We start from the raw sequence: 115,343 nt of genomic DNA, 5'->3' as shown, positions 1-115,343 counted from the left end.
TCCAGCCCTACGCTGGCGCGCGAGGTGTGGCTGTCGTTTGGCGATGTGGATGCCACGTTGTCGGACAACGCCTTCGACCTGTTGCCGGGCGAGCCGTTGACCGTGCACGTGACCAGCAAGGCTGCGCTGGCGCAGTTGCAGTCCACGCTGCAGGTGCGCGATCTGGCGAGCACGCTGGCCGGTGCACCGCCGGAGCCTGCCGAGACGAAGTAAGGCGCCGGAAAAGGCGTCGGGTGATGGCGCAGCGCTCGCACAAGGGCGCTGCGCGATCAGCGAAGACGGCGGTTTGCGCAGTGTCTGCGTGGTGCAACGCATTCGCACACGATCCAGCGCCCAATCAGCAACAACCACCGCTCGTAGAGCGGCTAACAACACGCAGCGAGCGGTCGTCAGGTGGATGCGGGCGGCGCGCTCAGAACCGGAGTGTACGAGCGGTACATGCCGGTTCCGAGCACCGACCGCGTCCGCCTGGCGGTGAGCGCAGCGATTTTGTTATCCGCTCTTAGTGTCACTAACCGCTGCCCGCAGTGTCACTGCGGGCAACCCAAGAACAACGCGTGACGGCCAGTACCGTGGCGCAGGAGTGAATCGATGTCGTTGTCCGTATTTCCATGCCGCCTGGCCGTTGCGCTGAGTCTGGGTGGGCCTGCCGCTGATTGGCGTGCCTGCATTCGCCGCAAAGTCCACAAATGAAGCGCCGGAGCAACGCGCCGCCGCGTTGGTGGCGCAAATGAGCCGCGAGGAAAAAGTCGCGCAGGCGATGAACGATGCGCCGGCAATTCCGCGCTTGGGCATCCCCGCCTACGAATGGTGGAGCGAAGGCCTGCATGGCATCGCGCGTAATGGCTACGCCACGGTGTTTCCGCAGGCGATCGGCCTGGCCGCCAGCTGGAATACCGCACTGATGCAACAGGTGGGCACGGTGGTGTCGACCGAGGCGCGCGCCAAGTTCAATCAGGCCGGCGGCCCGGGCAAGGATCACAAACGCTACGCGGGCCTGACCATCTGGTCGCCCAACATCAACATCTTCCGCGACCCGCGCTGGGGCCGCGGCATGGAGACCTACGGCGAGGACCCCTTCCTCACCGGGCAGATGGCAGTGGGCTTCATTCGCGGGCTGCAGGGCGATGATCTGGATCACCCGCGCACCATCGCCACGCCCAAGCACATTGCCGTGCACAGTGGGCCGGAGCCGGGCCGGCACAGCTTTGATGTGGATGTGTCGCCGCGCGATGTGGAAGCGACCTACACGCCTGCCTTCCGCGCCGCATTGATCGACGGTCAGGCCGGCTCGGTGATGTGCGCGTACAACTCGCTGCACGGCACACCGGCCTGCGCGGCCGATTGGTTGCTCAACGGCCGCGTGCGTGGCGACTGGGGCTTCAAGGGCTTTGTGGTGTCCGACTGCGATGCGGTGGACGACATGACCCAGTTCCATTACTTCCGCCCAGACAATGCCGGTTCGTCGGCTGCATCGCTCAAGGCAGGTCACGATCTCAATTGCGGGCATGCCTATCGCGAACTCGGCACGGCGATCGAACGCGGCGAAGTGGACGAAGCCTTGCTCGACCAATCGCTGGTGCGCCTGTTTGCCGCGCGCTATCGCCTGGGCGAGCTGGAAGCGCCGCGCAAGGATCCGTATGCAAAGCTCGGCGCAAAGGACATCGACAACGCTGCCAACCATGCGCTGGCGCTGAAAGCTGCCGCCGAATCGATCGTGTTGCTCAAGAACGACGCCAACACCCTGCCGTTGAAAGCCGGCGCGCGGCTGGCAGTGCTCGGCCCGAATGCCGATGCCCTGGCGGCGCTGGAAGCCAATTATCAAGGCACCTCGTCCACGCCGGTGACACCACTGCTTGGCCTGCGCCAGCGCTTCGGCGCGCAGCAGGTGAGTTACGCGCAAGGTGCGCCGCTGGCGGCCGGTGTGCCGGGCATGATTCCGGAGACCGCACTGCGCAGCGATGGCAAGCCGGGACTGCGTGGCGAATATTTCGACAATGTCGACATGACCGGTGCTGCGCGCGTGGTGCGACAGGACCGCGTGGTGAGTTTCAACTGGGACCAGGTCGCACCGGCGAAGGGCGTGCCGGCCGATCGCTATGCGGTGCGCTGGAGCGGCGAGTTGCTGCCGCCGAGTGCAGGCGATTACACGCTGGCAGTACGCGTGGCGCGCTGTTTCGATTGCACCGGCCATGATCCGGTGCGGCTGTACATCGACGACAAGCTGGTGGTCGCCGGCAACGCCGAAGACAAGCACGTGCCGGCCGGCATGCACAACGCCGATGGCCGCAGCGTGGAGACCGTGCTGCATTTCGACGACACCCGCCCGCGCAAGATCCGTCTGGAAATGGAACACCGCGGCCAGGATCAAGGCGTACGTCTGGAATGGCTGGCACCGGCCGCCGCGCAGTTGGCCGAAGCCGAGCACGCGGTGGCGCAGGCCGATGCGGTGGTGGCCTTCGTCGGTCTGTCGCCGGATGTGGAAGGCGAAGAACTGCGTATCGACGTGCCCGGCTTCGACGGCGGCGACCGCAACGACATCGCCCTGCCCGCCCCGCAGCAAGCGCTGCTCGAACGCGCAAAGGCCTCCGGCAAGCCGCTGGTGGTGGTGTTGATGAGCGGCAGTGCGGTGGCCTTGAACTGGGCCAAGACACATGCCGACGCGATCGTGGCGGCGTGGTACCCGGGCCAGTCCGGCGGCACCGCCATTGCGCGCATGCTGGCCGGCGACGACAATCCCGGCGGGCGCTTGCCGGTGACGTTCTATCGCTCCACCAAGGACCTGCCGCCGTACGTCAGCTACGACATGAAGGGCCGCACCTATCGTTATTTCAAGGGCGAGCCGCTGTTCCCGTTCGGCTACGGCCTGAGCTACACCAGCTTTGCCTACAGCGCGCCGCAGCTGTCCAGCACCACGCTGCAAGCCGGCAGCACCTTGCAGGTGACCACCACGGTGCGCAACACCGGCACGCGCGCCGGCGATGAAGTGGCGCAGGTGTATCTGCAGTATCCGGAGCGCCCGCAATCTCCCTTGCGCAGCCTGGTCGGCTTTCAACGTGTGCATCTAAAGCCGGGCGAACAGCGCGCGCTCACCTTCACCCTGGATGCGCGCGCCCTGAGCGATGTGGATCGCACGGGACAGCGTGCGGTGGAAGCCGGCGATTACACGCTGTTTGTCGGTGGTGGCCAGCCGGGGACCGGCGCGGTTGGTGAAGCTGCGGCGTTTTCGATTTCGGGGCGTTCGCCGTTGCCGAAGTAAGAAATTCGACTGCAGGACATCAACAGGTGTCGGCTGTCATGGCCGGCGCCTGTTGCGTTATGCATCTGTGTTGCAGTGCATCGCAAGATGCAGCCATCGCGCCTGCGCACCATCCAATTGGTGATCTATCCGCAGGCAATACGATGATCTCCGCACACACTTCACACCTGCTTGACAGACGCGAAAACGAGGTCTATCACTGACCGCAGTCGGCAACACGCGCCATCGGCGATGCGCGACTCACCTTGATGGCAACAGCGTTTCCACGCAGCACCTGCACTGGGAGATGGTTGGATGCAGCATCGTCGTATCGACCAGCGCTTGCGTGTTGCAGCTCTTGCAGTGCATCGCACTCACGCATGCCACGCTGCCGTCACGCTGGTGCAGCCGTCATGACCAAGCATTACAAATTGAGCGCGATGCGCTCGCGCTCCAAGTGCATTGCCGGGTACTCCCCGCCTCGCCACTGACGCCTGCATAGCTGTCCAAGCTGGCAGACGCTCCGGCGCCAATCCGTTCGGTCTTTCGCACACGCTTCCACCGCGTGCCGTGCATTGCCGTGCGCGCACATCGCCGTGCAGACCGTCTGCCCAAGAGCAAGGCATCGGAGGGCGTTGCCGTTGGCAACGTTGCCCAGCATCTGGCGAGGTGGCACGTGGAAAAGCGTGAGCGTACTAACGGCAAGCAGTTGATCGTAGCAATCCTGACCGTGACCGGCATGGCTTCGGCCGCAGCCGCAATGGCCGGCACCGTGGAGGGAGACCTGAAAGAAAGCAGCAGCGGCAAACCCGCAGCCAATGCGAAGGTGCGCATCGCCGGCACCGCCTACAGCGCGGTGGCCGATGCGCGCGGGCACTTCGTCATCCGCGATGTGCCTGCCGGGCAGTACGCACTGAATCTGGACTATCCCGGCTTCAGCGCCGCCGAAACCAGCGTGCAGGTCGGCGACAGCGGCACCGCCTCGGTGGCGATTGCGTTGGAGGAGGTCAAGCAACTGAAAGCGATCAGCGTGGTGAGCAATCGCTACGACGCCAGCGACCTGAAGATCAACGCCGCCAACACGGTGGACGTGCTGTCGGCCAACGACCTGCAACGCACCGCCGTGCACAACGTGGCCGAAGCGCTCGGCCTGATCGCCGGCATCAACATCACCAGCACCGGCTCGGGGTACTTCGGCGGTATCGACGGCGCAGCGCGCGGCGAAGGCATGTTCGCCTCGGTGCGCGGGTTGCCGTCCGAATACAACGTCAACATGATCGACGGCGTCACCGTGGCGCAAGGCCTGCCGTACAGCCGCAGCGTGCAGCTCAGCCTGCTGCCGCCAAGCGGCCTGCAGACCATCGTCGCCAACAAGACCTCCACCGCCGACATGGACGGCGATGCGATCGGCGGCACGCTGGATTTCCGCACGCCCACTGCCTACGACTACAAGGACACCACCAGCGGCAGCATCACCGGCAGCGGCCGGGTGGAAAGCCGTGCGCGCGATTACGACGGCGACGGCCTGGGCGGCGGCTTCGGCGGCGAGTTCCAGCACAAGTTCGGTGAGGCGCAACAGTTCGGCGTGTATGCCAGCGCGTATTACGACTACCGCACCACCACCAATAGCGAAGTGGCCGCCGCCACCAGCGCGCTCAACGACGGCTCGTGGGAATACTTGAACACCGATGCCGATGGCCGCAACGCCGCCGGGTTCGATCCGCAGCACAACCTCACCAGTACCGGCATGAATGTGGGTATCGCCGCCGGCTGGGAGCGCCGCTACGGCGGCAATGCCTCGTTCGATTGGCATGTGGACGACAGCCTGTCGCTGTATGCGCGCATGACCTACGCCTATGCCAAGACCGAACAAGGCACTACCTTCGTACAGTTGCTGCCGCAGGATGTGAGCTACGTGCCGACCGGTACGCCGGGCGTGTTTACGCCAAACATCGGCCGCATCGCCTCGCGCTTCTGGTACGAGACCAACCCGGAAATCGCCGACCTGGCCACCTTCCAGATCGGCGCAAAAAAGACCGCAGGCGGTTGGACCTTCATGCCCAACCTGTTCTACAGCTTCGGCAACAACGACCGACCCGACCATGTCGAAATCGACGGGCGCGAAGACAAGTTCACTCAGGACAACTACGCCTATTCCGGCAACAGCTTCGTGCGCTATGGCGGCGGTGCATTCCCGTATCCGCAGCTCACGCCCGCACTGCTGTCGCAGGTCAACAACATCCCGGCGTTGTTTGCCAGCAGCTATGGCGAGCAGACCAAGATCTACTCCGGCCAGAAGAAAGGCGGTGCGCGTTTCGACACCCGCTACGACTTCGAAGATGGCGCGCTGCGGTCAGTGCAGTTCGGGGTGAAGTACAGCAAGAGCAGCCGCCGCTACACCAATCGCGACTGGTATACCGGTGGCGTGGACGGCACCACCACGCTGGGCGATCTGGGCATCTTCACCGGCACCTATGCCTCGATTTTTCCCGGCAAATACAGCTGGAATACGCCGCGCGTGAGCGAAGCGGCGGTGGCCGGTGTGATCGCCCAGCACCTTACCGACGATGACCTGGACACCTGCGGCAGTGCGTTCTACGTCAACAACTACAACTGCAACACCATGCGCGGCACCGAGGCGGTCAGCGCCGCCTATGCCACTGCCACTTTCACCATGGGCAACCTGGATATCGTGCCCGGCGTGCGCTTCGAGCACACCGCCATCGACAACACCTTTTGGGTGAGTCCGGTGGATGCGGACGGCAACGAGATCGCGGGCTACTTCGATCACAACAGCACTTCCTACAACGAGCCGTTGCCCAGCGTATTCCTGACCTGGCGGCCGGACCTGCGCACCGCGTATCGCGCCTCGCTGTGGACCAGCTACACGCGCCCGGCCTTCGTGCAACTGGGCGGCGGCAGCCAGATCGACATCTCCAACGGCGTTACTACCATCACGCAAGGCAACCCCGATCTGAAGCCGATCGAATCGACCAACCTGGATCTGTCCGGCGAATGGTCCACCGAACGCGGCGGGTTCTTTTCGCTGGCCGGCTTCTACAAGCAACTGCGCAACTACATCTACGATGCCGGCTCGGCCCAGGCCAATGGCAACACCAGCGGCAGCGGCACGGTGCTGTACCACATGCCCACCAATGGCGGCGATGGCAAGATCTACGGGGTGGAACTCAGCGCGCGGCAGAAGTTTCAGGATCTGCCCGCGCCGTTCGACGGCCTGGGCGTGAGCGCCAACGCCACCCGCCAGCATGCGCGCGCGGACCTGGGGCTGGATGGCTTCGACAATGAGCACATGCAATCGGCGCCGTCTGCGATGGCCAACCTGGAGTTGTTCTACGAGCACAACGGGTTCTCGTTGAACCTGAGCTACCACTTCAGCAGCTCGTACCTGCTGGGCTACGACTTTCTGCACGAAGGCGCGCCATGGAACGACCTGTGGGCACGCCCGACCCGGCGCGTGGATCTGCACACCGGCTACCGCTTCGACAATGGCGTGAGCATGGATCTGTCGATCTCCAACCTGACCAAGGAATACAGCTACTGGGCGCATGTGGGCCGCAACAACCTGGCGATCTCCGACATCGTCGATGCCGGCAGCACCGCGTTGTTCACGGTCAAGTACGCGTTCTAACGCCGCCGCACTACGCGCCGCCTTTCACTGCCACTCGCTGCGCAGTGCGACGACTCCTTCCATTTCCCTGGAGAAGCGATGAAACGCAGAAGCCTGTGTACATTCGGCCTGCTCGCACCGTTCGGTCTGGCGGCCGCGCCGGCGGTGCTGTCGTCGCTGCATGCGCCGGTGCCGGATGGCCGCCCGCATACGTTTGGATTCGAGCGTGGTCAGTTCGTGCTGGATCAGCAGCCATGGCAACTCCGTAGCGGCGAGATGCATCCGCTGCGCATTGCCCGTGCGGATTGGCTGCAGCGCATCCGCATGGCCAAGGCAATGGGCTTGAACACCATCGCGCTGTATCTGATGTGGAATGCCTACGAACGCGAGCCGGGGCAGTTCGATTTCGACACCGGCGAGCGTGACTTCGTCGCGTTCATCCGGCTCTGCCAGCAGGAAGGGCTATGGGTGTATCTGCGCCCCGGCCCGTACGTGTGCGCCGAGTGGACGCTGGGCGGGCTGCCGCCGTATCTGCTGCGCGAGCAGGGCATGCGCCTGCGCGATGCCACAGACGCACGCTACATGGCAGCAGTGCAGCGCTACATCGCCGCCGTGGCGCCGCGTATCGCACCGCTGATGGCCAGTGCCGGCGGACCGGTGCTGATGCTGCAGATCGAGAACGAATACAGCATGCAGGGCAGCGATGTGGGCTATCTGCAGGCGCTAGCTGCGCTGTGGCGTACGCACGGTATCGATGGTCCTTTCTCATTGGCCGAAGGCATGAAGGATCTGCGCCGGCGCAAGGCCTATCTTCCCAGTGCCGCGCTGGGACTGGATGGCGCCGATCTGGCTGAACTGCAGGAAGCAAAACATCTCGCAGGCAATGCGCCGGTGTGGGTGGCCGAAGGTTATCCCGGTTGGCTGACGCACTGGGGCGAAGACGCGTTCGCCCGGCGCGATTACGCGCCGATGCTGCAGCAGCTGATGGCCGCCGGTTACTCGTTCAATCTGTACGTGGTGCACGGCGGCAGCAATTTCGGTTTGAGCGCCGGTGCCAATGCCGAAGACGACGGCTCGCAGTTCCAGCCTGCACTGACCAGCTACGACTACAGCGCACCGATCGACGAAGGCGGCCGCGCCACGCCTGCGTACATGGCGCTGCGCAAGATCATCGCCCAGCACACCAGCACTGCGCTGCCAGCGATCCCGCGCGCACCTGCACGCGCGCGCTTTGCATCGGTCCTTGCACGCCCGGTCGCCGCGCTCTGGGACAACCTGAGCACCGGGCCTGTACACACCGAGCGGCCCACCGATAACCAGACCCTGCTCAAGCAGAACCTGGGGCTGGTGGTGTACCGGCGCCGCATCGTGGCCGGCACGCAGCTGGATCTTGGCAAGGTGCACGACTACGCGACGGTGCACCTTGATGGTGACGAAATCGGGCATGTCTCGCGCGTGCAACATGCGCGCCTCAACAGCACGCCAAAGCTGCCACTTCCAAGCGCTGCATCCAATGAGCGGACGCTGGAGGTGCTGGTCGACAGCTTCGGGCATATCAACTTCGGCCCGGCATTAGGCGATGCGAAAGGCTTGCTCGGCCCGGTGCAGCTGGATGGCAAGGAGCTGCGCGATTGGCAGGTACATGGCTTGCCGCTGGATGGCGACAGCGCGCCGACGCTACGGCCGCTGCAGTCACCACCTACACGGCCAGGCCTGTTCTTCGCTGCCGACATCACGCTGGAAACGGTAGGCGATATCCACCTCGACATGAGCCAATGGCGCAAAGGCTATCTGTGGATCAACGGACGCCTGCTCGGGCGTTACTGGGAGATCGGTCCGCAGCAATGTCTGTTCTGTCCTGGCGCATGGCTGAAGAAAGGCAACAACGCGGTGCTGGTGCTGGATCTGCATCAGCTGCAGCCCACCGCGATTCACAGCGCAGATGGACTGACATCGACACGCATTGCGACCAATTCAGCCGCAGTCGCGCACGCAGAGCCAAACGCATGCTGACCGCACCCACCGTGTTGCCATCGAACACGCAGGCGTCGGCACCGCCACGCACGCTCGGTTTCTGGAGCGCGCTATCGGCCAACCTGCTCAACATGATCGGCATCGGCCCGTTCATCACCATTCCGCTGGCGTTGTCGGCACTGGCCGGGCCAGCGGTGTTGGTCGGTTGGGTCGCAGGCGCGCTGTTGTGTCTCTGCGACGGGTTGGTGTGGGCCGAACTGGGCGCGGCGATTCCGCGTTCGGGCGGGCCCTACCACTATCTGCGCGAGGCTTACGGCCGCGAACGTTGGGGGCGCTTGTTCGGCTTTCTGTATCTGTGGCAGACCCTGCTGACCGCACCGTTGTCGGTGGGCTCTGCCGCAGTGGGCTGCGTGCAATACCTGGCGTTCCTGATGCCGGGGCTGGGCCATACCCAGCTCACCGCGATCGCGATGGCGCTGTGCGCGTTCAACACGCTGTTGCTGTATCGCAAGGTGCGCTCGGTGCAGCTGCTGTCGTTGCTGGTCAGTGCGGTGGTGATCGGCGCCTGCGTGTGGATCATCCTCAGCGGCGTGCTGCATTTCGATTTCGGCATTGCATCGGCGTTCTTGCACGCGCGCCCCGCTTCGCCGCATGGATTCTGGCTGGGCTTTGGCGCAGTGGCGTTGATCGCGGTCTACGATTACGGCGGCTACAACAACGTGTGCATGCTCGGTGGCGAAATCCGCAAGCCGCGGCGCACGATTCCACGCGCGGTGCTGATCTCGATCCCGATCGTGGCGCTGCTGTATCTGGGCCTCAACATCACCTTGCTCGGTGTGCTGCCGTGGCAGCAGGCCGCGCACTCAAGGCGGTGATGGCCGACTTCATGCAGGCCATCTACGGCCCCATTGGCAGCACCGTGGCGGTAGCGCTGATTGTCGTCGCCAGTTGGGGCTCGGCGCTGGTGGTGCAGTTGGGCTACTCGCGGGTGCCTTATGCAGCCGCGGCAGCCGGGCAGTTCTTCGGCGTGTTTGCGCAGCTGCATCCGCGCGGCGGGTTTCCCACTGTGTCGCTGCTGTTCGTCGGTGCGACCTCGGCGCTGGCCTGCCTGCTGTCGCTGGACGATCTGATCGCCACCTTGATGATCATCCAGATCCTGTTCCAGTTTCTGGCGCAATGCCTGGCGGTGGTGCTGTTGCGACGCAAGCGACGCCGCCGTGCGTTTGCGATGCCGTTGTATCCGTGGCCGCTGCTGATCAGCGTGTTCGGCTGGCTGTATCTGCTGGCCACCAGCCCGGCCAAGCGCCTGCTTGCCGCCGTCTTGGCGCTGTGCGTGGGCAGCGCGCTGTATCTGATCCAGGCACGGAGGCAGCGCGCATGGCCGTTCCAGCTGCAATGAGCGCCGCGCAACTCGTGGTGGTCGGCGAGGTCTATCTGGACCATATCTTCAGCGGCTTCGAACGCTGGCCGGCACCAGGCGAAGAAGCGTTTGCGCGCCATTACACGCGTGAGTTGGGCGGCGGCACCATCATCACCGCCTGCGCGTTGGCGCAGCTGGGTTGCAACGTGCGCGTGATCGGCGCAATCGGTGCGCAGGACCGCGGGTTGTTCGAACAGCGTTTGGGCGACTTCGGTGTTTCGGCCGATGGCTTGATCGACTCGACTGCCGGCACTGGCGTGACCACCAGCGTGTCGCTGCAGGAGGACCGCTCGTTCTTCACCTATGTTGGCGCCAACGCCGAGTTGGGCGCACTGCTGCTGCGCGAGGAGTCCATTGCCGTGATGTCGGCGGCCGCGCATGTGCACTTCGCGATGCCATTGCCAGCCGCATTGGCAACCACGTTACTGCCGCTGTTGGCGCGCGCAGGCTGCACCACCTCGCTGGACGTCGGCTTCAGCCCAGCATGGCTCACCGATCCGGCCAACCACGCCACCTGCCGCGCAGTGACCTGGTTCCTGCCCAACCAGAAAGAAGCCGCGCTAATGGGCTGCGGCGACGGCACCGATGCCTGCCTGGCCTGGGCACGCGCGCTCGGCCTGCGCCAGGCGGTGATCAAGCTCGGCGCCAGCGGTGCGATGGTCATTGATGCTGCCGGCGCCCGCCCGATCGCCGCACCCGCAGTGCAGGTGCGCGACACCACCGGAGCCGGCGACGCCTTCGATGCCGGCTTCATCGCCGCGTACATGCACGGCCAGCCGCTGGACGCCTGCGCGCAGCAAGGCTGCCGTAGCGGCGCGGCCTGTTGCAGCGCACTCGGCGCGCTGGACGGTCTGTTTCAACTCTCTCCCCCCACACACGAGGACGTTCCATGAGCAGTTCTGTCGACAATCGCAAACTGACCCTGATCGGCGGCGGCGGCGTGCGTACACCGTTGGTGGTGTACGGCGTCAACGAAGCCGCCGAAGCCCTCGGCGCACGCGAGATCGTGCTGTACGACCCCGACCAGGAGCGCCTGGCGCTGATGGTGGCGATGGGCCGCGCCATCGTCGCCGAGTCCGGCGGCGCGTTGCAGGTGCACGCCGCGCCATCGCTGGAAGCGGCGATCGAAGGCGCGCATTTCGTGCTCAACAGCATTCGTGTCGGTGGCATCGCGCAGCGCGCCTCCGACGAACAGACCATCATCCGCCACGGTTATTCAGGCCAGGAAACCACCGGCCCCGGCGGCGTGGCCAAGGCCTTGCGCACGGTGCCGGTGGCGATCGAACAGGCGCGCATGATCGAACGCCTGAGCCCGGATGCCTGGCTGGTCAGCTTCACCAACCCGGCCGGGCTGATCACCCAGGCCATCAGCGCCCACACCCGCGCACGCGTGGTCGGCATCTGCGACACGCCGGTGGAGCTGTTCCACAACATCGCGCGCGCACTCGGCGAGCCGGCAGAAGATGTGGAATGCGAGTACGTCGGCCTCAACCACCTGGGCTGGATCCGCGCGGTGCGCCTGCGCGGCGTGGACATCCTCGACCGCGTGCTCGCCGACGACGCCCTCCTGCGGCAGCTGTACCTGGCGCCGTTGTTCGACTTCGACATGCTGCGTGCGCTGCGCTTGATCCCCACCGAGTACCTGTATTTCTTCTACGAACGCCGCCGCGCCCTGGACAACCAGCGCGCCAGCGGAGCCAGCCGCGGTGGCGAGATCGAGCGGCTCAACCGCAGCCTGATCGGCGACCTGCGCAGCCGCCTAGAGGCCGGCGACACCACCGGCGCGGTGCAGACCTATGCGGCCTACCTGGCGCAGCGCTCCGGCTCGTACATGAAGCTGGAGGCCGAGGCCGGCTCGGCCTTCGCCCCGGACCTGGCGCCGCAGCCGGACCCGTTCCGCGCCAGCACCGGCTATCACCGCATCGCGGTGGACGTGATGAGCGCGCTGACCGGCGCCCGCCCCAGCCGGCACGTGGTCAACGTGCGCAACCAGGGCGCAATGGCCGAGCTGGCCGACGACGACATCGTGGAAATCGCCGCCGACATCGACCGCGACCGCATCGTGCCGATCCCGGCCGCACCGCTGCCCAGCGCCGTGCAAGGGCTGGTGCGCTCGTTCAAGGCCTACGAACACGCCGCGATCGAGGCAGCGCTCAGCGGCAGCCACCTGGACGCCTGCAAGGCGATGCTGATCCACCCGGCGATCGGCGAGTGGAGCCCGTCGCGGCGCATGCTGGATGAGCTGTTCGGGCATGAGCACGACGATGGCCACTGCGCGGGGCCGGCACATTGGCGTGCGCAGGCGGCCGGTTGATGGGAAGCCGTGTCTGCTGTTGGCCGCAACCCACGCGTACGGCGCCGAATTGTGCGAACGCACTATGCACATTCGGCGCACACGTTGTATGGTCATCGGGAATTGGTCCTGCATAGGTCTCATCGTCGGTCCGGCGTGCCACGCCGCTGATGCGGAGGTGCCGCTGTGCAGACCGCTTGCCGAATCCAAGGAGCCTCCAGGTCATGCACACCCGCCGCGACATCCTTCAGTTGCTGGGCGCCAGCGCAGGCGCCGGCTTGCTGGCCGGCGCGCTGCCCGCCTTCGCGGCCCCCGCCCCTGCCGGCACCTCTACGGCCGCTGGTGCGTTCGTCAGCAAGCGCCCGCCCAAGGCGCAGCGCCGGTTCGTCAGCAAGGCGGTCGAGCAACAGATCGTGCAGATCAAATCGCGCATCGCCGACCCGGAACTGGCCTGGCTGTTCGAGAACTGCTACCCCAACACGCTCGACACCACGGTGGAAACCGGCACCCGCAACGGCAAGCCGGACACCTTCGTCATCACCGGCGACATCCACGCGATGTGGCTGCGCGACTCCTCCGCACAGGTGCACCCGTATGTGCCGCTGGCCAGGCGCGACCCCGCGCTGCGGCGCATGTTCCATGGCCTGATCCAGCGCCAGGCCGCCTGCATCCGGCTCGACCCCTATGCCAATGCCTTCCTGCCCGATGGCCAGACCCAGCGCCTGAAGTGGTCGCTCAACGACATCACCGAGATGAAGCCCGGCGTGGGCGAGCGCAAGTGGGAAATCGATTCGCTGTGCTACCCGATCCGCATCGCGCACGAATACTGGCGCGCCACCGGCGATGCCGCCCCGTTCGACGACGACTGGCGCGCGGCGATGCACGTGGTGGTCAAGACCTTCCGCGAGCAGCAGCGCAAAGAGAATCGCGGCCCCTACGTGTTCCAGCGGCCCTCGCCGCTGGCGACCGAAACCCTGGTGCTGGAAGGCTACGGCCAGCCGACCAAACCCAACGGCATGATCCACTCGATGTTCCGCCCCTCCGACGATGCCTGCGTGTATCCGCTGTTCGTGCCGGCCAACCTGTTCGCGGTGGCCTCGCTGCGTCAGCTGGCGACGATGAGCACGGCCTTGCACCGCGATACCGCGTTTGCCGCCGACTGCACCGCGCTGGCCGACGAAGTGGAAGCGGCGACACGCAAGTTTGGTCAGCAACGCGACGCCGATGGGCAGGCGTACTGGGCATTTGAAGTGGACGGTTACGGCAACCAGCTGTTCATCGACGACGCCAACGCCCCCGGCCTGCTCAGCCTGGCCTACCTGGGCTGCTGCGACCGCGCCGACCCGGTGTTCCTGCGCACCCGCCAGCTGGCCTGGAGCGAACGCAACCCGTATTTCTCGCGCGGCACGGCGGCCGAAGGCGTCGGCAGCCCGCACAGCGGCATGGGCACGATCTGGCCGATGTCGATCATCCAGTACGCGCTGGTCAGCGACGACGACGCACAGCTGCGCCAGTGCCTGCAGTGGCTCAAAACCACCCATGCCGGCACCGGCTTCATGCACGAAGCCTTCGACAAGGACAACCCGAGCACCTTCACCCGCGACTGGTTCGCCTGGGCCAACACCTTGTTCGGCGAACTGATCATCGATCTGCACCAACGCAAACCACAGCTGCTGCGCAGTAGCTGATTGTCCGAAGCGCTAGATCTTCCTTTCCAGGCGGAACGACAGCACTTGATCTTCCCTTCTCCCGCCGGGAGAAGGTGCCCGAAGGGCGGATGAGGGTGCCCCGGCATCGGCCCGCAAACTCCGAGACCAGACACATGGCAACACGACGCGGTTTTCTCCAAGGCGCCATCGCAGCGGCACTGTTCGGTAGCGGCGCTCTGGCAACAGGCCTCGCCCGCGCACGCGCCGGCAACTACGCACTCCCAGCCGACGCGCGTACCCGCGCCGACCTCACCCGCCACGTCGATGTCTTCATCGGCACCGGCGGCCACGGCCACACCTTCCCCGGCGCGACGCTGCCGTTCGGCATGGTGCAGCTGAGCCCCGACACCTACAACGCCGTGTGGGATTCGTGCTCCGGCTACCACGAATCCGACGGATCGATCATGGGCTTTTCGCACACGCATCTGTCCGGCACCGGCATCGGCGACATGCTGGATTTTCTGCTGGTGCCCGCCACCGGCGAAGTGAAGCTGGTGCCCGGCACACTCGACGCACCGGACACCGGCTATCGCTCGCGCTTCGATCACAGCGACGAAGCCGCCTCGCCCGGCTACTACCGCGTGCGGCTCAAGGACAGCGGCGTGCATGCCGAACTCACCGCCACCGCGCGTGCTGGCCTGCATCGCTATCACTTCCCCAAGGGCAAGCCGGCGCACGTGCTGCTGGACCTGTGCCACGGCATGCAGGACAAACCCGGCATCCCCACCCGCATCACCGATGCGCAACTGCGCGTGGTGGACGAACGCACCCTCACCGGTGGCCGACGCGTCTATCAATGGGCACAGGGGCGCTACATCTATTTCGCCATGCGCCTGTCACGGCCGTTCAAACACGTGCAGCTGTACAACGAAGACCAGCCGCTGGCCGCAGGCACGCGCAGCGCCGATGGCGTGCATCTCAAGGCCGCACTGCATTACCCGGATGCATCCGACGCACCGCTGCTGATCAAGGTCGGCATCTCGGCGGTGAGCGCCGACAACGCGCTGGCCAATCTGGACGCCGAACTGCCCGACTTCGACTTCGCCCGCGTGCACGCGCAAGCCGTGGCCGCCTGGGAAAAGGAACTCGCACGCGTCCGTATCGACAGCGACGACGACGCGCAACGCCGCATCTTCTACACCGGCCTGTATCACAGCCTGCTCGCACCCACCCTCTTCAGCGACGTGGATGGCCGCTACCGCGGCATGGATCTGCAGATCCACACCGCGCCCAAGGGCTATCACAACTACAGCACCTACTCGCTGTGGGACACCTACCGCGCCGCGCATCCGCTGCTCACGCTGGTACAGCCCGAGCGCGTGCCGGACCTGGTGCAATGCCTGGTGCGCGGCGCCAACGAATGCCCGGATGGCGTGGGCATCTGGCCGCTGCAAGGCGTAGAAACCGGCTGCATGATCGGCTACCACTCGGCAGTGGTGCTGGCCGAAGCGCATGCCAAGGGCTTCACCGGCATCGACTACAAAGCCGCCTGGCCGGCGTACCGCAAGCGTGCGATGGACGACACCACCCACGGCCTGGCGTATTACCGCAAGCTCGGTTACATCCCCGCCGACAAGGTGGACGAAGCGGTCAGCCGCACGCTGGAATACGCTTACGACGACTGGGCCTGCGCGCATCTGGCGCAGGCCGCCGGTGCCACCGACGATGCACGCGCACTGCGCGCGCGCTCGCGCAATTACCGCAACGTGTTCAATCGCGACAGCGGCTTCGTGCAGGCGCGGCTGGAAGACGGCAGCTGGGCCAAACCGTTCGACCCGCGCGGCATGGGCCACCTCACCCAATGGCGCGATTTCACCGAATCCAACGCCTGGCAGGCCACCTTCCTCAACCAGCACGATCTGTACGGCTACATGGACCTGTACGGCGGCCGCGATGGCTTCGTTGCCAAGCTCGACGAACTGTTTTCCACCAGCTCCGAACTGCCCGCCGATGCGCCGCCGGATATCGACGGCCTGGTCGGCCAGTACGCGCACGGCAACGAGCCCAGCCATCACGTGGCGTATCTGTTCGCCTACGCCGGCCAACCGTACAAGACCCAGGCGATGGTGCGCCGCTTGCTGCGCGAGCAATATCACGACGCGCGCAATGGCCTGTCCGGCAATGAAGACTGCGGGCAGATGAGCGCCTGGTTTGTGCTCAGCGCGCTCGGGTTGTATGCAGTGGATCCGGTCAGCGGCAACTACATTCTTGGCAGCCCGCTGTTCAAGCGTGCAGAACTCGATGTCGGCAACGGCCGCACCTTGCGCATCGTGGCCAACAACAGCAGCGCGCAAAACGTGTACGTGCAATCGCTGACCTGGAACGGCAAACCAACCAACCGCGCCTGGTTGCGCCACGCCGATCTGGCCGCTGGCGGCACGCTGGAATTCAGCATGGGCGCCAAGCCGAATCTGGCCTTCGGTGCGAACAAGCAGGATCTGCCGCCGTCGTTTAGTTGATTGTTCTCAACTCGTTACTCGTCACTCGTCACTCGTCACCGCCGAGAATTTCCCATGTTGCGCACCACCCTTGCACCGCTCGTTCTGGCCCTCGCGTTCGCACTTCCCGTCACCGCGTCTGCCGCTACCGCCGAGAGCTGGCCCAGCTTCGGCACCCAAGGCACGCAGTTCGTGCGCGACGGCAAGCCGTACCAGATTCTCTCCGGCGCCATCCATTTCCAGCGCATTCCGCGCGAATACTGGAAGGACCGCCTGCAGAAGGCACGCGCACTCGGCCTGAACACGGTGGAGACCTACGTGTTCTGGAATCTGGTCGAACCGCAGCAAGGCCAGTTCGATTTTGCCGGCAACAACGATGTGGCCGCGTTCGTGCGCGAAGCCGCCGCGCAGGGCCTCAACGTGATCCTGCGGCCCGGCCCCTACACCTGCGCCGAGTGGGAAGCCGGCGGCTACCCCGCGTGGTTGTTCGGCAAGGACAATATCCGCGTACGCAGCCGCGACCCGCGCTTTCTCGCCGCCAGCCAGGCCTATCTGGATGCGGTGTCCAAACAGGTGCATCCGCTGCTTAACCACAACGGCGGCCCGATCGTCGCCGTGCAGGTCGAGAACGAATACGGCTCCTACGACGACGACCATGCCTACATGGCCGACAACCGCGCCATGTACGTCAAGGCTGGTTTCGACGACGCGCTGCTGTTCACTTCCGACGGCGCCGACATGCTCGCCAACGGCACCTTGCCTGACACCCTGGCGGTGGTGAACTTCGCACCCGGTGAGGCCAAGAGCGCGTTCGACAAACTGATCAAGTTCCGCCCCGACCAACCGCGCATGGTCGGCGAATACTGGGCCGGCTGGTTCGATCACTGGGGCAAGCCGCACGCCAGCACCGATGCTAAGCAACAGACCGAAGAACTGGAGTGGATCCTGCGCCAGGGCCACTCGGCCAATCTCTACATGTTCATCGGCGGCACCAGTTTCGGCTTCATGAATGGTGCCAATTTCCAGGGTAATCCCAGCGACCATTACGCCCCGCAAACCACCAGCTACGACTACGACGCCATCCTCGACGAAGCCGGCCGTCCCACGCCCAAGTTCGCATTGATGCGCGATGCCATCACTCGCGTTACCGGCGTGCAACCGCCTGCATTACCGGCACCGATCGCCATCGCCGCCCTGCCGGAAACCCAACTGCGCGAATCGGCCCCGCTGTGGGACAACCTGCCCGCGCCGATCGCCATCGACACCCCGCAGCCGATGGAACACTTCGGCCAGGATTACGGCTACATCCTTTACCGCACCACCGTCACCGGCCCGCGCAAGGGTTCGCTGTACCTGGGCGAGGTGCGCGACGTAGCACGCGTGTATCTGGACAAGAAGCCGGTCGGCAGCGTCGAACGTCGCCTGCAGCAGGTCTCCACCAACGTGGATATTCCGGCCGGCGAACACACGCTCGACGTGCTGGTGGAAAACAGCGGCCGCATCAACTACGGCCCACGCATGGCCGACGGCCGCGCCGGCCTGGTCGACCCGGTGCTGCTGGACAACCGGCAGCTCATCGGCTGGCAGGCGTTCCCGCTGCCGATGCGCTCGCCCGACAGCCTGCGCGGCTGGACCCGCAATCACGTCGATGGCCCGGCCTTCCATCGCGGCAGCCTGCGCATCGGCACACCCACCGACACCTATCTGGACATGCGCGCCTTCGGCAAGGGCGTGACCTGGGCCAACGGCGTCAACCTGGGCCGCCACTGGAACATCGGCGCGCAACGTGCGCTGTACTTCCCGGCACCGTTCCAGCGGAAGGGCGACAACACCGTGGTGGTGTTCGATCTGGACAGCACCGCCAAGCCCAGCGTGCGTGGTTTGCAGCAGCAGGTGTGGATCACGCCGAAGGAGTAAGCGCGGCCAAGAAACCACCGCGCTCATCGTCAGACGGGCGCGGCGTTCGCTCCGAATCGATTAAGAGCCGCCGACAAAACTACTGCGTGGCCACCAGACGGTCGCAGTCGGTGCTCGGAATGAGGGGCGGCAGGAATTCGTGTAAAAAATAGCCAAAAATAAGCCAACCCGCTGCCAGCAAAGAACTTTTTAACGAATTGCTGCCGACCCTCTATCGCCGATGGTCGAATTGCTAGAACTTCCACCACTTGCTTTTCTTTTTCTTCTGTTCGATAGATCGTTCGGGAACTTGCCTGACGCTTCTTTCTGCTGGAGCTTGCTCCGCTTGGGCAAGACGATCCCTGATGAGGTCGCGGTCTGGTTCGATATCGCTCAGGTCCCTGCCGCCCGCGTAGTCGAAGGTGCCGTCGACCACCCTGCGGGCCAACACCTCGATCCCGGTCAGCACATGATCGCCGCAGGAATAACCGTCCGGCTGTATCGCGGTGCGCATTTCATGAGTTTGTTCATAATCAAGGCCGAGGTGATACGCCGCCATGTCGGCAAGGTAGCGTTGCTGTGGCTGCGTCTGTGCCATGGAATCGTAGTGGTAGGCCGCAACAGCGTCCTTGTTACGCCGGTCGACGACGAGCAATGACCAATGCGCGTTGGGCTGATTGATCGGCAGGAACACGATAGGTGGGACGTCGTCTCCAACAAGAAGGCGCAGTGCGCGGGCCTGTTGCTCTGGATCTGCGGAGCTCAGCATGGTCACTACCTGCGAGTCGGCAAAGTGGAGTAAATGGGCATTGGGCTGCCCTCGCAATCGGCGAGCGAGGTCGTCGGTGTAGGCGCGCAAATGTCCATCTAGCAGCCACGAAGTGTCCGTCACTTGAGGAAGCTCGGGGTCTGCGACGTCCTGGGGCGACGGCAGATTGTCCACATCGATCCTCTCGGGACTCATGGCCGAGTGCCCCACGGGAGTCTGCGTGCCGTAGTCCCAAGGCTCCTCTTCTTCCTGGGGGGTGTTGAGGTCGAATTCGCGGCCATAATGGCTCATGGAGGAGAGGCCACCGAAGGTCGAGTCCGTGCTTTGGGCGGGCGTGGCGTACTGCCACCCCCCTGGCTGCTCGATTTCCTGGGGGGTGTTGAGGTCGAATTCGCGATAACCATAGTTCTGCCTGGAGTCCAAGGACTCGAGATCATCGAAGGTGGAACTCGATGCTTCGGGCTGGGCTGGCCATGCACGATAGGAAGAACCCGCCGACGTGGCGTGCTGCCACCACCCTGGCTGCTCGATTTCCTGGGGGGTGTTGAGGTCGAATTCGCGATAACTATAGTTCCGCCTGGAGTCCAAGGACTCGAGATCATCGAAGGTGGAACTCGACGCTTCGGGCCGGGCTGGCCATGCACGATAGGAAGAATCAGCCGGAGTATCGGGATACCACTCACCTGATGCGTTCTGCGGCCAACCGCCAGAGGGGGTGGGCGGGATCAGGGACGAATAGGAAGAATAGGAAGAACCCGCCGGGGTCTTGGGATTCCACGTTTCTTCTGGCCGATGGAAGGCCTGAGGGGGGCTGTTTGGAGGCAGATCCGTTTGTTGATAACGCATTCTGAAGTTGGCGCGAATTGCCGTCTGGATGCCTTGGGATGCTCCTGAAATCACTGCTTCACCCAGACGAGTCAGTTCGCCGGTTTCCTCGTCGACCATTTCTTCGAGGTTTGCTTGTGATAAATATCCGCTGCTTGCATCGTCTATACTGCACGTTCTATTGCTGAATTTGCCTGAAATGGCAAGAAGCAAATCTGGGTTTTGATGGAGGGTCCGGAATACGCCTTTTAGAGGCTTTCTTTTTGGAGCGGGCTTGCTTTTTGGAGCGGGCTTGCTTTTTGGAGCGGCCAAGGCCAGTTTGCGTCTCTCGCTTGCCAGATCAAATCTTTTCTTCTGATCCGGGGTGATGTATGGAAGGATGTTAAGTAGCGCCCGGCCGAATGAGCCATCACCACGCAAATAATTACTAAAGTTCACACCCTCTGGCACTTTCTCTAATGCTTCATATCTTGGTAGATATTCCATAATTTCGTTGATCTTGCTTTGGACTACGTCTATGGCATCGGCTTTGTCTTTGTCTTTGGCTTCGGCTTTGACTTTGGCCTTGGTTTCGGCTTTGGCTTTGGCTTTGGCTTTGGCTTTAGCAATGCGATCCAAACTCAGTTGGCTCAACACAATGTTTTGACTGCAATCCGACTCCAGTCGGTTCAGCGCAATTTCTCGATATTCAGGATCCGGGCAATGCCCAATTCGCCTTATTATTTGATATATGACCTGGTCGCGTTGATCTTCGTTCAATTCCCGAAGCATCTGCCTGCCACTTATATGTGACAGGACGCTGTCTTTCAAAAATCGAGAAAAACTTGGAAATCTTCTTTGTAGCTCGGGAATACCTTCGCCATCGCCATATGTGCCGATTAGCTCTAATATTTTTGAGTAATCTCTATGGGTTTTGGAGGTCGGCGCGGCTGCGCGCATCTGATGGACCGAGCTATCGGCATGCACTTGCGTGGGATTTCTTCGCGGGAGGGATTCAAGCAGCGGATGCATGTTGTAACCCGCGCTGTGGTTTTCCCTGTGTTCTTCAGGAGGCTGAGAATTGCGGTGATCATCCGCCGCCTCCGTCATTCCGCGATATTTTTATAGTCAAAATTAAATAATCCGTCCATCATTTGAAGTACCTATTGGAGCTAATTTTGATATTGCCAGGCGTTCACGATGCAAGTAACTCTCGGAGGCGAATCCGTTTTCTTGAAAGCGATCTTCCCGTGTCGCGGTTTGGCGAGCAGCGCTCCGTTTCGCGGTGGCTCACCCAAGTCCTGGTTGAGGCGACGAAGCATTGATACGCCCAAGGCTTTGTAGACAGGTACGTACCACTCGTACGCTGCGGTTCTGAGCGCGTAGCCCGCATACACTGAAGACTGCTCGCCAAGTGTTGTCAGCCACTCCAGGCCGTGGTGGCAGGTGTGCATTCCACTGGCAACGACGCCACGGTTGCTGATCGCTCAAGGGCTGAATGACGGCGTTGCCGCGGCCGCAGCGCCTTCGCGGATGCGCGCGGCCTGCATTTCGGTGGCCAGCAACGTGCCGCGCACATCGCTAGTGTGCCGCCGGGCCTGTTTCATGCAGAAATGCGCAAAGCCCGCACTTCCTGGCTGCGGCGTGACCGCGTTTGCGGTCAACGCACCGATCAGGCGCTGTTGCAGCCCCTGCATCCTGTTTTCTGCGCGCTGGATTTTTCTCATGTCTGAACTTTCCAGCTCCTCGTTTGCCATGCCCAGTTCTTCCAACATCAAGCTGACAGATCGCAGTTGGAACTCGTCGCGCTCACGCGCTTGATGCAGTTGCGTGGTCAAGCGTGCGTGCGCCTGCGCAGCCGTCGTGGCTGTGGTTTCTGTGTCGGGGATTGCACCACTGGCAGCATCCTCCGCCGGCAGCTCCACCCGCAAGCGCAGTTTCGAGTCTAGATATTTCTTTTGTAACTCCAGGCAACTTTGCATGTACGCAACCTGCGACTTGACCGAGCCTGACGTTTGCAGCCACTGGGTCAACGCTGTTTCGGTCAGTGTATCGGTATGTTTTGCATAGCTTCGCGCGGCTTTTTCGCCAGCGACGCGGGGTTTGCCGGTGAGCACTGCTCGCCCGTAGGTCGCCCCTGCAAAAAGCGCTGCCCTGGCTCGCTTGGCGAGCGAGGATGGTTGAGCCGCCTGACCAGTTGCTGGGCGCTGATCGGTAGAGCGAGGCACTGCCCGATAGCGTTTCTTCATGTCGTTGGCGCAGTTCTGCAAGAGCGCGTCCCGCGCTTTTTCCTGACCGTCGATACAGGCGTACAGGGCGCTGCGCAGTTCGAATCCATGCTGCGGAACGGCAGCAGTTGCCTCCGTCGCGGCTGATGCGTCGTCGGCTGCAGGCGATGCCTGTTTTGCCGCTACCGACTGGGCAGCCACCGCGTGTTCGATTGAGTCGGGCATGACAGGGTCAGACTCCAGCTGGTCACCAGTGCCGGTCGTCACCACGGTGTCCGACGCTTTTCCCGGGGCACCGTCACTGACGCGTGGTGTGCCATGCGGATCCACTTCCCCCGGTGAGGCAGCGACGCCCGCCTCGGTCGTGGGTAGCAGGTCGGCCATGGCAAGCAATGCCCGGTCCACGCTGGGCATCTCCGCAGTCTCGTAGTTGCGATACCGTTTTTGCTTGCCATGCGCCAGCAGAAACTGGTGGCCCCCAACACCCATCGTCACCGCACCCAGCAGACCGGCACCGACCACCAAACCGGTGCCCACCGGCCCGGTCACGGTGGCTGCACCCAGCACAACAGCAGCACTGACTCCGGTTTTGGTCAAAGTACTGGCCGTGTAGGTGACGCCGCCAACGACAAAGCCCTTGTTCCAGTTGTTGAAGCTGCCGGCGAATCCGCTGCGCTGGGGCAGCTTGGTGCTCAAGAAGTGCTGGTAGCGTTGTGCGCCAGGGCTGAGCTCGCCCGGTTCCAGGCGTTGCATGAAGTCTTCGACACGCGCCACATCGGCAACCACGCGCGTTTTCTCCTTGCGTGACTGGTGCAGAAACGTACCGCCCAGCGCGGTGGCAGCGACGCTTGCCAGCGGAGCCAAGACAAATGTGCCGGCAATACCGGCCGCCGACGCGACGCCTGCGGCGGCGGTGCTGTGGCCGATCAAGCCAGCAGCATTTGCGTTATTGGCGCCGAGTGCCAACCCGCCCTGGATGCCGAGCTCTGTCGTGGCCTTGGTAAAGATCACGCTCGCAGACGCCATTGAGGTCATCGCGATGGCGCCATCACGTGCGTTGCGCTGTTGTTGGTAAGCGACTGTATCAATCGCCTCGCTCAAGGCATCGATCTGAGCGCCTGCAACTGCAGTAAATGGGCCGCTCTCCAGCGCAGTTTGCAGCAACGCCCTCTCCGACTGAAGTTGACGTTTGCGTTGCCGCAGGGCGCCGCGTTGTTCGGTCACTTCGCGGGTTTCCTTGTAGGCGGCGTAGATCGCAAGGCCAGAGAGCGGCAGCATGGCGCCACTGATGCTCAAGCTCATTGCCAGATCGGCAACGCCTTCCGGCGCCCCCTCCTCAGCCAGGGTGTGCAGGAGGCTCTCGTGCGCTGCAGGCTCGATCGGATGCGGATCCAGAGAGTGATCCGCGCCGATACCCTGCTGCGTCTGATGGTCTGCCGACACTGCCGTGTGATCGATCGGCGTGTGTTCGTGTGAATGCGCGGGTTGGTCGGCTTCCGGGGAATGTTCCGGTTCGCCCGAGTTGGGCATTTCCGCGATCAGTTCCGCCGTATTGTCTACAGTGCCATGCAGTGGATCGGCAAGATACTTGGCGACCACGAATGCATCATAGACCGCCTCTGCTTCCTGAATTTCGGCCATGGCATTTTCGCCAGCTTTGTGTTTTGAAGCGTGGCCAGAGACGGGCTTTCGTTGGGAAGCCTTTCGCTTTAACGATTCCAAACCCATGGGCCAGCCATCGGCAGCTGGCAGATCGTTCGCTGAAGCAAGCGCGTCGGGAGTAGACGAATCAAACGAACGGGCAGAGCTGTTTGCGTGCTGTTGAATGCGCATAGCCAAATATCCACATGATGCGGTGCGGAAATAGTCTGCCTTCTATCTGCAGGACTCGCTCCAACCGCGAAATTCCTTGCCTTGGAGAGAACAGCCGACATCAAATCGAACAGCATTCATCTCGAATATAAATTGATGACTCGCTGGCGTATCAAAACGGGCCGGAGCTGAACTTCTCCCGACGCGGCACGCCAAACCGGTAGCGCCTCGATAGAGAGCTTCAACGGACGCCTGCAACCAGAGTGTCTCAACCGCACTGACTCTTCTCACTGGCCGATGCACGGTGCCGAGTCGAAAGGTGGCGGCGCCTCTATCACGAGAAGCGACCCCAGTGCGCTGGCATGAAAAACCCCTGAAGATTTCGCCCGAGCTTACGGGCCCGAATCGAATTCAAAGGCGCCAAATCAGGCCGAAATCTCTACCGACTAATGGCCCTGCAATCGGGGGCGGGTCAAATCCACTCCGCACTCTAAACCCGATCGCTACTCAGCGCGGGAGGACGTCGCTTAGTGCCGAGTGCACAAGGCTTGGCTGCCACGCATCCATATCGCGGGCAACGAACGCATTAAACACTGCACGAGCACATGCGTACTGACACGCATCCGCGCCGACACCATCAACCGCCCGCATCCTTCAAACCGAAGCGTGCAGCGTCGCCGGCCAGCGTGCCTCATCAAGAATCAGACGTACCTGCTCTGCCAGCAACTCTAGACAGAGCGCCAGCTCGTCCATGCGAATCGCCAGTTGCGGAGCCTGCTCTTCTGCGCGCGTGCGCGGCTCCGCAATCCGCGCCAGAAAACGCATGTGCTCGCCAAGCTTCTGCAGGCGGTCCTGCGCGTGCTCGGGCAGGTAATAACCCAGCACGGAGCCATCACCGTCAAAGGATTGCTTCATTCTTTTCTCCCATCGCACACCGCATGGCCTGTTCTCACGTCAGGAGACACCGCTCCTTGACCATGAGATTACCAAGCAACCGGCCTTCGCGCATCCATTTTTATTGCATCAAAACAAATGAAGCAAAATTTTATTGACAAAAAGTGGATTCCACCTCATTGTGCGCTTCATGGCCAATCATGCACTTATCTCCACCCTTGCCGAGCACGCGGACGTCCGCATGGGCTACCCGTTTCGCGGGTCGATCCCTGAGATTGCCGGGGGCAGCGTGCGCGTTGTCCAAATCAGGGACGTCCCACGTACCGGGCTCTGCACCTACGACGCGCTTGTCGCAACAGAGGTCGAAGGCCGTAAACAACCCGACTGGCTCCTGGATCAGGACGTCGTGTTCATCGCCCGAGGGGCCAACACCTTTGCAGCGCTTGCACAGGCACCGCCGCCACGCACGCTGTGCTCCCCGCACATCTATGTCATCCGGGTGAAGGCACCACAGCGGCTATTGCCCGCCTTCCTCGCGTGGCAACTCAATCAGGCGCCGGCACAACGGTATCTGCGCCAATCGGCCGAGGGCAGCAACCAGCTGAGTATCCGCCGCACGGTGCTGGACATGACCCCCATCCGCCTACCCCCACTGTCACTGCAACAGGCGGTCATTGCGCTAGAGCAGGCCGCACAGGCAGAACGCGCCGCCTTACACGCGTTGATCGACAACCGCACCACCGAGCTGGCGATCCTCGCCGAGCGCCTCCTCGCCTAAGCCTTTGGAAACCCCCCATGAGCAAGACCGATATCGCCCAAGACACCATCAACGCCGCCGTCTGGACTGCCTGCGACACCTTCCGCGGCACCGTAGACCCCAGCGTCTACAAGGACTACGTGCTGACCATGCTGTTCCTGAAATACGTCTCTGACGTCTGGCAGGACCATTACGACGACTACACCGCCAAGCACGGCAACAAGCCCGGCCTGATCGAAGAGCTGCTCAAGAATGAGCGTTTCGTACCGCCGCATCGCGCCAACTTCTACACCCTGTACGACCAGCGCCACCGCCCCGGCAACGGCGAGCGCATCGACACCGCCCTGCACGCCATCGAAGACGCCAACCTGGGCAAGCTGCGCGACGTGTTTCAGGACATCAGCTTCAACGCCAACAAACTCGGCGAGGAGCAGCAGAAGAACGACCTGCTGCGGCACCTGCTGGAAGACTTCGCCAAGCCCGCACTCAACCTGCGCCCCTCCCGTATCGGCCAGCTCGACATCATCGGCAACGCCTACGAGTACCTGATCAAGAATTTTGCCTCCAGCAGCGGAAAAAAGCCAGGCGAGTTCTACACCCCGCCAGAGGTTTCCACGTTGATGGCGCGCCTGCTGGACCCGCAGCAGGGCGACGAGATCTGCGACCCCACCTGCGGCTCAGGCTCGCTGTTGCTCAAGTGCGGCCGGCTGATCCGCGAGCGCACCGGCAGCGGCAAGTACGCGCTCTACGGCCAGGAGGCGATCGGCAGCACCTGGGCGCTGGCCAAGATGAACATGTTCCTGCATGGCGAGGACAACCACCGTATCGAATGGGGCGACACCATTCGCAATCCCAAGCTGCTGGCAGGCAACCACCTCAAGGACTTCGACATCGTGGTGGCCAACCCACCGTTCTCGCTGGAAAAGTGGGGCCACGACAGCGCCGATACCGACCCGCACGACCGCTTCCGTCGCGGGCTGCCGCCGCGCACCAAGGGCGACTACGCCTTCATCCTGCACATGATCGCCACCATGAAGCCGCGCACCGGCCGCATGGCGGTGGTGGTGCCGCACGGTGTGTTGTTCCGTGGCGCCGCCGAAGGCCGCATCCGCCAGAAATTGATCGAAGAGAACCTGCTGGACGTGGTCATCGGCCTGCCGGAGAAGCTGTTTTACGGCACCGGCATCCCGGCAGCAGTGTTGGTCTTCCGCGCCAAGAAGAAAGACAAAAAAGTGCTGTTCATCGACGCCAGCCGCCAGTACCAGGACGGCAAGAATCAGAACCTGCTGCGCGAGAGCGACCTGCAACGCATCCTGGACACCGTGCAGGCGCGCCAGAACGTAGACAAGTACGCCTACCTGGCCAGCCCGGACGAGATTGCCGGCAACGACTACAACCTCAACATCCCGCGGTATGTGGATACCTTCGTGGAAGAAGCAGAGATCGACCTGATGGCAGTGCGCCGCGAGCGCGAGCAGTTGAAGGGCGAGCTGGCAAAACTCGAAACGCAGATGGCCCGCTATCTCAAGGAGCTTGGCTATGAGTGATGAAACAACCGACATCGCCACGCATGCTGACGAGGGCTTCCCGGCACAGGACAGTGCCGCAGTCCGGCGCACATGGCACCAAGGCCAATGGTGGTTTGCGGTCATCGACGTGGTCGTCGCACTCACAGACTCGGAGAGTCCGGAAAACTATCTACGCAACTTGCGTCGCCGCGATGAAGAGCTCTCCCGCAGTTGGGACACATTGGTCACTCCCCTACGCGTGGCCACTGCGGGCGGACCGCAGCTGTTGAACTGCACAACGCTGGAAGGCGCCTTGCGCATCATTCAATCGATTCCCTCGCCAAAGGCCGAACCCTTCAAGCGCTGGCTGGCGCGCATCGGCAACGAACGCCTCCAGGGCGAAGAAACCGTCGATTTCGATGCCCTGAGCGAAAACCAGCGGCGCCTGTTCCTGCGCGACCAGATGAGTAAGCACAACAAGGATCTGGCCGCCGCAGCCAAACAGGCCGGTGTGGAGACACCGCTGGAGTACGCCGTCTTCCAGGATCACGGCTACAAGGGTCTGTATGGCGGTCTGGGCGCAAAGGACATCCATGCGCGCAAGGCCCTGAAGAAGAGCCAGACGATCCTCGACCACATGGGCAGCACGGAACTGGCCGCCAACCTGTTCCGTGCCACGCAAGCGGAAGAGAAACTTCGCCGCGATAACGTGCAGGGCAAGACGGCCGCCAACCGGACGCATTTAGAGGTGGGCCAGACGGTACGCAAGACCATCCAGGAACTGGGCGGAACTTTGCCGGAAAACCTGCCCGCACCGGAAACCAGCATCAAGCGGCTGCAGAAGGATGCCAAGCCGGCGCCGGGTCAGGACAAGGACAAAAAATGAACAGCCGCCTTGCCACTTTGGAAATCAACCACTTGCCGAAAGGGGGTCAATTTGACCCCCCTTCCAAGGGCGATCCGGACAACCGCCTTGCCTGGCTTGCAGCGATGGGCATCGCCATCACAGGCCCGGACTGATGCGTCAGCCGTCAAGGAACCCGTGACAACTGCCGCCCACGGCCAGAAGACCGCTGCGCACCTGGTGGTCGAACCTGCCAAGCCCAGCAAGCCCCACATCGCACTGACCGGCGGGAAAGCCAGCCGCGTGCGCAAGAACGATCTCATCTTTGCCAGGAACGCTCTCGACCCAGAGAAGGTCGCGCAGTTGAACCGCGTCCCCTCAATGTTTTTGAATTACGCCGAGGACCGCGCCAGCCAGCGCCGGGACTTGCGCATGGACGACTGGCGCCAACACGTGGACCGCTTTGTCGAATTCAACGAACGGCCGTTGTTGAAAGATGCCGGTACGGTCAGCCACGAGCGCATGCAGCAGATCGTGCATGAGCGCTATGCCGCGTTCGATGCCAAGCGGCGCCTAGCAGAACCCTTACCAGCGGATGTGGAGGACATCAGGGCACTGGAGTTAGTGGAGAAATCGGCGCGCAGGGAAGGCCTGCATGCAAAAAACAAAGGGCCACGAGATGCTTCCTAAAGACTGGCTTCAAATCAGCGCTGGAGAATGCACCGAACTGCTAACAGGCCATGCATTCAACAGTCAACATTATGCAGAACCAAATGCATCAACAGTAAGACTACTTCGCGGTGACAACGTGGTGCCAGGATCTCTTCGCTGGGACGATGCTAAGCATTGGGCGACACCGTATGCGAAACAGCTTCAGCGATACGAAATGCGTCAAGGTGATATCGTAATTGCAATGGATCGACCACTCGTGGGCGCGGGATTGAAGTGCAGCGTTGTAAAGCAGCATGACCTCCCATGCCTCTTGGTCCAGCGAGTTGCTCGACTTCGCGCAAAGAGCCATGTCGAACAAGGTTATCTAACGCAGCTATTTCAAACTCGACAGTTTAGCCAACACCTAAAAGGTCAAAAGACAGAAACAGCGGTCCCTCATATTAGTCCAAACGACATTCGGGACTTTCAGCTGGCACTCCCATCGAACTTGCATGAACAACGCCGCATCGCCCACATCCTCTCCACCTGGGATCAAGCCATCGCCACCACCGAGCGACTGCTAGCCAACAGTCGTCACCAGAAGATGCTGCTTTCACAGCAAGTATTGACCGGCAAGGCACGTCTTGCGGGCTTCACTGCTAGTGGGCATAAGAGGAACACGCCCTATGGCTCAGTTCCAGTGGAGTGGGACTACCCCCGAATCGGCGATGTCGCTGCAGAAATCAGCGAAAAATTAGGCGATTCGGAGCCCCACCCGGTCTTGTCCTGCACCAAACACCACGGGCTGGTGGATTCACTGAAATACTTCAAAAAACAAGTTTTTAGCCTAAATACGTCCACCTACAAGGTTGCTCCTCGGGGCTGCTTCGTCTATGCAACGAATCATATCGATGAAGGCTCCATCGGCTATCAGAACTTGTACGACGCCGGCCTGATCAGCCCTATGTACACGATCTTCAAGACAAACGATAAGGTCGTTGATGCCTACCTGTTTGCGCTTCTCAAGACAGAGCACTACCGCCAGATATTTGCGTCTGCGATCAATGCCTCTGTGGACCGCCGCGGAAGCCTGCGCTGGAAGGACTTCCAACGCATCCACATTCCGTTGCCGTCCGTAGAAGAGCAGCAGGCGATTGCGACGATGTTGGCTCAAGGCGGCCGCGAAGTTGCGTTGATCAAGAACCAGCTGGACCTGCTGCGCGAAGAAAAATCCGCCCTGATGTCCCAACTCCTCACCGGCAAACGCCGCGTGCGCCTGCCAGCCGACGAGGCCGCACACGCATGACGCACAGCGCCCCGGACACCCGCGAACAGGCCAGCGCGCAGCTGCCCGCACTGCACCTGCTGTGCAACCTGGGCTGGCGCTACCTCAGCAGTGCGCACTGCCTGGCGCTGCGCGGTAGCACCCGCGAGGTGCTGTTGCTGCCGCGCCTGATCGAGACGTTGCAGAGCCGTCGTTTCGACTACAAGGGGCAGACCTACCCGCTCTCGCCGAGTGGCATCGACCAGATCGTGCGCGAGCTGTCGGCGCTGCCGCTGGGCGATGGGCTGCTGGCTGCCAATGAGCGGCTGTATCAACTGCTGACGCTGGGCATCACCGTCACCGAGTTCATGCCTGACGGCAAGAAGCACCAGCCCACCATCGCGGTGATCGACTGGGGCGATGCAGCCCACAACCTGTGGGACATCACCGAAGAATGCGAGGTGCTCTCCACCCACGGCACGCATACGCGCACGCCCGACATCGTGGGCTACGTCAATGGCCTGCCGCTGGTGGTGATCGAAACCAAGCGCGCCGATGCCGGGCATGCCGGCAAATCGATGGTGGCCGAAGCGGTGAGCCAGCAATTGCGCAACCAGCGGGCAGAAGAGATTCCGCAGTTGTTCGCCTATGCGCAAGTGTTACTTGCAATCAGCCTGACCGAGGCGCGCTACGGCACCACGCACACCCCGGCCAAGTTCTGGGCGCGCTGGCGCGACGAGCAGGTCGACCAGGCGCAGCTGAGCCGCCTCAAGAACCTGCCACTGCCTGCGGCTACCCGCGATGCCCTGCTGGCAGACAAGCCGGCGCCGCTGCGGGCCTACTGCCAGACGTTGTGGGCCAAGCCCATGCTGCCCACCGAGCAGGACCTGCTGTTGGCCGGGTTGCTCACCCCGGCCAGGCTGCTGGAGGTGCTGCGCGGTTTTGTGCTGTTCGACCGCAAGGTCGGCAAGATCGTGGCGCGCTACCAGCAGTTCTTCGGCATCCGCGCGTTGCTGGCGCAGATCCGCACGCGTCGCCCCGACGGCGGACGCCAGGGCGGCGTGCTGTGGCACACCACCGGCTCGGGCAAGAGCTTCACCATGGTGTTTCTGACCAAGGCGTTGGTGCTGGATACGGCCTTGACCCAGTGCCGGGTGCTGGTGGTGACCGACCGTACCGACCTGGAGGCGCAGCTGTCGCGCAACTTCATCAGCGGCGGCGCGTTTGGCTCGGCCGTCGGCACCAAAAAAGAAGGTGAGCGCAGCAAGGCCACCACCGGCCGCGATCTGGCGCGCCGCATCGGCCAGGGCAGCGAGCGCATCACCTTCTCGCTGGTGCAGAAGTTCACCACCGCCGCCAAGCTGCCCGAGTGCCACAACGCCTCGGCCGATTTGATCGTGCTGGTGGATGAAGGCCACCGCAGCCACGGCGGCGAAACCCACGAGCGCATGCGCAAGGCGCTGCCCAATGCGGCCTATTTGGCGTTCACCGGCACCCCGCTGCTCAAGAACGAGAAAGCCGCCAACAAGTTCGGCCCGATCCTGCATGCCTACACCATGCAGCGCGCAGTCGAAGACCAGACCGTGGCCCCGCTGCTATACGAAGAACGCGTGCCGGAGCTGGAGGTCAACGCGGCGGCGGTGACCCGCTGGTTCGACAAGATCACCGCCGGGCTCTCGGACGCGCAGAGCGCGGATCTGAAAAAGAAGTTCGCCAGCAAGCGCGCCATTTATGGGGCGGCCAATCGCATCGAACTCATCGCCTGGGACATTGCCGCGCATTTCAACGAGAACATCAAACCGTTGGGCCTGAAGGGGCAGCTGGCGACCGACAGCAAGCGCGACGCCATCCGCTACAAGCGCGCCCTGGACGAGACCGGACTGGTGACAGGCGCGGTGGTGATCTCCCCGCCCGATACCCGCGAGGGCAACAGCGACGTCGATGAAGACACCCTGCCCGAGGTGCAGAAATGGTGGAAGCAGGCCATCACCGACCAACGGCTGGATCCGCAAGAGTACGAGCGACAGACCGTGCGCGACTTCGGTGGCGATGGCGATCCGGACCTGCTCATCGTGGTGGACAAGCTGCTCACCGGCTTCGATGAGCCGCGCAACGCGGTGCTCTACATCGACAAGCCGCTCAAGGGCCACAACCTGATCCAGGCGGTGGCACGGGTGAACCGCCTGCACGACGCCAAGCGCTACGGCATCCTGGTGGACTATCGCGGCATCCTGACCGAACTGGACACGGCGGTACGCGCGTATCAGGACCTGGAAACACGTACCCAAGGCGGCTTCGATGTGGCCGATATCGAGGGCCTCTACCAGGCGATCAGTACCGAGTACCGACGCTTGCCCGCGCTCAATGCCAGGTTATGGGCATTCTTCGACGGGCTAGCCAGCCATGACGATCCGGAGCAGTTCCGGCAGCGCCTGAGCCCGCGCTTCGTCGCTGACGAAGAGGGCGCCGATTACGACGAGCGGCAGAAACTGCGCGACGATTTCTCCGCCGTGCTGACCGAGTTCGGCCTGTGCCTGCAGACTGCACTCTCCTCGCGCAGCTTCTTTGAAGACGCCGCTTTTCCGGATGCATTGATCGACCGCTACAAGCACGACCTGCGCTTTTTCTCCGGGTTGCGCAGGACCGCACGCCAGGATGCGATGGAAACCGTGGACTACAGCATCTACGAAGAGCAGATCCGCAAGCTGGTGGACAAACAGGTGATTGGCCGCGAGGTGCGTGAATCCTCGGGTGCTTACGTCGTGCACGAATTGGGCAAGCGCGAAGATCCGCAGACCTGGTCGGAGGAGAAGACCCGCAACGAGGCCGATCTGATCCAGACGCGTCTGCGCAAGACCATCGAACAGGAGCTGGCCAGCGACCCGTACGCGCAAAAAGTCTTCGGCGAGCTGTTGCGTGAGGCCATTGCCGAGGCAGAAGCCATGTTCGATCATCCCTTGAAGCAGTACGCCGTGTTCAAGGCCTTCGAGCAGCGCCTGGAGGTCAGGCAGATCCCCAGTATTCCGGTGGCATTGGCCGACAACCCCCATGCCAGTGCCTATTACGGCGCGATCCTGCTGGAATTGGGCGAGGATGCCATGCACGCCAAGAGTGCTGCAGAGACAGCGCATCTGGCCGATCTGGCACTGACGATCGATGGCGTGGTGCGCACCGCCATTGCCGAGAACTCGTTGAACCTGCACAGCATCGAGTCACAGATTCGCCAGACATTGCTTCCGCCCATCTTCGATCTGGTCGGGCTGGACCATGCCAAGGCCATCGTGGAGCAGGTCGTGCACATCACGCGCATTGGGCTCAGCCGCACGTGACACCAGGTCAGACCGACGCCGAGATGGTGGTGACCTACGGCGAGCGCCGCATCCACTGCCAGATCCGGCGATCCGCGCTAAGGCGCACCCAACGCGTGGCCATCCATGTGGAGCCCGATGGCTGCGTACGGCTGGATGCGCCGCTGCATGCGACCGATGTTCAGATCAGACGCGCGCTGACCCAGCGCGCACGCTGGATCGACCTGCGCTTGGTGGAGATCGAAAACCGCCTGCGGCACGTCGCTCCGCGTGAATACGTCAGTGGCGAAACTGTGCTGTATCTGGGGCGGCGCTACCGGCTGAAGGTGATCCTTGACGACCAGATGCATGACGTCCACCTGCGTGGCGGCTACGTCGAAGCATGGGTGCCCAGCCGTGCGCCCGAGGTGGTGCGCGCAGCGCTGGAAGTCTGGCAACGCGAGCGCGCCAGGTTGCTGCTACCGCAGCGCGTGGCCAACATGGCCGCCCAACTCCGCTGGATCAAGCAGGTGCCACCCCTCTCACTGCGGACGATGCAGCGCCAGTGGGGCAGTTGCTCACCCTTGGGAAGGATCAGCTTGAATCTAGGCCTGATCCGTGTCCCGGGCACCTGTATCGATTACGTCATCCTGCATGAGCTGTGTCATCTGAAAATCCACAACCACGGCAAGGCCTTCTATCGCCTGCTCGATGCCCATATGCCTGGTTGGCGGGAGATCAAACAACGCCTGGATAGTCTGGCCGAGCTGGCGTTGCGTCACTGAGCAATTAGATCAGTCGGGCTTCTCCGACCGCCTGGGGCAAGCATTCGGGTGGTCGGCGTAGTGGAGGCTTACTGCTTACCGCTTACTGCTTACTGCTTACTGCTTATTGCTTACTGCCTGCTGGGGCAGTGGTTCTTGGCTGACTCCGCTGCATGCGTTGCCATAACGTGAAGCGGATCAGCCAGAGATGTTTGCATGTCTCAGCAACGGCCCTTCAGACCGCCGCGCGCCCGCCGCTATCTGGACGTCCACTGCCCACGCAGGGTCTGCGACCTGTGCGGTATCGAACGGATCGCATTCCAGGCAAGATCACCGGCTCACGCCGTTGTGGAAGGCAGTGGCGCATTCCCGTCGTTCCAGCGAGCGACGGTCGGTTGGTGAGTTCCAGGAGCGTTTCATGTCGTCGTCCACCGTTACGCAAGACCCTGTCTCCGCGGTTCCGGAGCAGACCCAGCACGCCTTTGCCGAACACGTCCACAGCAAGCCCGCGCCCAGCCAGCCGATCGGCAGCACCGAAGCGGCGCACCTGATGACGTTCTTGTGCCAGACCCACTCGGCCAAACAGCCGCAGATCCTGCTGCCGCCGCAAGCGCGCGACGACGACGCGGCCTGAGCGCTCGCGTCAGCAACAAACATTGGCGACAGCACTGCAGCTGTCGCCAATTGCCCTTACTTGCCGGTGTTGAACGCCTTGAGCACGGTGAGCAGACTGGTCAGATTGTCGGCCACGCCCACTTGCGCGACCTTCTCGACGTCCGCCGCCGTAGCGGTGGCATCGAGACTGTAGATCTGCATCACGCCCTGGTTGGTGGCGGCCTGCGCTAGCGTGTTTTGTTGCTGCTGCGCGGCCACCGCGTTAGCAAAGAGAATCCCGCTCGAATGGGCCATGCTATGGTAGATCGTGCCCATCGCCATGGCGGGCGCTTCGCCGATCACCTTGACGTTGGTCTGCGTGACGGCATCGGTGATCTGATTGTTGACTGCGGTTGGAAAAGCCATGTGCGCGCTCCTGAGTGGACAGATACACGGCGCTGCGCGTTGTTGCAGGCCAATCGGCACTGAAAGCCGATCGCACCTGCCTACTGCGCGCGGTGCGCTGACCATGCAGCAGCCCACCGCACACCGTGTCATCTCGATAACGGCCTGCGCGCGTGCGACTGAATCCCCACAACACCTACGCAATGCACATCGCAGGCGCAGCGAAGTTCTGCGCGATGGCAGTGGGCAGGGTCAACGCGGTCAGGCCAAGTGCGGCCAGTCAGCGCAATGGGGAGAGCGGGTGTGACGACATCGCGGGTCCTCGCAGTGGTCGGCGACCACGGCCGCCTGGGTTGACCAGAGCACATGGTATTTAATAGATGATAAATATGTATCTTTAAAATCTACACAGGACTGGACCACAATGCCGCTGTCACGCCTGCTGACCTGCCTTGTTGCGAGCCTTGCTGCCTACGCAGTTCAAGCCAAATCGCCCATGCCGCCGCCCTCACCGATCATGCTCAGCGAGTTCATTGCCGACCAGGCACCGACGCCACAGGCGCACGCCTCTACGCTGTTGGAAACCCGCGACGGCACGCTGCTGGCGGCCTGGTTCGGCGGCGCACACGAGGGTGCGGCCGATGTCGGTATCTGGCTCGCCCAACGCGGCCCGCAGCACTGGCAGACACCGCGCCGCATCGCAGACGGCGCACACGCAGGCGTGGATGGCGCCGCACTGCCGGCCTGGAATCCGGTGCTGTTTCAGTCCGCCACCGGGCCGGTGCAGCTGTACTACAAGCTCGGCCCGAATCCGCGCGACTGGTGGGGCCTGCGCATTACATCGACCGATGACGGTGCGCACTGGTCGCCACCGCAGCGCCTGCCCGACGGCATTCTCGGCCCGATCAAGAACAAGCCGGTGCAATTGCCGAACGGACGCATCCTCGCACCCAGCAGCAGCGAAGACCGTGGCTGGCGCGCGCATCTGGAATGGAGCGACGACGACGGCGCACATTGGCAACGCGGCATGCCGCTCAATGATCCGACAGTGATCGGCGCGATCCAGCCCAGCGTGTTGCTGCATGCAGACGGCCGCGTGCAGATATTGGGCCGAAGCCAGCAGAACAAGCTTTTCAGTACGTTCTCCACTGATGGCGGCCTGCACTGGCAACCGATGCAATTGCTGGACGTAGAAAACCCCAACTCCGGCACCGACGCCGTGATGCTGCGCGACGGCCGCGCCCTGCTGGTCTACAACCCCGGCATCGCCGGCAAGGACTGGTGGGACGGCCGAGGCACACTTGCGGTGGCGCTATCGACTGATGGCGTGCACTGGCAGCGTGTGCTTACGTTGGAAAACAGCGCAAAAGACGAGTTTTCCTATCCCGCCGTGATCCAGACCCGCGATGGCCTGGTGCACATCAGCTACACCTGGAAGCGTCGACGCATCAAACATGTAGTGATCGATCCGGCGAGGCTTGGCGGCAGTACGGATGGCACGATGCCATAGTCACTTCTGCATTGCCCGGAAGTAAGTCAAGCGCACGGTGTCCTTACCGCTCGCGGGACATGCCGCCAAATGCGCAAGACACAAGCCTGATTCAGTCGAGGGCGCCGCACCAGAGAGTTAGTCGGTTGTTTTGCTTAAAACCATGCACAACGACCATCTCCACTGGTCCTTGCCCGCCCACCGTCGCGGGACCTTACGCGGCATGGATGCCGCGTAAGAGCTTACAAGGACGTACTTGCAGCGTGTCCCGCGATGGTGGGCGGGCAAGGGCCCTGCAGCCAAGCGGCAGATCAACAATCAAAGCCAGGTGAGTCGAGGGCGCGGTGCCCTCGCCGCTCGCGGGACACGCCGTGAACCCATCCCTGGGGGCTCGGTGGCGGCATCCATGCCGCCACACGGTCCCGCAATCGGTGAGGACACCGCACCAGACAGTTTGCTGACTGTTTTATTGAAAGCTATGCACACCGGCCGTCTCCACTGGTCCTTGCCCGCCCACCGTCGCGGGACCTTACGCGGCATGGATGCCGCGTAAGAGCTACAAGGACGTACTTGCAGCGTGTCCCGCGAGGGTGGGCGGGCAAGGACCCTGCAGCCAAGCCGCAGTCCAACCGCTCTACGCCTCACATCCCTTGCAACAACCCCACAATCCGCCGCACACGCGCCACATCGGTGCGCTGGTAATCGCCGCCCAGGTCGGAGATGTACGCATGCGGCGCATGCACCTGCGCCGCAACCGGCCCACGTGAGGAGGCATGAAATTCGCGCGCACCGGTACTTGCACGCAGCGCAAGCACATTGGTTTCGGAGACGCCTGCGCCCGGCATGATGCTGATGCGCTGGCCCGCCTGCTGCACCAGCCCAGCGATGGTGTCGGCACCTTCCAGCGCGCTTGCACGCGCACCGGAGGTCAGTACCCGCTCGCACCCCAACGTGATCGCATCTTCCAGCGCACGCGATGGATCGGCACTGACATCGATCGCACGATGGAAGGTCACACCCAGCGATCCCGCCGCCTCGATCAACGCCCGCATCGTGGCCAGATCGACATGCCCATGCGGATCCAGCGCGCCCAACACCACGCCATCGCAGCCCAGCCGCACGCATTGCTCCACATCGCGCCGCATCACCTCGACCTCGTCCGCATCGAAGACGAAATCGCCCACGCGCGGGCGGATCAACACATACAGCGGAATCTGCAATCGCTCACGCACCACCGCCAGCGTGCCGAACGACGGCGTCAGCCCGCCGCCATCCAGACCACCGCAGAGCTCGACCCGCATCGCACCGCCTTCCTGCGCGGCCAATGCCGAACCTAGCGAATCGGCAGCCACTTCCAGCCCCAACGCGCTCATGCCGCAGGCTCAGTGGTGTAGTGGCTTTCACCGGGCACCAGTAGATCCTGCCGTTGTGCATCGCAGACCGCGTAGCTGAAACCCTTCTGGATCGCGAATGCACCCACCTCGCCCTGCTTGTTCATTGCCAAAAACCCCACCTGCAGTGTGCGGGTGAGCTCGGGCTTGCGCCGTATCAGCCGCATCACCACCTCGCGGCATGCCTCTGCCGGCGACTTGCCCTGGCGCATCATTTCCACCACCGCAAAACTCCCCACATTGCGGATCACTTCTTCGCCAACGCCGGTCGAGGTCGCACCGCCCACCTCGTTGTCCACATACAGGCCCGCACCGATGATCGGGCTGTCGCCGACCCGGCCGTGCATCTTCCACGCCATGCCGCTGGTGGTGCACGCACCGGACAGATTGCCGTGCGCATCCAGCGCCAGCATGCCGATGGTGTCGTGATTGTCCTTGCCACCCGGCAACTTGGCATCGCGCCAGGCGCGGTTTTCGATGTTGGCCTCGGGCGAATACTTCGAGGTCTTCAACCACTCCTTCCACGCCGCTTCAGAGCTGGGCGTGAGCAGCTTGGTCTTCGGGAAGCCCTGCTCCAACGCGAACTGACGCGCACCATCGCCGACCAGCATCACATGCGGGGTTTTCTCCATCACCGCGCGCGCTACCGAGATCGCATGCACCACATCTTCCAGTGCCGCCACCGAGCCGCAATTGCCCAGGTGATCCATGATGCAGGCATCCAATGTCACCCGCCCATCGCGATCCGGGTAACCGCCCAGCCCCACGGTGGGATTGCTCGGGTCCGCTTCGGGTACGCGCACGCCGGCTTCCACCGCATCCAGCGCGATGCCGCCGGTACTGAGAATTTTCCAGGCGGCCTGGTTGGCCGCAATGCCGAAATCCCAGGTGGAAATCACCCGCGCCGCGCCGCGCGGCAACACCGCAACGCGGCCTGGCGTACTGGCACCAACCGCCGCCTGCGCACGCGCACCCCACCCGGCCAGACCGGAGGCGATCGCACCAAGCGTGGCGCTCTTGAGGAAGTGACGACGTTGGATCATCCGGGAACTCCATGAAGGAAACAGACAGCCGCACTGCGCGGCGACAGCCTTCCATCATGCGGCAGCGCCGCGTGCGGATAAACCGTATTGCGGCGCCCAGCAATGCGGATTCGCGCATAACACACGGGGCGACCGACAGCGCCCTGCCCAGCCGTACCCTCATCCGGCGCTACGCGCCACCTTCTCCCGATGGGAGAAGGGAAGAATCCCCCCCCTCCGCTGGCACTGCACACGGCAGCACGCACCAGCGACCGAAAAATCTTCAACCCACTTAACCCCATTTGCCGCACTGGCCCGTTTACTCAACAGAGGCGCAGTGCACGGCGACCTCGGGCTGTCCGGTTGTTCACCCATCCCACTTCGCCACGCAAAGGATTCCCATGCCACGTCATAGCCTTCTTGCGCTCGCCCTGCTGCTGAGCGCCTGCTCGCACGAACCCACCGAGCCGAACAGCGACCGGTCGCGCACCACCGCCTTGCCTGCCACCGCTCAGCCTTCGCAACCCACCGCATCGACGACGCCCCACGCCGAAGGCCAGCTCGCAGTGCCTGCCCCTGCACACGCAATGGAGCAGCCTTCCACGCCGAGCCCACCACCTCCGCCATCATCGCCATCAGTGATGCCATCGCCGATGCCTGCAGCGTCCATCGCGCTCGAGTCCTTCGTGGCACAACGCGCACCGGCCGCCAAACTGGTCGCGCGTCGCCCAATGCTCGACAACCTCATTCCGATGCCGCCGATCCTGCCGGCACCCGCCGAAAATCGCGAAACCTATCAAACGCTAAGCGACAACCCGATCGTGCAGACCGCAGCGAATCCGGTGTCTACCTTCAGCATCGACGTGGACACCGGCAGCTACAGCAATGTGCGGCGATTCCTGAGTGCAGGCACGCTGCCGCCGGTCGATGCAGTGCGCGTGGAAGAACTGATCAACTACTTCCGCTACGACGATCCTGCGCCGACCGACGGCAAACCCTTCGCGGTGCGCACCGAACTGGCGCCCACACCCTGGAACAACGACAGCCTGCTGCTGCGCGTCGGCATCGCCGGTCGCGCTATCGCAACGGCTGACTTGCCGCCGGCCAACCTGGTGTTTCTGGTCGATGTCTCCGGCTCGATGGAATCGCCCGACAAACTGCCGCTGCTGCAGTCCTCGCTCAAGCTGCTGGTGCGCCAGTTGCGTGCGAAAGATCGCATCACCCTGGTGACCTACGCCGGCAACACTGCGGTCGTACTGCCGCCCACGCCCGGCGACCAGCAAGGCCGGATCATCGAAGCGATCGACGCCCTGCAGTCGGGCGGTTCCACTGCCGGTGCCAGCGGTATCGAACTGGCCTACAAGGCGGCACAGCAAGGCTATCTGCGCGGCGGCATCAACCGCATCCTGCTCGCCACCGACGGCGACTTCAATGTCGGCGTCACCGACTTCGATCAGCTCAAGGGCATGGTCGCCGAGAAGCGGCGCTCCGGTGTGGCGTTGTCCACGCTCGGCTTCGGCACAGGCAACTACAACGACACATTGATGGAACAGCTGGCCGATGCGGGCGACGGTGCCTACGCCTACATCGACTCGCCACTGGAAGCGCGCAAGGTGCTGACCCACGAGCTTGGCGCCACGCTGGTCACCATCGCGCGCGACGTCAAGATCCAGGTCGAATTCAATCCGGACACCGTCAAGGAATACCGCCTGATCGGCTATGAAAACCGTGCCTTGCAACGCGAGGATTTCAACAACGACCAGGTCGATGCAGGCGAGATCGGTGCCGGCCACACCGTCACCGCACTGTACGAAATCACTCCGACCAACAGCCACGCATCGGTGGACCCGTTGCGCTATGCCAACACCGCCACACCTCGAAAAGTGCGTGCAATCGACAGCGAACTGGCACACGTCAAACTGCGCTACAAACTCCCCGATGCCCAGCGCAGCAAGCTGCCTCGACACAGTGGTCAGCAACGATCACCGCCTGGCATTGAACGCCACCAGCGATGCCTTCCGCTTTTCCGCCGCAGTGGCCGGGTTCGGCCAGCGCCTGCGTGGCGGCAGTCAGTTGCGTGGCTGGGATTATCCGCAGGTACGCGCCTTGGCTGCCGGCAGCCTGGGCAGCGACCGCTTCGGCTACCGCGCCGACTTTCTGCGCATGGTGCAGCAGGCCGACACGCTGAGCCCCCGGCCACTCGCCAACACTGACTGATGCACGCGGCGCTTGCCTATACTGCGCGCATGCAACCTGCCAACCTTGCGCATCTTCCCGACGAGGAGCTCATGCTCCTCGTCGCCAATGGCTTTGTCGAACAACCGGCCACCGAGTTGTTCACGCGCCACAACCGCGCCCTGTTCAATTTTTTGGCCTGGTTGTGCGAAGGCAACCTGAGCGAAGCAGAAGATCTCGCGCAAAAGACCTGGGTCAAGCTGATGACCCGCTGCAGCGACTACCGCCCCGGGCAGGCGACGTTCAACAGCTTTCTGTTTCAGATCGCGCGCAATGGCTGGATCGACATCCGCCGCAGCGCTTATCACACCACCTCGGTTGCGCTGGACGATGCGCATCTGCAGCTGCCAGACGACGACCTGAGCACCGAGCAGTTGGCCATGCTCGGCCAGCAACAACAGCGCGTGCGCGCCGCAGTGATGGCATTGCCCGACGCACAGCGCGAAGTGGTGGTGCTGCGCTTCTTTGCCGAACTCAGCATGGAAGAAATCGCCCAGGTGATCGGCGAAGGCTTCGAGACCGTCAAGAGCCGGCTGCGCTATGCGTTCGCAAAACTGCGCCTTAGCCTGGATGCGACGCAATGAGTAGCGCATTCGACCGCTTTCTCGCGGGCAGCGATGGCCTTGCCGCACTGCTGCGTGCCCTGCCGTCGCATGCACCGCCTGCGTCCATGGATGCATGGTTTGCGCAGGCCGCGCGCATTGCCGATGCCGAACGCAATGCAGCGACTCCCGCACAGGACGGATTGCAATTCGAAGCACCCTCCACGATGGCAGCCGTGTTTGCCGCCGCCGCAGCGCAAGCCGAACAAGCGCAGGCAGCACAGCGCGCTGCCGTACAGGCGCGTCTTGCACAGGGCGAACGTGCCGATCAGGCATTGGGGACGGCGTTGAGCGCATCTGCGCGTGCGTGGATCGAGCAGCAAGCGCGCACCGACAAGGCAGCTATGCGGCCGAGTGTGGATGTGCCCTCCGCTGCAGATGTGTCGATAGCTGCAGAGGTATTTCTAGCTAAAGATACTTCGATGGCTGCGGATTTATCTCTAGCTAAAGATGCTTCGATAACTGCGGATATGTCTGCTTCTTCGAATGAAGCGGCAGATACATCTGGAGCTGCATCGCGCTCCCCAGCTGCGCCTGAAATTGCATCTTCATCTGCATCTGCATCTGCATCTGCTGCTCACTCAGGCTCAGGCTCAGGCATCAACACTGCAAGCACTCGAATCAAGCGCAACCTCTACTCAAACCAGCCACGCAGCCGCCTCCCGGCGCAGCAGCCGGCGCCCGCGCTGGATGCCGACGCTCGCCTTTGCTGCATCGATCACGCTGGCCGTTGGCATTGGCCTACAGTGGCAGGCCAGCCAACCCACGCTGGAGCTGCCGACCGCTACGACGCCTGATACGGCATTGGCAGAACCGCAAAAGACTCAACAGGCAACGCGCGACGCCCACCAGGTGGATCGCACAGTAGACAGCACATCCGACCTGCCTGCACTGCCGGCACCGGCGTATGCCGAGGCACCCAATGCGGCCGCGCCTTCGATAGCGGCGTTGCCATCGCGGTCGCCATTGCCACCATTGCCCCCAGCGCAGCCATCGCCAGCTCCAGCTCTCGCTCCGGAACCAGTTAGTGCGCCACCGCTCACTCCTGCTGCGGCACCTGCACCTGCTGCTGTGCCTGCGCCTGCTGCGGCGCCTGCACTTGCAGCCATGAGCGTCGCCGAACCTGCGCCAGGCGTTGATGCGCAATCCATCGACGCGCAGGCACCAGCAGCGCCCCCGCCGCCCGCTCCCATCGTCGCAAGCCCGGCCGATGCGTTCGTCAGTGGCTCGCTTGCCGCACCCGCAAATCGCAGCACACCCGCATCCGCATCGATTGCACCAGACGCGGCATCGGCACCTGTATCGCCGCCAGCGCAAACCTCACTGATCGAGCGACAAACAAACGCGCATGCAGCAGAAACACCACTGATCTCCCGCGCTGCGCCTGTCGCAGGCCAGGCTGCTCCGCTGCGCGTGCGCAATGCACCCACACCGCGCCTCGATGCCTATCGCGATGCATCTCCATCATCCAAACCAGCCGCTAGCGCAGCCGCGCCGGACGCAACGGTCTACCAGGCAAAGGGCAGCATGACCCGCAAGCCAGGTCTGCTAAAACTTTCCACTTCGCCACGCGACTGGCTTGCGCGTTACGCACTGTCTGCCGATCGAACGCCTGCCCAGATCCGCCTCCGGGCCGCCACAGCGGATGCGCCCGAGGTGCAGAGCTGGGCCACTCAACTGCGCGATCAACTCAAGCAACGCGGCTGGTCGACGCAGGTGGATATCGTGCAAGACACGCATCTGGCAGCTGACCAGCTACGCCTCGAACCATTCGACACTGCGCAATAAGGGCGCCCCCTTTCAGCACAACGCTGCGATCAACGCAGATATCAACGCAAGGTAGCGTCACTGGGCAACGCGCGCAGTGTGTAACCCCTGACCTTTTGGTCGATCAGCTGTCGCTCAAACCGTCAGGCATTCCGCTGCACATCGCGAATAAACGCTCAGCAAATCGACCGCGCACATCGGCAACTCAACGCGTACTCCACAGGCACTAAGCGCCAACAGGTGGGTCATCGTCGCGCAACTTGCTGGTCAACACATGGTCGCGCCAGACGCCGTTCAATTGCAGATAACGCCGCGCATAACCTTCGATCTGGAAACCCAGCCGCTGCAGCACGCGCGCACTGCGCAGATTGTCGGGGACGTATTGCGCCATCACCCGATGCAGGCCGAGCGGGCCGAATGCGAAGGCAATGCCCTGCGTGGCCGCCCACTGGATCAACCCGCGTCCCTGCTGCTGCGCATCCAGGCCGTAGCCCAGATGGCAGCCCTGGAAGGCGCCACGCTGGATCTGGGTGAAGCCGACCGTGCCGATCACCTGTGCATCGCGCAACAACACCAGTTGCAACTCGCGCTCGCCGGGCACCGCAGTGCGATAAGCGATACTCAGGCGCCGCCAGCCGTCGGTGGTGTAGAACGCAGGCGGCCGCAGTGGCATGGCACCGGCGAGATGTTCGCGGTTACGGGTGTGGTACTCGGCCATCGCCGCTGGATCGACCACCGCCAGATCGCACAGCACCACACCGTCTGCATGATCAACTGGCGCGAAAACGGGAAGGCTCGTGACAGTGCGCGTAGTACAGATGCCGCCGCGTAGTCGTCTAGCCAGCCGCGCTTAGGCAGCAACCGCCGCAAGCGCCTGCGCAACCTGCGCTTCGATCGCATCCAGGTTCGGCAGCAGTGCGCTCTGCTCGCCCAGCAGCACACGCATGTGCACGCCGTCGGGCAGTGCGTCTTCGGAGGCGTCGGCCAGCAGGCCGTCGCGCGGCACCGAGATCAGCTGCGGGAACGAGGCGGTGAGCAGCGCGAAATATGGCAGCGCCGGATCGCCACCCAGCGCCTTCAGCACGATCACCTTGTTGTTGACTGCGGCGGGCTCTTCGCCCATGCCGCTGAGGCGCGCGAACGAGAGCAACGGCACTTTCCAGCCGTACCAGTCGATGCGCCCGACCACCCAGCGCGGCATGTCGGCCATCGGCTCGACCGCTACCCGCGACATCACCTCTGCCACGGTGGCATTCGGCAGCAGCACGCGCTCCTGTCCGGCCTGGATCAGGACGCCGCGGATTTCGTCATTGTTGGCGTAGCTCATCGCACTTGTTCCGATCTGAGAGGAAGCGCCCGGCTTACGCCGGCCAGCGCTGTGCCAACGCCTGCGCCAACTGCGCAGGGTCGCCGGTCAAAATGCCTTGGCGTGCCAGACGCGCTGCCGCGGCCGGGTCGTAGCAACCGTCGGCGGACTGACCCGCCAACCAACCGCCCTGTTCCGCCAGTGCCAGCGACGCATCCACCAGCGCCTCGTTGGCACCGCTGAGCATCAGCACCGCACTGTCGGCCGGCGGCAACGCGGCCACCAGCGCGGCAGGATCGGTGTGCGCGATAAAGGCCAGGGCGCCCGCATGCTGCTGAACACCGACTTCTTCGGGCAGTACATACACCTTGCCGGCCACGATCACCTGGCCGACTTCAGCCAGTTCGACCGGCAGCGCAGACACACGTCCCATCTGCCGCACCAGGTTGCCGTACTGGCCACCATCCAGCGTCATGCGCACCAGCACGGGGCGCGGAAACTGCGGCGGCAACGCGCCCAGCAGCCGACGGATCGCATCCGGGCCACCGATACCGGCCATCACCAGCACCGCGCCGGCGGCCTCGCCCGTGTGGTCCAGCTCCACCAGCGACAGACCGCCGGTCGACAGCGCCGCCACGTCCAGCTCGGCACGCGGGCGCACCACCACGGCCACCTCATCGACCAGGCCCCAGGTGCTGGAATCGCCCAGCGACAGGCCAGGTTTGTCGTCAACAACCGCAGCGGCATCAGTGCTGCCGGAACGCGTGAAAAATCCATCGCCAGGAATGCGTTCGAAGATCTGCGCGGCTGCTTCCAGATGCTGGTCGAGCTGCAGATCCGAATGCTGCCGCGGCGCCAGTTCCAGGCCAGGCTCGGGCTGCAACGACGGCTCACTTTCGGTGCCCGGCGGCAACACGTCGGCATGGCCGTGCAGCTTGGCGGCCAGATGGCGTACCCACCGCTGCGCTTCCCAGCCCTCGCGGCGCACGGTCAACTCAGCCTCGTCGAAGATCACCGTGACGCCTGGCATGTTGAAAGCCGGTTCCAGCGCTTCGAGTGCGTCTTCGATCGACGGCTCCAGCGAGACCAGCACCGCCACCGGCTCGGCATCGCGCAGCATCTGCACGTCCACCGCAGAGGGATCGTCTTCCAGCACCACCTGCGCGCCGGCCAGACCGAGCGCTTCACGCAGGCGCTCGCGCGCCGGACCGGGCCGGCCCAGCAGGGCGACCGGCGTTCCCATTGCGCCATTATTCTCGGACACGGGCGATCCCCAGCAGGTCATACACGTTTCGCATCAGATCCAACTCTTGGTAGGGCTTGCCCAGATAACGTTGCACACCGATCTCAAAGGCGCGCTGGCGATGCTTCTCGCCACTGCGCGAGGTGATCATCACGATCGGCACCGCCTTGAAGCGCGGGTCGGCACGCATCGCGGTCGCCAACTCGTAGCCGTCCATGCGCGGCATTTCGATATCCAGCAGCATCAGGTCGGGCACGCGCTCTTCGAGCAGCTCCAGCGCCTCGACGCCGTCGCGGGCGGTGGTGACATCCAGGTTGTGGCGCTCCAGCACGCGGCTGGTGACCTTGCGCATGGTCAGCGAATCGTCCACCACCATCACCAACGGCACCTGGCGCTGCGCTTCGGCCGGCGTTTCCAGCGCCGGACGCGCCGGCTGGCTGAGGTAACGACGTACCAGCGGCGCCACGTCCAGAATCACCACCACACGGCCATCGCCGGTGATGGTGGCACCGTAGATACCCGGCACCGAGGCGATCTGCAGACCCACCGGCTTGACCACGATTTCACGGTTGCCCAGCACCTGATCGATCGCCACAGCCGCGCGCAGATCGCCCGCACGCACCAGCAACAACGGCACCTGCGCCTGGCCATCGGCACGCGCAACCGGCTGGCCGACCAGCGAGCCCAGATCGTGCAGCACGTACTCCTCGCCAGCGTAGTGGTAGCCGCCCTCGCCCGATTCGTAACGGCTGCGCGAGATGCGGCCGATACCGCTGACCGAACCCACCGGCACCGCGAAGGTGGTTTCGCCGATCCGCACGAACACCGCCTGGGTGACCGCCAGCGTCTGCGGCAGGCGCAGGGTGAAGGTGACGCCCTGGCCGCGCACCGAGTGGATATCCACCGAGCCGCCGAGCTGACGCACTTCGTTGCGCACCACGTCCATGCCCACGCCACGGCCGGCCAGCTGGCTGACCTGCTCGGAGGTACTGAACCCGGAGGCGAAGATCAGGCCATCGAGTTCGGCCTCGCTGAGCTCCTGGCCCGGTTCGATCAGGCCGCGCTGCTCGCCGCGGCGACGGATCGCCTCGCGGTCCAGCCCGGCGCCGTCGTCGGCCACTTCCAGCACGATTTCCGAGCCTTCGCGGCGCAGACGGATCGCGATGCTGCCCTCTTCCGGCTTGCCCGCCTCGCGCCGTTGTTCCGGCGTTTCCAGGCCATGCGCCACCGAGTTGCGCAGCATGTGTTCCAACGGCGCGACCATACGATCGAGCACGTTGCGATCCAGTTCGCCCTGGGTGCCTTCCAGCACCAGATGCACCTGCTTGCCGGTATCGGTGGCCGCCTGGCGCACCACACGGCGCAGACGCGGCACCAGCCCGTCGAACGGCACCATGCGCGCGCGCATCAGGCCGTCCTGCAGTTCGGAGCTGACGCGCGACTGCTGTTGCAGCAGGCCGTCGTACTGCCGCGAGAGATCTTCCAGCACGCCCTGCAAACCGCCCAAGTCGGCGGCCGATTCGTTCAGCGCGCGGCTGAGCTGCTGCAAGGTGGAGAAGCGGTCCAGTTCCAGCGGATCGAAGGTGCGATCGCCCTGGTCCTGCTCGCGCTGATAACGCGCCACGATCTGCGCTTCGGTTTCCAGATCCAGACGCCGCAACTGGTCGCGCAGACGGGCGTTGGTGCGATCCAGTTCGCCCATGGCGCCGCGGAACGCGCCCATCTGCTGTTCCAGCCGCGAGCGGTAGATCGCCACTTCGCCGGCATGATTGACCAGGCGGTCGAGCAGGTCGGCACGCACGCGCACCTGTTCCTGCTGCGCGCGCGGCATCAGTTCTTCCTCGACCTGGCCCTCGACCGGAATGGGGGCAGACAGCGGTGCCGGTTCCACCGACGCCTTGGCGATCGCACGCACATCGGCGTCGCTGGGCGGGGCGGCGTTGCGGCCACGGGTGCGGGTTTCGAAGGCTTCCACCAGGTCGGTCGGCATCGCCACGGCGCGGTGCATGCCGGTGCGGGTCAACAACTGGTGCAAACGGTCGAAACCACGTTCGAACAGGCGCACGTCATCGCGATCGATGTCGGTGCGGTTGGCCGCCACCGCTTCGAGCAGCGATTCGATCGCATGACCGAGATCGCCGATGGCGTTGATGCCGGCCATGCGCGCGCCGCCCTTGAGCGTATGCAAATCGCGCTGCAGTCCGTTGAGGACATCGCGGTCTTCCGGCACTTCGCGCATGCGGGCGATCAGACCATCGCAATGGTCCAGCAGGTCGCGGCCTTCCTCGACGAAGATGTCGACCAATTCACCATCGAGCTGATCGAAATTGAGCTGGCCGATATCGAAGGCAGCGCCGGCATCGTTGGCGGTGGTGTCGGCCGGTGCGGCTTCTTCCACCGGCGCGCTGAAGGTTGCGGCTGTGGGGTCTTCCTGCTCGCTGGCGTCTGGTTCGCTGGCCGACTCTTCGCTGGCCGGTTCGATGTGCTCGATCTGTTCGGCTTGTTGAGTGTGATCCACGTACTCAGTGAGTTCGACATGATCCGTTGCCACGGTCGTGTCGTGCGTTGCGTGTTCGTCGCTGTGTCGAGCGTCGGCATCGGTGTTGCCGTCCTTGTCGGCATCCGCATCGACATCTGCAGTCGCGTCGGCATGCAGCTCCGGTGCGATCTCGGACTGCGGATCGCCGGTCTCTTCGACCTGATCGGCCACCTGTGCCATCTCGAAAGCCTGCACCGACTCGATGGTGTACTCGGGTAAGGCTTCGGCAGTTTGCTCGACTTCTCCAGCATGTTCTTCGGCAGTTTGCTCGTGCGCCTGTGCGTCCGACAGCACTTGTTCGTTCGAGTGGGCGTGTTCTTCCGAACGCGCCTGATCGTCCGTCTGCGCGTCGGAGTGAACATGCGTTTCAGCTTCCGCATGCTCATACGAAGGCGCGAGCTCTTCCGATTGCACCTGTTCGCCGGGCAGGGCGTGTTGTTCCGAATAGGTCTGCTCGCCCAGCTGCGCGTCGCCCTCCGTAGCCACGGCAGCGTGGTCGTGCGCTGCGGAAACCTGTTCGTCGTGCTCGGTCGATACGCTGTCCAGCGCTGCGGTCTCCGGCGTCCAGTCTTCGGCCGTCGATGCAGGCGTCTCATCGGCCACCGGGGCCTCATCGTGTACCGCTTGCAGCGCTTCGATGGTCTCGACAGGCGTTTCGTCAGCAGACGGCGTGCCGTCGACCAAGTGCGGGCCAGCATCCTGCGCCGGTGCGTCGCCATCGATCTGGGCGTGCTGATCGTGCTGGTCATGCACGGCCGCGCGCTCAGTCAGCGCCTGCTGCTCGCCGTCTGCATGTTCTGCCTCTGCGCGCTCGGCATCTGCATGCTCGGCTTCCGGCGCAACAAGCGTCTGCGCATCACCCAACGCGGCTTCTGCGTCGGCCAACTCGTCCACCGCAACGTGCTCGGTCGCTTCCGGCACATCGCGTGTTTCGTCGTGATGCGCCGTCGTGTCGGCAATCGGGGCGTGCTGCAGTTCGGTCGCATCCCAGGCGTCGGCTTCGACCACCGGCTCATCGGCCGGGGTGTCGTGCGCGTCGGCAGTGTGCGATGCGCTTTCGTCTGCGCGCTCGTGCTGCGCAACATCGCCCTGCAGCGCTTCAACGACCTGCTCCGACTCGGCGGCAGATGCGAACGCATCACCGCTCGCTGCATGCGCGGTCTCGGCCACATCGCCACTCTGCTCTGCCGATGCAACCTGCTGCTCTGCCGACACAACATCGGCGATCTCGTGTGCTTCGCTTGGTGCAGGCGCTTCCAACGCGAGCGCCGAGGTGTCTTCGGCTTCCGCTTCGGCCAGCTCGTCGACCGCGATCGGTGCATCGGCATCGACAGCGGCCTGCGTATCGGCATCCTGCGTCGCCTCATCGGCAACAGGGGTCGGCGCGGCGGTATCAGCCGGATGCGACGACAATGCGCTCGCATCCAGATACTGCGACAGATCCTGCATGCCGGTCAGTTCGACCGCCGTGTCGTTGCTGATTGCCTCGTCGCTCGTCGCGTCGAGATCGTCCAACTCCTCCAGGAACACCTGCGGTGGCCACTGCGCTTCCGGCAGCGTATCCGCCAACGCGCGCAGGCGCTCGGTCAATGGCGCAAACGATGGAATCAGCGGCGCATCGGCGCGCAAAGCAGTGACGGTGGTGGCGATCGCCGCGGCGGTCGCCTTGATGGCATCGATGCCGTCGGCAGATGGCGTCACCGAGGCGGCGAGCAGACGCTTGACGTAACTTTCGGCCGGCGTGGTCACCAGGGTGATTTCCGGCACGTCGGTCATCGCGAACGCGCCACTCATCGTGTGCACGGCGCGCAGCACTTCTTCGCTGACCAGCTGCGGCTCGACCTGCGTGGCCTGCAGCCAGGCGTTGACGGTTTCCAGGTGGGTTGCGACTTCTGCTTCCAGAATTTCGCGCAGCACGCTGTCTACCGACGCGGGTGTGCCGCCGGTTGCGGGCAGCACGCCTGCAAGGGCCGGAATGTCTGGAATGACTGCGACATCGGCAACACCAGCCGTCGCTGGCGTCGCCGGCGCAGGCACGTAGTAGAGTTCTTCGCCGGCGGCAACGCGCTCGGCAACGGCCTGGATTTCAGGCAGATCTGCACTGATGCGGCCCTGGTCGCGCAGCGCCGCATTGAACTGCGGCAACACGTCGTAGGCAAGTTGCACCATCGCCACGACCGCCGGGCTGGCCGGCCGCGAATTGTCGAGCACGCGGTTGAGCATGCTCTCGATCTTCCAGCTGAACTCGCCCAGCACATGCGCGCCGACCAGCCGACCACTGCCCTTCAAGGTGTGGAAGACGCGGCGGATCGGACGCATGGTTTCGGGGCTGTTCGGGGCGGCACGCCACACCGGCAACAGCAGCCCGAGATTGACCAGTTCTTCGTCGAATTCTTCCAGGAACACGTCGCGGATATCGTCATCGATATCGCTGTCGCCGAAGCCGCCAAAAATGCCGGCATCCGCAGTGGCCTGCAAAGGTTCGCTCGACGCTTGCACCGGCGCTGCTTGCGCAGTGTCGGGCTCTGCGTGGGTGTCGGCGGCAGTGTAGGAATTGGTCTTGGCCGTCAACGGCGCCTGCGGACGATTCACGTCGAACTGCGCAGCGGCAGCGTCGAGCTGGGCCAGGAACGCGGCCGATGCGTCGTCCAGTTCGAACTCGCTGACCACCGCCTGCTGCACGCGCGGCGGGCCCGACTCTGCGCTGTCTTCCACCGGCGGAGTCTGCGGCTCGGGCTGGGCGTCGACGAACGGGTTGTCCGGTTCCTGCGGCGGTAGTGGCGGCAACGGCGGCGGCGAAAACGCATCGTCGATGCTGGTCTGCGCGCGGCGGGGGCTGGCCTCGGCCTCGGCGATGAAGTCCAAAGGTACTTCGGTCTGATCCGCATCGCCTGGCAGATCGATCTGCTCGATCTGCAGCGGCGCCTGCTCGGCAACCACCGGCGTTGCGATGTCGTCCTGCTCCAACGCGCTCAGGTCCACCGTGTAACTGACCTGCGCAAGCTCGGCCGGCACCGTGCCGTCCTGCTCGGCCGATACCGGGTCGAACGCGGAGGTGGCGATCGGCGCGGTTTGCTCGGTGGTTTCCAGCTGCCAGTCGCCGGGCGCCTGCGCGCCATCGTCGGACAGGTCCAGCGGCGCGACCGTAAACGGCACGTGCGCCTGACCGGACACGGTTTCTTCGGCAGCGACCGGGTCGAACGAGAACACCGTATCGGTGGCGGCAGCGCCGGTGTCGTGCACCACGCTGGCCGCGAACGGCGCCTCGGTCACGGTTTCGTTGGCCCATTCCAGCGAAGGCGTAGGCGCAATATCGTTGGCGGCCACAACGCCCGGCGCAGCGGCAAGCGGTGCGAACGCGGCGGCAACCGGCTGCGGCTCGACCACGTCGCCCGGCTGGTCGGCACCCACCGGCAATTCGGACGGCTGGCCCGACGGCAGCGGCCAATAGCGCAGCGTTTCCAGGCTGTTGCGGGTGATGTCCAGAATCTCTTCGCGGCCGGGACGGCGCTCGCGCAGGGCTTCCAGGTAGTACTCCAGGCTGGCCATCGCATCGGCCAGCGTGTCCAGCTGACGCCCGCTGGGCACGCGCTGCTTGCCGATCAATTCCAGATCGACGTAACGCCGCACACCTTCCAGATAATCGGCCGCCTGCGGCAATTCGAGAATGCGCAAGGCACCGCCGACTTCGCCGAGCAGATGCGGCACATTGCTCAGACGCGCGTGGTCCCAATTGGTTTCGATGAAGGCGACGAAATGCTCGCGCGCCGCACCGAAATTGGCAATCGCTTCCTGTGCCAGCACGTCCACCGTGCGCCGCACTTCCGCGGAGGTGGCGCCGCTGCTGCCGTCTTCGTTTTCGCTGAAGTCGGCACCCAGACTGGCGACCTGGTCGTCCAGCGAGGCATCCACATAGAGCAGCGCGCCGGCGATATCCAGCAGCACGCCTTCGTCCATCTGCACATGGCCATCGACCACGCGTGCCAGCGCATCGCGCTGCTGCACGACCACGTTGCGCGCCACGCCCAGGCCCATCATGCCCAGGGTGTCGGCAACGCTGCCGAGATCCTTGACCTGGGTCTGCAGCTCGGCAATGTCGCCGCCGGTCCGCAGGTGAAGATCCAGCGCGTCCTTGACGCGCAGCAATTCTTCCTTGACCGCGTTGCCGACAGTGTCGAGCAACTCGCGATTGCGCCCGCTCAGGCTGCCGCGCGCGTGATCCAGTTCGGCTTCGGTGGCGACACCGGCCTGCGGATCGAACGCGAACAGCACGCTCTCGTTGAGGCCCGGTTGACCACGCGTGGCACGGATTTCATTGAGCAACGGCAGCAGCACGATCGGAATATCGCGATGGCCGTTCTGCAGACGCTCCAGATAATCGGGCAGCAACACGGTGCCGCGCATCAGCATGGCGCAGGCTTCGTCGCGGTCGGCCACCTCGCCCACCTGCACGGCCTGGGCCAGCAGCTCGAGCTCCTCGGCCACCATGGCCGGGGCGTACAACTCCACCATGCGCAGCGTGCCCTGCACTTGGTGCAGATAGCCGGCGCAGAAGCGCATCCGACTGGTGTCGGATGGTTCTTCGGCAAAATACTCGATCTCGTTGCGCGCCTGGCGCAACGTCTCGTCCAACTCCGGCTTGACCCAGCCCAGCGCGGCGTGACTCATCGCATCGCGAAGCGCACTCATTGCAGCCCCCTGCCTACGACCGACGCACCGCTCACGCGGCGACCGGTCTGTTCCTGCATCGACGTAACGCGACTACGCGCCATCTGCTGTGATCCTTTCCCGTTGCGCGTCGTGGTCACGCCGGCAGCTTGAAGTCGGCGACCGAACGGCGCAGATCGGCAGCGAGCTCGGCCAGGTTGCCGATCGATTTGGCTGTCTTCTCCGCACCCTGCGATGTCTGGCTGGTGATCTGACGGATCACGCCCATGGTCTGTGTGATATCCGTCGCTGCAGCCGACTGCTGGTGCGCGGCGATGGAGATGTTCTTGATCAAATTATTCAGCGCGTTGGACACGCGCTCGATTTCGGTCAGCGCGGTACCGGCGTCTTCGGCCAGGCGTGCACCGGACACCACTTCGGAGGTGGTCTGCTCCATCGAGCTGACCGCTTCGTTGGTATCGGCCTGAATGGTCTGCACCAGGCCTTCGATCCGCCGGGTCGCGCCGGAGGTACGTTCTGCCAGGCGCTGCACTTCGTCGGCCACCACCGCGAAACCGCGACCGGCCTCACCCGCCGAGGCCGCCTGCACCGCGGCGTTGAGCGCCAGGATGTTGGTCTGCTCGGAAATGTCGTTGATCAGTTCCACGATCGAGCCGATCTCCTGCGAGGATTCGCCCAGCCGTTTGATGCGCTTGGAGGTTTCCTGGATCTGGTCGCGGATCTGGTCCATGCCCTGAATCGTCTCGCGCACCACGCCGGCACCTTCGGCGGCGATCACCACCGAGCGCTGCGCCACTTCGGCCGACTCGGTGGAGTTGCGCGAGACCTGTTCGATGCTGGCGGCGATTTCGCTGATGCGCTCGGACGCAGTGGTGATCTGGTTGGCCTGCTGGCCGGCTGCGTCGGCCAGCTGCATCGCCGTGGCCTGGGTTTCCTGAGTCGACACGGCCACTTTCGCCGAGGTGTCGTTGATCGTGGTCACCAGGTGGCGCAGTTCGTCCACGGCGTAGTTGATGGCGTCTGCGATCGCGCCGGTCATGTCCTCGGTCACCGAGGCCTTGACGGTCAGGTCGCCCTCACCGAGCGAGCTGATTTCGTCCAGCAGCCGCATGATCGCCTGCTGGTTGCGGCTGTTGAATTCCACCTGCGCCTGGTAGCGCACGTCCTGCTCGCGCGAGCGCACCCGCACCGAGCTCCAGACGAAACCGATGATCGCCAGCAGCGCCACCAGGCCGGAGACCACGCCCAGCCAGAAATTCGGGAACAGGCGCGTGTCGCGCACCGAACCGAACGCCGAAAACGCGTCGAACAGCTTCTTGCTGTCGTCGAGCATCTTGTTCGAACCGACGGTCAGCGCGGCAGCGGAGGACTGCGCGGCGAACAGATTGCGCGAGGTGGCCAGGATAGCGTCGATGTCCTTCTTCATCGTCGTCCACTGCGCCTGCGACTGCTCCAGCGCCGACAGTGCGGCCGGGTTGCGCACTGCCGCGATACCCAGTTCGTCGTTGCCGGTGCGCAGGCCTTCGAGCATCTGCGTGAACACCACCGAGTCGCGGGCCAGCGCATCGCCGGAGGCCGCCGCATTGGCGCCACCGGCGCGCATTTCGGTGACCCGGCGCGCCATGGTGCCGGCGACCACCACCTGTTGCAGCGTGTTGTAGATCTGCGAGGCCGGCGCGCCGCTGACTGTCATCGCGCGCACCACTTCGTTCAACTGCGCCTGCAACTGCGGCACGCTGCCGGAGAAGCGCTCGGCGTTGCCGGCCAGGCCGAGCACCGCCGGTTCGCTGGCGATGATCTGATCGGCATTCTTGCTCAGCGGCACCCAGGTCGCCTTGAGCTGCGCCATCGCACTGGCCACCGAGCCTTCCTGGCCGTAACGGCCATCCAGTTCGCTGACCGTGCTATCGATGCGGCTCTTGGTCTCCTTGAACGTGGCAAATGCCTTCGCATCACCGGACACCGCTTCGCGGCCCTGGTTGGCCAGCTGCTGCGACAACACCTGCAGATCGGCCGCGCCGGTGCCGGCGCCGGCAAGGCGACTGCCCTGCCAGGTGGCCACGCCGGTGTTGGCGCCAAACACGATCATCGACAACACCAGCAAGCCAAGCCAGAAGCTGGTGCTGACGCTGCCGAGCTTGTTGGTCTTGCGGGCGTCCGGGGCGGTACTCATGGTTCGACCTCGATCTGTATGACGTGGCGGGGTCGCGGCTTAGGCCGCGGCCTGCCGGAATTCAGGAGTGCGCGACAGCAACGCCAGGGAGAACACACCCCAGTCCTGCGTCTCGTTGCGAAAGGCACGTTCAATGAAATGGGCGTAGCGGCCTTGCGCCAACTCGCCGGGTTCGACCGCCTGGACCTGCTCGAAGCTGCGCTGGCCGTACAACTCATCGATGGTCAGTGCGACGTCGCCGCCGCTCTGGCGCATGATCAGCACACGCTGGCCTTCCTGCAGCACCGTGCGCCGGCCCTCCAGGAACTGCTTCAGATCGATCACCGGAAACAGATTGCCGCGCAGGTTGCCCACGCCCAGCAGCCAGGGCTGTGCGCCCGGCACCGGGGTGACCGGCGGCATCGGCACGATTTCCGCCACTTCGCGGAAATCCGAGACCAGGCGTCGGGTGCCGACGCGATACCCGACGCCGCGCCAGATATCGGCCGAGAACTGGCGTTCCGGCAGCGCCGTGGCGTGCGCAAGACTACGACGCTCGTAGTCTTCAAGAATGTCGAATGGAGAACGCATCAACGCACCAGTTGTTTGATGCGGGCGATCAGATCGTCTTCGCGCGGCGGCTTGACGATGTAGTCGCTGGCACCTTGTCGCAAACCCCAGGCCTTGTCGGTTTCCATGCCCTTGGTGCTGACCAGCAGCACGGGGATGTCCTTGGTGGCCTGGTCGCGTGCAAGTGCACGCGTTGCCTGGAAGCCGCTCATGCCGGGCAGCACCACATCCATCAACACCAGATCGGGCGCCTGGCTGCGAATCAGCTCAAGTCCCGCTTCGGCGTTGTCGGTGGCGACGACGGTATGGCCTGCTTTTTCCAGCCATTGACTGAAGACTGCCCGGTCGGTGGGCGAGTCCTCGATCAATATAATTCGAGCCATGTTGCCTTTCCCCCTGGTCAGGCGTGGACGTACGTGCGAATCGCGCTCAGTAGTTCTTCACGGGTGAATGGCTTGGTCAGATATTGCTCGGAGCCGACGATGCGGCCGCGCGCCTTGTCGAACAGGCCATCCTTGGACGACAACATGATCACCGGCGTCGACTTGAAGAGCTGGTTGCCCTTGATCAACGCGCACGTCTGGTACCCATCCAGGCGCGGCATCATGATGTCGACAAAAATGATCTGAGGTTGCTGGTCTGCAATTTTGGCCAGTGCCTCGAAACCATCCGTTGCTGTCACTACTTCACACCCTTCTCGCTTGAGCAGCGTTTCGGCGGTGCGGCGAATAGTCTTCGAATCGTCGATGACCATCACCTTCAGTCCTGCGAGTTCCCCACCCGCAGCAATGTGTTCACTCATGCAAATATCCCCGGACGTGCAACGCTTCTTCCTTTCCGTCGTCGCTACGAAACTGCATGTATATCCCAAGACCCGCATTGACTGTCAAGGGCGCATTGCCGGGGCCCCGCCAGGCGGACGTTCCGACCGCGTCTGGGTGCGTCAAGACCGGCTAGTCGCGCACTACGACCCGCCAGGCGCGCCATCGCCCACCGCTTGAAGTTACCATCGGCAGTCTGTTCGAAAGGTTTAGTCCCATGTCGCTCGACGTCGTTGTGGTGATGGATCCCATCGCCTCCATCAAAATCGCCAAAGACACTACCTTCGCCATGTTGCTGGAAGCGCAGCGCCGTGGCCACCGTTTGCAGTATGTGCGCCCCGGCGGACTCAGCCTGCGCGACGGACGCGCGGTGGCGCAGGTCGCGCCCTTGAGCGTGCGCGAAGACACCGCCAGCTGGTTCACGCTGGGCGAATTCGCCGAGCTGGAATTCGGTCCCGGCCAGGTGGTGCTGATGCGCAAGGACCCGCCGGTGGATGCGGAGTTCATCTACGACACCCAGGTGCTGAGCGTCGCCCAGCGCGCCGGCGCGCAGGTGGTCAACGACCCGCAGGGGCTGCGCGATTACAACGAGAAGCTGGCTGCGTTGCTGTTTCCGCAATGCTGCCCGCCGACACTGGTCAGCCGCGATGCAGCGGCGTTGAAGGCCTTCGTGCTGGAACATGGGCAAGCCGTGCTCAAGCCGCTGGACGGCATGGGCGGGCGCTCGATCTTCCGCAGCGGCACCGGCGACCCCAACCTCAACGTGATCCTGGAGACGTTGACCGACGGCAACCGCAATCTGACCCTGGCGCAGCGCTTCATCCCCGACATCACCGCCGGCGACAAGCGCATCCTGCTGGTGGATGGCGTGCCGGTGGACTACTGCCTGGCGCGGATTCCGCAAGGCGACGAATTCCGCGGCAACCTGGCCGCCGGCGGGCGTGGCGAAGGCCGGCCGCTGTCCGAGCGCGACCGCTGGATCGCCGCGCAGGTTGGCCCGGAAATGCGCCGCCGCGGCATGCGCTTCGTCGGCCTGGATGTGATCGGCGATTACCTGACCGAGGTCAACGTCACCAGCCCCACCTGCGTGCGCGAGCTGGATGCGCAGTTCGGTTTGAACATCGCCGGGCTGCTGTTCGACGCGATCGAGGCCGGCGCTGTGCAATGAGCGCGGCTGCGGCACTGCCGGCCCCCATGGACGAGCGCCGGCGGCTGACCACGACGCTGGTGATCTCGTTGTTGCTGCACGGGGTGCTGATCCTGGGCGTGGGCTTTGCGGTCAGCGAAGACGCGCCGCTGGTGCCGACGCTGGATGTGATCTTCAGCCAGACCAGCACCCCGCTCACGCCCAAGCAGGCCGATTTCCTGGCCCAGGCCAATCAGCAGGGCGGCGGCAATCACGCCACCGCGCAGCGCCCGCGCGACAGCCAGCCCGGCGTGGTGCCGCAGGACCGCAGCGGACTGGCAGCGCAGGCGCAGCGTGCCACCATGGTGCAGGCGCCCGAACCGACGCAGACGCGCGTGGTCGCCAGTCGCCGCGGCGAGCAGACCGTGCCGACCCCGCAACCGAATCCGCAGACCGACCCGCTCACCCCGGCCGATGCGCAACGCGTGCAGCGCGACGCGGAAATGGCCCGGCTCGCGGCAGAGGTGCATCTGCGCTCGGAGCAATACGCCAAGCGCCCCAATCGCAAGTTCGTCTCGGCCAGTACGCGCGAATATGCGTACGCCAACTATCTGCGTACGTGGGTGGACCGCGCCGAGCGCGTCGGCAATCTCAATTACCCGGATGAAGCGCGCCGGCGCCGACTCGGCGGCAAGGTGGTCATCAGCGTGGGCGTACGCCGCGACGGCAGCGTGGAAAGCAGCCGCGTGCTGATCTCCAGCGGCACCCCGGCGCTGGATGCCGCGGCGCTGCGCGTGGTGCAGCTGGCGCAGCCGTTCCCGCCGCTACCCAGCACCAAGGACGATGTGGATATCCTGCAGGTCACGCGCACATGGTTGTTTTTGCCCGGCGGCGAGCTGCACGATGATCGCTGAGGTGTGGTGGGTTGAGGTGTGGTGGGTTTGATCGATGATGCGACCAAATATGTCGCCATCTTTTGCCAACTGCTCGCGACGGTTTTTCAGCCACCTTAAGACCGTGAGATCTTGGCTGTGTTGGGAGGAGCAGAAGCAGAGCTGCCGATCTGCCACTTGGCTGCAAGGCCCTTGCCCGCCCACCATCGCGGGACACGCCGCAAGTACATCCATGTAGGCTCTTACGCGGCATCCATGCCGCGTAAGGTCCCGCGACGGTAGGCGGGCAAGGACCAGTCGAGATGGTCGGTATGCATGGCTTTCGACAGAGCAACCAGCAACCTGTCTGGTGCGGTGTCCTCACCGATTGCGGGACCGTGTGGCGGCATGGATGCCGCCACCGAGCCTACATGGACGTACTTGCGGCGTGTCCCGCGGGCGGTGAGGGCACCGCACGCTCGACCGACTCAGCTTTTGACTCCATCCAAACGCCGCTAAGACTCGAAATCTCGATTGCCTTGGAATCGTTGGACAGTTGTTTGCAACTTTCCATATCCGCAACCTTGCCGCCATCAATACCGGGTTCGAAAGGTGTTGTTAGCCGCTCTTGGCGCCGGCGGCCTTTGCAGCGCGTGCGGCCTGCTGCTCGACCAGGGTCAGCGCAACGTTGTCGCGCAGATAGGCTGGTTCGACCCGCTCCGGTGCCACGCCTTCGCCGCGCAACAGCGCCGGCACGGCGAGCGTGAGCAGATCGGCGGCGTGCGGGAGCGCGGTTGCATCGACGCTGGTCAGCTGCGTTGCGAATCGCTGTTGCAGCAGTGCATCGGCAGCGGCGAATCCGGTGCCCACACCGACAAAACGTTGAAGCGTATTCGGCAGAACCAAGGCGTCCGGTGCACAGACCACTTCCGGCGCCAGTTCCAGCAGCGTGTCGCCGCGGCGCTCGAACACGCCGGCATACACCTCGCCCATGCGCGCATCGATGCAGGCCAGTACCTGCGTCGCATCGGCGGGTGCGCGCAAGGCCAATACTTGCAGCGTAGAGACGGCCAGCACCGGTACATCAAGGCCCAGGGCGATGCCTTGCGCGATGCCGATCGCCAGCCGCACGCCGGTGAAGGCGCCGGGGCCACGGCCGACCGCAATCGCATCCAGCTGGCGGCGCGCAATACCCGCGTCGGCCAGCAGTTGCTCGGCCCACGGCAGCGCCAGCTCGGCATGGCGGCGCGGCGCCAGTTCGAAGCGCTCGAGCACGCGGCCATCCACATGCAGCGCGACGGAACAGGCTTCGGTGGAGGTCTCGAACGCGAGGACTTTCGCGACAGGACCGCAGGCAGGAAGGGAAATATCACGCGTCGCCGAACGGCAACGCGAGCACGCCATTGTCGCCCACCGGCTCGGCGACGCCAAAAAACGCGCGCACATCGCCGATCTCGCGGGTGCGCGCAAACGGCGGCAGCGAGCTCATGAAGGTGCGGCCGTAGCCCTTGTTCAACAGCCGCGGGTCGCACAGCACCAGCACGCCGCGATCGGTCTCGCTGCGGATCAGCCGGCCCACGCCCTGTTTCAGCGCGATCACCGCCTGCGGCAATTGCTCGTCGCGGAACGGGTTGCCGCCCTCGCGGCGGATCGCATCCAGGCGCGCTTCGAAGACCGGGTCGTCGGGCGCGGCAAACGGCAGCTTGTCGATCACCACCACGCTCAAGGCATCGCCGACCACATCCACGCCCTCGCGGAAGCTGGCCGACCCCAGCAGCACGCCGTTGCCGGAAGTGCGGAAACGCTGCAGTAACGTGGCGCGTGGCGCTTCGCCTTGCACGAACAAGGGCCACGGCGCACCGCGCAATGCTTCGGCGGCTTCGCGCAGCGCGCGGTGCGAGGCGAACAACAGGAATGCGCGGCCATTGGAGGCTTCCAGCACCGGCGTCAGCGCGGCGATCAGCGCCGTGCCGAATCCACGTGCGGCCGGATCGGGCAGATGCGGCGGCAGATAGCACAGCGCCTGGCGCGCCCAATCGAAGGGACTCGGTTGCAGCAAGGTCACCGGATCGCTCAAGCCCAGGCGCTGCGCAATGTGGTCGAACTCGCCGCCCACCGCCAACGTGGCCGAGGTGAACACCCAGGCCGCGTGCGATTTTTCGCGGTGTTCGCGCAGCGGGCCGGAGACATCCAGCGGCGTGCGTTGGCAGCGGAAACCGCGCGGGCTCAACTCGTACCACAGCACATCGTTGTCGACGGTGTCCGGCAATTCCTGCGCAAAATCCAGTACCGGCGCGTCTTCGCCCAGCCACCGCGACAGCCGCGCGAGCGCTTCCTGCGCGCGTGCAGAGCAGCCGTCGAAACCGGGCGATGCCTCGCGCAACGGCAGCAAGGACTCGCCCAACCGCGCCAGCGACGACAGCACCGCATCGAAGCCCTCGCGCACCTGCGGCTTGGCCAGCGCGCGCCATTGCGTGCCGCGTGGCGGCAGGCCTTCCATGCCTGAGCGCAGGCCGCGCAACGCTTCGTCCAAGGCGAGAATCGGTTCCTGCAGGCTGGCCTGCGCGCCGGCCACCAGCCGCGCTTCGACCATGCAATCGCGGGCCAGCTCCTGCCAGGGCCGCATGCCGAAACTTTCGCCAAAGAAGTTCGCCGCCAGTTCCGGCAGCTGATGCGCTTCGTCGATGACGAAGGCCTGCGCGCCGGGCAGGATCTCGCCGAAGCCTTCCTGCTTGAGCGCCAGATCGGCCAGCAGCAGATGATGATTAACCACCACCAGGTCGGCCGCCTGCGCGCGCTGACGCGCCTGCACCACAAAACACTCGCTGTAAAACGGGCATTCGGTGCCCAGGCAGTTGTCGACCGTGGAAGTCACCAGCGGCAGCAGTGGCGAGTCGTCCGGCAGGGCTTCCATCTCGGCCATGTCGCCGAACTGGGTACGCCCGCTCCAGGCAACGATGCGATGGAACTGCGAGACCTGTTCGAGCGTAGAAAAGCGCGGTTCGCCGCGCGCCTGCTGGGTGCGGTACTTGCACAGATAGTTGGCGCGCCCTTTCAGCAGCGCGCTGCGCAGGCCGATGCCCAACGCCGCGCGTACGCGCGGCAGATCGCGATGGAACAACTGGTCCTGCAGCGCACGGGTGCCGGTCGAGATGATGGTCTTGAGCCCGGACAGCAGCACCGGCACCAGATAGGCGTAGGTCTTGCCGGTCCCGGTGCCGGCCTCGGCCAACAGCACATCGCGCTGCTCGAACGCCTCGGCGATGGCGCCGGTCAGGCGCAACTGCGCGGCACGCGGCGCAAACGCGTCGAGCTGACGCGCAAGCGCCCCGCCCTGGCTGAGCGCCTCGATGCTGGCAGTGGCAAGTTGGGACATGAGACCGAACAGAGACGGGATACAGAAGCGCGACAGCCTAGCGCGTGTGCAGTGATGCTGCCGGAGTTGCGCTTTATGGATTGCGGACTAGCGCCATTGCGCCAGCAACAGCCACCTCCCGTGCCCGCATCACCTCAGACGGCCTGCATAACGCAGCGAGCAGCACTCACATCGGCAGGGGATAGCTTTCCAACCACCGATGCGCGGCAGTGACACCAGCTGAACCAAGCGCCGACCACGCCCGCCTGCCGGTGAGCGCAGTCGGCTTGATTACTGCAATCAGTACCGTTTCACACCAGGCACCGTGCACCCGGCAATCTGCACCTTGGCCGAGGCGGCATTTTCTTTTTCGCCACGGGCAATCCGCGACTGCTCGATGGTGGCCCAATGACGACGGCACAGCGGGCCGGTCTTGGAACCCAGTTCGATGGCCTGTTTGGCAAAGCGCTCGGCGGCCGGCCAATCGGCCTGCAGCACGGAAATTTCCGCACGCTCCTGCAGCACGGCCGGGTCGCCGGCGACCAGACCCAACGCCTGATCCAGTGCTGCAGCGGCGCCGGCCAGATCGCCAGCCTGGCGCTTGGCCTTGGCGGTCTCGCGCAGATCGTCCACCTGCGGGTCGCGCAGCGGCTGCACCGAGAGTTCGGTGTCGTCGACGCCGGCCTCGCGTTCGATCAGCAACAGCCGCTGTGTCGGGGTGGTCGGGTCCACAGGTGCCGGCGGCGGCGGCGCAGGCGGCGCACTGACGCAGGCAGACAGCGCGGCAAGCACGCCGAAAAGGGCAAAGAGGCGGTGCAGTCGGTTCAGGAGGTCACTCCAATTCAATGCGCGGGCGGGGGCGAGGCAGGCGCTTGCGCGGGTTCTTCCGGCTTTTTGTCCAGACCGAAGAAGCGGCGCCAGCCACCCCCGCCGGATTGTTCGGCAGGCGCTGCAGGATCGCCGGGCGCGCCTTCGATCGACGGTGCATTGCCGGCACACGGGGCGTAGGCCGGCGTGAACCCGACCACGAACGGGAACTGGCGCGCGCCCGGGCAACCGGGGTCAGTCACGCCGGTACCGGCCGCATCCACCCACTGCCAATCCAGGCCCTTGCCGCTGACCTTCAACGGCGCACTCGGCAGCCGCGCGAAGATGCTCGACCACACCCGCATCGCGCCGGTGGCGCCGTACAGGCCGGTCTGCTCGTTCTGATCGTTGCCCATCCAGATCACCGCCAGATGGTCGCCGGTATAGCCGGCATACCAGCTGTCGCGGCCGTCGTTGGAGGTCCCGGTCTTGCCGGCCGGCGACAACCGGCCCAGGCCATCGCCCAGCAGTTGCCGCGCTGTACCGCCGCTCACCACTTGCTGCAAGGCGATGCTGATCAGGTTAGCGGCCACCGAATCACCTTCCTGCGCAGGAGCCGGGGTCTTGTCGTAGCGCTTGAGCAGCTTGCCCTGCGGGTCAAGCACGCCGCGCACCGCATGCAGCGGCTGGATCTCGCCACCGGCGGCCAGGAACTGATAAAGCTGCGCCATGCCGTACGGACTCTGATCGGTGGCACCGAGGATCAGCGAGGGATTGGTGTCAGCCTTGATGCCGGCCAGCACCTGGATCAGCTGCGCGATGCGCTCCGGGCCGACCTGCATGCCCACGCGTACCGTGGCCTGGTTGTAGGAATGCGCCAGCGCATCGATCAGCCGCACCGTGCCGTGACTGCGGTTGTCGGAATTGCCCGGCGACCAGGTCTTGCCACGGCTGAGCTGCACCGTCACCGGCGCATCGTCGACCCAGCTGGACAACGCCCAGCGATCCGGCGAGGCCAATGCCAGCAAATACACGAACGGCTTGAGCAACGAGCCAACCTGCCGCTGTGCTTCGACGGCGCGATTGAAGCCGGGCTTGGCCACATCGCGGCTGCCGACCACCGCCAGCACATCGCCGTTATGCACGTCGGTGAGCACCAGGCCGGCCTGCAGCGGCGGGCGCTTCTTGTTGTCCAGCCGCTTGATGGTGCCGGTCACCGCGCCTTCGGCGTACGCCTGCGCGGACGGCGACATGCCGGTGAGCACGCTCATGCCGGCGCCTTGCAGCACGCCTTCCGGGTAATCGTGCGCCAGCTGGCGCCGCACCAGATCCACGTAGGCCGGGAAGCGGTTGGCGGCGACCAGACCGGGTTCCTTGGGCACACCCAACGGCTCGGCCAGTGCGCGCTTGTATTCGGCCGCGTCGATCAGGTTGTTTTCGTGCAGTTTGCCCAGCACGAAATTGCGTCGATCCAGCGCCCGTTCCGGGTTGCGTCGCGGGTCGTAGTAGGACGGCCCCTTGACCAGCCCGATCAGCAAGGCGATCTGCTCGGTGGTCATCGAGTTGAGTTCGCGGCCGAACCACAGCTCCGCACCGGAGGACACGCCGTGGATCGCCTGCCCGCCGCGCTGCCCCAGATACACCTGATTGAGATAGGCCTCCAGGATGGTGCGCTTGTCGTAGCGCGCCTCCATGATCACGGCATACAGAATTTCGTTGAACTTGCGGGTAACCGTCTGTTCCTTGCCGATGCCGAGCAGGCCGCTGCGCGCCAGCTGCTGGGTCAAGGTGCTGGCGCCCTGCCGCACCTGGCCGCCGGAGCGCGCCATGATCCAGGCCGCGCGCACCATGCCGCTGAGATCGATGCCGTGGTGGTTGTTGAAGTCGCGGTCCTCGACCGCCTGCAGGCCGGTGACCAGCAGCTCGGGCACTTCTTCCATGCGCACCAGGCGGCGCTCTTCCTGCTTCTGCCCGTACAGCGTGGCGATGCGCGCCGGGTCCAGGCGCGCACTTTTCAGCGCCTTGCGGTCGCCGGCATCGCGCAGGCTGGCCACACGCCCGCCCGACACGCTGACCTCGATGCGCCGCGCAGGCACCCGCCCGTCCACGTCGATGTAGCCGCGGCTGGCGATGGTGAAGCGGCTGCCGTCCTGCTGATAGGTACCGGCCAGTTTGGCTTGACCATCGTCACGGTACGAGGCCGCATCCAGCTCGGTCTTCAAGGTGGCCGCATCCAGCGCATCGCCGGGCACCAGCACCAATGGCCGCCCGTACACGCGGGTCGGGATCTGCCAACGCAGCTCGCCGAAACGCTGGGTGACCTGCTTGTTCAGATACACCGTGTAGGGAATCAGAAAACCAAGCGCCAGCGCGAATGCCGCAAAGGCCCAGACAATCAGCCTGCGTTGCCAGCGGGAGCCTTGCTCGTTGGTGTCGTCCTCGAAATCGTCGGGAGCGTCGTGGTCGTCGTGGCGTCGGGGCACAGGGATGCGAGAATGTAGAGTCCGGCGAGTCTAGCGCAGCGCTGTGGTGGTTGTGGTCAGCCGGACCCTTTGACTTAAGCTGGAGTTTCAACGCAATGTCGATGTCCCTGGCCGATGCGCGCTATCTGTTCAATCGCGTGCTTGGGCTGATCCACCGCAGCGTGGCGAGCATGCGCACACGCGGCTGGCGCGCCACCTGGCAGCGCATTCGCGTGCACACGCAGGCGCCGCCGGTCGCGCTCGGCACGCCGCTGTGGTTGCCGGACCCCGCGCCATTTGCCGCGTTTGCGGTGCCGCATAGCGCCACGCCGCGCGTGACGCTGGTGATTCCGGTCTACAACCACATCGCACACACGCTTGCCTGTTTGCGCGCGCTGGCCGCGCATCCACCGCAGCTGGATGTGGAAATCGTGGTGGTGGACGACGGCAGCAGCGATGCCACCGAAGCACACCTGCAGCAGGTGCAGGGTCTGCACTACCACCGCCGCGCCAGCAATGGCGGCTTCATTGCGGCGTGCAACGACGGCATCGCGCTGGCGCGTGGCGATTTCGTGGTGCTGCTCAACAACGACACCATTCCGCAACCCGGCTGGCTGGATCGGCTGATCGACACGTTCGCGCAGCATCCCAGCGCCGGCCTGGTGGGCGCGCAACTGGTGTATCCGGACGGACGCCTGCAGGAATCCGGCGGCGTGGTGTTCGCCGATGGCAGCGCCTGGAGCTACGGCCGCTTCGAATCGGCCGACGATCCGCGCTACGCGTATGTGCGTGCGATGGACTATTGCTCGGGCGCGGCAATCGCACTGCCACGCGCGTTGCTGCAGACCCTGGGCGGGCTGGATCGCCGTTACATGCCCGCGTACTACGAAGACACCGATCTGGCGTTTGCGGTGCGTGCGGCCGGGTATCGGGTGCTGGTGCAGCCGGCTAGCGTGGTGGTGCATGACGAAGGCACCAGCAACGGCACCGACACTCGCACCGGGGTAAAGGCGTATCAGGTCCGCAATCAAGCCGTGTTCGCCGAAAAATGGCAGCAGGCGCTGGCAATGCAGTTGCCGGTCGGCACCGTGCCTGCGCCTGCGCTGCTGCATCGCGGCCAACGTCAGGTACTGATCCTGGACGAATCGGTACCGCAGCCGGACCGCGATTCCGGCTCGTTGCGGCAGTTCAATCTGATCCGCCTGCTGTGCGAAGAAGGCGCGCATGTGGTGTTCGTGCCCACCCGCCGCGAACACGCCGGGCGACATACGCAGGCACTGCAGCAACTGGGTGTGGAAGTCTGGTACGCGCCGTTCCTGGAGGGCATCGGCAGCTGGCTACGCACGCACGGCGCGCGCTTTGCGGTGGTGCTGCTGGTACGCCATCACGTTGCGCATGCCTGCCTGCCGTTGCTCAAACAATACGCCCCGCAGGCGCGCACCCTGTTCGACACCGTCGATCTGCATTACCTGCGCGAACGCCGCGGCGCCGAGCTGGCCGGCGATGCCAACCTGTTGCGCGCGGCAGAGCGCACCCGCCTGCGCGAACTGGAGATCATGGCCGCCACCGACGTCACGCTGCTGGTCTCGGCAGCCGAACAGGCGCAGCTGCAGGCGGACGCACCGCAGATCCGCACCGCCCTACTCTCCAATCTGCATGAAGTGGCCGGTAGCGGTCATCCCTTCGCGCAACGTCGCGACCTGGTGTTCGTCGGCGGCTTCCGGCATCCGCCCAATGTGGATGCGGTGCAATGGTTCATCAGCGCGATCTTCCCGCAGGTGCGTGCGCAGTTGCCGGACGTAATCTTCCACTGCATCGGCGCGGACATGCCGGAGGCGCTGAAACTACTGGCCGACGAGTGCCCGGGCGTGCAATTGCACGGGCATGTGCCCGATCTGGTGCCGTATATGGACACCGCACGCATCGCGGTGGCGCCGTTGCGCTTCGGCGCCGGCGTCAAGGGCAAGATCAATCTGAGCATGGCGCATGGGCAGCCAGTGGTCGGCACCACCTGCGCAGTGGAAGGCATGCATCTGCGCGATGGCGAAGACGTATGCGTAGCGGATAACGCCGACGCCTTCGCCGCTGCGATCGTGCGCCTGTATCAGGATGCAGCGCTGTGGCAGCGCCTGGCCGACAACGGCTTGCGCAACGTGGCGCAGCATTTTTCGTTGGATGCGGCGCGTGACACGGTGCGTACGTTGTTTATCGCGGGTTGAGTTGCCTGCCACTGGCGTGCGTGCCTTAGTACACCCGCACTGCCAGCCTGGGCCGGGCACGTAGCGGGAGTTGGGGGCCAGAGCCGCCATTCCCTGCGCGCCGTTCAGGCATCGGGGCCAAGGAAGCGCCGTCAAAAGCGGCCGCCACCTCAGCGCTGCTCAGCTACTGCCTTGACCCGTCGCGTGAACTCGACCAATTCCGGCAGCCCCGGATCCAGCTGGCGTGCCTCGTCCTGCGCGCGCCGCGCGAACGCCGCATCTTCCTGCCCCAGGCGCTCGCTGCCCACCGCAATCCAGCGCTGGGCCAGACGTCGGCGCGCACCGATCAGCGCCTCGCCATTCGGCGTCAATGCCTGCCACGCATCCAGACAACCGCGCGCGGCACGCAGGCGGTTGTTGCGCAACTCGTCCTCGAAACAGCGCTGACTCGCCGGCACTACACGTGCGGCGGCCTGCAACACGCGCGGATCGCGCGGGGCTAGCGCCTGCGCTGCACGCACCGCGTCGTAGGCACTGGCGCCGGGCGGGGTCATCCATTGCTGCTGCGCTTCGGCCGCTGTCACCCGTTGCAGCAGCGCGCGCAGACGGCGCTCGCGTGCACCACGCGACAAGCCGGTTTCGGGACTGCGTTGCGCATCGCGTGCGCGTGCAATCGCCTGTTCTGCCTGCGCGATCGATGCAGCGCCCGGCACCAGGGCGCGCGCCTCCTGCAGCGATTGCAGTGCAGCGTCGAAGTGGAAATCCGCCGCCTGCCGGCTGGCCTGCGCGGCGTATTCGCTCGCGACCTGATCGAGCCCGCGACGCGCAGCAGCATCGTCTGGCTCGGCCGCCAGCACGGCGTTGAAATCGCGTGCGGCCGGCGCCAGGCGACCACGCCGCAACAAGCCTTCTGCGCGTTGACGGCGCTGCTCCAGCACGCGGTGGTAATGGCCTTCGGTCAGCGGCACATCCGCGTGCCCGGCGTCGTAACGCTTGGCGGCGGCCAGCAACATCGCGGCATCGCCGAGCGCATCGCGCGCCAGTGCGTGGCGGGCCTGTGCCAGCAGATCGGTCAGGGCATCTTCGCGGCCTTCCAGGGCATCGGTGCGGTCCGGCGCCAGGGTCAGGATGCGCTGGTACAACGGCAGCGCGCTGTCCGGCGTGCCATCCAGGCGTCCTTGTCGCTGCGCGGCCACGGCCTGCGCGAACAAGGCATCCAACCCGGCGCGCCGTGCCTGCAGCGCGCGCAAGCGCAGCGTGACTGGCGCGATCTGCGCTTGCGGCACTTCCAGCGCAGTCGCCAGCGCCAGTGTGCGTTGCGCTCCGGCGGCGTCACCGGCCGCGATTGCCGCACGCGCCTGCACCACTGCGGCGGCACCGGTGCGCGCCAGTCCGGCACGGGCTTCGCTGCGGTCGCTATCCAGGGCGAGCGCGGCAGCGAACAGTTCGCGCGCGCCGCTGCCATCGGCAGCACTGAGTTGGCCGCGCGACAAGGCCGCATCGCCCCGTTGCAGCAACTGCTGGATACGCGTATCCGGCCACAGCCAATCGGCCAGCGGCTTGCGCAATACGATCGTGGTCAACAGCAGGCATGAGCACAGCACCAACGCCACGCGCCATAGCGCACGGCTACGCAATGGCGCCCAGAGGCGGGGCGATCTGGCCCAGCGCGGAAGCGGGAGCATGCGGTGGCGTCCATCCTTGGCGCGACCTGACGGGGACGCGTTCACGCTGCTATGGTAGCCGGCCGCTGCGAAGACGATGTGCGTTTCGGGATTCGGGATTCGGGATTCGGGATTCGGGATTCGGGATTCGTCAGGCAAGCACACCTTGCTCGCTGTATGTGCCGCCTGTTTCAAATCGATTGGCGCTGGCGAGGTGTGCGGCGCTCAGCCGAGTCGCCGCACCTCGCTTACCCCGGGCAAGGCATCCAGCTTGCCAAGCAAGCCGGACAGCTGGTCGTAATCGCTGACCTTCAAACGCAAACGCAGTTGCGCGCGGCCGGTATCGCGCACGTTGTCGCTGTTGATCTCCAGCACATGCGCGTCTTCCTGCGCGATCAGGTTGGTGATGTCCTTGAGCAGCCAGCGGCGGTCGACCGCGCGCACCTGCACATCCACCTCATAGCCGCTGCCGGCCTGGCCCCACTCCACCGGCAGCACGCGCTGCGGATGCGCGGCAGCCAGACGCGACAGCGCCGCGCAATCGGTGCGATGCACGGTGATGCCGCGGCCGCGTGTGAGATAGCCGGCGATTGGCTCGCCCGCCACCGGCTGGCAGCAGCGCGCCAGCTGCACCAGCAGATTGCCCACGCCCTGCACGGTGAACTTGGATTTACCCAAGCCCTCGCGCCGTGCGGTGGGCCGTGGCGGCGCCGGTACGGCAGGTTGCGAGGCCGCTCGCTCGGCTTCCAGCAACGCACGGCTGACCTGGTTGGGCCCGGTATCGCCCAGCGCCACCTGGATATACAGATCGTCGATGTTTTCGGCGTGGAATTTGCGCGTGGCCACACTCAGATCGGAGTGCTGCAGGCCCAGGCGCTTGAGCTCGCGATCCAGCAACTCCTTGCCCGCGTGCACGTTGCGCGCGCGGTCGAGCTTGTGGAACCACGCACGCACCTTGTCGCGCGAGCGCCCGCTGGCCAGAAAGCCGTTGGACGCCAGCAACCAGTCGCGGCGCGGGTCGGCTTCCTTGGCGGTCATGATCTCCACCCGGTCGCCGCTGCGCAGCCGGTAGGTCAGCGGCACGATGCGATCGTTGACGCGCGCGCCGCGGCAGCGATGCCCGACCATGGTGTGCACGTGGTACGCAAAATCCAGCGGCGTGGCGCCTTGCGGCAGATCGATCACCTCGCCCTTGGGCGTCAGCGCATACACGCGGTCTTCGATCAGCTCGGCATCCAGCGCGCCGGCCAGTTCGCCGTGATCGCCCTCCTGCACCTGCTCCAGCAGTTGGCGCATCCACAGGATCTTGCGGTCGAACGCCTTCTCGGCGCCCTTGCCGCCTTCCTTGTACTTCCAGTGCGCCGCAACCCCGAGTTCGGCCTGCGCGTGCATCTCGTGGGTACGGATCTGGATTTCGATCGTGCGCCCTTCCGGGCCGAGCACTGCCGTGTGCAGCGAGCGATAGTCGTTGGCCTTGGGCCGGGCGATATAGTCGTCGAACTCGCTGGGCACCGGCGCCCACAGCGAGTGCACCGCACCCAGCGCGGCGTAACAGGCGGCCACGTCGTCGACCATCACCCGCACCGCGCGGATGTCGTATAGCTGGTCGAACGACAGGCGCTTTTTCTGCATCTTCCGCCAGATGCTGTAGATGTGTTTGGGCCGCCCGCTCACTTCCGCACGCAGGCCCTGCTGGGCGAGCGTCGTCGACAAGGTGCGCTTGACCGTCTCGAGATAACGCTCGCGCGCCACGCGGGTTTCGTCCACCTCGCGGGCGATGCGGCGGTAGGTCTCAGGCTCAAGATGCCGGAACGCCAGGTCTTCCAGCTCCCACTTCACCTGCCAGATGCCCAGCCGGTTGGCCAGCGGGGCGTGGATGTCGCGGGTGAGCTGGGCAAGCGCGCGGCGTTGTTCTTCGCTCTGGCGGTCGGCCACGCGCATGCGCGCCAGCTGCCGCGCCAGCAGGATCGGCACCACCCGCAGGTCGTGGATGATGGACAGCAGCAGCCGCCGCAAGCCTTCGCTGTTGCGCCCGGCCTCGCGCCCGGCATGCAGCGCCCAGACCTGATCGGCCGCATCCAGCCCGTCGAGCAAACCTTCGACCACCACACGCCGTTCGGCCGGTTGCCATGGCAGGCTCGCGACCACGCCGCGCAATGCGGGCAGATCGAACAGCAATGCGGCAATCAAGGTGGCCTCATCGGCCGCCAGCAGCGCCAGCGCATCCAGCGTGTCGGCAAGCAGCGCCCACGGCACGGCATCGGCTTGCGCTGGCGGCACGTTCTGCCAAGCCTGCGCCAATGCGTCGCGCAAGGCGGGCGCGATCGACGCGATGGCAGGACGCTGCAGCACGGCATGCAGGCGGTCAGATGAGGAACTGGTCACAACGGTGGACACGGGCGTGGGCAACAACAGTGGTCTGACAGCTACGGTAACGTGCGCGTCACCTTCTCCACAACGCGCAATCGCAGCGCAGCCAAGGAAATCCGACACCTTCGCGCTTATGCCCGGTTCACCCGCCAACGCCTTGATTCGCAACCGCTCTGTGCGGAATCCGATGCTGTTGCGCATAGGAAATCAGCCTGATCGGCGACTTTTTACATGCTCTTTACAATTCGCCCAAACCGGCTGCCTATGCTCCGTTGGCGTCGTCGCTGCTCAGTGCTGCGGCAACGTCATTCCAACCAACTGCGAGGTAGCCGATGAAGACCTGGAAGAAGCCTGTCGTTCGTGAAGTCAATTGTGGCGCCGAGATCAACTGCTACGTCTCCGGCGAATTCTGAGCTCACCTGCCGCCCTTCCTCTTGATGCATGACCGGCTTGCTGCCGGCAGATAGGTAACAGTTCTCCATGCGCATCATCGTTTTGGGATCGGCGGCCGGCGGTGGGCACCCGCAGTGGAATTGCCACACACCCGCGAGTCAACGGGCGTGGCAACAAGCAGACGGTGCCCAACGTCGTACCCAGGCCAGCATCGCCGTCAGCGCCGATGGCCAACGCTGGGTACTGATCAACCCCTCACCCGATTTCCGTCAACAAATTCTCGCAACGCCTGCGCTTTGGCCGCAGCACGGTCTGCGCCATTCGCCGATCGAAGCGGTGCTGCTGACCAGCGGCGAGATCGACCATATCGCCGGGCTGTTGTCGATGCGCGAAAGTCAGGCCTTCTCGCTGCATGCCAGCAGTCGTGTGCTGGATCTGCTCTCGCAAAACCCCATTTTCGACGCGGTCAATCCGCAGTATGTGCAGCGCCAGCCGTTTGCGCTCGACACGCCGTTGTCGCTGCTGGGCTTGCAGCTCACGCCATTCTCGGTACCCGGCAAAGTACCGCTGTTCATGGAATCGCGCAGCGGCGGCGATCTGGCCGGCTCCAACGAAGAAACCCTCGGGCTCACCATCGACGATGGCCAGCACCGCGTGCATTACATTCCCGGCTGCGCAGCGATGACCGATGCGTTACGCGCACGCCTGCAAGGCGCCGAACTGGTGTTCTTCGACGGCACGCTGTGGCGCGACGACGAGATGGTGCAACTGGGCATCAGCCAGAAAACCGGTCAGCGCATGGGACACATGAGCATCGATGGCGCCGACGGCACCATCGCCGCCTTCGCACCGCTGGAGGTGGCACGCAAGATCTTCATCCATCTCAACACCACCAATCCCGTGCTCGACACCCGCTCGCCGGAGTACGCCAGCGCGCGTGCCAGCGGCTGGGAGGTCGCGCACGACGGCCTGGAGATCACCCTGTGACCGCCCTGCTCACCCCCGACCAGCTGGAAGCGGACCTGCGCGCCATCGGCGCCCGTCTGTACCACGACCAGCACCCGTTCCACGCGCTGCTGCACGACGGCAAGCTGAATCGCGGCCAGGTCCAGGCCTGGGCCTTGAATCGCTTCGAGTACCAGCGCTGCATTCCATTGAAAGACGCCGCGATTCTGGCGCGCATGGAAGACCCGGCGCTGCGGCGGATCTGGCGTCAACGCATTCTCGATCACGACGGCAACAGCCCCAGCGATGGCGGCATCGCCCGTTGGCTGCATCTGACCGATGCGCTGGGCCTGGAGCGTGGCCTGGTCGAGTCCGGGCGCGCACTGCTCCCCGGCACGCGTTTCGCCGTGCAGGCCTACCTGCAGTTCGTGCGCGAAAAAAGCCTGCTCGAAGCGATCGCCTCCTCGCTGACCGAGCTATTCGCCCCCAACATCATCGGCCGGCGCGTGGCCGGCATGCTCAAGCATTACGACTTCGTCTCGCCCGAGGCGCTGGCCTACTTCGAGCATCGCCTGACCGAGGCGCCGCGCGATTCGGATTTCGCACTCGACTACGTCAAGCAGCACGCCGATACCGTCGAGAAACAGGAGCTGGTCAAGGCCGCGCTGCATTTCAAGTGCTCGGTGTTGTGGGCGCAACTGGATGCCTTGCACGTGGCCTACGTCACCCCGGGCATCGTGTGGCCGGATGCGTTCGTGCCCGAGCGCGACGCCAGCCGGGCCGCTGCGTGAGCAGCATCACCCGCGACAGCCAGCCAGCCCTGCGCGCGGGCGTGCGCTTGCAGCACGACCGCGCACGCGACCAGTGGGTGCTGCTGGCGCCCGAACGCGTGGTCGAGCTGGACGAGATCGCGCTGGTAGTGGCGCAGCGTTACGACGGCGCGCGTTCGCTGGCGCAGATCGCGCAGGAATTGGCGGCCGAATTCGATGCGGACGCAGCCGAGATCGAGGTCGATGTGATCGAACTCACCAACACCCTGCATCAGAAGCGTCTGCTGCGGCTATGAGCATCGCCCCGCCGCCACTGTCCGTGTTGTTGGAGCTGACCCATCGCTGCCCGTTGGCGTGCCCGTATTGCTCCAACCCGATCGCACTGGCAGCGCTGCGCGAAGAAATGGACACCGCCGGCTGGCGCTCGTTGCTGCAGCAGGCCGCCGACATGGGCGTGCTGCAGGCGCATTTTTCCGGTGGCGAACCGATGCTGCGCAAGGACCTGCCCGAGCTGGTGGCGCATGCGCGCGCGCTCGGGCTGTACAGCAATCTGATCACTTCCGGGGTGGCCGGCGGCGAGCCGATGCTGGATCAGCTGCAGGCGGCCGGACTGGAACACGTGCAACTGAGCGTGCAGGACGTCGACCCGGCCGGTGCCGATCGCATCGCCGGCTATCGCAACAGTCTGTCGAAAAAGCGCGAGTTCGCTGCCGCCGTGCGTGCGCGTGGCCTGCCGCTGACGCTCAACGCGGTACTGCACCGTCATAACGCCGAGCGCGTGCCGGGCATGATTGCGCTGGCGCTGGAATGGCAGGCCGAGCGCATCGAAGTGGCGCACACCCAGTATTACGGTTGGGGCCTGCGCAATCGCGCCGCGCTGATGCCCAGTCGTGAGCAACTGATGGCAACGATTACCGCGGTGGAAACCGCGCGCCGTGAGCTCGGCGACCGCCTGGCGATCGACTTCGTCACCCCCGATTACTACGCCCGCCAGCCCAAACCCTGCATGGGCGGCTGGGGCCAGCGCTTCGTCAATATTTCCCCGCGTGGCGATGTGCTGCCCTGCCACGCGGCCGAAACCATCGATGGCATGCGCTTCGACAATCTGCGCGAGCGCTCGCTGGCCGACATCTGGAACAACGGCGAGGCGTTCGTGCGCTTCCGCGGCACGGCGTGGATGCCCGAGGTCTGCCAGGGCTGCCCCAAGCGCGAGATCGACTGGGGCGGCTGCCGCTGCCAGGCCCTGGCGCTCGCCGGCGATGCGGCCACGCTGGACCCCGTGTGCGAACGCTCGCCGGTGCACGCCGACGTGCGCGCCACCGCCGAACGCGAGGCCGCCGCGCCCGCACCGGAATTCGTCTACCGCCGTCCCGAGCGTGCTGCGCGCGCGACCGTAGCGACGGTAGACGAGGAATAATTCACAGCAGCAGCTTGGGCCTTTCTGCGCATCTGCCCGCCACCTCTCCATGCGGCGTGAAAAGGCCTGGAGCTTGTGGAGGCGAACACCACGCAGCGCGCGCCGTAGGCCAAGCTGCACGATGCGCTCCAGCGTCTACACTAGCGGCCTCTTCGTCTTCCGGATCGCCTCCATGTCGCTCGCGCGCCGCATTCCCCTGCTGGTCTGCCTGACCTTCGCGTTGACCGCTCTCCCGGCCCTGGCGCAGCGCGCCGTGCAAGGCGATCTGCAGTCGCAGATGAGCGCAGAGCAGTTCAAGGCAGCCGGCCTGGACAAGCTCAATGCCAGCGAGTTGGCCGCGCTCAACGACTGGCTGCAAGGCAAGGTCGCCAAGGAAGCGGCCGTGGTGGTCGAACAAGCCAAGGAAGCCGGCCGCCAGGAAGTGATCGTCAAGAACCGCGGCTTCTTCGATTTCGGCAGCAAGGAGCCGATCGAAAGCACGATCGTTGGCGAGTTCAAGGGCTTCTCCAAGGGTCGCGTGTACACGCTGGCCAATGGTCAGGACTGGGAGCAGACCGACGCCGCCAGCTTGGCCGGCGTTCGCAAGGATGCGCCCAAGGTCAAGATCAAGCCCGGCCTGGTCGGCGTGTGGTATCTGCAGATCGAGGGCTGCAACACGCCTGCCAAGGTGCGTCGGGTCAAGTAAGCGCGGCTGACTGACGACTACGCCGCCTTGTCCAAACAGGCTTGCGGCTACAAACACAGTCCACCGACAAACAGGCGTTACCCACGCTGGAGAGCGCCTGTCCTGTTTGCGCATTGAAGTCCGCACAGACACGTCCAAAACCGCCTGTTTAGCGCTTGAGTGCGCCAACAAGATCGATCCAACCCGACTGATCCATTGACATCGTTGTCACCAACTCCTACACAGGCCCGTACTCGCTGACGGCATCGGACGCTCGGCGAACCCTTGAGGATTGAATGTGGCTGCGACCTCGCGTTCTGCTCACGCTTCTGTCTTGCCCGCCTGCCCCGTGGCCACCGGCTTCATCGCTGCCGATGTCGGTGGCACGCATGTGCGTGTCGGCCACGTGGCGTATGCGAGCAACGCAGTGATCGAGCTGTCGCACTACCGCACGTACCGCGGCATCGAGCACGCCAGTCTGGAGGCGATCCTCGGCGACTTTTTGCAGCAGGTGCGCAGTGTCGATGCGGTGGTGATCGCCAGTGCCGGTGTCGCACTGGACGATGGCAGCTTCATCAGCAACAACTTGCCGTGGACGATTTCGCCCAGCCAGATACGTCACGCGCTTGCAGTGCGCAGCGTGCATCTGGTCAACGATTTCGAAGCGGTTGCCTACGCCGCGCCACAGATGCAACAACGCGCCGTGCTGCAGCTCAGCGGGCCGACACCACGGCATGCGCGCGCCACCGGTCCGATCCTGGTGGTGGGTCCCGGCACCGGGCTTGGCGCCGCAGTGTGGATCGATGCCAAGCCTCGCCCGATCGTGCTCGCCACCGAGGCCGGCCAGGTCGCGTTGGCCAGCACCGACGACAGGGAGCTGCAACTGCTGCGGATTCTGCTGCGCGGCCAGCCCTATCTGCCCCTTGAGCATGTGTTGTCCGGCCCCGGCCTGCTCAATCTCTACAACGCCGTGTGCGAACTGCACGCGGTGCCGCCACGCCATCGCCTGCCTGCCGCGATCACGCATGCAGCGCTGCACGAAGACGATGCGGTGGCACTCGACTGCCTGCACAGCTTTTGCGCATTGCTGGGCAGCGCGGTCGGCGATATGGCACTGGCCTACGGCGCTGCCGGCGGCATCTATCTGGCCGGCGGGATCCTGCCGACGATCGGGCAGTTTCTGGCCAACAGCACTTTTCGCGAACGTTTTTTAGCCAAGGGAAACATGCGTGCGCTGCTCGAGCGCATCCCGGTCAAGCTGGTCGAGCACGGGCAGCTGGGCGTGCTCGGCGCGGCCAACTGGTATCTGCAACAACACGTCCACGTGTCGTAAGCGATCCACCACGCGTTTTGTGTACCCCGCAGAACGCGCGACATCAAGACCCGCATCCGGCGAGCTGTCGCTCGCCGTCCATCCCTGTGCGTGATGAGGAGAGACATCATGAAATACAGCACCACCCTGCTGTCCAGCGCGATCGCATTGTCGCTGGCATTCGCGGCGCAAGCCCAGGACAACGGTGACCCGCAAGCCACCGACCTGGACGCCGTGCAAGTCGTCGGCATCCGCGCGAGCCTGGAAAAATCGCTCGACACCAAACGCAATAACACCGGTATTTCCGAAGCGATCACCGCCGAAGACATCGGCAAGTTTCCCAGCACCAATGTGGCCGAAGCGCTGTCGCAGATTCCCGGCGTGACCCTGGACCGCCGCTTTGGCCAGGGCGAACGGGTCAGCATCGACGGTACCGACCCCAGCCTCAATCTGTCGTTCCTGGACGGGCATCCGGTGGCGCAGGCGATCTGGTTGTACGGCGAGCAGCCCAGCCGCGGTTTCGATTACACCTTGCTGGCACCGCAGATCCTGGGGCGTGTGGAAATTCTCAAATCCTCCGAAGCGCGTCTGACCGAAGGCAGCCTGGGCGGCACCGTGTTGATGCACACACGGCAACCGCTCGATCTGGAGGTCAACGAGGTCGCCGCCTCCATCGGCTACAGCTACAGCGCGCAAGCCAGCCAGGGCAAACCGAATGCGGCACTGCTCTACAGCTGGAAAAACGCCGCCGACACCTTCGGCATCGCGGTGTCGGCGCAGCATTACGAAGAACGCGTCGACCGCCGCGGCATGGAAGTGTTCGGCTACGCGCCGGCCGGCAGCTTCGCCAATGCGGCCGGCAGCGTCCCTGCCGAAGCGGACGTGCCCAATTCGATCAATGCGGCCTGGTTTCATCAGGATCGCGAACGCGACAGCGCGGTGGTCAACCTGCAACTCAAGCCCAGCGAGGCGCTGGAGTTCAACCTCAGCGGCCTGTACATCAACGAGAACTTCGACAACTACAACCAGTCGATGTACAGCTTTTTGACCTGGAATCCCGGCACGGTGGCGGCAGTGGACCAGCTCGGCGGGCTGCGCAATGGTGTGGTGACCAGCGGGCATTCCAGCGCCAATGCCGACCCGCTCGGCGGCACAGTGATCTACGACAATAACGTGCGCGAATCGGCAGTGACTACCAAAGGCCTGGACCTGCGCGGTGCGTTTCGCGGCGACGGTTGGGGCTTGAACGGGCAGCTCGGCCAGAGCAAGTCGGAGAACAAGGATCTCTCGCAATACTTCATCGAGCCGTTCTACAACGGCGGCTTTAGTTGGGATACGCGGCGTGGCATTCGCTTCGACGATCCGGCGCGCGCGCGCGACCCGGCCAACTGGGGATCGGCGGGTGGCTGGTTCGGCAACAACGGCATCTTTTCGACCGAAAGCAAGGACACCTATGGTCAATTGGATCTCGATCTGCAGTTCGACAGCGTGTTCAATCAGTTGCTGCTGGGCGTGCGCCACGGCAAGCACGAGGAACGCTTCGAGCTCAATGTCTATGGCGGCGTCACGCCGGGCACGCTGGCCGATTTGGGCACGATCGGGCTGACCGATCTGCAGGACTTCTATCCCGATCATGGCCAGCATGTGCAGGCAGGTCGCAACAATGTGCTGAACTGGATCCGCAATAGCCCGGTCGACTACGGCGCGCCGGACCCATCCAGTTATCTCAACAACACCTGGGCGCTGCAGCAGAGCAATAACGCGGCGTACGCGCAGCTGAATTTCTCCGGCGCCGGTCTGCGCGGCAACCTCGGGCTGCGCTATGTGGATTCCAAGACCGAAGGCAGCGGCTTTGTCTACAGCGGTACGCCTTCACTGCTGAATGCCGACAGCCTGTGGCAGACCCGCACGCGCAAGGAAGACTTCCTGCTGCCTTCGCTCACGCTGGCCTACGAGGCTGCAGACGACTGGGTGTTTCGCTTCGCTGCGGCCAAGGTGATCGCCTGGGCACCGTACAACCAGATGGTCAACAACACCTTCCTCAACGACACCACGCTGACCGGCAGCGGCGGCAATGCGGAGCTGTCGCCGTACGAATCGTGGAACTTCAATCTATCGGCCGAGTACTACTTCGCACAGCAGTCGGTGGTGGCATGGTCGGTGTTCTACAAGAAGATCGACAACTACATCGACACCAGCGCAAGCGTGGAGCGCCAATACAACGCGCTGCGCGACACCGCACCGCAGAGCTGGGCGCAGTTGGTCGGCAGCAATGGCTGCAGCGCAGATGGCTATTGCGATTACAGCATCCAGCGGCCACGCAATGCCGGCGACGGCAAGGTCAAGGGATTCAATATCGCGTTCCAGCAACCGTTTGGCGACAGCGGCTTTGGCCTGACCGCCAACTACACCTACGCCAATGGCGAAAACAACACCGGCGATGCGCTGCCTTACCAGTCGCGCAACAGCGTTGCCTTCAGCCCGTACTACGAGAAAGGCCCGCTCAATGCACGGCTGACCTACAACTGGCGCGATAGCTACCTGGCCGGCGGTTACGTGGCCGGCGCGGCACCGGCGAGCGTGGATGACTACGCCGAGCTCGGCGCGAGTGTCGGCTATGCGTTCAGCCCGAACTGGTCGCTGCAAATCGATGCGCAGAACCTGTTGGACGAGGAGTACCTGCAGTATCTCGGCGACAAGCAACACCTGGCTGGCCGCTACAAGAGCGGGCGCCGCTATATGGCGAGCCTGCATGTGAAGTTTTGACGGCATGACCAAAGCCCGGGCGCAGCGTCGGCAAGCTGCGCCCAGGCGGCATGGAGCCTACCCACGCGGCGTGCTCCAGGTATGCCGCCCGCTCCTGTCTGACAAGCGCTCAGCAGGTTTTAGAGGCGTCATGTGGCTGCATGCGCTGGCCGCTCAGATGCGATCTGTCGGAGCGGCCAGTGGATATCGATCCGCATGGATCAGCGCGTCTGGTGATCACCTCGACCCTGGCGCATCCGGCACCATTCAAGCGCGCAACGCAGCCACCCGCTGCGACAACTTTTTCGCAGACACGCCCGACTTGGCGCCCAGCTCCTGCGCGAACACCGAGACGCGCAGCTCTTCCAGATCCCAGCGCAGCGACTCCCACTCCGGGCGCTGCTGCAAACCGCGCGCGGCGGCATCGCCCAACGCATCCACAAACGGTTTGAGTTCGAGCATGCGGGTCTGGTCGCGAGCCGGATCGCGTTTGGCGCGCTCGGTCCGCAGGATCATCGCCTTGAGATAACGCGGGTAGTTGGCCAGCGCCTCGGCCGGGGTCTCGCGCAGGAAGCCGGCATGCACCAACGCGCGCAACTGTTGCTCCATATCGTCCAGATTGCCCCGCGCCCAGCCCATCAACGGCGCTTCCAGCAAGGGCTTGAGTTCGGCCACGGCACCGAGAATGCTTTCGGCCAGTGTCAGGCGTTCCATCGCCTCGCCGAACAACCGTTTGATCGCATCGTCACGGCGTTGCGCAAAGGCACCCGCGTCGCGAATCGCGCCCAAACCTTCCGCCAACACCGCATTGAGCGCGGCATCGACCAGATCGCCGCGCAGCCGCTCCTGCGACTCGATTGCCGCGTACAAGAACCCGGTTTTGGGCGACACCGGCAATTGCTTGCGCGCCTGCTTGATCTTGTCGGCAAGCGCGATTTCCAGCAGCCGGCGCACGCCGCGCGGATGCGCCTGCGCCGCTTCGTTGCGGTCGGCAAAGATGCGTAGCGCTGCGTCTTCGCCCTGATCCACCAACGCCGGATACGCCGGCACACCGGCCTCGCCCGACACCTGTTCGGGGATCGGGGTGGCCGGAAAATCGCGCAAGCCCTCGGCGGCCAGGGCGCGGCCGGCACGTGCGGCAAACGCCTGGCCCGCCCGCTCGCCGAAGCGTGCGCGCAGCCCGTCCAGATCGCGCGACTCGGCCAGCACCTTGCCGTCGTCATCTCGCAGGCGCAGGTTCATCAGCAGATGCGTGTCCAGCGCCTCCTCGTCGAAATCCAGCGCCGCCACTTGCGTGCCGGTGGCCTTGCTCAGAAAGCGCGCCAGCTCGCCACGGATATCGTCGGCCGACGCAATGCTGTAGGCCTCGTAGAACGCACGCCCGAAATCCGGCGCAGGCACATAGTTACGGCGCTGCGCCTTGGGCAGGCTACGAATCAATGCCGATGCCTTGTCGGCAACAAAACCCGGCGCCAGCCACGACAGCCGCGTCGGATCCAGCGCATTGAGCAGATGCAACGGCACATCCAGGGTGACGCCGTCATCGATGGCCCCCGGCTCGAAGCGGTAATGCAACGGCAGCCGCGCATCGCCAAGGGAGAAATACTTCGGGAAGCGATCGGCCTCGCTGCCTTCGCCCGGCAGCAGATCGTTCAACGACCAATGCAGGCTGCGGCGTTTGTCCGGCGGCAAGGTTTTCCACCACGCATCCAGGCCGCTGGCCGAATGCAGCTCGGACGGAATGCGATCCAGATACCAACGTGCCTGCCACTCTTCGTCGGCAACGATGCCGGCGCGACGCAACTTGGCTTCTTCTTCGCGCGCCTGCTCCAGCACCTTGAGGTTGTCGGCCACGAACGCTGCGCGCGTATTGATTTCGCCCGTCACCAGGCCCTGACGCACGAACAGATCGTGCGCCGCGGCTGGGTCGATCTTGCCGAAATGCACCGGCTTTTTCGGCGCCAGCACCAGCCCGAACAGGCTGATCTGCTCGGAGGCGACCACCTGCCCCTGCGCACGCGACCAATGCGGGTCGAAATGCTTGCGCGCCAGCAGATGCGGCAGCTCGGCGATCGCCCAATCCGGCTCGATCGCGGCATTGGTCATGCCCCAGACTTTCTGCGTGTCCAGCAGCGTGGCGGCAAGAATCCACGGCGGCGGTTTGCGCGCCAACGCCGAGCCGGGGAACGGCACGAACCGGCGTTGTCGCGCGGCGAGGAAATCGCCTTTTTCGGTGCGATGGCCGATCTGCGTCGGCAGGCCGGCCAACAGCGCGCGATGCAAGGCCTGATACGCCGCAGCGCGTTCGCGCTCGCTGGTCCGTGCCGATACTTCAGCAGCCTCGGCCTGCTTGTTCGTAGCTGCGGAGGTGGTGCGTGCAGGTGCCGCACTTGGCTCCGGCTTGCCTTCGCGCGTCAGACGCGCGGCGCGATGCAGCTGCCCGCGCGTGGGCCGGTTGGCGTTGTGCCCATCCTCGCGCGGCGGTGCGCTGGCACCGGCCAGCAGCGGCGCCATCATCACCCCGGCCGGCTCTTCGCTCCAACCGAGTTCTTCGCACAACAAGCGTAGCTGCCGATGCAGTTCGCGCCACTCGCGCATGCGCAAAAAGCCCAGAAAATGTCGATTGCACCAATCGCGCAATTTGGACTGGGTGAGCTCTTCGTGCACCTGTCGGTACGCTTCCCACAAGCGCAGGATGCCGACGAACTCCGAGCGCGCATCGGCAAACAGCGCATGTGCGTTGTCGGCGGCCTCGCGCGCTTCGGGCGGGCGCTCGCGTGGGTCCTGGATGCCCAGGAAGGAGGCGATGACGATCATCTCGCGCAGGCAGCCGTGCTGCTGCGCGGCCACCAGCATGCGCGCCAGTTTGACGTCTACCGGCAGGCGCGCCATCTGGCGGCCGGTCGCGGTCAGGCGGCGCTCGCCATCGATCGCGCCCAGTTCCAGCAACTGCTGCCAACCATCGGCCACCGCACGCTCGTCCGGCGCTTCCAGAAACGGGAAATCCTCGATCCGCCCCAGACCCAGCTGCAGCATGCGCAGGATCACGCCCGACAACGACGCGCGCCGGATTTCCGGGTCGGTAAACGCTGGCCGGGCGGCAAAGTCGGCTTCGGCATACAGGCGGTAGCAGATGCCCTCGGCGATGCGTCCGCAACGGCCCATGCGCTGATTGGCGCTGGCCTGCGAGATCGGCTCGATATGCAAACGGTCCAGCTTCTGCCGCGGGCTATAGCGCTTGATGCGCGCAAACCCGGGGTCCACCACATAGCGGCTGCGCGGCACCGTCAGCGAGGTCTCGGCCACATTGGTCGCCAGCACCAGGCGCCGACGCGGGCCCGGATTGAACACCCGGTCCTGGTCCTGCGCAGACAACCGCGCGTACAACGGCACCACTTCGGTCTCGCGGTATTTGCGCCGTTCCAGCGATTGATGCGCATCGCGGATTTCGCGCTCGCCGGGCAGGAACATCAGCACGTCGCCGCGTGGGTCGATGCGGGTGATTTCGTCGATCGCCGCCACGATCGCATCGTTGACGGTGCGTTCGCCATCGCGGCCACTGCCTTGTTCGCCGTCGCCGTCAGTACCGGCGTCGCCTTCGAGCGGGCGATAGCGCACCTCGACCGGGAAGGTGCGGCCTTCCACGTTGATCACCGGCGCATTGTCGAAATGCTGCGAGAAGCGCTCGGTGTCGATGGTGGCCGAGGTGACGATCAGCTTCAGATCGGAGCGCTTGACCAGCAACTGCTTGAGATAGCCAAGCAAAAAATCGATATTGAGGCTGCGCTCGTGCGCCTCGTCCACGATGATGGTGTCGTAGGCCGACAACCAACGGTCGCTGGCGATCTCGGCCAGCAGGATGCCGTCGGTCATGAACTTGATCCGCGAGTCTTCACCAACCCGGTCGGTGAAGCGCACCTGGAAGCCCACCGTGGTGCCCAACGGCGTTTTCAACTCCTCGGCCACGCGTGCAGCCACCGCACGTGCGGCGATCCGGCGCGGCTGGGTGCAGCCGATCATGCCGGCCGCCCCGCGCCCGGCCGCCAGACACAGCTTGGGCAACTGGGTGGTCTTGCCCGAGCCGGTTTCGCCGGCGATGACCACCACTTGATGATCGCGGATCAACGCGATGATGCGCTCGGCCTCGCGCGCGATCGGCAGTTGCGTGTCCAGCGTGATGGCGGGCTGCTGCTCGGCGCGCGCCTGACGCTGCGCCTGCGACGCCGCCAGCGCCTGCTCGAAGGCCTGGCGCAGCTGCACGTTGCCGGGTTTGCCTTGCCAGCGCGACCACAGGCCGAGCAAGCGGCCCCGGTCGCGGCTCATGCCGCCATCGACGGCGCTACGGCGCTCGCGCAAGGTGGTGGCCAGGTCGGTATCGATAGCGCTCATTGATGAAAAAGTGTGAAAGATTGAATGACGAGTGATCCTTTAGAGTGACTATTGTGACCCGATATCTGTTTCCTCAGGAGGACCATCCCCATGTCCAAGAAAAAGAACGCCAACAAGCCCTTCGTCACCAATGACGTGCCGGACGCATTGCCGGTCGCCGCTGCATCGGCCCCGCATATCGATATCGGGATCAAGGACGGCGATCGCAAGAAGATCTCCGACGGCCTGGCCCGCTACATGGCTGACGCCTTCACCTTGTATCTGAAGACCCACAACTTCCATTGGAACGTCACCGGGTCGATGTTCAACTCGCTGCACACCATGTTCGAAACCCAGTACACCGAGCAGTGGGCCGCACTGGACGAAGTGGCCGAGCGCATCCGCGCCCTGGGCTACAACGCGCCGGGCTCCTACAGCGAGTTCGTTGCCCTGACCTCGATCCCGGAAGAACAGGGCCTGAGCGATAGCGCCGACTGGCGCGAGATGGTGCGCCAGCTGGTCAGCGGCAACGAAGCGGTCTGCCGCACCGCACGTAAGGTGCTAGGCACCGCCGACGACGCCGGCGACGACCCGACCGTAGACCTGCTGACCCAGCGCCTGCAGACCCACGAAAAGTACGCATGGATGCTGCGGTCACTACTGCAGTAAGCACCTCTCTCCACGCGCCGGCACTGTCAGCCGCGGGGCACAAAGTCCCTCTCCCCTCGGGAGAGGGGTTGGCGTGAGGGTACGGAGCGAAGCTTACGTCCGCATCAGCACTCGTAGGCACACCCACCACGTCGCGGCGATCCCCGACACCGCATTACGCAACACCGCCGGCATGACACCGGCCAAGACGTGACCCGCGCGGTATCCTAGACGGATGTCTTCCCCCGCCCACGAACTGCTCAGCCGCGTCTTCGGTTACGACGACTTCCGCGGTCCTCAACAGGCCATTGTCGAACACGTCGCTGCCGGCAACGATGCCCTGGTGCTGATGCCCACCGGTGGCGGCAAGTCGTTGTGCTATCAGGTGCCTGCGCTGCTACGCGATGGCATCGGCATCGTGGTCTCGCCGCTGATCGCATTGATGCAGGATCAGGTCGAAGCCTTGCGCCAGCTCGGCGTGCGCGCCGAATTCCTCAATTCCACGCTGGATGCGGAAAACACCCAGCGGGTCGAGCGCGCCTTGCTCTCGGGCGATCTGGATCTGCTCTACGTCGCGCCGGAGCGCTTGCTGACGCCACGCTTCCTGTCGTTGCTGGAACGCAGCCGCATCGCGCTATTTGCCATCGACGAGGCGCATTGCGTCTCGCAGTGGGGCCACGACTTCCGCCCCGAATACCGCCAGCTCACCGTGCTGCACGAGCGCTGGCCGCACATCCCGCGCATGGCCTTGACCGCCACCGCCGATCCACCGACCCAGCGCGAAATCGCCGAGCGTCTGGATCTGGTCGACGCGCGCCACTTCGTCAGCTCCTTCGACCGCCCCAACATCCGCTACACCGTGGTGCAGAAGGACAACGCGCGCAAGCAGCTGCAGGAGTTCCTGGGCCGCTATCGCGGCTCGGCCGGCATTGTCTATGCCATGTCGCGGCGCAAGGTCGAAGAAACCGCGCAGCAGCTGTGTGCGCAAGGCTTCAACGCCCTGCCCTACCACGCCGGTTTGCCGGCCGAGGTGCGGGCGGAAAACCAGCGCCGCTTCCTGCGCGAAGACGGCATCATCATGACCGCCACCATCGCCTTCGGCATGGGCATCGACAAGCCCGACGTGCGCTTTGTCGCGCATGTGGATCTACCCAAATCGCTGGAAGGCTACTACCAGGAAACCGGCCGCGCCGGCCGCGATGGCGACCCGGCCGAAGCCTGGCTCTGCTACGGCCTGGGCGATATGGTGCTGCTCAAGCAGATGATCGAACAGGGCGAAGCCGCCGAGGAGCGCAAACGCCTGGAGCGCGCCAAGCTCGATCACCTGCTGGGCTACTGCGAATCGATGCAATGCCGCCGCCAGGTGCTGCTGGCCGGCTTCGGCGAGACCTATCCCAAGCCCTGCGGCAATTGCGACAATTGCCTCACCCCGGCGGCCGCCTGGGATGCCACGGTGGCTTCGCAAAAAGCGCTCAGTTGCGTGTACCGCAGCGGGCAGCGTTTCGGTGTGGGCCACCTGCTCGACATCCTGCGCGGCAGCGAGAACGAGCGCATCAAGCAGCTCGGCCACGACCAGTTGAGCACCTACGGCATCGGCCGCGACCTGGACGAGCGCACCTGGCGCGGCGTGTTCCGTCAGTTGGTGGCCGCCAGCCTGCTGGAGGTCGACAGCGAAGGCCATGGCGGCCTGCGCCTGACCGATGCCAGCCGCCAGGTGCTCAAGGGCGAGCGCCAGGTGATGATGCGCCGCGAGAACCCGGCTGCCGGACGCGAGCGTGAGCGCGGCACGCAACGCACCGGCCTGCCTGTGCAACCGCAGGATCTGGTGTTGTTCAACGCCTTGCGCGGCTTGCGCGCAGAGCTGGCCAAGGAACAGAACGTACCGGCGTTTGTGATCTTCCACGACAGCACGCTGCGCAACATCGCCGAACAACGCCCAACCAGCATCGATGCGCTCTCGCATATCGGCGGCATCGGTGGCGGCAAACTGGCCCGCTACGGGGCGCAGCTGATCGAGATCGTGCGCGAACAAGGCTGATGCAACAGCGTGTGTCATCGGCATACCAACGCTGGCACAAAAAATCCACAAGATCGACAGCGCGCATTCAATCAGCCGTTGCTAGTTTCACAAGGCGATCTGGCACGCGCTGTCAGTCCCTCATGTAGAGTCCACTCGATGAAACGCAGCCTGCTTCTCCTGGCCACTCTGTTTGCCGCTGGCGGCGCGCTCGCCCAGGCCGGCGACGGCAGTGCCGAGCCGGTCACGGCGCGCTCGCTCGATCTGAGCATTCCGCAGGCACCGGTGCAGTACCGCTCCGATCCCGAAGTCCCCACCGATCCGCCAGGCACCTTTTACGGCGACAAAAGCGGTCCCCAGCCTGCGTTGAGCCGGCCCAGTGCCGCTGCCATCGCCGCCGAACGCGCCGAGCAATGCCAGGGCAAGCTGCATGGCGCAGTCGAAACCGGCATGGGCTATGCCAGCCGCGGCGGCAACAGCAACTGGCAGGCGGTCAATCTGAATTCCTGCAAGACCTATTACGACGACGACGGCAAGGCGCACCAGATTGGCGTCAGCATCAGTGTCGGGCGTGGCGAAGGCCCGATTTTCGGCCCGCGTTATGGGCCTGGTGGCTACGGTCCCGGCCCGTTCGGCTGGTAACCATACGGCCCCGTCTGCGTTGACGGAGGGTTCACCCCTGCATCGCTGAGAATGCGGCTTGCCTTACGAGACGCGCTCATGTCACAGAACAAGGAACGGCCGGTTGTCTTCGTCGTCGAAGACGGCGATGGCACCCGACAACTCAGCTGCCTTGTGCTGGAGAGCTATGGGTTCACCTGCCGCAGTGCAGGCTCGGTCGAAGAAGCGCTGACCTTGATCGAAAGTGACCCGCGCATCGACGTGCTGTTTTCCGATATCCACTTCCCGGGCGGTTTGACCGGCGTGGATCTAGCGGTCAAGACCGCGCAGGCGCCGTACAAGCTTCCGGTATTGCTCACCTCCGGCCTGGCGGTGGAGTACGTGGAAGAGATCCTGCCCGACGGCGTGGCCTTCCTGGAAAAGCCTTACACCCCCGAGCAACTGCTGACCGCCATCCGCAGCGTGATGGCCAAACACCGGGTGCTTCCCACCCCGGTGGCCTGACGGCGGCGGCCGCCACTGGACGGCGGCCCACAATCCCGGTATGAAATGCCAGCCGTCGCGCCATGCGGCGGCCACGAGGAATGATCAACACACGCGTGTGTCTAAGGATGCGGCGCTATCGCCCGCCTGCAAAAGCCGCTCAGTCAGCCAAACGCTGCAGGGTCTGCTTACACGATCTGCGCCAGACATTGCGCTTCGACACCAATACACCGAACGTCCATCGCATGACGCCTGACGAATGCAACGTGCAAAGAACATTTGAACCACGCATACGTCGTATTTCACGCGATCAAGCACGCCGCTCGCTAGGCTGGTTCGAATGCAGCGCTTTGCTGCCAAAGAACTCAGGAGATCCCCATGGGCGACAACTCGTTTCTGTCACCGGCTTTCATCATCTTGGTCGTTGCGATCATCGGCGTGGTGTTCTGGCTGGTGACGCGTGCCAAGAAAAAGCGCAACAAGAAGTAAGCGACTCGGGTAGCAGTTCAACGGCAGCGCGTCGTCGTATTGCATGCAGGTTGCCGCCAGCGTTGAACGCCAGCGGCACACTCAAAAACGCTCGCCCGCCGGTAGATAGCGCCATTCGCCGATCGCCAGTTTGCCCAGCGAGATGCGGCCCACGCGCAAGCGCCGGATGCTCACCACGTCCAGCCCGACTTCCTTGCACATGAAGCGCAGTTGCCCGGGCTGCACATGTTTGATCGCAAAGCGCAGCCGCTCTTCGTTCTGCCAACTCACCTTGCACGGCGACAGGCTGCGCTGTTGATAGACCAGGCCATGCGCAAGCCGTGCCATGCCGTAGGGGCGCAGCTCGCCGCTGACTTCCACCAGGAATTCCTGCTCGATGGAGTTGGCATCGGCGCTGAGCCTCCGTAGCACGCGGCCATCCTGGCTCAGGACCAGCAAACCGCTGGCCTCGTCTTCCAGCGGCAACGGCGCGCTCAGACGCAGGAAATGCCGCTTCAGCACGCGCACGTTGGCATGGTCCAGGCTGCTGCGCGCGGCCGGTACGGCCAGTGTCAGCGCGGCCTCGGCGGTCATTCCGGCAGGCTTGTGCAGCAGCAACGTGGCTGGCTCGGCAGGCTCAAGCAGCGCATCGGCTGCCAGCGTCACCTGCGGCGCGGTGGCCAATGTCTGCGGCTCCTCGACCACCACACCGTCCACGCTGACCCAGCCGCCTTCGATGTACTGCTGAGCCTCGCCACGCGAGCAGCCGAACAGCGCGGCAACGCATTTGTCGAGACGGATCGGTTCGGACATCGGACGAGCTCAGCATCAGGGGACGGCAGTGTACGTGCTGGATCCGTGGATGCGCGAGGTTGGCCCCGGATGGCGCCAGCGCTGAGGCTCTACAGGCGCCTGGCGGCACCTTGGCATCCATGTACGCCGAAGAGTCAACGCCGCCGTTGAGGTGCTTATGCAAGCTTCGCCCTGCATCCAGCTGCCATCGCGCTTCTGCGGCGCCCGACAAAATGGGAAACTGAGCGCTCACACAGGAGATTGCAGATGTTCATCAAATTCGGCACAACCCGGATCCGCCTTGCCCATATCTCCGTCGTCAACGACCCGTTCAACGCCGGCGAGAGCTTCGGTTCGTATTGCCACTCGGTGCGGGTCGGCCTTATCTCCGGCGACGAGGTGTTCGCACGCTTCAACAGCGAGACCGATGCCGAACAGCTTTACGCCGAAGTCCTTGCCGCGCTGGAGAGTTGAGCGCAAGACAACTCCCATCGCGCCATGCTTGCTGCGCGCGACGGCGCGATGGATCAGTGGCTCGCTAAAAAGTAGCCGGCACAGGCCGGCTCGCGATGTGCACGGGCAGGCTGCTCTGCTGCCCAGCATCAACCGAATCGCTCGCGGCATTGAGGCATTCGCAGCAATCTTGCGGTTCTCATCCGCCCATACCGCACACGCCAGCGAACTCGACCATTCGTCAGTTCCAATCGTTGGCTGTGCGCGCTGCGTTATCCACTTCAGCGCGTCGGTAAAACGTCGGAAAATCGTCCTGCCATTGGCACGCTTCGATCCAGCAATGACGCATTAAACAAGGCGTTTTTGGCGGGATGTCAGGTAGCGGCGGACAGCTGTCGGGAAATTTCTTCCACGTCATGAATCCGTCATAAGTATTTCCGAATACAAGCCTTTAGCTCCTCGATCTCCTGCCGCTAGCTGGGCAAGACGCTTGAGTGGATGCACCCCGCATTCACTGAGTCCTTCAGCTGCACAACCTGGATGCGGTGATGAACCAATATCTGCAACACCTCAATGTCGGCCGCCGCTTGGGCGTGGCCTTCGGCATCTTGATCTTATTGTCCGGCCTGCTTGTGGCAACCGGCCTGGTCACCATGTCCACCGCCCGTCTCGAGTTGGACACCATCGTCAACAACAATATGGAGCGGATCAGACTCTCCACCGACATGCTGGACGCCAACACCAACGTGGCGATCGGCCTGCGCGACATCGTCATGGTGTCTGGCGATGCTGCCAACCGCAGCGCAATGGAGATGATCGAAAGCAACCGCGCCCGTTATAAAACGGCGCACGATGCGCTGGCAGTCATGCCGAGCAGCGACGGCGAAAAGAACGCGCTCAAGCTGGTGCAGGAAAAGCGCGACATCTCGGTCAAGTACAACAACCAGATTCTCGAATACGGCATTCATGATCAGAACCAGGAGGCGCAGGGGCTGTTGCAAGGCGCCGCCGCGGTGGCGATGAATGAACAGCAAGCCGCCATTCGCGCCAACGCAGCACTGGAAAGCCGCCTCAGCAAACAGGCCTATGCCGCAGCGGTGGCATCGATGCATTGCGGCAAGGTCACGCTCGCCAGTGGCGGCATTGCCGCGTTGGCCATCAGCGCCCTGCTTGCGTGGATGATCACGCGCAGCCTGACCATACCGCTCAGCCAGGCCACCCGCACTGCCGAGGCCATTGCCGCCGGCAATCTGCAGAACGACGTCCACACCACCGCCACCGATGAAACCGGCCGCCTGTTGCAGGCAATGGACAAGATGCAGTTGCAGCTGCGCAACCTGATCGCCGCGCAGACCGACATGGCCAAGCATCACGACAATGGCCAGATCAGTTTCCGCATTGATGCGGCGGCATTCCCCGGCGATTACGGGCGCATGGCCAACGACACCAATTTACTGGTCGCCTCGCATGTGGCGGTGCAAAACGATCTGGCCCGCATCATGGGGCGTTACGCCATCGGCGAACTCTCCGAAGACATGCAGCCACTGCCGGGCGAAAAAGCCGCTTTCAGCGACACCATGTCGCAGGTCAAGCTCAATCTGTCGGCGATGAATCATGAGATCAAACACCTTGCCCAGTCGGCCGCCAATGGCGACTTCACAGCGCGTGGCGATGTCGAGCGCTTCCAGTTCGATTTCCGCATCATGGTGGAAAGCCTCAATCATCTGATGTCCACCGCCGATGGCAATCTGCAGTCGCTATCGTCGTTGCTGCAGTCGATCGCCGCCGGCGATCTCACCGCACGCATGAGTGGCGAGTTCCGCGGCGTGTTTGCACAGATGCGCGACGATGCCAACGCCACCGCCAGCCAGTTGGCGCAGATCGTCGGCAACATCCAGCAATCGGCGGTCTCGATCAACTCGGCTGCCAGCGAAATCGCTGCCGGCAATCAGGACCTGTCGCAGCGCACCGAGCAACAAGCGGCCAACCTGGAAGAAACTGCTGCCTCGATGGAAGAGCTGACGTCCACCGTCAAACAGAATGCAGAGAGCGCACGCGAGGCCAATCAGCTCGCGATCGGCGCCGCACGCGTGGCCTCGCAAGGCGGCGAGGTGGTGGGCAAGGTCGTCCAGACCATGACCGGTATCGAAGCCTCGTCCAAAAAGATTGCCGACATCATCAGCGTCATCGATGGCATCGCATTCCAGACCAACATCCTTGCCTTGAACGCCGCAGTGGAAGCCGCGCGTGCCGGGGAACAGGGACGCGGCTTTGCAGTAGTGGCGTCGGAGGTGCGCACGCTCGCACAGCGTTCGTCTGGCGCGGCCAAGGAAATCAAGAGCCTTATCGACGATTCGGTGCAGCGTGTGGCCGAAGGCTCGGCGTTGGTGCACAGCGCTGGCAAGACCATGGGCGATGTGGTGGCCAGCGTGCAACGTGTGACCGACATCATGAGCGAGATCTCTGCGGCCTCGCAGGAGCAGTCGGCCGGCATCGAGCAGGTCAACCAGACCATCACGCATATGGACGAGGCCACCCAGCAAAACGCCGCGCTGGTGGAAGAAGCCACGGCCGCCGCACGCTCGATGGAAGAACAGGCTGTGCAGCTCACCGACGCGGTGGCGATCTTCAAGATCGATGCACGGCAGGCAAGCCAGGCACAGACGCGCGCGGCAGCACCGGTCGCGCATCTGTTGAACAAGGTCCGTAGCGCTTGAGGAGTTGGGCGGTGAAATCAGCGCCGCCTTCAACAGAGCCGTCGGCGTGGTTCCACTGACGGCACTGGTTGGGGCTTGCATAGATCCGCCCTCGAAATGTCGTCTACGAAAAGCGTCGGGCAAGGCGCTTTTCGTTGTTCTCGATCGTTTAAACCGCATCCACGCAGATCACTGCCATGACTGCAGGCCTGATCGGTTGTCAGGCGCGGTCGCGGGTATATATCCCGGGGATGTAACGCTCCATCAGCGACTGTGGATACAACGGTGGCGTAAAGCCGTAGCGCGCGTACAACCCGTGCGCATCGCTGGTGGCCAGGCTGAAACGGCGCAATCCCTGCAGCTCGGGGTGCGCCATGACCGCATCCATCAGCAGCTTGCCATAGCCCTTGCCCTGATGCTCGGGCAGCACGAAGACATCGCCCAAATATGCAACTGTTGCGTAATCGGAAACCACCCGCGCGAACGCCACCTGCGCGCCCTCCACAAACCCGCCAAAGCACAGCGAATTGGCGATGGAGCGCTGCAGCAGCGACAACGGAATGTCCCTGGCCCACGTGGTCTGCTGCGACAGATAGCGGTGGATCATCGGCACATCGAGCTCGGACGTGTCGGTGGTAATGCGCAACGGCGGCATGACAGTGACTCCAGTCATAGGGGGGCGTCAGAGTAGCGCAGCATGCGATGGCAGCAGCAACAAGGCGCACAGCACCAGCATGAACACCGCGATCAATGCGTCCAGTACGCTCCATGCGCGCGGATCACGAAAGGCCGGCTGCAGCAAACGCGCGCCATATCCCAAGCTGGAGAACCAGGTAACACTGGCAAGGCACGCACCCGACGCAAACGCCCAGCGCAGCTGGCCCGGATCCAGTTACGCGTTATCCACTCGCACTGGCTGATCTCGGCAATCCTGCTGAAAGAGCAGACCTAGCCTGCGCTTGTCTGCTGCAGCAGCGCCAATGCGGCCTGCAGATCACGTAAGTGGAAGGGCTTTTGCAAACCGTGCCGATGCTGGAATTTTTCGGGGATTCCACCCACAGAATAGCCAGTCACAAAAATATACGGCACTCCGCGGGCATCCAGTTCCTCGGCGATCGGAAAGGAATAGCTGCCGCCTAGATTGACGTCCAGCAACGCCAGATCAAGATTCCCCTTCTTCACTTCCTCAAGCCCGGCATCCACGTCACCCACCGTCGCCGCGATCTCGTATCCCAGTTCGATCAAGCAGTCTTCCAGCAGCATGGCAACCACGGATTCGTCTTCGACCAACAAGACGCGCCCGGTCACGTGTGCGCCTCGACCAGCTCGGCCGGCAGCGGCATGCAGACACGGAACGAAACCCCCGCAGGGTCAAAAACGAGTTCGACATCGCCCTTGAGGTCGTGCTTCAAACCACGTTCCAGCAATCGGGAGCCGAAGCCTTTGCGCGTTGGTGGGCGGACAGCCGGCCCGCCGCGTTCCTGCCAGATCAGTTCGAGCTGCGCGTCTGCATCCTGCATTCTGCGTTCCCACGCGATCAGCACGCTGCCTTCCGGAACAGACAGGGCGCCGTGCTTGAGCGCGTTGGTACACAGCTCGTGCAGCGCCATCGATAGTGCCAACGCCCGCCGAGGATCGAGCCGGCACGATTGGCCCTGCAACGCGAAGCGCCCGCCATCGTGCGATTCATACAGTGCGGCAGCATCGCGGGTCAGCTCGAGGATATCGGCACTGACCCAGTTCTCGCGGGTGAGCGTGTCATGGGCTCTGGAGAGCGCAAGCAGACGCGCATCGATCTTCTCTTGCGCATCCGCAAGGCTGGTCGCGTTATTGAACGACTGGCGAGCCAGCGACTGCACCATGATCAGCGAATTGTTGACGCGATGATTGAGCTCGTTGATGAGCAACTGCAGGTGCTGCTCATGCTGTTTGTGTTCGGTGATGTCACGCGTGGCGCCGGCGATCGCCTCCACCTCGCCATCAGGCCCAAAGACCGGTGTAAAGATGTACTCGTACACACGCAGGCCCTTGGTGGTATGCGGAAACGGCACCTCGCCTCGCAGCGGCTGGCCGGTGGCCTTCACCCGCTCGATTTCTTCATCGTGCATGGCCGCATGCCAGGGCTCGTAGCCAATTTCCAGGCAGGTCTTGAGGTGCGCCTCTTCCCAGCGCATCCCCCACATCGTCAACAATGCCTCGTTGGCGTAGATAAAACGATGCTGGATATCGAACACGTACAAGAGATCCGGAATCGCCTGTAACAGCGTCTCGTAGATACGCGATTTCGCGGCGTCTTCCTGCTGGTCGGCCATCACGTCATTGACTCCGGATTCGATCCGCACAATAAACCGGTAACCGTGAACAAAAAATCATGCGGCCGCCACTGCAACGTTCACTGGCTGGGCGGTGTAACGATGCGGCGTGCAGAGAGCCATGCACTATCTCTAGCAGCGGCATAGCGTCAATAAACAAGCGCTCAAGACATTCAAACCCTAGGCCTCGACCGGATGCCAGAACTCCTTGGCAGGACCATGCGGCAATAGCGCGCTGTCGCCGTGCAACGCCGACCCTGCTAGCCTCTCCGCTTCCGTTGTTACCGCCTGATTCCGTCATGAAAAAAGCCGTAGTTCTCCTGTCCGGTGGCATGGATTCCGCCGCCGTCGTCGCGCTCGCGCAGGAACAGGGCTTTGCCGTGCACGCCCTAAGCGTGCGCTACGGCCAGCGCCACACCTCCGAACTGGACGCGGCCGCACGCGTGGCCACCGCACAGGGCGTCATCGCCCACAAGGTGGTCGACGTGGACCTACGCAGCATCGGCGGCTCGGCGCTCACCGCCGACATCGACGTGCCCGATGCCGGCGGCGACGGCATTCCGGTTACCTACGTGCCTGCGCGCAACACCATCATGCTGTCGCTCGCGCTGGGCTGGGCCGAGGTGATCGGCGCCAACGACCTGTTCTGCGGCGTCAACGCGGTGGACTATTCGGGCTATCCCGACTGCCGGCCCGAGTTCGTCCGCGCCTTCGAAGTGCTGGCCAACCTGGCCACCAAGGCAGGCGTGGAAGGCGCCGGCCTGCGTGTGCACGCACCGCTGCAGTTCCTCAGCAAGGCCGATATCGTCCGCGAAGGCGTACGCCTGGGCGTGGACTTCGGCCTCACCGTGTCGTGCTACCGCGCCGACACCGACGGACGCGCCTGCGGCCACTGCGACGCCTGCCGCCTGCGCGCCGCCGGCTTCACCGACGCCGGCATTCCGGACCCCACCCACTACGCCATTTCGTCTTGACGCCGGTGTAGGGTAGAATGCGCACCCCGGCGCAGTGCCGGGACAGTGGGCCGTTAGCTCAGTCGGTAGAGCAGAAGACTTTTAATCTTTTGGTCGATGGTTCGAATCCATCACGGCCCACCAATCAAATCAGTCACTTGAAGAGCGCCTAAGGCGCTTTTTTTGTGCCTCCGGAAAACCAAACAGGTTCCGCGTTTAGCGCCGGCCGCATGCATCGCGCATCCGCGCGAGGATCAACAGGCGAACTCAAGGTTTGTCGCCATTCAAGCCGCAGACAAGGTCCTTCAGGCCGTCAAAACCTGAAACACCGACACGTTTGGCCATACGAATATCTCAGCCGACGCCCCTGTGCCCATGCAGTGCAGGCCTCGGCAGCGATCAGCTCGGGCCACATCAAACGCGAATTCACAAGCCGCGCCACGTTTCCTATCGTTGTGGGCTCAACGACACGCGAGCGCAACGCCATGACCAACATCGACAAAGCCGGAACGTTTCTCCTTGGTGACCGTCAGGTCACCCGCGTTAGCTACGGAGCAATGCAGCTTGCCGGGCCTGGTGTGTTCGGCCCGCCCAAGGATCGCGATGCGGCGTTGGCGGTGCTGCGCGAAGCCATTGCGCTGGGCGTCAACCATATCGATACCAGCGATTTCTACGGGCCGCACATCACCAATCAGCTGATCCGCGAGGCGCTGCATCCCTATCCGCAGGACCTAACCATCGTCACCAAGATCGGTGGAGCGCGTGGCAAGGATGGAGCGTGGCTGCCGGCTTATTCGGCGCCGGAGTTGATCAAGGCCGTGCACGACAACTTGAGCAACCTGGACCTGGAAGCGCTCGATGTGGTCAACCTGCGCATCATGTTCAAGGCCGATGGTCCGGCAGAAGGCTCCATTGCCGAGCAGTTGGAAACCTTGGTCAAACTGCAGCGCGATGGCCTAGTGCGGCACATCGGCATCAGCAACGTCACTGCAACGCAGGTGGCCGAGGCACGCGCCATCACCGACATCGTCTGTGTGCAGAACATGTACAACATCGCGCATCGACACGACGATGAAATTATCGACGCGCTCGCACGCGACGGCATCGCCTACGTGCCGTTCTTCCCACTTGGTGGTTTCTCGCCGTTGCAATCGTCCACGCTTGCCGCTATTGCCGAGCGCCTGGCCGCAACCCCGATGCAGGTGGCACTGGCATGGCTGCTGCAGCGCTCACCCAACATCCTGCTGATCCCGGGGACGTCGTCGGTGGCGCATCTGCGCGCGAATCTAGTTGCAGCCGAGCTGAAACTTCCGGCCGATGCCGTCGAGGAGTTGAACAAGATCGCAGCGTAGAAACGCGGGCGATTGCGTCTTGGCAAGCAGCGCCTGGCAATCGGGCGTCAGCGCCCTGGCTCGTCGTTCCACAGCAACTTGTGCAACTGCATCTGGAACCGCACTGGCAGACGATCGGCAACGATCCAGTCTGCCAGCTGCCGAGGCGTCACTTCGCTTTTGCTGGGCGAAAACCACACCGTGCAGCGACGGTCCAACGCATGCGCGGCGACAATCTCGCGCGACCATTCGTAATCGGCGCGGCTGCAGATCACGAACTTGATCTGGTCGCGCGCGGTCAGCAGCGGCAGGTTGTCCCAGCGATTGCGCTGTTCTTCACCGGATGCCGGTGTCTTGATGTCGACCACGCGCGAGACGCGAGGATCGACTGCAGATACATCCAGTGCACCAGAGGTCTCCAGCGAGACATCAAAGCCGGCGTCGCACAGTTTCTGCAGCAGCACCAGGCAGCGCTTCTGCGCCAGCGGCTCGCCACCGGTGACACAGACATGGCGCACGCCGTGACTGGAAACCTCGGCGACGATCGCATCGATATCGTGCCACTCACCGCCATGGAAGGCGTATGCGGTGTCGCAGTAATGGCAGCGCAGCGGGCAGCCGGTCAGGCGCACGAATACGGTCGGCCAACCGGCAGCCTCGGCCTCGCCTTGCAACGACAAAAAGATTTCGGTGATCTTCAATCGCGGCAATGGCGATTGGACGATCTCGCTGGGGACGGCGGCGGCGTTCATAGGCAAAGTATGCGCCGCGCCCAAAGGCGCCGACGCGCGGGCTCAGCGCAGTTGCTGGCCGAGACGGATGGACTGCAGGCGTTCCTGGGCGACGCGCGCCGCATCGGAGCCGGGATACTGCGAGACAACTTGCTGCAAGGTCTGCTGGGCTTCGTCGTTCTTGCCTTCGCCATATTGCGACAGGCCAAGCTTCAACAAGCCGCCAGCGGCCTTGTCATGCGTGGGATAGCGGCCGACGAGATCGCGAAACTGCGCCTCGGCCAGCTGAAAATTTCGGGTGGCGTAATAACTTTCGCCCAGCCAATACAACGCATTGGGGGTGTAGACGCCGTTCGGATAGAGCTCCAGAAAGCTCAAGAACAGTTGCGACGCATCGTCGTACTTGCCGTTCTTCAACGCATCGAACGCCACGTTGTAAGCCGTGCGTTCTTCGTCACTGGCGGTCAGCGTGCCGGAATCGCCATGCACACTGGGCGGCTTCTCGGAAGTTGCCGCCGCTGCAGGCCGCGCGGCCGGAGCCGGCCGGGGCTGGGGTGACGCTGCCAGTGGGCGATGGCAATGGCGGTGTTGCGCCACCTGCACCTTCCAACCGATTCAGACGCCCGTCCAGATCCAGATACTGGTCCTTGGACTGTTGTTTGAGTTGTTCGTTGTCGTGCTGCAGCTGTTCCACCGTCGCTCGCAATCCCTGCAGGTCAGAACGCGCCTGCTGTAGCTGATTGAGAAGATCGTTGTTGGCCTGACTGTTGGCCTGCTGCTGCTCGAGAACGGCAACACGATCAGCGAGACTGGCTCGCTGCGCGTAAGCCGGCGCGGCGACCACAAGGGCCGCCGCGACGAACAGAGATGTCACTCGAAAGCGCATCGCTTCTTACTGAGCCGTGTACACGATTTCGACGCGGCGGTTCTGCGACCAGCAGCTTTCGCTGGTTTCGGTGCAGACCGGACGCTCTTCACCGTAGCTGACGACGGTCAGCTGGCTGGCGGAACCGCCAGCAGCCTGCAGCGACGACGACACGGCATTGCCGCGACGCTCGCCCAGGCCCATGTTGTACTCACGCGAGCCGCGCTCGTCGGCATTACCCTGCAGGGTGATGCGCGAGGAAGGACGGTCACGCAGGTACTTGGCGTGGCAAGCCATGATGGCCTGGAATTCCGGCTTCAGGGAGTCCCGATCCAGATCGAAGTAGACAACGCGCTGGCGCAGGCAGGCATCGGTATCCAGGTCGCCCGGGCCGTACAGGCCTGAGGTTGCCGGGCCGGTGGGAACGGAGGAACCGGTGGTGGTGTCGGTCGGAGCAGGCGGAGTTTCCTTCACCTTTTTCGAACAACCAGCCAGCACGGCAACAGACAGCAGGGAGACAAGCAAGACGCGGGTGGACTTGTTCATGGGATACCTATGGTGGCTCCTGGGCCAATGGGGTTTAACGCAGCGAAATATTAACATTAATGCGCGGTTCGGTAAGGCCCCCATGCGGGTTCTCTTACATCACCATCGGCCAGGACCAGACGCTGGCGCACCCGAGCGTCGGAAGAGACGGCATACAGCACGCCTCGGCCACCCTCGCGAGCGGCGTACAAAATCATGCTGGCGTTGGGCGCGAAGCTCGGCGATTCGTCCAGAGAACCCGGCGAAATCGTGCTCCAGCTGGGCGAACCCAGGCTGCGATCCATCATGGCGATACGGTAGGTATTGCCGCTGCCCTGCGCCACGGCGACCTTCTTGCCGTCGAACGAGACGCTGGCGGTGGCGTTGTAATTGCCCTGGAAGGTCACACGGTTGGCGCTGCCGCCGCTTGCAGCCACCTGATAGATCTGCGGGCGACCGCCGCGATCGGAGGTGAAGTAGATGCTGCCGCCATCCGGCGCCCAGGTCGGCTCGGTGTCGATGCCGAAGTGGTTGGTCAGCTGGGTCAGCTGCTTGCTGCCCAGATCCATCACGTAGATCTCCGGGTTGCCGCTGCGCGACAGCGCCAGCGCAAGGCGACGGCCATCGGGCGAGAACGAGGGCGCACCATTGATGCCGCGGAAGCTGGAGACCAGTTCACGCGCGCCAGTGGAGATGTCCTGCAGATAGATCGAGGAATTGCCGCGCTCGAAGCTCACATAGGCCAGCTTCTTGCCGTCCGGGCTCCAGTTCGGCGACAGCAACGGCTCGGCCGAACGCACGATGGTCTGCGGGTTGTAGCCATCCGAATCGGCCACCATCAGCGCAAAACGCATCGAACCGCCGCTACCGCTGGCAGTGACATAGGCAATGCGGGTCCAGAACGCACCACGCACGCCGGTGATCTTTTCGTAGATCGCATCGGCCATCTGATGCGAGACATCGCGCATCGCATTGGCGCGTGCGGTCATTGCCAGGCCAAGCAGGCGCTCACCCTTGGCCACGTCGAACAGTTCGTACTCGACGCGGTAAGCGCCTTCGCCGGCATCCATCACGCGGCCAACCACGATGTAGTTCTGCTTGAGCGTGCGCCAGGTCTGGAACTGCACCTCGGTGCCACGGGTCGGCTTTTCGACGATCTGCGCGGCCGGCAAGGTCCGGAACTGGCCGGAGCGGTCCAGATCGGCGCCAACCACGGCCGCCACATCGGTCTGCGGCGCGGTGCCGGCGCCTTGGTAAGCCATCGGGATGACAGCGATCGGCGTAGCCGAAGCGCTACCGCCGACGATATCGATAGTGAGCCCCTGCTGCTGCGCGAGGGCACTCAGCGGAAGCAACAAGGCGGTCAGGGCAGCTAACCAACGCAGCGGTTTTTTCATGGACGGCTCGGATCGGGCAGGAAAAGTGTGCAAGAGATACCAATCAACGAGTGAACATACTCGCAATCGTGAACGAGACAGCGTGAAAGTGGAGCGAGTAGCCGCAGACAGCACGACACCTCTGTATTGCCAACCGACCGGTCGTCCAGACCGGCCGTTACTGATCCTGCGCAGTGAACACAAAGGTCAGATTGCGCTGGAACACCGATTCGTAGCCGCGATACGGCAGCGGCTGCGCGCTCAACACCGCGGCCTCGATCGAGCGCTGACCCGCCTCGTCGTACGGGCAGCCCGGCGCGACCTTGGCTTCCATCACCTGCCCGCCCGGCAACTGGCGGATGTTGATGGTGCATTTCTGACCCGGCGGCACCGACGGCGGGCGCACCCACTGCCCCAACACCTTCTGCTGGATGGCAGCGGCGTACTTGGCCGACAGGTCGGTGTTGGTGCCGCCCTGCCCTGCAGTCGGTTGGGCAGTGGCAGCGGCGGCCGAAGACGCCTGTTGCGCACGTGCGGCGGCCACCTGGCGCAGCTTCTGCTCGGCCAGTGCGGCTTCCTTGGTAGCCTGTTCGCGCTGCCGGCGGATATCGGCGATCTTCTTTTGGCGTTCGGCGTCTTCGGCCTGCTGTGCGGCAGCCTGCTTCTTCTTGGCGTCGGCCTCTTCCTGCTGCTTGGCCAGGCGCAGCTTCTGCTCGGCCTCTTCCTGGCGTTTGCGCTCGGTGAGGTCGATCTGCTCCTGACGGCGCTTGGCTTCCTGCTCCTGCTTGGCCTTTTCTGCCGATAGCGCAAGCGCATCGACACGCTCCTGATCGACCTTGTCCGGCTGGGCCACGCGCTCCTGGGCCTGCGCCTGTTGCGGGGTGGGCGCATCCTGCGGGCGCGGCTCGGGGATCGGCTGCGGTGGCGGCACGCTTTCTTCCGGCGCGGGCTCGGGCACCGGTGCGGGCGGTGGCGGTGGCGTCTCCACCGGGGTCGCCTTCAACGCCTGCCGCGCAACGCGCGCTTCGGCTGCGGACACGTCCAGCGAGGCTTCCATGCTGGGATCGCCAGCGGCCGGCTCGACCGAACGCTCGGGTGACCACAGCCAGCCGGCAATGAACACCAGCGCGACCAGGACGTGCACGACCAAGGCCAGCACGACTGGTCGCAACCAGCCATCCTCGCGCGCGGTCTGCGTGGGGAGTGCGTCAGCGTGCATCGCTGCCTGCAGCACCGCCGGAGTCGGAAATCAGGCCGACCTTTTCGACCTTGGCCTGCTTGAGCACGTCGATGGCATCCATGATCTTTTGATAGGGGGCGGCGCGATCGCCGGCCACCACCACGCGTGCCTCCTTGTCCTGCGCCACGATGGCGGCCAGCTGCGCCTGCAGCGCGGCCACGTCCATTGCCTGCGGCTTGCCCTTGGGCAACTGCAGTGCGAGCTGGCCGTCGGCGGCCACCACCACCACGATCGGATCCTGCTTGCTCTCCAAAGCCTTGGCGCGCGAGCTCGGCAGATTGACGTCGGTGCTCAGGGTCAACAGCGGCGCGGTCACCATGAAGATGATCAACAGCACCAGCATCACGTCGATGTACGGCACGACGTTGATGTCGGATTTGAGCTTGCGTTTCTTACGGCGGGAAATACTGGAAATCATCGCGACACGTTCCTAATTAATCCCCCGCACATGCGTGTGCGGACTGCTCCGAGGGACTCGTCCATCCTGTCCCCGCACACGAAGGTGCGGGCGTCTGCGAGGCACTCGCATGCAAGCCGGCTGTTGCGAGGGAGCGGCATCACTCGTCGGCGCCGGCCTGGCGCTGCAGGATCGAGCTGAACTCGTCGGCGAAGGTTTCGTAACGCACCGACAGCCGTTCCACGCGGGTGGTGAAGCGGTTGTAGGCCCACACCGCCGGAATCGCCACGAACAGGCCAATGGCGGTGGCGAACAAGGCTTCGGAGATACCCGGTGCGACCGCAGCGATGCCGGCCTGTTCGCCGCTGCTGACCATGTCGTGCATGGTCACCATGATGCCGAACACGGTACCGACCAGGCCGACATACGGCGCGGTGGAGCCGATATTGGCCAGCAATTCGAGATTGCGCTCGAGCTGGTCGACTTCGCGGGTGAAGGCGGTGCGCATGGCGCGCTGGGCGCCTTCCAGCTGCACCCGCCCATCCAGACGGCGGCGATCGCGCAGGCGCGAAAATTCGCGGAAGCCGCTTTCGAACATCGACTCCAGGCCGCCGACGGTGCGGTTGCGATCGGTGGCCGAGGCGTACAGCTTGGCCAGATCGGCGCCGGACCAGAAGCGGTTTTCGAACTCGTCCGCCTCGCGGTTGGCCTGCTTGAATGCGCGCGCCTTGCGGAAAATGATCACCCAGCTGATGAACGAACCGATCAGCAGCAACAGCACGATGATCTTGACCGGGATGCTCGCCCGCAGGATCAACTCGACATAGTTGATGCCGCTGTTGTGCGCCACGCTGGCGGTCTGTGCCGCAGCGGCGGCAACGTCCTGCGGTAGTGCTTCCACTACCGTGTCCTGCAGGGCCAGGAGCAATGCAATCGACATCCGTTTGTTCCTCAGTCTTCTGATTCTGTGGTTTCTAAAGCTTTCAACACGTCGTATAGCGCATCGTCCATGCCGCGCGGGCGGAAGTCGCTGGCACTGAGTGCGGCAATGCGCACCTCGGCAGTCAGCAGCACTTCGCCCTCGCGACGCACCGACTGCGCGAACAGCAGGCTGGCACGTTTACATCTGAGCAGGACCGCCGACACCGACAGCGCGTCGTCGAGCCGGGCCGGCTTGAGGAAATCCAGTTGCATCGAGCGGACCGCGAACACCAGATCGTGCTGCTGGCGCAGGCGTTCCTGCTCATAACCGAGTGCGCGCATCCATTCCGTGCGCGCCCGTTCCATAAAAGCGACGTAGCGCGCGTGGTAGACCACCCCACCGGCGTCGGTATCTTCCCAATACACGCGTGTCGGCCAACTGAATCGGGGATCAACCGACATCCTCGTCCTCCACGAACAGGTCCGGTGCCGGCGCGGCCTTGGGCTTGAGCCCGAGGTGGCGATAGGCCTTGTTGGTGGCCATGCGCCCACGCGCGGTGCGGATCAGAAAGCCCTGCTGGATCAGATAGGGCTCGATCACGTCTTCCAGGGTGCCGCGTTCTTCCGACAGCGAGGCGGCCAGCGATTCGACGCCGACCGGGCCGCCGTCGAAGTGATCGACGATCACCCGCAGCATGCGCCGGTCGAGCTCGTCAAAACCTTCCGGGTCGACCTTGAGCATCTGCATCGCCGCCTGCGCCACCGGCAGATCGATATGGCCGGCGGCCTTGACCTGGGCGAAGTCGCGCACCCGCCGCAGCAGCCGGTTGGCGATGCGCGGGGTGCCGCGTGCGCGGCGTGCGATCTCGGCGGCGCCATCGGGCGTGCAGTCGATACCCAGGATTGCGGCCGAGCGGATCACGATGCGGGTCAGCTCTTCCGGCGAATAGAACTCCAGCCGCTGCACGATGCCGAAGCGGTCGCGCAACGGCGCGGTCAGCAGGCCGGCACGGGTGGTGGCGCCGATCAGGGTGAACGGCGGCAGGTCGATCTTGATCGAGCGCGCGGCCGGGCCGTCGCCGATCATGATGTCGATCTGGAAATCTTCCATCGCCGGATACAGCACTTCTTCCACCACCGGCGAGAGCCGGTGGATCTCGTCGATGAACAACACATCGTGCGGCTGCAGGTTGGTCAGCAGCGCGGCCAGATCGCCAGCTTTTTCGATCACCGGGCCGGAAGTCGAACGCAGGCTCACCCCGAGCTCGTTGGCGATGACGTGACTGAGCGTGGTCTTGCCCAAGCCCGGCGGGCCGAAGATCAGCACGTGATCCATCGCTTCGCCACGCGCCTTGGCCGCCTGGATGTAGATATCCATCTGCTCGCGCACCGGCTGCTGGCCGAGATAATCGGCAAGTCGCTTGGGGCGGATGCTCGCATCGGCGGCATCGTCTTCCCGGGTGGCACTGCTGGCGATGATGCGGTCCATTGAAAAGCCGGGAATGGGGAATCGAGAATGGGGAATCGAGCGGACAATAGTAGCGGTTACCGGCACGGCTGGTGCCCTTTTCAGCCGCCGCCGAGTGTCTCGGGCTGGCGCAGGCCGTTGCTTTTCCTATTCCCCATTCCCGTCTCCCGATTACCAAGGCCGCGACGCTGTCGCAGCCTCAGATCTCGACCTGCGCGCCCAGCTCTACCAGGCGGTTGCCGGGGATGCGGAAGAATCCGGTCGCCGGGGCGGCGTTGCGATGCATCAGCGCGAACAACTTGTCGCGCCAGATCGGCATGCCGCGGTTGGCGCTGGCCACGATGGTCTCGCGGCTGGCGAAGAAGGTGGTGTCCATCGGGTCGAAATGGATGCCGCCCTGGTCGCAGGAACGCATCAATGCCAGCGGCACGTCGGGGGTTTCCATGAAGCCGAAGCGCACGTAGACGCGATAGAACTCGTCGCCGATCGATTCGATCTGCAGGCGCTTGTCGGCCGGGGCATACGGAATCGGCAAGGTGTCGACGTTGAGGAAGATGTTGCGCTCGTGCAGCACCTTGTTGTGCTTGAGGTTGTGCATCAGCGCATGCGGCACGACCATCGGGTCGGCGGTGAGGAACACCGCCATGCCCGGTACGCGCGCAGGCGGCGCCAGCATCAGGCCGGGCAGGAAGCTGTCGATGCGGATGCCGTCCTTGCGGATTTCCTCGCGCAGCAGCGCGCGGCCGCGGCGCCAGGTGCGCATCAGGGTGAACACCACGATGCCCAGCGCCAGCGGGAACCAGGCGCCTTGCAGCAGCTTGGCGCCGTTGGCGATGACAAAGGCCAGTTCGATGATGAAGAACACCACGCACAGCGGCAGCACCCAGTTGCGCCAGCGCGGCCACAACGAACGCGCCACCAGCGCCAGCAGCAAGGTGTCGATCAGCATCGTCATCGACACCGAGATGCCGTAGGCCACGGCCAGATTGGTGGAGCTGCGGAAGATCAGCACCAGCGCGATCACCATCACCATCAACAGCCAGTTGATACCGGGCACGTAGATCTGGCCGATGGTGGTGCGCGAGGTGTGCTTGATCAGCATGCGCGGGATGTAGCCCAACTGCATCGCCTGGCGCGCCACCGAATACGCACCGGTGATCACCGCCTGCGAGGCGATCACCGCCGCCAGCGTGGCCAGGATGATCATCGGATACAGCGCCCAGCTCGGCACCGCTTCGAAGAACGGGTTCTTCAAGGCTGACGGGTGATTGAGCACCAGCGCGCCCTGCCCCAGGTAATTGAGCAGCAGCATCGGCAGTACGAAGAAATACCAGCCGTGACGGATCGGCTTGGCGCCGAAATGGCCCATGTCCGCGTACAAGGCTTCGCCGCCGGTCACTGCCAGCACCACCGCACCGAGAATGAAGACACCGTGCCAGCCGTGCTGCATGAAGAAGCGGATCGCCCACCACGGGTTGAAGGCCTTCATCACTTCCGGCGCATCGACGATGTTCCAGATGCCGATCGCCCCCAGCGACAGAAACCACAGGCAGGTGATCGGGCCGAACACCTTGCCCACTTTTTCGGTACCGAAGCGCTGCACCATGAACACCACCAGCAGCACCACCACGGTGATCGGCACGATGAAGGGATGCAGGCTGGGCGCGGCGATTTCCAGGCCCTCCACTGCGCCCATCACCGAGATGGCCGGGGTGATCACGCCATCGCCGAAGAACAGCGAGGCGCCGAAGATGCCCAGGATGCCGACCACATACGCCGAGCGCGACCCGTTACGCATGGTGCGCTGGGTCAGCGCCATCAGCGCCATGATGCCGCCCTCGCCCTCGTTGTCGGCGCGCATGATGATGGTGACGTACTTGAGCGTCACCGTGACCATCAGCGCCCAGAACGCCAGCGACAGCACGCCCAGCACGGTGTCGTGATCGCTGGTCAGCCCGTAATGCGGCGAGAACGCCTCTTTGAGGGTGTACAGCGGGCTGGTGCCGATGTCGCCGAAGACGACGCCGATGGCGCCGATGACCAAGGCCATATGGCTATTGGCAGGCGCATGGCCGTGGCCAGCTGCGGAAGTGGGGGTCTGTGACATGAAGTGGGCAGGGTATCGCCAAGTGGCGTGAAGGAGAGGAAGACAGCGCGGTTTTCCTGGCGCAGTGCGGCCTGGAGGGCCTTGCGAATGACCGTGGCGACTTCGTCGCCTTCTGACCCGGCCTCGCGTGCCATGCGTGCGGCCTCGGCCGGCTTGTAACCCAGTTGCTGCAAGGCCACGGTGGCTTCGGACACCGCATCCGGGCCGAGCTGGCCGGTGATCGGCGCGCCACTGCTGAAATCGGCGGCGCGGTCGCGCAGCTCCACCACCATGCGCTCGGCGGTCTTCTTGCCGATGCCGGGGATGCGGGTCAGCGCGGTGATGTCGCCGCTGGTGATCAGGCGGGCGAACTCGTCCACGGTGACCCCGGACAGCACCGCCAGCGCGATCTTGGCGCCGATGCCGGTGACCTTCTGCACGTCGCGGAACAGCCGCCGCTCGCCTTCGCGCAAGAAGCCGTACAGCGACACGCTGTCTTCCTTCTGCGCGTAGTGGGTGAACAGAATCACGTCGCGGCCGACATCGGGCAGGTCATAGAAGGTGCTCATCGGCGCCTCCAGCTCGTACCCCACCCCACCCACATCGATCACCAGCCATGGCGGCTGCTTGTAGGCCAGGATCCCGCGCAGGCGGCCGATCATTGGGCACCGCCTTGGCGGTGCCGGGAATCGGGAGTCGGGAATGGGGAATCGCAAGAGCGCGTGCTGCTCTGGACCCTGCGTTTGCAATTCCCGATTCCCGATTCCCGATTCCCGATTCTCATTTCTTGCGGCTCCAGGCCTGTTGGGTATTGACGCCCAGGCGCTGCGCGGTGGCGCGCACGTGGGCGTGAGTGATGGCCACCGCCAGTGCGTCGGCGGCGTCGGGCTGCAGCTTGCCTTTCAGGTTGAGCATGATGCCGACCATGTGCTGGACCTGCACCTTGTCCGCCCCGCCCTTGCCGACCAGCGCCAGCTTGATCTCGGTGGCAGCGTACTCGTGTACCGGCAGGTCGCGTAGCACCACCGCGCAGATTGCCGCGCCGCGCGCGTGGCCGAGCTTGAGCGCCGAGTCGGCACTTTTGCCCATGAAGACCTTCTCGATCGCCACTTCCTGCGGCTGGTAGGTCTCGATCACCTCGCCCAGCCCGTGCAGCAGGCGCTTGAGCCGCTGCGCGAAGTCGCCCTCGCCCAGCAGCACCAGCGGCGCGTGATAGACATGCCGGCTGCGACCGCTCTCGTCGATGTCGATGACGCCAACCCCAGTGCGCTGGGAGCCGGGGTCGATGCCCAGGATGCGGGTCATCGAGGGGCCGGGAATCGGGAGTTGGGAATCGGGAATGGGTAGAGCGGCCTACTGGCGTGCTCGACGCTGCCGAGCGATGCAGGATGCGGCTGTTTCGATTCCCGATTCTCCATTCCCAATTCCCGGCGCTTACGCGCCGAGCGCCGCTTGATCGACGTTCGAGTACACGTCCTGCACGTCGTCCAGGTCTTCGAGCATGTCGAGCAGCTTGCGGACCTGCAGGGCGGTGTCGCCGTCGACGGCGATGTCGTTTTCGGCGCGGAAGGTGATTTCCGCATGCACCGGCTCCAGGCCGGCGGCGGCGAGCGCCTGCTTGACCTGGGCGAAGGCGTCCGGGGCAGTCAGCACGTCGATGGCGCCGTCTTCCGGGTACACCACCACGTCGTCGGCGCCGGCTTCGATCGCCGCGTCGGTGAGGGTGTCTTCGTCGGTACCGGCGGCGAAGCTGAGCACGCCCAGACGCTTGAACATGAAGGCCACCGAGCCGTCGGTGCCCATGTTGCCGCCGCACTTGCTGAAGGCATGCCGCACATCGGCCACCGCGCGCACGCGGTTATCGGTGAGGCAGTCCACGATGACCGCCACGCCGCCGGGGGCATAGCCCTCGTAGCGCACTTCTTCGTATTCCACGCCTTCCAGCTCGCCGGTGGCTTTCTTGATGGCGCGTTCGATCACGTCCTTGGACATGTTCGACGACAAGCCCTTGTCCACCGCCACGCGCAGGCGCGGATTGTTGGCCGGATCACCGCCACCGCCGCGTGCAGCCACGCTGATCTCGCGAATGATCTTGGTGAACATCTTGCCGCGTTTGGCGTCGGAGGCGTTCTTGCGGCCTTCGATCGAGGGGCCTCTACCCATGGGTGGTTCCAGACTGGCTTGGATGACAGGGCGCGGATTTTACCTGATTGCTCGCCCGCACCGGGGCGGCAGCGTTCAGTGGCGGACTCAGTGGCGAAATCGGCCGGTCCGCAGGAAGCTCAGCGCCTGCTGCGCGGCCTCGGGTGAGCGCAACAGACCGCTATGACTGGCCGGCACCACGCAATGGTCGCGCAGCCCGGGCAGGCGGGTTTCGGCCAGTGCCACGGTGCCGTCCGAGCCGCCGTCCAGCGGCGCCAGCCAGCGCCCGACCCCGCGCGCGACATTGCCGGCGACCTGACCGATCTCGGCCTCGCCCTCCCACTGCATGAAACCCTGCTGCAGTAAGCCCGCACTCCGCCCCAACGCCCATCGCCCGCCACGTTGGGCCAGGCCGCGCGCGGCGGCGCTGCCGCACAACGGCGAGCCCAGGCAGACCACGCGGCGCACCGGCAGCTCAGGCGCGGCGCGCAGAGCCTGCAACGCCATCAGCCCGCCCAGGCTGTGACAGACCAGCAGTTGCGCGCCGGTCGTCTGCAGGCGTTCGATCAGCTGCGGTACCGCCTGCGCGGGGCCGCCAAGCACGCTGGCGTAGCCGAACAGCGCAGGCGCCAGGCCCTCTGCACGCAGGCGACGCGCGAGCGGCAGCAGCCAGTGCGCGGTATTCCAGATGCCGTGCACCAGCAGCACATCGGCGGTTGCGGTGGTCGGTGCAGTGCGCGGGGCGTGTCTGGATGCGGCTGGACATGCCGAGGAGCTGCTGGGCATCAGCACGATTTCCAGAATGTGGCGCGCGATCGCCGGGCTGCTGCGGACGGCGCCTGCATGCGCTCAGTCGGCCGCGACGATCGGCTTGCGGCGCAGGATGTGCTCGCGATCGACAATCTTGCCGACCGGGAAGTCGTACTCGCCGACTTTTTCGAATCCGTAGCGGGCGTAGAAACGTTGCGCGCCGAAATTTTCCGACCACACGCCGATCCACAGCGTGCGCGGGCCATTGCGCTCAAGCCATTCCAGTGTGGTTTCGAACAGCCGGCTGCCCCAGCCGCTGTTCTGGTAGTCCTTCAGCAGATACAGCCGCTTGAGCTCCCCATCGCCGGGGCGCACGTCTTCATGCGGCAGCCCGCACGGGCCGGCGGCGGCGTGGCCGACCAGCAGGTTGTCCATCTCCAGCAGCCAGATCGCGTAGTCCGGATTCGCCAGCACGATGCGCGCGCGCTCGACCGCGTAGGTCTCTTCGAGAAAACCGCGCAGGTCTTCTTCCGGATACAGATGCCCGAAGGTTTCGGTAAAGGTCTGTGCGGCCAGCAGCGATAACGCTTCGGCATCGTCCGGTGTGGCGCGGCGGATGCGGGTCATGCGGGGCCTCTCGTGCCAGGTGGACGTGGCAGCTTCTCGCATGCAGATGCGCTACCGCAAGCGGGGATTGGGGATTGGGGATTGGGGATTGGGGATTGGGGATTGGGGATTGGGGAATCGGGAATCGGGAATCGGGAATCGGGAAAGCATCTGCGATGTGTGGATTCCGCGTGTGCAGGATTCGGCATGGGCGCTGACGGGTTCAACCAAGCGCGCACGACCGGCTCCGCATGGCACCGCGCAGGAAAGATAAACACTGCGAGGGATGGCTATCTACTTGCGGAGCTCAGGCGCGCTTGGGACGGACCTGCAGGCGCACTGCCGCCGGTGATCGGCGGCGGTTGGACGGCGGTGCCCCGTGCGCAACACCCAGCCGGCGCTAACGGTTCCACCAAAGCGCGCAGCGCTGGCTGCGCTGGGCGCCTTGTACAGATGACCACGCACACGGCATGGCCACCTGCTAGCGCAGGTCAGACCTGCTTCGGCCGCACCTGCACGTGCACTTCGGCCAGCTGCTCGGCCGGGATCGGCGACGGGGCGTCGGTCATCAGATCCTGCGCGCCAGTAGTCTTGGGGAACGGGATCACGTCGCGGATCGATTCGGTGCCGGCCATCAGCGCAGCGATGCGGTCGATGCCGAAGGCAATGCCGCCGTGCGGCGGTGCGCCGTAGTTCAGCGCATCCAGCAGGAAGCCGAACTTGGCACGCGCTTCGTCGGCGCCGATGCCGAGCAGCTCGAACACCGCGCTCTGCATGTCCGGGCGATGGATACGGATCGAGCCGCCGCCGATTTCATTGCCGTTGAGCACCATGTCGTAACCGCGCGACACCGCCGTGCGGGCATTGGCGCGCAGGTCGGCGATATCGTCCACGGCCGGTGCGGTGAAGGGGTGATGCAGGGCCACGTAGCGCTGCGCCTCCTCATCCCATTCGAACATCGGGAAGTCGGTGACCCACAGCGGCGCCCAGGTGTCGGCGATCAGCTTGAAATCCTTGCCGGCCTTCAGACGGACCGCACCCATAAAGTCTGAAACTTTGTTGTATGTGCCAGCACCAAAAACACGATGTCACCGGGTGCAGCTTTAACCGCGTCAAGAAGAGCGACAGTTGTTTCAGGACCCAGCACTTTAGCGACGGATCCCGAGACTTGGCTGATGTCAAAGCCGCTCTCAATAGCTCCGCCCCCTGCGCACCATCAGGAGTCTGTCCATGCTTGAGCCAAGCCAGACCCTTGGCGCCATATTTAGCAGCGTGTGCGGTGTACTCGTCGATCTGCTTGCGCGACAGCGCGGCACCGCCGGGGATACGCAGCGCTGCCACTCGGCCATCGGCGTCGTTGGCAGCGGAACTGAAGATTGCGAATTCACTGGACTTGACCAGCTCGGCCACATCAACCAATTCCAGCGCGATGCGCAGGTCCGGCTTGTCCGAGCCATAGCGACGCATCGCCTCGGCCCAGGTCATGCGCGGGAACTGCGCGGCCAGCTCGACATCCACCACTTCCTTGAAGATGGCGCGGATCATGTCTTCGACAAAATCCTGCACGTCGCGCTCGCGCACGAAGGCGAATTCCATGTCGAGCTGGGTGAATTCCAGCTGGCGATCGGCGCGCAGCGCTTCGTCGCGGAAGCAGCGTGCGATCTGGTAGTAACGATCGAAGCCGGCCACCATCAGGATCTGCTTGAACAGCTGCGGGCTCTGCGGCAAGGCGTAGAACTCGCCCGGATGCATGCGCGCCGGCACCAAGAAGTCGCGCGCGCCTTCCGGGGTGGCCTTGGTCAGGATCGGGGTTTCGATATCCTGGAAATCGCGCGCATCCAGATGCCGGCGCAGCGCCTGCACCAGCTTGATGCGGGTGCGCTGCATGCGCTGCATTTCCGGACGACGCAGGTCCAGATAGCGGTACTTCAGGCGGGTTTCTTCGCCCGGATTTTCGTGCGCGTGGAACGGCAGCGGCGCGGCCTTGTTGAGGATGGTGATACGCGTGGCGATCACTTCGACCTTGCCGCTGCGCAGCTTGTCGTTGACCGCATGCCGCGCACGCACCACGCCTTCGACCTGCAGCACGTCTTCGTAGCCCAGGCTGGCGGCGACCGGGAACACCTCCGCGTTCTCCGGTTCCACCGTCACCTGCACGATGCCTTCGTGGTCGCGCAGGTCGATGAAGCACACGCCGCCCAGGTTGCGGGCCACGTCGGTCCAGCCGGCGAGAGTGACGGTTTGGCCGATCATGGTCTCGTCGACCAGGCCGCAGAAGTGGGTACGCATCGAAAGCTCCGCTGAAAACCCGACACAGGACAGCGCCGGAGAGCCGGATATTCTGGGGCCGGCGGGCGGCAGGAGCAAATGCGCAGGCGCTCATGGTCGCTTAAGTCGCCGCCCGGCTGAATAGGCGCAAGCCCCTCCCGCACCAAGGACGACACGATGCTGCGCACCGCCCTGCTGCTCTCCGGCTTCGGCCTGATCACCCTCACCGGCTTGCTCGCCAGCGCCCCTGCCGCCGCGCAGGACCGCGGCTGGAACGGCCCCAGCATCACCTGCTCCAGCAACGACAACCGTCGCCGCGAGTGCGATACGCCGTTCCGCGGCCGCGCGGTGCTGGTCGAAAACATCTCCGGCACGCGCTGTATCGAAGGCCGCAACTGGGGCAGCGACCGCGGCCGCGTGTGGGTGGACAACGGCTGCCGCGCGCGCTTTGTGGATGGCCGCAACGGGAGCGGCGGCGGCTGGGGTGGCAACAACGGCGGCGCTGGCGGGGTGGCCGGCACGGTGCGCTGCGAGAGCAACGACCAGCGCCAGAAGATCTGCGATACCGGTTGGCGCCGCGCCATGCTGGTGCGCCAGCTCTCCAACACGCCCTGCGTGGAAGGCCGCAACTGGCGCCAGGACGGGGGCCGGATCTGGGTGGACGACGGCTGCCGGGGCGAGTTTGCGCAAGCGCGCGGCGGCGGTTGGGACCGTGGCGATGGCGGCTACGGTGGCCGCGACGACCGCCCGCGCAACGATTACGCCATCAGCTGCGCCAGCGACGACCGCCGCCTGCGCACCTGCGCCTGGGATGGCCGCTACGGCCGTCCGGTGCTGACCCGCCAGTTGTCCGACACCCGCTGCGAAGAGGGCCGCAGCTGGGGCTACGACGAGCGCCGCGCGACGGTGTGGGTGAATGACGGTTGCCGGGCGCGGTTCGAGGCGCGTTGAGGGATTGCGCGTTGAAGCAATGCGTGCGCGGGCCGGTCCTGGATGGGTTCGGGATCGGCCTGCGCGCTCCACCGGTCATCGATCGATTGGCGGATGACATGCGTTCGCGGCGGGAGATCGCGCTACTGCGACGCTGTTTGATCTGGTCTCCAGCTGAAGACGCCTGTGCTGGAACCGTAGACGATGCCGACTGCCCGGCCAATCGACCGGTTCAACTTCCCCAAGGCGCGGGCGGCAAAGCGACCGGCCGGGTGAGATCGAATTCGACCCGGAACAGACGCCCGCCTGGGCGACTCAGTTCGTAGACGACGCTGCGGCCGGGCTGGATTTCCATCGCCCAGGTGTTACTCAGCGAAGCGGTCGAGCCAAGGCGTTTGAATAGCGCAATGGACTCGGCATCGACCGGGAATTCCTGCCGGTTCGCGCTGCCTGCATTGATGGTAGCGCCGCCGTATTGGGTCAATGCGTCCACGCTGCCGTCGGCATGGCGGTGATCGTGCTTGAGGCGCAGGCCGGTGCCGGTGCGCGTCAGTACCCAGGTGCGCGAGTGGTCGTCGCCCACATGGAACGGCACGCGCAACTCATGCGCAGGGTTGTCGCAGCCGCGCACATGCATCACCATTGGCTTGCCGGCGAACGCGCTTGGCGTTGCGGAGACCGGGGTATCGACGAGGACGCGGCCGGCGAAGGCTTGTCCGCAGTGCGTGGCGAGCGCGGCCAGGAATCGATCTGCAGGTGCAGCGCTTATCGGTGCAGATGAGGCCACAGACGTGGACGAAGTGGCACATCCGCTCACGGCGGCGACCAGCATCAGCACGGCCAACCCTGGAGTGGCCAACGAAACGCGGTGAGCGAGCGCTGTTCTCAGCGTCGGGCCGCTCTCCGGCCTGCGCGCGCGGCCGTGGATCATGCCGGATCGGATGCTGGCTTGGACGCGGGCTTGGCGGCGGGTTTGCTCTCGGCGGCTGCTGTCGGCTTGGCTTCGCCACCGCTGCTGCTCTCGGTGAGGTTTTTCTTCTTCTCGCCTGCCGACTTGAAGTCGGTTTCGTACCAGCCGCTACCGGACAGGCGGAAGGAGGGCGCGGTGATCTGGCGCTTGATCGTGGCCGCCGCGCAGGCCGGGCAGGTCTGCGGATCGGGGTCGGCCATCTTCTGCAGGCGGTCGAAAGCGTGACCGCAGGTGGTGCACTGGAAACCGTAGATGGGCATGGCAGGATCAGCTGATGATGATGCAGGGGCGCAGATTCTAGTCGTATGCGGGCAAGCAGGTGCAGCAACCGTCTGCGCGTCGGGCACGCGGGAGCTGGTTGCGGGCGACAGGCATCGATCGATGTTCGCTTCGGTGCGCCTGCACGCTGACCGCGCACGTTCAACGCCGCGGTTGTCTATCTGCAGCTGCATGAGGTAAGAAAACGCCAAACGCGCATGCCGAAGTCTTGCGCAAACCTGACGAGTCGTCGTCACGTCGGTGCGACTGTGCGGAAGCGGACTGTGTGACATGTGCAGCGAGTCACGCAACATGCAAAAACCAGCGATTTGTGCCGACGTGACCACTACCCGCTGCTGTCAAGAGCCGTAGAAACGAGCCGCCTGGATCAGGCTGCAACACACGGTTCGATCCAGCCGCCGCACACTGGCCTGCTACACTCGAACACGTGATCGACGCGCCTTTTCCCCACAAGAGCCGCATCCATGTTGCGACTGACCGCCTTATTGCTGGGCGTGGCCCTGTTGCTGACCGGCAGCGGGCTGCTCGGCACCTTGCTTGCCGTGCGCGGTGGCCAGGCCGGCTT

At 64.3% G+C, this 115,343-nt stretch carries 84 protein-coding genes, 1 tRNA gene, 2 other RNA genes and 6 pseudogenes (2 of these 93 only partly in view); 47 read left to right on the top strand and 46 right to left on the bottom strand.

From position 1 onward, the window contains the following. Nucleotides 1-213, top strand: the 3' portion of a protein-coding gene (locus tag NDY25_RS17560) for a beta-mannosidase (protein WP_168958185.1). 2,469 nt of this gene lie to the left of the window's left edge; only the last 213 of its 2,682 coding nucleotides appear in the window; the start codon falls outside the window, past its left edge; its stop codon occupies nt 211-213. 150 nt (nt 214-363) lie between these two features. Here NDY25_RS17560 and NDY25_RS17555 read toward each other — a convergent pair. After that, nucleotides 364-440: non-coding RNA, sX9 sRNA (locus NDY25_RS17555), on the bottom strand. A gap of 200 nt (nt 441-640) precedes the next feature. Here NDY25_RS17555 and NDY25_RS17550 point away from each other — a divergent pair. The 9 genes and pseudogenes from NDY25_RS17550 to NDY25_RS17505 all read left to right on the top strand — a co-directional run bounded on the left by NDY25_RS17550 (nt 641) and on the right by NDY25_RS17505 (nt 18,617). Continuing rightward, on the top strand, nt 641-3,259 hold the full coding sequence (locus tag NDY25_RS17550; RefSeq protein WP_425526344.1) for a glycoside hydrolase family 3 C-terminal domain-containing protein: 2,619 nt from the start codon (nt 641-643) through the stop codon (nt 3,257-3,259). A 739-nt stretch (nt 3,260-3,998) separates the two neighbouring features. Beyond that, nucleotides 3,999-6,887, top strand: coding sequence for a TonB-dependent receptor (locus NDY25_RS17545; RefSeq protein ID WP_233366472.1), 2,889 nt, complete (start codon nt 3,999-4,001; stop codon nt 6,885-6,887). A 78-nt stretch (nt 6,888-6,965) separates the two neighbouring features. After that, a complete protein-coding gene (locus NDY25_RS17540; RefSeq protein ID WP_168958182.1) occupies nt 6,966-8,879 on the top strand; it encodes a beta-galactosidase in 1,914 nt (637 codons plus the stop codon). After that, nucleotides 8,873-10,239 (top strand): annotated as a pseudogene (locus NDY25_RS23040) (APC family permease). Before NDY25_RS17540 ends, NDY25_RS23040 begins: the two are co-directional and overlap by 7 nt. Further along, nucleotides 10,236-11,153 carry a carbohydrate kinase family protein gene (locus NDY25_RS17525; protein ID WP_168958212.1) on the top strand — a complete coding sequence of 306 codons (918 nt, stop codon included), beginning with the start codon at nt 10,236-10,238 and terminating at the stop codon, nt 11,151-11,153. The pseudogene NDY25_RS23040 and the gene NDY25_RS17525 overlap by 4 nt, the downstream one beginning before the upstream one ends. Next, nucleotides 11,150-12,574 carry a 6-phospho-beta-glucosidase gene (locus tag NDY25_RS17520; RefSeq protein ID WP_168958180.1) on the top strand — a complete coding sequence of 475 codons (1,425 nt, stop codon included), beginning with the start codon at nt 11,150-11,152 and terminating at the stop codon, nt 12,572-12,574. The genes NDY25_RS17525 and NDY25_RS17520 overlap by 4 nt, the downstream gene beginning before the upstream one ends. Nucleotides 12,575-12,777: 203 nt before the next feature. Then, nucleotides 12,778-14,241: a glycoside hydrolase family 125 protein gene (locus tag NDY25_RS17515; protein WP_256627602.1), complete on the top strand. Its 1,464-nt coding sequence runs from the start codon at nt 12,778-12,780 to the stop codon at nt 14,239-14,241. A 134-nt stretch (nt 14,242-14,375) separates the two neighbouring features. Then, the gene (locus NDY25_RS17510; RefSeq protein WP_168958178.1) at nt 14,376-16,721 is read left to right on the top strand and encodes a GH92 family glycosyl hydrolase; all 2,346 of its coding nucleotides are present in this window, start codon (nt 14,376-14,378) and stop codon (nt 16,719-16,721) included. 54 nt (nt 16,722-16,775) lie between these two features. Continuing rightward, nucleotides 16,776-18,617 (top strand): glycoside hydrolase family 35 protein, encoded by a 1,842-nt coding sequence (locus tag NDY25_RS17505; RefSeq protein WP_256627601.1) that lies wholly within the window; start codon nt 16,776-16,778, stop codon nt 18,615-18,617. A gap of 232 nt (nt 18,618-18,849) precedes the next feature. Here the strand turns inward: NDY25_RS17505 and NDY25_RS17500 are convergent, their stop codons facing one another. Then, nucleotides 18,850-21,201 (bottom strand): Ulp1 family isopeptidase, encoded by a 2,352-nt coding sequence (locus tag NDY25_RS17500; RefSeq protein WP_256628010.1) that lies wholly within the window; start codon nt 21,199-21,201, stop codon nt 18,850-18,852. Nucleotides 21,202-21,519: 318 nt separating this feature from the next. Here NDY25_RS17500 and NDY25_RS17495 point away from each other — a divergent pair. After that, a non-coding RNA gene (locus NDY25_RS17495) (sX9 sRNA) lies at nt 21,520-21,595 on the top strand. A 61-nt stretch (nt 21,596-21,656) separates the two neighbouring features. Here NDY25_RS17495 and xopK read toward each other — a convergent pair. After that, a complete protein-coding gene (gene xopK / locus NDY25_RS17490; RefSeq protein ID WP_267932952.1) occupies nt 21,657-24,230 on the bottom strand; it encodes a type III secretion system effector XopK in 2,574 nt (857 codons plus the stop codon). Nucleotides 24,231-24,863: 633 nt separating this feature from the next. Continuing rightward, the gene (locus NDY25_RS17480; protein ID WP_016904386.1) at nt 24,864-25,124 is read right to left on the bottom strand and encodes an XAC0095 family protein; all 261 of its coding nucleotides are present in this window, start codon (nt 25,122-25,124) and stop codon (nt 24,864-24,866) included. Nucleotides 25,125-25,293: 169 nt separating this feature from the next. On the opposite strand from NDY25_RS17480, the gene NDY25_RS17475 reads away from it, so the two are divergent. The 9 genes from NDY25_RS17475 to NDY25_RS17435 all read left to right on the top strand — a co-directional run bounded on the left by NDY25_RS17475 (nt 25,294) and on the right by NDY25_RS17435 (nt 34,812). After that, nucleotides 25,294-25,881: a restriction endonuclease subunit S gene (locus tag NDY25_RS17475; protein WP_168958175.1), complete on the top strand. Its 588-nt coding sequence runs from the start codon at nt 25,294-25,296 to the stop codon at nt 25,879-25,881. Nucleotides 25,882-25,898: 17 nt separating this feature from the next. Then, nucleotides 25,899-27,407 carry a type I restriction-modification system subunit M gene (locus NDY25_RS17470; RefSeq protein WP_256627600.1) on the top strand — a complete coding sequence of 503 codons (1,509 nt, stop codon included), beginning with the start codon at nt 25,899-25,901 and terminating at the stop codon, nt 27,405-27,407. Beyond that, on the top strand, nt 27,400-28,254 hold the full coding sequence (locus NDY25_RS17465; protein WP_256627599.1) for a BRO family protein: 855 nt from the start codon (nt 27,400-27,402) through the stop codon (nt 28,252-28,254). Before NDY25_RS17470 ends, NDY25_RS17465 begins: the two co-directional genes overlap by 8 nt. Then, nucleotides 28,251-28,388, top strand: coding sequence for a hypothetical protein (locus NDY25_RS17460; RefSeq protein WP_256627598.1), 138 nt, complete (start codon nt 28,251-28,253; stop codon nt 28,386-28,388). Before NDY25_RS17465 ends, NDY25_RS17460 begins: the two co-directional genes overlap by 4 nt. Before the next feature lie 22 nt (nt 28,389-28,410). Further along, complete coding sequence (gene rhuM / locus NDY25_RS17455) at nt 28,411-28,902, top strand: RhuM family protein (RefSeq protein ID WP_233366459.1); 492 nt, start codon at nt 28,411-28,413, stop codon at nt 28,900-28,902. Continuing rightward, nucleotides 28,868-30,169, top strand: a complete 1,302-nt coding sequence (locus NDY25_RS17450) for a restriction endonuclease subunit S (protein ID WP_233366461.1) — start codon at nt 28,868-28,870, stop codon at nt 30,167-30,169. Before rhuM ends, NDY25_RS17450 begins: the two co-directional genes overlap by 35 nt. After that, on the top strand, nt 30,166-33,456 hold the full coding sequence (locus NDY25_RS17445) for a type I restriction endonuclease subunit R (RefSeq protein ID WP_168958171.1): 3,291 nt from the start codon (nt 30,166-30,168) through the stop codon (nt 33,454-33,456). The genes NDY25_RS17450 and NDY25_RS17445 overlap by 4 nt, the downstream gene beginning before the upstream one ends. Next, nucleotides 33,453-34,199: a YgjP family zinc-dependent metalloprotease gene (locus tag NDY25_RS17440; protein WP_168958170.1), complete on the top strand. Its 747-nt coding sequence runs from the start codon at nt 33,453-33,455 to the stop codon at nt 34,197-34,199. Before NDY25_RS17445 ends, NDY25_RS17440 begins: the two co-directional genes overlap by 4 nt. A gap of 397 nt (nt 34,200-34,596) precedes the next feature. Beyond that, entirely contained in the window at nt 34,597-34,812 is a 216-nt protein-coding gene (locus NDY25_RS17435; RefSeq protein WP_016904393.1) for a hypothetical protein, read from the top strand. 56 nt (nt 34,813-34,868) lie between these two features. Here the strand turns inward: NDY25_RS17435 and NDY25_RS17430 are convergent, their stop codons facing one another. Next, nucleotides 34,869-35,198, bottom strand: coding sequence for a RebB family R body protein (locus tag NDY25_RS17430; RefSeq protein WP_168958169.1), 330 nt, complete (start codon nt 35,196-35,198; stop codon nt 34,869-34,871). A gap of 403 nt (nt 35,199-35,601) precedes the next feature. Between NDY25_RS17430 and NDY25_RS17425 the strand changes: the two genes are divergently transcribed. Next, nucleotides 35,602-36,687, top strand: coding sequence for a sialidase family protein (locus NDY25_RS17425; protein WP_168958168.1), 1,086 nt, complete (start codon nt 35,602-35,604; stop codon nt 36,685-36,687). A gap of 620 nt (nt 36,688-37,307) precedes the next feature. On the opposite strand, the gene NDY25_RS17420 is transcribed toward NDY25_RS17425, so the two are convergent. Further along, entirely contained in the window at nt 37,308-38,039 is a 732-nt protein-coding gene (locus NDY25_RS17420) for a copper homeostasis protein CutC (protein WP_168958167.1), read from the bottom strand. Then, a complete protein-coding gene (locus NDY25_RS17415) occupies nt 38,036-39,100 on the bottom strand; it encodes a glycosylasparaginase (protein WP_168958166.1) in 1,065 nt (354 codons plus the stop codon). Before NDY25_RS17415 ends, NDY25_RS17420 begins: the two co-directional genes overlap by 4 nt. A 380-nt stretch (nt 39,101-39,480) precedes the next feature. Here NDY25_RS17415 and NDY25_RS17410 point away from each other — a divergent pair. The 3 genes and pseudogenes from NDY25_RS17410 (at nt 39,481) to NDY25_RS17400 (ending at nt 42,713) form a co-directional block, all read left to right on the top strand. Further along, nucleotides 39,481-41,296 (top strand): annotated as a pseudogene (locus tag NDY25_RS17410) (vWA domain-containing protein). Between the two features lie 29 nt (nt 41,297-41,325). Then, the gene (locus NDY25_RS17405) at nt 41,326-41,898 is read left to right on the top strand and encodes a sigma-70 family RNA polymerase sigma factor (protein WP_168958164.1); all 573 of its coding nucleotides are present in this window, start codon (nt 41,326-41,328) and stop codon (nt 41,896-41,898) included. After that, nucleotides 41,895-42,713 (top strand): hypothetical protein, encoded by an 819-nt coding sequence (locus tag NDY25_RS17400; protein WP_256627597.1) that lies wholly within the window; start codon nt 41,895-41,897, stop codon nt 42,711-42,713. The genes NDY25_RS17405 and NDY25_RS17400 overlap by 4 nt, the downstream gene beginning before the upstream one ends. Nucleotides 42,714-42,955: 242 nt before the next feature. On the opposite strand, the gene NDY25_RS17395 is transcribed toward NDY25_RS17400, so the two are convergent. After that, nucleotides 42,956-43,081, bottom strand: a complete 126-nt coding sequence (locus NDY25_RS17395; RefSeq protein ID WP_256627596.1) for a hypothetical protein — start codon at nt 43,079-43,081, stop codon at nt 42,956-42,958. A gap of 362 nt (nt 43,082-43,443) precedes the next feature. Here NDY25_RS17395 and NDY25_RS17390 point away from each other — a divergent pair, with 362 nt between their 5' ends. Beyond that, nucleotides 43,444-43,704, top strand: coding sequence for a hypothetical protein (locus tag NDY25_RS17390; protein WP_256627595.1), 261 nt, complete (start codon nt 43,444-43,446; stop codon nt 43,702-43,704). A 205-nt stretch (nt 43,705-43,909) separates the two neighbouring features. On the opposite strand, the gene NDY25_RS17385 is transcribed toward NDY25_RS17390, so the two are convergent. From NDY25_RS17385 to pilG, 8 genes are all read right to left on the bottom strand, one after another. Beyond that, nucleotides 43,910-44,503, bottom strand: coding sequence for a GNAT family N-acetyltransferase (locus NDY25_RS17385; protein ID WP_256628009.1), 594 nt, complete (start codon nt 44,501-44,503; stop codon nt 43,910-43,912). A 30-nt stretch (nt 44,504-44,533) separates the two neighbouring features. Beyond that, a complete protein-coding gene (locus NDY25_RS17380; RefSeq protein ID WP_006450740.1) occupies nt 44,534-45,010 on the bottom strand; it encodes a chemotaxis protein CheW in 477 nt (158 codons plus the stop codon). Nucleotides 45,011-45,044: 34 nt separating this feature from the next. Next, nucleotides 45,045-46,232 (bottom strand): chemotaxis protein CheB, encoded by a 1,188-nt coding sequence (locus NDY25_RS17375; RefSeq protein WP_074058005.1) that lies wholly within the window; start codon nt 46,230-46,232, stop codon nt 45,045-45,047. A gap of 7 nt (nt 46,233-46,239) precedes the next feature. Continuing rightward, nucleotides 46,240-53,460 carry an Hpt domain-containing protein gene (locus NDY25_RS17370; protein WP_256627594.1) on the bottom strand — a complete coding sequence of 2,407 codons (7,221 nt, stop codon included), beginning with the start codon at nt 53,458-53,460 and terminating at the stop codon, nt 46,240-46,242. Between the two features lie 115 nt (nt 53,461-53,575). Continuing rightward, nucleotides 53,576-55,612 (bottom strand): methyl-accepting chemotaxis protein, encoded by a 2,037-nt coding sequence (locus tag NDY25_RS17365; protein ID WP_023904775.1) that lies wholly within the window; start codon nt 55,610-55,612, stop codon nt 53,576-53,578. 39 nt (nt 55,613-55,651) lie between these two features. Then, on the bottom strand, nt 55,652-56,182 hold the full coding sequence (locus tag NDY25_RS17360) for a chemotaxis protein CheW (protein ID WP_006450736.1): 531 nt from the start codon (nt 56,180-56,182) through the stop codon (nt 55,652-55,654). After that, nucleotides 56,182-56,544, bottom strand: coding sequence for a response regulator (locus tag NDY25_RS17355; protein WP_006450735.1), 363 nt, complete (start codon nt 56,542-56,544; stop codon nt 56,182-56,184). The genes NDY25_RS17360 and NDY25_RS17355 overlap by 1 nt, the downstream gene beginning before the upstream one ends. A 17-nt stretch (nt 56,545-56,561) precedes the next feature. Beyond that, on the bottom strand, nt 56,562-56,963 hold the full coding sequence (gene pilG / locus NDY25_RS17350; RefSeq protein WP_023904776.1) for a twitching motility response regulator PilG: 402 nt from the start codon (nt 56,961-56,963) through the stop codon (nt 56,562-56,564). 236 nt (nt 56,964-57,199) lie between these two features. Between pilG and gshB the strand changes: the two genes are divergently transcribed. Together gshB and NDY25_RS17340 are read left to right on the top strand one after the other, a co-directional pair. Then, on the top strand, nt 57,200-58,150 hold the full coding sequence (gshB, locus tag NDY25_RS17345) for a glutathione synthase (protein WP_168958161.1): 951 nt from the start codon (nt 57,200-57,202) through the stop codon (nt 58,148-58,150). Beyond that, complete coding sequence (locus NDY25_RS17340) at nt 58,147-59,022, top strand: energy transducer TonB (RefSeq protein ID WP_168958160.1); 876 nt, start codon at nt 58,147-58,149, stop codon at nt 59,020-59,022. Before gshB ends, NDY25_RS17340 begins: the two co-directional genes overlap by 4 nt. Before the next feature lie 576 nt (nt 59,023-59,598). Here NDY25_RS17340 and tsaB read toward each other — a convergent pair. The 4 genes from tsaB to mrcB all read right to left on the bottom strand — a co-directional run bounded on the left by tsaB (nt 59,599) and on the right by mrcB (nt 65,625). Further along, nucleotides 59,599-60,426, bottom strand: a complete 828-nt coding sequence (gene tsaB, locus NDY25_RS17335; protein WP_256627593.1) for a tRNA (adenosine(37)-N6)-threonylcarbamoyltransferase complex dimerization subunit type 1 TsaB — start codon at nt 60,424-60,426, stop codon at nt 59,599-59,601. Further along, on the bottom strand, nt 60,350-62,356 hold the full coding sequence (gene yoaA / locus NDY25_RS17330) for a DNA repair helicase YoaA (RefSeq protein WP_168958158.1): 2,007 nt from the start codon (nt 62,354-62,356) through the stop codon (nt 60,350-60,352). The genes tsaB and yoaA overlap by 77 nt, the downstream gene beginning before the upstream one ends. Before the next feature lie 279 nt (nt 62,357-62,635). Continuing rightward, nucleotides 62,636-63,163: a hypothetical protein gene (locus NDY25_RS17325; RefSeq protein WP_168958157.1), complete on the bottom strand. Its 528-nt coding sequence runs from the start codon at nt 63,161-63,163 to the stop codon at nt 62,636-62,638. Nucleotides 63,164-63,177: 14 nt separating this feature from the next. Further along, entirely contained in the window at nt 63,178-65,625 is a 2,448-nt protein-coding gene (gene mrcB / locus NDY25_RS17320; RefSeq protein WP_168958156.1) for a penicillin-binding protein 1B, read from the bottom strand. Nucleotides 65,626-65,720: 95 nt separating this feature from the next. Here mrcB and NDY25_RS17315 point away from each other — a divergent pair, with 95 nt between their 5' ends. Beyond that, nucleotides 65,721-67,823, top strand: a complete 2,103-nt coding sequence (locus NDY25_RS17315; RefSeq protein WP_168958155.1) for a glycosyltransferase — start codon at nt 65,721-65,723, stop codon at nt 67,821-67,823. A gap of 149 nt (nt 67,824-67,972) precedes the next feature. On the opposite strand, the gene NDY25_RS17310 is transcribed toward NDY25_RS17315, so the two are convergent. After that, the gene (locus NDY25_RS17310) at nt 67,973-69,487 is read right to left on the bottom strand and encodes a hypothetical protein (protein WP_168958154.1); all 1,515 of its coding nucleotides are present in this window, start codon (nt 69,485-69,487) and stop codon (nt 67,973-67,975) included. 204 nt (nt 69,488-69,691) lie between these two features. Continuing rightward, a complete protein-coding gene (locus NDY25_RS17305) occupies nt 69,692-71,878 on the bottom strand; it encodes a RelA/SpoT family protein (RefSeq protein WP_168958153.1) in 2,187 nt (728 codons plus the stop codon). A gap of 290 nt (nt 71,879-72,168) precedes the next feature. On the opposite strand from NDY25_RS17305, the gene pqqA reads away from it, so the two are divergent. The 8 genes from pqqA to NDY25_RS17265 all read left to right on the top strand — a co-directional run bounded on the left by pqqA (nt 72,169) and on the right by NDY25_RS17265 (nt 80,103). Continuing rightward, a complete protein-coding gene (pqqA, locus tag NDY25_RS17300) occupies nt 72,169-72,249 on the top strand; it encodes a pyrroloquinoline quinone precursor peptide PqqA (protein ID WP_002812057.1) in 81 nt (26 codons plus the stop codon). Between the two features lie 67 nt (nt 72,250-72,316). Further along, complete coding sequence (gene pqqB, locus NDY25_RS17295) at nt 72,317-73,216, top strand: pyrroloquinoline quinone biosynthesis protein PqqB (RefSeq protein ID WP_168958152.1); 900 nt, start codon at nt 72,317-72,319, stop codon at nt 73,214-73,216. Further along, a complete protein-coding gene (gene pqqC, locus NDY25_RS17290; RefSeq protein ID WP_168958151.1) occupies nt 73,213-73,965 on the top strand; it encodes a pyrroloquinoline-quinone synthase PqqC in 753 nt (250 codons plus the stop codon). Before pqqB ends, pqqC begins: the two co-directional genes overlap by 4 nt. Beyond that, complete coding sequence (gene pqqD, locus NDY25_RS17285; protein WP_233366467.1) at nt 73,962-74,240, top strand: pyrroloquinoline quinone biosynthesis peptide chaperone PqqD; 279 nt, start codon at nt 73,962-73,964, stop codon at nt 74,238-74,240. Before pqqC ends, pqqD begins: the two co-directional genes overlap by 4 nt. After that, on the top strand, nt 74,237-75,361 hold the full coding sequence (gene pqqE / locus NDY25_RS17280; protein ID WP_218974009.1) for a pyrroloquinoline quinone biosynthesis protein PqqE: 1,125 nt from the start codon (nt 74,237-74,239) through the stop codon (nt 75,359-75,361). The genes pqqD and pqqE overlap by 4 nt, the downstream gene beginning before the upstream one ends. 172 nt (nt 75,362-75,533) lie before the next feature. Continuing rightward, the gene (locus tag NDY25_RS17275; RefSeq protein ID WP_168958149.1) at nt 75,534-76,046 is read left to right on the top strand and encodes a hypothetical protein; all 513 of its coding nucleotides are present in this window, start codon (nt 75,534-75,536) and stop codon (nt 76,044-76,046) included. Nucleotides 76,047-76,323: 277 nt separating this feature from the next. Beyond that, nucleotides 76,324-77,358: a glucokinase family protein gene (locus NDY25_RS17270; protein WP_168958148.1), complete on the top strand. Its 1,035-nt coding sequence runs from the start codon at nt 76,324-76,326 to the stop codon at nt 77,356-77,358. Between the two features lie 108 nt (nt 77,359-77,466). Beyond that, a complete protein-coding gene (locus tag NDY25_RS17265) occupies nt 77,467-80,103 on the top strand; it encodes a TonB-dependent receptor (RefSeq protein ID WP_168958147.1) in 2,637 nt (878 codons plus the stop codon). 246 nt (nt 80,104-80,349) lie between these two features. Here NDY25_RS17265 and hrpA read toward each other — a convergent pair whose 3' ends face one another. Continuing rightward, nucleotides 80,350-84,471 carry an ATP-dependent RNA helicase HrpA gene (hrpA, locus tag NDY25_RS17260; RefSeq protein WP_256627592.1) on the bottom strand — a complete coding sequence of 1,374 codons (4,122 nt, stop codon included), beginning with the start codon at nt 84,469-84,471 and terminating at the stop codon, nt 80,350-80,352. Nucleotides 84,472-84,561: 90 nt separating this feature from the next. On the opposite strand from hrpA, the gene NDY25_RS17255 reads away from it, so the two are divergent. From NDY25_RS17255 to NDY25_RS17240, 4 genes are all read left to right on the top strand, one after another. Next, a complete protein-coding gene (locus NDY25_RS17255) occupies nt 84,562-85,119 on the top strand; it encodes a Dps family protein (protein WP_168958145.1) in 558 nt (185 codons plus the stop codon). Nucleotides 85,120-85,333: 214 nt separating this feature from the next. Further along, nucleotides 85,334-87,136 carry a DNA helicase RecQ gene (gene recQ / locus NDY25_RS17250; protein ID WP_168958144.1) on the top strand — a complete coding sequence of 601 codons (1,803 nt, stop codon included), beginning with the start codon at nt 85,334-85,336 and terminating at the stop codon, nt 87,134-87,136. A 138-nt stretch (nt 87,137-87,274) separates the two neighbouring features. Beyond that, on the top strand, nt 87,275-87,757 hold the full coding sequence (locus NDY25_RS17245; protein ID WP_023904796.1) for a hypothetical protein: 483 nt from the start codon (nt 87,275-87,277) through the stop codon (nt 87,755-87,757). A gap of 78 nt (nt 87,758-87,835) precedes the next feature. Further along, nucleotides 87,836-88,240, top strand: a complete 405-nt coding sequence (locus NDY25_RS17240; protein ID WP_043910889.1) for a response regulator — start codon at nt 87,836-87,838, stop codon at nt 88,238-88,240. Between the two features lie 549 nt (nt 88,241-88,789). Here the strand turns inward: NDY25_RS17240 and NDY25_RS17235 are convergent. Further along, entirely contained in the window at nt 88,790-89,500 is a 711-nt protein-coding gene (locus tag NDY25_RS17235; RefSeq protein ID WP_168958143.1) for an rRNA pseudouridine synthase, read from the bottom strand. 246 nt (nt 89,501-89,746) lie between these two features. Here NDY25_RS17235 and NDY25_RS17230 point away from each other — a divergent pair, with 246 nt between their 5' ends. Then, nucleotides 89,747-89,953 carry a hypothetical protein gene (locus NDY25_RS17230; RefSeq protein ID WP_168958142.1) on the top strand — a complete coding sequence of 69 codons (207 nt, stop codon included), beginning with the start codon at nt 89,747-89,749 and terminating at the stop codon, nt 89,951-89,953. A gap of 527 nt (nt 89,954-90,480) precedes the next feature. Beyond that, nucleotides 90,481-92,649: a methyl-accepting chemotaxis protein gene (locus tag NDY25_RS17225; protein WP_168958141.1), complete on the top strand. Its 2,169-nt coding sequence runs from the start codon at nt 90,481-90,483 to the stop codon at nt 92,647-92,649. A gap of 199 nt (nt 92,650-92,848) precedes the next feature. On the opposite strand, the gene NDY25_RS17220 is transcribed toward NDY25_RS17225, so the two are convergent. From NDY25_RS17220 to NDY25_RS17205, 4 genes and pseudogenes are all read right to left on the bottom strand, one after another. Beyond that, nucleotides 92,849-93,283, bottom strand: a complete 435-nt coding sequence (locus NDY25_RS17220; RefSeq protein WP_168958140.1) for a GNAT family N-acetyltransferase — start codon at nt 93,281-93,283, stop codon at nt 92,849-92,851. A 27-nt stretch (nt 93,284-93,310) separates the two neighbouring features. Next, nucleotides 93,311-93,514: pseudogene (locus NDY25_RS17215) on the bottom strand (LysE family transporter); the annotation flags it as partial. A 62-nt stretch (nt 93,515-93,576) separates the two neighbouring features. Beyond that, the gene (locus tag NDY25_RS17210) at nt 93,577-93,936 is read right to left on the bottom strand and encodes a response regulator (protein WP_006448627.1); all 360 of its coding nucleotides are present in this window, start codon (nt 93,934-93,936) and stop codon (nt 93,577-93,579) included. Further along, nucleotides 93,933-94,940 carry a sensor histidine kinase gene (locus NDY25_RS17205; RefSeq protein WP_168958139.1) on the bottom strand — a complete coding sequence of 336 codons (1,008 nt, stop codon included), beginning with the start codon at nt 94,938-94,940 and terminating at the stop codon, nt 93,933-93,935. Before NDY25_RS17205 ends, NDY25_RS17210 begins: the two co-directional genes overlap by 4 nt. 299 nt (nt 94,941-95,239) lie before the next feature. Here NDY25_RS17205 and queC point away from each other — a divergent pair, with 299 nt between their 5' ends. From queC to NDY25_RS17190, 3 genes are all read left to right on the top strand, one after another. Beyond that, nucleotides 95,240-95,914, top strand: a complete 675-nt coding sequence (gene queC, locus NDY25_RS17200; protein WP_168958138.1) for a 7-cyano-7-deazaguanine synthase QueC — start codon at nt 95,240-95,242, stop codon at nt 95,912-95,914. Nucleotides 95,915-95,961: 47 nt separating this feature from the next. Then, nucleotides 95,962-96,037, top strand: a tRNA-Lys gene (locus NDY25_RS17195). Nucleotides 96,038-96,378: 341 nt separating this feature from the next. Beyond that, nucleotides 96,379-97,245, top strand: coding sequence for an aldo/keto reductase family oxidoreductase (locus NDY25_RS17190; protein WP_256627591.1), 867 nt, complete (start codon nt 96,379-96,381; stop codon nt 97,243-97,245). 47 nt (nt 97,246-97,292) lie between these two features. Here NDY25_RS17190 and queE read toward each other — a convergent pair whose 3' ends face one another. The 16 genes and pseudogenes from queE to aspS form a co-directional block, all read right to left on the bottom strand. Continuing rightward, nucleotides 97,293-97,976 (bottom strand): 7-carboxy-7-deazaguanine synthase QueE, encoded by a 684-nt coding sequence (queE, locus tag NDY25_RS17185; RefSeq protein ID WP_055823993.1) that lies wholly within the window; start codon nt 97,974-97,976, stop codon nt 97,293-97,295. 42 nt (nt 97,977-98,018) lie between these two features. After that, nucleotides 98,019-98,841 (bottom strand): annotated as a pseudogene (gene ybgF, locus NDY25_RS17180) (tol-pal system protein YbgF). Nucleotides 98,842-98,847: 6 nt separating this feature from the next. After that, nucleotides 98,848-99,366 carry a peptidoglycan-associated lipoprotein Pal gene (gene pal, locus NDY25_RS17175; protein ID WP_251754832.1) on the bottom strand — a complete coding sequence of 173 codons (519 nt, stop codon included), beginning with the start codon at nt 99,364-99,366 and terminating at the stop codon, nt 98,848-98,850. A 56-nt stretch (nt 99,367-99,422) separates the two neighbouring features. Next, complete coding sequence (gene tolB, locus NDY25_RS17170; protein ID WP_168958135.1) at nt 99,423-100,742, bottom strand: Tol-Pal system beta propeller repeat protein TolB; 1,320 nt, start codon at nt 100,740-100,742, stop codon at nt 99,423-99,425. 157 nt (nt 100,743-100,899) lie between these two features. Beyond that, a complete protein-coding gene (gene tolA, locus NDY25_RS17165) occupies nt 100,900-101,940 on the bottom strand; it encodes a cell envelope integrity protein TolA (protein ID WP_006452378.1) in 1,041 nt (346 codons plus the stop codon). Beyond that, nucleotides 101,930-102,379: a protein TolR gene (gene tolR, locus NDY25_RS17160; protein WP_006452377.1), complete on the bottom strand. Its 450-nt coding sequence runs from the start codon at nt 102,377-102,379 to the stop codon at nt 101,930-101,932. Before tolR ends, tolA begins: the two co-directional genes overlap by 11 nt. Nucleotides 102,380-102,518: 139 nt before the next feature. Continuing rightward, nucleotides 102,519-103,298 (bottom strand): protein TolQ, encoded by a 780-nt coding sequence (gene tolQ, locus NDY25_RS17155; protein WP_006452376.1) that lies wholly within the window; start codon nt 103,296-103,298, stop codon nt 102,519-102,521. A gap of 11 nt (nt 103,299-103,309) precedes the next feature. Further along, the gene (gene ybgC, locus NDY25_RS17150; RefSeq protein ID WP_023904817.1) at nt 103,310-103,741 is read right to left on the bottom strand and encodes a tol-pal system-associated acyl-CoA thioesterase; all 432 of its coding nucleotides are present in this window, start codon (nt 103,739-103,741) and stop codon (nt 103,310-103,312) included. Then, the gene (gene ruvB, locus NDY25_RS17145) at nt 103,731-104,768 is read right to left on the bottom strand and encodes a Holliday junction branch migration DNA helicase RuvB (protein ID WP_168958134.1); all 1,038 of its coding nucleotides are present in this window, start codon (nt 104,766-104,768) and stop codon (nt 103,731-103,733) included. The genes ybgC and ruvB overlap by 11 nt, the downstream gene beginning before the upstream one ends. Nucleotides 104,769-104,946: 178 nt before the next feature. Further along, nucleotides 104,947-106,854, bottom strand: coding sequence for a potassium transporter Kup (locus NDY25_RS17140; RefSeq protein WP_047127030.1), 1,908 nt, complete (start codon nt 106,852-106,854; stop codon nt 104,947-104,949). Between the two features lie 59 nt (nt 106,855-106,913). Then, nucleotides 106,914-107,495 (bottom strand): annotated as a pseudogene (ruvA, locus tag NDY25_RS17135) (Holliday junction branch migration protein RuvA); the annotation flags it as partial. A 118-nt stretch (nt 107,496-107,613) separates the two neighbouring features. Next, nucleotides 107,614-108,138, bottom strand: a complete 525-nt coding sequence (gene ruvC / locus NDY25_RS17130; RefSeq protein ID WP_168958132.1) for a crossover junction endodeoxyribonuclease RuvC — start codon at nt 108,136-108,138, stop codon at nt 107,614-107,616. A 129-nt stretch (nt 108,139-108,267) separates the two neighbouring features. After that, complete coding sequence (locus NDY25_RS17125) at nt 108,268-108,996, bottom strand: YebC/PmpR family DNA-binding transcriptional regulator (protein WP_006451885.1); 729 nt, start codon at nt 108,994-108,996, stop codon at nt 108,268-108,270. A gap of 87 nt (nt 108,997-109,083) precedes the next feature. Further along, on the bottom strand, nt 109,084-109,761 hold the full coding sequence (locus NDY25_RS17120) for an esterase/lipase family protein (RefSeq protein ID WP_168958131.1): 678 nt from the start codon (nt 109,759-109,761) through the stop codon (nt 109,084-109,086). A gap of 63 nt (nt 109,762-109,824) precedes the next feature. Beyond that, nucleotides 109,825-110,352: a GNAT family N-acetyltransferase gene (locus NDY25_RS17115; RefSeq protein ID WP_168958130.1), complete on the bottom strand. Its 528-nt coding sequence runs from the start codon at nt 110,350-110,352 to the stop codon at nt 109,825-109,827. Between the two features lie 470 nt (nt 110,353-110,822). Next, nucleotides 110,823-112,620: pseudogene (gene aspS, locus NDY25_RS17110) on the bottom strand (aspartate--tRNA ligase). Between the two features lie 156 nt (nt 112,621-112,776). On the opposite strand from aspS, the gene NDY25_RS17105 reads away from it, so the two are divergent. Continuing rightward, complete coding sequence (locus tag NDY25_RS17105) at nt 112,777-113,550, top strand: DUF3011 domain-containing protein (protein ID WP_256627590.1); 774 nt, start codon at nt 112,777-112,779, stop codon at nt 113,548-113,550. A gap of 211 nt (nt 113,551-113,761) precedes the next feature. Here the strand turns inward: NDY25_RS17105 and NDY25_RS17100 are convergent, their stop codons facing one another. Further along, nucleotides 113,762-114,361, bottom strand: coding sequence for a hypothetical protein (locus NDY25_RS17100; RefSeq protein ID WP_233366470.1), 600 nt, complete (start codon nt 114,359-114,361; stop codon nt 113,762-113,764). 95 nt (nt 114,362-114,456) lie between these two features. Further along, entirely contained in the window at nt 114,457-114,759 is a 303-nt protein-coding gene (locus tag NDY25_RS17095) for an FmdB family zinc ribbon protein (protein ID WP_168958127.1), read from the bottom strand. 483 nt (nt 114,760-115,242) lie between these two features. Between NDY25_RS17095 and NDY25_RS17090 the strand changes: the two genes are divergently transcribed. Further along, on the top strand, nt 115,243-115,343 hold the start of the coding sequence (locus NDY25_RS17090) for an MFS transporter (RefSeq protein ID WP_168958126.1). Its footprint extends 1,144 nt past the window's final position; only the first 101 of its 1,245 coding nucleotides appear in the window; it begins with the start codon at nt 115,243-115,245; the stop codon falls past the right edge of the window.

Origin of the sequence: Xanthomonas hortorum pv. pelargonii, from assembly GCF_024499015.1 — a bacterium.
GTDB classification, from domain to species: Bacteria; Pseudomonadota; Gammaproteobacteria; order Xanthomonadales; family Xanthomonadaceae; genus Xanthomonas; species Xanthomonas hortorum_B.
The sequence above is the reverse complement of the archived record's forward strand: the minus strand, read 5'-3'. Positions and strand labels throughout refer to the sequence as shown.

Excerpts from the sequence above, each read along its gene's own strand:
- NDY25_RS17545 (WP_233366472.1), top strand. The coding sequence starts at position 3,999 with ATGGCCGGCACCGTGGAGGGAGACCTGAAAGAAAGCAGCAGCGGCAAA.
- NDY25_RS17540 (WP_168958182.1), top strand. The coding sequence starts at position 6,966 with ATGAAACGCAGAAGCCTGTGTACATTCGGCCTGCTCGCACCGTTCGGT.
- NDY25_RS17525 (WP_168958212.1), top strand. The coding sequence starts at position 10,236 with ATGAGCGCCGCGCAACTCGTGGTGGTCGGCGAGGTCTATCTGGACCAT.
- NDY25_RS17520 (WP_168958180.1), top strand. The coding sequence starts at position 11,150 with ATGAGCAGTTCTGTCGACAATCGCAAACTGACCCTGATCGGCGGCGGC.
- NDY25_RS17515 (WP_256627602.1), top strand. The coding sequence starts at position 12,778 with ATGCACACCCGCCGCGACATCCTTCAGTTGCTGGGCGCCAGCGCAGGC.
- NDY25_RS17510 (WP_168958178.1), top strand. The coding sequence starts at position 14,376 with ATGGCAACACGACGCGGTTTTCTCCAAGGCGCCATCGCAGCGGCACTG.
- NDY25_RS17505 (WP_256627601.1), top strand. The coding sequence starts at position 16,776 with ATGTTGCGCACCACCCTTGCACCGCTCGTTCTGGCCCTCGCGTTCGCA.
- NDY25_RS17500 (WP_256628010.1), bottom strand. The coding sequence starts at position 21,201 with ATGCATCCGCTGCTTGAATCCCTCCCGCGAAGAAATCCCACGCAAGTG.
- xopK (WP_267932952.1), bottom strand. The coding sequence starts at position 24,230 with ATGCGCATTCAACAGCACGCAAACAGCTCTGCCCGTTCGTTTGATTCG.
- NDY25_RS17480 (WP_016904386.1), bottom strand. The coding sequence starts at position 25,124 with ATGAAGCAATCCTTTGACGGTGATGGCTCCGTGCTGGGTTATTACCTG.
- NDY25_RS17475 (WP_168958175.1), top strand. The coding sequence starts at position 25,294 with ATGGCCAATCATGCACTTATCTCCACCCTTGCCGAGCACGCGGACGTC.
- NDY25_RS17470 (WP_256627600.1), top strand. The coding sequence starts at position 25,899 with ATGAGCAAGACCGATATCGCCCAAGACACCATCAACGCCGCCGTCTGG.
- NDY25_RS17465 (WP_256627599.1), top strand. The coding sequence starts at position 27,400 with ATGAGTGATGAAACAACCGACATCGCCACGCATGCTGACGAGGGCTTC.
- NDY25_RS17460 (WP_256627598.1), top strand. The coding sequence starts at position 28,251 with ATGAACAGCCGCCTTGCCACTTTGGAAATCAACCACTTGCCGAAAGGG.
- NDY25_RS17450 (WP_233366461.1), top strand. The coding sequence starts at position 28,868 with ATGCAAAAAACAAAGGGCCACGAGATGCTTCCTAAAGACTGGCTTCAA.
- NDY25_RS17445 (WP_168958171.1), top strand. The coding sequence starts at position 30,166 with ATGACGCACAGCGCCCCGGACACCCGCGAACAGGCCAGCGCGCAGCTG.
- NDY25_RS17435 (WP_016904393.1), top strand. The coding sequence starts at position 34,597 with ATGTCGTCGTCCACCGTTACGCAAGACCCTGTCTCCGCGGTTCCGGAG.
- NDY25_RS17430 (WP_168958169.1), bottom strand. The coding sequence starts at position 35,198 with ATGGCTTTTCCAACCGCAGTCAACAATCAGATCACCGATGCCGTCACG.
- NDY25_RS17425 (WP_168958168.1), top strand. The coding sequence starts at position 35,602 with ATGCCGCTGTCACGCCTGCTGACCTGCCTTGTTGCGAGCCTTGCTGCC.
- NDY25_RS17420 (WP_168958167.1), bottom strand. The coding sequence starts at position 38,039 with ATGAGCGCGTTGGGGCTGGAAGTGGCTGCCGATTCGCTAGGTTCGGCA.
- NDY25_RS17415 (WP_168958166.1), bottom strand. The coding sequence starts at position 39,100 with ATGATCCAACGTCGTCACTTCCTCAAGAGCGCCACGCTTGGTGCGATC.
- NDY25_RS17405 (WP_168958164.1), top strand. The coding sequence starts at position 41,326 with ATGCAACCTGCCAACCTTGCGCATCTTCCCGACGAGGAGCTCATGCTC.
- NDY25_RS17400 (WP_256627597.1), top strand. The coding sequence starts at position 41,895 with ATGAGTAGCGCATTCGACCGCTTTCTCGCGGGCAGCGATGGCCTTGCC.
- NDY25_RS17390 (WP_256627595.1), top strand. The coding sequence starts at position 43,444 with ATGACCCGCAAGCCAGGTCTGCTAAAACTTTCCACTTCGCCACGCGAC.
- NDY25_RS17380 (WP_006450740.1), bottom strand. The coding sequence starts at position 45,010 with ATGAGCTACGCCAACAATGACGAAATCCGCGGCGTCCTGATCCAGGCC.
- NDY25_RS17375 (WP_074058005.1), bottom strand. The coding sequence starts at position 46,232 with ATGGGAACGCCGGTCGCCCTGCTGGGCCGGCCCGGTCCGGCGCGCGAG.
- NDY25_RS17370 (WP_256627594.1), bottom strand. The coding sequence starts at position 53,460 with ATGAGTGCGCTTCGCGATGCGATGAGTCACGCCGCGCTGGGCTGGGTC.
- NDY25_RS17365 (WP_023904775.1), bottom strand. The coding sequence starts at position 55,612 with ATGAGTACCGCCCCGGACGCCCGCAAGACCAACAAGCTCGGCAGCGTC.
- NDY25_RS17360 (WP_006450736.1), bottom strand. The coding sequence starts at position 56,182 with ATGCGTTCTCCATTCGACATTCTTGAAGACTACGAGCGTCGTAGTCTT.
- NDY25_RS17355 (WP_006450735.1), bottom strand. The coding sequence starts at position 56,544 with ATGGCTCGAATTATATTGATCGAGGACTCGCCCACCGACCGGGCAGTC.
- pilG (WP_023904776.1), bottom strand. The coding sequence starts at position 56,963 with ATGAGTGAACACATTGCTGCGGGTGGGGAACTCGCAGGACTGAAGGTG.
- gshB (WP_168958161.1), top strand. The coding sequence starts at position 57,200 with ATGTCGCTCGACGTCGTTGTGGTGATGGATCCCATCGCCTCCATCAAA.
- NDY25_RS17340 (WP_168958160.1), top strand. The coding sequence starts at position 58,147 with ATGAGCGCGGCTGCGGCACTGCCGGCCCCCATGGACGAGCGCCGGCGG.
- tsaB (WP_256627593.1), bottom strand. The coding sequence starts at position 60,426 with ATGTGCGCGCGTTTTTTGGCGTCGCCGAGCCGGTGGGCGACAATGGCG.
- yoaA (WP_168958158.1), bottom strand. The coding sequence starts at position 62,356 with ATGTCCCAACTTGCCACTGCCAGCATCGAGGCGCTCAGCCAGGGCGGG.
- NDY25_RS17315 (WP_168958155.1), top strand. The coding sequence starts at position 65,721 with ATGTCGATGTCCCTGGCCGATGCGCGCTATCTGTTCAATCGCGTGCTT.
- NDY25_RS17310 (WP_168958154.1), bottom strand. The coding sequence starts at position 69,487 with ATGCTCCCGCTTCCGCGCTGGGCCAGATCGCCCCGCCTCTGGGCGCCA.
- pqqA (WP_002812057.1), top strand. The coding sequence starts at position 72,169 with ATGAAGACCTGGAAGAAGCCTGTCGTTCGTGAAGTCAATTGTGGCGCC.
- pqqB (WP_168958152.1), top strand. The coding sequence starts at position 72,317 with ATGCGCATCATCGTTTTGGGATCGGCGGCCGGCGGTGGGCACCCGCAG.
- pqqE (WP_218974009.1), top strand. The coding sequence starts at position 74,237 with ATGAGCATCGCCCCGCCGCCACTGTCCGTGTTGTTGGAGCTGACCCAT.
- NDY25_RS17275 (WP_168958149.1), top strand. The coding sequence starts at position 75,534 with ATGTCGCTCGCGCGCCGCATTCCCCTGCTGGTCTGCCTGACCTTCGCG.
- NDY25_RS17265 (WP_168958147.1), top strand. The coding sequence starts at position 77,467 with ATGAAATACAGCACCACCCTGCTGTCCAGCGCGATCGCATTGTCGCTG.
- hrpA (WP_256627592.1), bottom strand. The coding sequence starts at position 84,471 with ATGAGCGCTATCGATACCGACCTGGCCACCACCTTGCGCGAGCGCCGT.
- NDY25_RS17255 (WP_168958145.1), top strand. The coding sequence starts at position 84,562 with ATGTCCAAGAAAAAGAACGCCAACAAGCCCTTCGTCACCAATGACGTG.
- recQ (WP_168958144.1), top strand. The coding sequence starts at position 85,334 with ATGTCTTCCCCCGCCCACGAACTGCTCAGCCGCGTCTTCGGTTACGAC.
- NDY25_RS17245 (WP_023904796.1), top strand. The coding sequence starts at position 87,275 with ATGAAACGCAGCCTGCTTCTCCTGGCCACTCTGTTTGCCGCTGGCGGC.
- NDY25_RS17240 (WP_043910889.1), top strand. The coding sequence starts at position 87,836 with ATGTCACAGAACAAGGAACGGCCGGTTGTCTTCGTCGTCGAAGACGGC.
- NDY25_RS17235 (WP_168958143.1), bottom strand. The coding sequence starts at position 89,500 with ATGTCCGAACCGATCCGTCTCGACAAATGCGTTGCCGCGCTGTTCGGC.
- NDY25_RS17230 (WP_168958142.1), top strand. The coding sequence starts at position 89,747 with ATGTTCATCAAATTCGGCACAACCCGGATCCGCCTTGCCCATATCTCC.
- NDY25_RS17225 (WP_168958141.1), top strand. The coding sequence starts at position 90,481 with ATGAACCAATATCTGCAACACCTCAATGTCGGCCGCCGCTTGGGCGTG.
- NDY25_RS17220 (WP_168958140.1), bottom strand. The coding sequence starts at position 93,283 with ATGCCGCCGTTGCGCATTACCACCGACACGTCCGAGCTCGATGTGCCG.
- NDY25_RS17205 (WP_168958139.1), bottom strand. The coding sequence starts at position 94,940 with ATGGCCGACCAGCAGGAAGACGCCGCGAAATCGCGTATCTACGAGACG.
- queC (WP_168958138.1), top strand. The coding sequence starts at position 95,240 with ATGAAAAAAGCCGTAGTTCTCCTGTCCGGTGGCATGGATTCCGCCGCC.
- NDY25_RS17190 (WP_256627591.1), top strand. The coding sequence starts at position 96,379 with ATGACCAACATCGACAAAGCCGGAACGTTTCTCCTTGGTGACCGTCAG.
- queE (WP_055823993.1), bottom strand. The coding sequence starts at position 97,976 with ATGAACGCCGCCGCCGTCCCCAGCGAGATCGTCCAATCGCCATTGCCG.
- pal (WP_251754832.1), bottom strand. The coding sequence starts at position 99,366 with ATGAACAAGTCCACCCGCGTCTTGCTTGTCTCCCTGCTGTCTGTTGCC.
- tolB (WP_168958135.1), bottom strand. The coding sequence starts at position 100,742 with ATGAAAAAACCGCTGCGTTGGTTAGCTGCCCTGACCGCCTTGTTGCTT.
- tolA (WP_006452378.1), bottom strand. The coding sequence starts at position 101,940 with ATGCACGCTGACGCACTCCCCACGCAGACCGCGCGCGAGGATGGCTGG.
- tolR (WP_006452377.1), bottom strand. The coding sequence starts at position 102,379 with ATGATTTCCAGTATTTCCCGCCGTAAGAAACGCAAGCTCAAATCCGAC.
- tolQ (WP_006452376.1), bottom strand. The coding sequence starts at position 103,298 with ATGTCGATTGCATTGCTCCTGGCCCTGCAGGACACGGTAGTGGAAGCA.
- ybgC (WP_023904817.1), bottom strand. The coding sequence starts at position 103,741 with ATGTCGGTTGATCCCCGATTCAGTTGGCCGACACGCGTGTATTGGGAA.
- ruvB (WP_168958134.1), bottom strand. The coding sequence starts at position 104,768 with ATGGACCGCATCATCGCCAGCAGTGCCACCCGGGAAGACGATGCCGCC.
- NDY25_RS17140 (WP_047127030.1), bottom strand. The coding sequence starts at position 106,854 with ATGTCACAGACCCCCACTTCCGCAGCTGGCCACGGCCATGCGCCTGCC.
- ruvC (WP_168958132.1), bottom strand. The coding sequence starts at position 108,138 with ATGACCCGCATCCTGGGCATCGACCCCGGCTCCCAGCGCACTGGGGTT.
- NDY25_RS17125 (WP_006451885.1), bottom strand. The coding sequence starts at position 108,996 with ATGGGTAGAGGCCCCTCGATCGAAGGCCGCAAGAACGCCTCCGACGCC.
- NDY25_RS17120 (WP_168958131.1), bottom strand. The coding sequence starts at position 109,761 with ATGCCCAGCAGCTCCTCGGCATGTCCAGCCGCATCCAGACACGCCCCG.
- NDY25_RS17115 (WP_168958130.1), bottom strand. The coding sequence starts at position 110,352 with ATGACCCGCATCCGCCGCGCCACACCGGACGATGCCGAAGCGTTATCG.
- NDY25_RS17105 (WP_256627590.1), top strand. The coding sequence starts at position 112,777 with ATGCTGCGCACCGCCCTGCTGCTCTCCGGCTTCGGCCTGATCACCCTC.
- NDY25_RS17100 (WP_233366470.1), bottom strand. The coding sequence starts at position 114,361 with ATGCTGGTCGCCGCCGTGAGCGGATGTGCCACTTCGTCCACGTCTGTG.
- NDY25_RS17095 (WP_168958127.1), bottom strand. The coding sequence starts at position 114,759 with ATGCCCATCTACGGTTTCCAGTGCACCACCTGCGGTCACGCTTTCGAC.